The 115,343-nt window shown below is 70.1% G+C and carries 93 protein-coding genes, 4 tRNA genes and 2 pseudogenes (1 of these 99 running past the window's edge); 65 read left to right on the top strand and 34 right to left on the bottom strand.

What is annotated here, in order from left to right:
- The 5 genes from H4N64_RS05220 to H4N64_RS05200 all read right to left on the bottom strand — a co-directional run.
- On the bottom strand, window positions 1-508 hold the 5' portion of the coding sequence (locus tag H4N64_RS05220) for a carbohydrate ABC transporter permease (protein WP_186280911.1). 428 nt of this gene lie to the left of the window's left edge; the window shows 508 of its 936 coding nt (coding positions 1-508); it begins with the start codon at window positions 506-508; its stop codon lies off the left edge, out of view.
- A 6-nt stretch (window positions 509-514) separates the two neighbouring features.
- On the bottom strand, window positions 515-1,846 hold the full coding sequence (locus H4N64_RS05215) for an ABC transporter substrate-binding protein (protein WP_186280910.1): 1,332 nt from the start codon (window positions 1,844-1,846) through the stop codon (window positions 515-517).
- A 52-nt stretch (window positions 1,847-1,898) separates the two neighbouring features.
- Entirely contained in the window at window positions 1,899-3,110 is a 1,212-nt protein-coding gene (locus H4N64_RS05210; protein ID WP_186280909.1) for an ROK family transcriptional regulator, read from the bottom strand.
- Window positions 3,111-3,264: 154 nt separating this feature from the next.
- On the bottom strand, window positions 3,265-3,885 hold the full coding sequence (locus tag H4N64_RS05205) for a Uma2 family endonuclease (protein WP_186280908.1): 621 nt from the start codon (window positions 3,883-3,885) through the stop codon (window positions 3,265-3,267).
- A 148-nt stretch (window positions 3,886-4,033) separates the two neighbouring features.
- Window positions 4,034-5,125, bottom strand: a complete 1,092-nt coding sequence (locus tag H4N64_RS05200) for a mechanosensitive ion channel domain-containing protein (RefSeq protein WP_186280907.1) — start codon at window positions 5,123-5,125, stop codon at window positions 4,034-4,036.
- 300 nt (window positions 5,126-5,425) lie between these two features.
- Between H4N64_RS05200 and H4N64_RS05195 the strand changes: the two genes are divergently transcribed.
- A complete protein-coding gene (locus H4N64_RS05195) occupies window positions 5,426-5,962 on the top strand; it encodes an HNH endonuclease (RefSeq protein WP_186280906.1) in 537 nt (178 codons plus the stop codon).
- A gap of 43 nt (window positions 5,963-6,005) precedes the next feature.
- On the opposite strand, the gene H4N64_RS05190 is transcribed toward H4N64_RS05195, so the two are convergent.
- Genes H4N64_RS05190 through H4N64_RS05170 form a run of 5 tightly spaced genes read right to left on the bottom strand, consistent with a single transcriptional unit; the run spans window position 6,006 to window position 10,250 of the window.
- On the bottom strand, window positions 6,006-6,605 hold the full coding sequence (locus tag H4N64_RS05190; protein WP_186280905.1) for a hypothetical protein: 600 nt from the start codon (window positions 6,603-6,605) through the stop codon (window positions 6,006-6,008).
- A complete protein-coding gene (locus H4N64_RS05185; protein ID WP_186280904.1) occupies window positions 6,602-7,930 on the bottom strand; it encodes a hypothetical protein in 1,329 nt (442 codons plus the stop codon). The genes H4N64_RS05190 and H4N64_RS05185 overlap by 4 nt, the downstream gene beginning before the upstream one ends.
- The gene (locus H4N64_RS05180; protein WP_222108564.1) at window positions 7,927-8,706 is read right to left on the bottom strand and encodes an ABC transporter ATP-binding protein; all 780 of its coding nucleotides are present in this window, start codon (window positions 8,704-8,706) and stop codon (window positions 7,927-7,929) included. Before H4N64_RS05180 ends, H4N64_RS05185 begins: the two co-directional genes overlap by 4 nt.
- Before the next feature lie 30 nt (window positions 8,707-8,736).
- Complete coding sequence (locus tag H4N64_RS05175) at window positions 8,737-9,654, bottom strand: zf-HC2 domain-containing protein (protein ID WP_186280903.1); 918 nt, start codon at window positions 9,652-9,654, stop codon at window positions 8,737-8,739.
- The gene (locus tag H4N64_RS05170; protein WP_186280902.1) at window positions 9,651-10,250 is read right to left on the bottom strand and encodes an RNA polymerase sigma factor; all 600 of its coding nucleotides are present in this window, start codon (window positions 10,248-10,250) and stop codon (window positions 9,651-9,653) included. The genes H4N64_RS05175 and H4N64_RS05170 overlap by 4 nt, the downstream gene beginning before the upstream one ends.
- A gap of 458 nt (window positions 10,251-10,708) precedes the next feature.
- Between H4N64_RS05170 and H4N64_RS05165 the strand changes: the two genes are divergently transcribed.
- From H4N64_RS05165 to H4N64_RS05155, 3 genes are all read left to right on the top strand, one after another.
- Complete coding sequence (locus H4N64_RS05165) at window positions 10,709-10,960, top strand: hypothetical protein (RefSeq protein WP_186280901.1); 252 nt, start codon at window positions 10,709-10,711, stop codon at window positions 10,958-10,960.
- Window positions 10,961-13,057, top strand: a complete 2,097-nt coding sequence (gene malQ / locus H4N64_RS05160) for a 4-alpha-glucanotransferase (RefSeq protein WP_186280900.1) — start codon at window positions 10,961-10,963, stop codon at window positions 13,055-13,057. It abuts the gene before it with no gap.
- Window positions 13,058-13,265: 208 nt separating this feature from the next.
- Window positions 13,266-13,538, top strand: coding sequence for a hypothetical protein (locus tag H4N64_RS05155; protein ID WP_186280899.1), 273 nt, complete (start codon window positions 13,266-13,268; stop codon window positions 13,536-13,538).
- Window positions 13,539-13,703: 165 nt separating this feature from the next.
- On the opposite strand, the gene H4N64_RS05150 is transcribed toward H4N64_RS05155, so the two are convergent.
- Window positions 13,704-14,303 (bottom strand): TetR/AcrR family transcriptional regulator, encoded by a 600-nt coding sequence (locus H4N64_RS05150; protein WP_186280898.1) that lies wholly within the window; start codon window positions 14,301-14,303, stop codon window positions 13,704-13,706.
- A 130-nt stretch (window positions 14,304-14,433) separates the two neighbouring features.
- Between H4N64_RS05150 and H4N64_RS05145 the strand changes: the two genes are divergently transcribed.
- A complete protein-coding gene (locus H4N64_RS05145; protein WP_186280897.1) occupies window positions 14,434-15,960 on the top strand; it encodes an FAD-dependent monooxygenase in 1,527 nt (508 codons plus the stop codon).
- A gap of 6 nt (window positions 15,961-15,966) precedes the next feature.
- Here H4N64_RS05145 and H4N64_RS05140 read toward each other — a convergent pair whose 3' ends face one another.
- Window positions 15,967-16,485, bottom strand: a complete 519-nt coding sequence (locus H4N64_RS05140) for a MarR family winged helix-turn-helix transcriptional regulator (protein WP_186280896.1) — start codon at window positions 16,483-16,485, stop codon at window positions 15,967-15,969.
- Window positions 16,486-16,589: 104 nt separating this feature from the next.
- Here H4N64_RS05140 and H4N64_RS05135 point away from each other — a divergent pair, with 104 nt between their 5' ends.
- The gene (locus H4N64_RS05135) at window positions 16,590-17,537 is read left to right on the top strand and encodes an EamA family transporter (protein WP_186280895.1); all 948 of its coding nucleotides are present in this window, start codon (window positions 16,590-16,592) and stop codon (window positions 17,535-17,537) included.
- A gap of 82 nt (window positions 17,538-17,619) precedes the next feature.
- Here the strand turns inward: H4N64_RS05135 and pepN (H4N64_RS05130) are convergent, their stop codons facing one another.
- The 3 genes and pseudogenes from pepN (H4N64_RS05130) to H4N64_RS05120 all read right to left on the bottom strand — a co-directional run bounded on the left by pepN (H4N64_RS05130) (window position 17,620) and on the right by H4N64_RS05120 (window position 23,523).
- Window positions 17,620-20,223, bottom strand: coding sequence for an aminopeptidase N (gene pepN / locus H4N64_RS05130; RefSeq protein WP_186280894.1), 2,604 nt, complete (start codon window positions 20,221-20,223; stop codon window positions 17,620-17,622).
- A gap of 144 nt (window positions 20,224-20,367) precedes the next feature.
- Window positions 20,368-21,384 carry an aspartate-semialdehyde dehydrogenase gene (locus H4N64_RS05125; RefSeq protein ID WP_186280893.1) on the bottom strand — a complete coding sequence of 339 codons (1,017 nt, stop codon included), beginning with the start codon at window positions 21,382-21,384 and terminating at the stop codon, window positions 20,368-20,370.
- 107 nt (window positions 21,385-21,491) lie between these two features.
- A pseudogene (locus H4N64_RS05120) lies at window positions 21,492-23,523 on the bottom strand (TerD family protein).
- Between the two features lie 124 nt (window positions 23,524-23,647).
- On the opposite strand from H4N64_RS05120, the gene H4N64_RS05115 reads away from it, so the two are divergent.
- Both H4N64_RS05115 and H4N64_RS05110 read left to right on the top strand, forming a co-directional pair.
- On the top strand, window positions 23,648-24,187 hold the full coding sequence (locus H4N64_RS05115; RefSeq protein ID WP_186280892.1) for a sigma-70 family RNA polymerase sigma factor: 540 nt from the start codon (window positions 23,648-23,650) through the stop codon (window positions 24,185-24,187).
- A gap of 1 nt (window position 24,188) precedes the next feature.
- The gene (locus tag H4N64_RS05110; protein ID WP_186280891.1) at window positions 24,189-25,094 is read left to right on the top strand and encodes a hypothetical protein; all 906 of its coding nucleotides are present in this window, start codon (window positions 24,189-24,191) and stop codon (window positions 25,092-25,094) included.
- Window positions 25,095-25,143: 49 nt separating this feature from the next.
- Here the strand turns inward: H4N64_RS05110 and H4N64_RS05105 are convergent, their stop codons facing one another.
- Window positions 25,144-28,434 carry a S8 family serine peptidase gene (locus H4N64_RS05105; protein ID WP_186280890.1) on the bottom strand — a complete coding sequence of 1,097 codons (3,291 nt, stop codon included), beginning with the start codon at window positions 28,432-28,434 and terminating at the stop codon, window positions 25,144-25,146.
- 166 nt (window positions 28,435-28,600) lie between these two features.
- Complete coding sequence (locus tag H4N64_RS05100; protein ID WP_186280889.1) at window positions 28,601-29,134, bottom strand: CGNR zinc finger domain-containing protein; 534 nt, start codon at window positions 29,132-29,134, stop codon at window positions 28,601-28,603.
- Window positions 29,135-29,261: 127 nt separating this feature from the next.
- On the opposite strand from H4N64_RS05100, the gene H4N64_RS05095 reads away from it, so the two are divergent.
- The 3 genes from H4N64_RS05095 (at window position 29,262) to H4N64_RS05085 (ending at window position 32,625) form a co-directional block, all read left to right on the top strand.
- A complete protein-coding gene (locus H4N64_RS05095; RefSeq protein ID WP_186280888.1) occupies window positions 29,262-29,705 on the top strand; it encodes a VOC family protein in 444 nt (147 codons plus the stop codon).
- Window positions 29,706-29,707: 2 nt separating this feature from the next.
- Window positions 29,708-30,616 (top strand): pyridoxamine 5'-phosphate oxidase family protein, encoded by a 909-nt coding sequence (locus H4N64_RS05090; protein ID WP_186280887.1) that lies wholly within the window; start codon window positions 29,708-29,710, stop codon window positions 30,614-30,616.
- A gap of 236 nt (window positions 30,617-30,852) precedes the next feature.
- Entirely contained in the window at window positions 30,853-32,625 is a 1,773-nt protein-coding gene (locus H4N64_RS05085; RefSeq protein ID WP_186280886.1) for a TIGR03767 family metallophosphoesterase, read from the top strand.
- 76 nt (window positions 32,626-32,701) lie between these two features.
- Here the strand turns inward: H4N64_RS05085 and H4N64_RS05080 are convergent, their stop codons facing one another.
- Window positions 32,702-33,739: a hypothetical protein gene (locus tag H4N64_RS05080; RefSeq protein ID WP_186280885.1), complete on the bottom strand. Its 1,038-nt coding sequence runs from the start codon at window positions 33,737-33,739 to the stop codon at window positions 32,702-32,704.
- Between the two features lie 206 nt (window positions 33,740-33,945).
- A complete protein-coding gene (gene pepN, locus H4N64_RS05075; RefSeq protein WP_186280884.1) occupies window positions 33,946-36,522 on the bottom strand; it encodes an aminopeptidase N in 2,577 nt (858 codons plus the stop codon).
- 136 nt (window positions 36,523-36,658) lie between these two features.
- Here pepN (H4N64_RS05075) and H4N64_RS05070 point away from each other — a divergent pair, with 136 nt between their 5' ends.
- The 3 genes from H4N64_RS05070 to H4N64_RS05065 all read left to right on the top strand — a co-directional run bounded on the left by H4N64_RS05070 (window position 36,659) and on the right by H4N64_RS05065 (window position 40,122).
- The gene (locus tag H4N64_RS05070; protein ID WP_186280883.1) at window positions 36,659-37,309 is read left to right on the top strand and encodes a mycothiol-dependent nitroreductase Rv2466c family protein; all 651 of its coding nucleotides are present in this window, start codon (window positions 36,659-36,661) and stop codon (window positions 37,307-37,309) included.
- Between the two features lie 279 nt (window positions 37,310-37,588).
- Window positions 37,589-38,008 carry a hypothetical protein gene (locus H4N64_RS44820; protein WP_260859541.1) on the top strand — a complete coding sequence of 140 codons (420 nt, stop codon included), beginning with the start codon at window positions 37,589-37,591 and terminating at the stop codon, window positions 38,006-38,008.
- Window positions 38,005-40,122: a tetratricopeptide repeat protein gene (locus H4N64_RS05065; protein ID WP_260859540.1), complete on the top strand. Its 2,118-nt coding sequence runs from the start codon at window positions 38,005-38,007 to the stop codon at window positions 40,120-40,122. The genes H4N64_RS44820 and H4N64_RS05065 overlap by 4 nt, the downstream gene beginning before the upstream one ends.
- 6 nt (window positions 40,123-40,128) lie before the next feature.
- On the opposite strand, the gene H4N64_RS05060 is transcribed toward H4N64_RS05065, so the two are convergent.
- The gene (locus H4N64_RS05060) at window positions 40,129-41,514 is read right to left on the bottom strand and encodes an amino acid permease (RefSeq protein ID WP_186280881.1); all 1,386 of its coding nucleotides are present in this window, start codon (window positions 41,512-41,514) and stop codon (window positions 40,129-40,131) included.
- A gap of 353 nt (window positions 41,515-41,867) precedes the next feature.
- Between H4N64_RS05060 and H4N64_RS05055 the strand changes: the two genes are divergently transcribed.
- Window positions 41,868-42,449, top strand: coding sequence for a biotin transporter BioY (locus H4N64_RS05055; RefSeq protein ID WP_186280880.1), 582 nt, complete (start codon window positions 41,868-41,870; stop codon window positions 42,447-42,449).
- On the opposite strand, the pseudogene H4N64_RS05050 reads toward H4N64_RS05055, so the two are convergent.
- Together H4N64_RS05050 and H4N64_RS05045 are read right to left on the bottom strand one after the other, a co-directional pair.
- Window positions 42,439-43,781, bottom strand: a pseudogene (locus H4N64_RS05050) (FAD-binding oxidoreductase). The gene H4N64_RS05055 and the pseudogene H4N64_RS05050 overlap by 11 nt on opposite strands.
- Before the next feature lie 67 nt (window positions 43,782-43,848).
- Complete coding sequence (locus H4N64_RS05045) at window positions 43,849-44,574, bottom strand: hypothetical protein (protein WP_186281043.1); 726 nt, start codon at window positions 44,572-44,574, stop codon at window positions 43,849-43,851.
- A 241-nt stretch (window positions 44,575-44,815) separates the two neighbouring features.
- Between H4N64_RS05045 and H4N64_RS05040 the strand changes: the two genes are divergently transcribed.
- Window positions 44,816-46,516 (top strand): serine/threonine-protein kinase, encoded by a 1,701-nt coding sequence (locus H4N64_RS05040; RefSeq protein WP_418896243.1) that lies wholly within the window; start codon window positions 44,816-44,818, stop codon window positions 46,514-46,516.
- A gap of 50 nt (window positions 46,517-46,566) precedes the next feature.
- Here the strand turns inward: H4N64_RS05040 and H4N64_RS05035 are convergent, their stop codons facing one another.
- On the bottom strand, window positions 46,567-48,054 hold the full coding sequence (locus tag H4N64_RS05035) for an amino acid permease (protein WP_186280878.1): 1,488 nt from the start codon (window positions 48,052-48,054) through the stop codon (window positions 46,567-46,569).
- A gap of 216 nt (window positions 48,055-48,270) precedes the next feature.
- Here H4N64_RS05035 and H4N64_RS05030 point away from each other — a divergent pair, with 216 nt between their 5' ends.
- Together H4N64_RS05030 and H4N64_RS05025 are read left to right on the top strand one after the other, a co-directional pair.
- Entirely contained in the window at window positions 48,271-48,756 is a 486-nt protein-coding gene (locus H4N64_RS05030; RefSeq protein ID WP_186280877.1) for a ribose-5-phosphate isomerase, read from the top strand.
- Between the two features lie 947 nt (window positions 48,757-49,703).
- Window positions 49,704-50,531 carry an Fpg/Nei family DNA glycosylase gene (locus tag H4N64_RS05025; RefSeq protein ID WP_186280876.1) on the top strand — a complete coding sequence of 276 codons (828 nt, stop codon included), beginning with the start codon at window positions 49,704-49,706 and terminating at the stop codon, window positions 50,529-50,531.
- Between the two features lie 25 nt (window positions 50,532-50,556).
- Here H4N64_RS05025 and H4N64_RS05020 read toward each other — a convergent pair whose 3' ends face one another.
- Complete coding sequence (locus H4N64_RS05020) at window positions 50,557-51,813, bottom strand: GNAT family N-acetyltransferase (RefSeq protein WP_186280875.1); 1,257 nt, start codon at window positions 51,811-51,813, stop codon at window positions 50,557-50,559.
- 162 nt (window positions 51,814-51,975) lie between these two features.
- On the opposite strand from H4N64_RS05020, the gene H4N64_RS05015 reads away from it, so the two are divergent.
- Window positions 51,976-53,166, top strand: a complete 1,191-nt coding sequence (locus H4N64_RS05015; RefSeq protein WP_186280874.1) for a PP2C family protein-serine/threonine phosphatase — start codon at window positions 51,976-51,978, stop codon at window positions 53,164-53,166.
- Complete coding sequence (locus H4N64_RS05010; protein WP_186280873.1) at window positions 53,163-53,609, top strand: HD domain-containing protein; 447 nt, start codon at window positions 53,163-53,165, stop codon at window positions 53,607-53,609. Before H4N64_RS05015 ends, H4N64_RS05010 begins: the two co-directional genes overlap by 4 nt.
- Before the next feature lie 82 nt (window positions 53,610-53,691).
- Here H4N64_RS05010 and H4N64_RS05005 read toward each other — a convergent pair whose 3' ends face one another.
- On the bottom strand, window positions 53,692-54,807 hold the full coding sequence (locus H4N64_RS05005) for an acyltransferase family protein (RefSeq protein WP_186280872.1): 1,116 nt from the start codon (window positions 54,805-54,807) through the stop codon (window positions 53,692-53,694).
- Between the two features lie 455 nt (window positions 54,808-55,262).
- On the opposite strand from H4N64_RS05005, the gene H4N64_RS05000 reads away from it, so the two are divergent.
- The gene (locus H4N64_RS05000; protein WP_150949237.1) at window positions 55,263-55,457 is read left to right on the top strand and encodes a hypothetical protein; all 195 of its coding nucleotides are present in this window, start codon (window positions 55,263-55,265) and stop codon (window positions 55,455-55,457) included.
- Here the strand turns inward: H4N64_RS05000 and H4N64_RS04995 are convergent.
- Window positions 55,454-55,597: a hypothetical protein gene (locus tag H4N64_RS04995; RefSeq protein ID WP_186280871.1), complete on the bottom strand. Its 144-nt coding sequence runs from the start codon at window positions 55,595-55,597 to the stop codon at window positions 55,454-55,456. The two genes, H4N64_RS05000 and H4N64_RS04995, sit on opposite strands and share 4 nt — an antisense overlap.
- A 70-nt stretch (window positions 55,598-55,667) precedes the next feature.
- Window positions 55,668-55,738 (bottom strand) — tRNA-Gly (locus H4N64_RS04990).
- 130 nt (window positions 55,739-55,868) lie between these two features.
- Here H4N64_RS04990 and H4N64_RS04985 point away from each other — a divergent pair.
- The 5 genes from H4N64_RS04985 to clpX all read left to right on the top strand — a co-directional run bounded on the left by H4N64_RS04985 (window position 55,869) and on the right by clpX (window position 60,633).
- A tRNA-Pro gene (locus tag H4N64_RS04985) sits at window positions 55,869-55,945 on the top strand.
- 170 nt (window positions 55,946-56,115) lie between these two features.
- Window positions 56,116-57,516 carry a trigger factor gene (gene tig, locus H4N64_RS04980; RefSeq protein ID WP_186280870.1) on the top strand — a complete coding sequence of 467 codons (1,401 nt, stop codon included), beginning with the start codon at window positions 56,116-56,118 and terminating at the stop codon, window positions 57,514-57,516.
- A gap of 286 nt (window positions 57,517-57,802) precedes the next feature.
- Window positions 57,803-58,411 carry an ATP-dependent Clp protease proteolytic subunit gene (locus tag H4N64_RS04975; RefSeq protein ID WP_186281042.1) on the top strand — a complete coding sequence of 203 codons (609 nt, stop codon included), beginning with the start codon at window positions 57,803-57,805 and terminating at the stop codon, window positions 58,409-58,411.
- A 91-nt stretch (window positions 58,412-58,502) separates the two neighbouring features.
- Window positions 58,503-59,183, top strand: coding sequence for an ATP-dependent Clp protease proteolytic subunit (locus H4N64_RS04970; protein ID WP_186280869.1), 681 nt, complete (start codon window positions 58,503-58,505; stop codon window positions 59,181-59,183).
- Between the two features lie 160 nt (window positions 59,184-59,343).
- A complete protein-coding gene (gene clpX / locus H4N64_RS04965) occupies window positions 59,344-60,633 on the top strand; it encodes an ATP-dependent Clp protease ATP-binding subunit ClpX (protein ID WP_150949225.1) in 1,290 nt (429 codons plus the stop codon).
- 72 nt (window positions 60,634-60,705) lie between these two features.
- Here clpX and H4N64_RS04960 read toward each other — a convergent pair whose 3' ends face one another.
- Window positions 60,706-61,647 carry a hypothetical protein gene (locus tag H4N64_RS04960; RefSeq protein WP_186280868.1) on the bottom strand — a complete coding sequence of 314 codons (942 nt, stop codon included), beginning with the start codon at window positions 61,645-61,647 and terminating at the stop codon, window positions 60,706-60,708.
- A 136-nt stretch (window positions 61,648-61,783) separates the two neighbouring features.
- On the opposite strand from H4N64_RS04960, the gene H4N64_RS04955 reads away from it, so the two are divergent.
- The 11 genes from H4N64_RS04955 (at window position 61,784) to H4N64_RS04905 (ending at window position 77,074) form a co-directional block, all read left to right on the top strand.
- Window positions 61,784-64,408, top strand: a complete 2,625-nt coding sequence (locus H4N64_RS04955; protein WP_186280867.1) for a valine--tRNA ligase — start codon at window positions 61,784-61,786, stop codon at window positions 64,406-64,408.
- Window positions 64,409-64,491: 83 nt separating this feature from the next.
- On the top strand, window positions 64,492-65,976 hold the full coding sequence (gene folC / locus H4N64_RS04950; protein WP_186280866.1) for a bifunctional tetrahydrofolate synthase/dihydrofolate synthase: 1,485 nt from the start codon (window positions 64,492-64,494) through the stop codon (window positions 65,974-65,976).
- Between the two features lie 10 nt (window positions 65,977-65,986).
- Window positions 65,987-66,343: a DUF4233 domain-containing protein gene (locus H4N64_RS04945; RefSeq protein ID WP_186280865.1), complete on the top strand. Its 357-nt coding sequence runs from the start codon at window positions 65,987-65,989 to the stop codon at window positions 66,341-66,343.
- 65 nt (window positions 66,344-66,408) lie between these two features.
- Window positions 66,409-66,822, top strand: a complete 414-nt coding sequence (gene ndk / locus H4N64_RS04940; RefSeq protein ID WP_186280864.1) for a nucleoside-diphosphate kinase — start codon at window positions 66,409-66,411, stop codon at window positions 66,820-66,822.
- Window positions 66,823-67,090: 268 nt separating this feature from the next.
- Window positions 67,091-68,110, top strand: coding sequence for a rod shape-determining protein (locus H4N64_RS04935; RefSeq protein WP_004001297.1), 1,020 nt, complete (start codon window positions 67,091-67,093; stop codon window positions 68,108-68,110).
- 144 nt (window positions 68,111-68,254) lie between these two features.
- The gene (gene mreC / locus H4N64_RS04930; RefSeq protein ID WP_186280863.1) at window positions 68,255-69,205 is read left to right on the top strand and encodes a rod shape-determining protein MreC; all 951 of its coding nucleotides are present in this window, start codon (window positions 68,255-68,257) and stop codon (window positions 69,203-69,205) included.
- Window positions 69,206-69,218: 13 nt separating this feature from the next.
- Window positions 69,219-69,887 carry a rod shape-determining protein MreD gene (gene mreD / locus H4N64_RS04925; RefSeq protein WP_186280862.1) on the top strand — a complete coding sequence of 223 codons (669 nt, stop codon included), beginning with the start codon at window positions 69,219-69,221 and terminating at the stop codon, window positions 69,885-69,887.
- 142 nt (window positions 69,888-70,029) lie between these two features.
- A complete protein-coding gene (mrdA, locus tag H4N64_RS04920; protein WP_186280861.1) occupies window positions 70,030-72,276 on the top strand; it encodes a penicillin-binding protein 2 in 2,247 nt (748 codons plus the stop codon).
- Window positions 72,273-73,472 (top strand): rod shape-determining protein RodA, encoded by a 1,200-nt coding sequence (gene rodA, locus H4N64_RS04915; RefSeq protein WP_186280860.1) that lies wholly within the window; start codon window positions 72,273-72,275, stop codon window positions 73,470-73,472. Before mrdA ends, rodA begins: the two co-directional genes overlap by 4 nt.
- Before the next feature lie 81 nt (window positions 73,473-73,553).
- The gene (locus tag H4N64_RS04910; RefSeq protein WP_186280859.1) at window positions 73,554-75,056 is read left to right on the top strand and encodes a CYTH and CHAD domain-containing protein; all 1,503 of its coding nucleotides are present in this window, start codon (window positions 73,554-73,556) and stop codon (window positions 75,054-75,056) included.
- 80 nt (window positions 75,057-75,136) lie between these two features.
- Window positions 75,137-77,074 carry a TIGR03960 family B12-binding radical SAM protein gene (locus tag H4N64_RS04905; RefSeq protein WP_186280858.1) on the top strand — a complete coding sequence of 646 codons (1,938 nt, stop codon included), beginning with the start codon at window positions 75,137-75,139 and terminating at the stop codon, window positions 77,072-77,074.
- A 110-nt stretch (window positions 77,075-77,184) separates the two neighbouring features.
- Here H4N64_RS04905 and H4N64_RS04900 read toward each other — a convergent pair whose 3' ends face one another.
- Entirely contained in the window at window positions 77,185-78,249 is a 1,065-nt protein-coding gene (locus H4N64_RS04900; RefSeq protein ID WP_186280857.1) for a hypothetical protein, read from the bottom strand.
- Window positions 78,250-78,474: 225 nt separating this feature from the next.
- Between H4N64_RS04900 and H4N64_RS04895 the strand changes: the two genes are divergently transcribed.
- The 13 genes from H4N64_RS04895 to H4N64_RS04835 all read left to right on the top strand — a co-directional run bounded on the left by H4N64_RS04895 (window position 78,475) and on the right by H4N64_RS04835 (window position 97,004).
- Window positions 78,475-79,728, top strand: coding sequence for a hypothetical protein (locus H4N64_RS04895; RefSeq protein WP_222108562.1), 1,254 nt, complete (start codon window positions 78,475-78,477; stop codon window positions 79,726-79,728).
- A gap of 46 nt (window positions 79,729-79,774) precedes the next feature.
- Entirely contained in the window at window positions 79,775-80,536 is a 762-nt protein-coding gene (locus H4N64_RS04890; RefSeq protein WP_186280856.1) for a TIGR03936 family radical SAM-associated protein, read from the top strand.
- 262 nt (window positions 80,537-80,798) lie between these two features.
- Entirely contained in the window at window positions 80,799-84,809 is a 4,011-nt protein-coding gene (locus H4N64_RS04885) for an Rne/Rng family ribonuclease (RefSeq protein WP_186280855.1), read from the top strand.
- A gap of 227 nt (window positions 84,810-85,036) precedes the next feature.
- Window positions 85,037-85,357 (top strand): 50S ribosomal protein L21, encoded by a 321-nt coding sequence (rplU, locus tag H4N64_RS04880; RefSeq protein ID WP_004931419.1) that lies wholly within the window; start codon window positions 85,037-85,039, stop codon window positions 85,355-85,357.
- A 14-nt stretch (window positions 85,358-85,371) separates the two neighbouring features.
- Window positions 85,372-85,626, top strand: coding sequence for a 50S ribosomal protein L27 (gene rpmA, locus H4N64_RS04875; protein ID WP_004950923.1), 255 nt, complete (start codon window positions 85,372-85,374; stop codon window positions 85,624-85,626).
- 101 nt (window positions 85,627-85,727) lie between these two features.
- The gene (gene obgE / locus H4N64_RS04870; protein ID WP_186280854.1) at window positions 85,728-87,170 is read left to right on the top strand and encodes a GTPase ObgE; all 1,443 of its coding nucleotides are present in this window, start codon (window positions 85,728-85,730) and stop codon (window positions 87,168-87,170) included.
- Window positions 87,171-87,319: 149 nt separating this feature from the next.
- Window positions 87,320-88,219 carry an FG-GAP-like repeat-containing protein gene (locus H4N64_RS04865; RefSeq protein ID WP_186280853.1) on the top strand — a complete coding sequence of 300 codons (900 nt, stop codon included), beginning with the start codon at window positions 87,320-87,322 and terminating at the stop codon, window positions 88,217-88,219.
- Window positions 88,216-88,671 (top strand): FG-GAP repeat protein, encoded by a 456-nt coding sequence (locus H4N64_RS04860; RefSeq protein ID WP_186280852.1) that lies wholly within the window; start codon window positions 88,216-88,218, stop codon window positions 88,669-88,671. The genes H4N64_RS04865 and H4N64_RS04860 overlap by 4 nt, the downstream gene beginning before the upstream one ends.
- Before the next feature lie 194 nt (window positions 88,672-88,865).
- Window positions 88,866-90,419 carry an alkaline phosphatase D family protein gene (locus H4N64_RS04855; protein WP_186280851.1) on the top strand — a complete coding sequence of 518 codons (1,554 nt, stop codon included), beginning with the start codon at window positions 88,866-88,868 and terminating at the stop codon, window positions 90,417-90,419.
- 91 nt (window positions 90,420-90,510) lie between these two features.
- Window positions 90,511-91,701, top strand: a complete 1,191-nt coding sequence (locus H4N64_RS04850) for a hypothetical protein (protein ID WP_186280850.1) — start codon at window positions 90,511-90,513, stop codon at window positions 91,699-91,701.
- Between the two features lie 190 nt (window positions 91,702-91,891).
- Window positions 91,892-93,391 carry a D-ribitol-5-phosphate cytidylyltransferase gene (locus H4N64_RS04845; protein WP_186280849.1) on the top strand — a complete coding sequence of 500 codons (1,500 nt, stop codon included), beginning with the start codon at window positions 91,892-91,894 and terminating at the stop codon, window positions 93,389-93,391.
- Window positions 93,392-93,517: 126 nt separating this feature from the next.
- Complete coding sequence (locus tag H4N64_RS04840; RefSeq protein ID WP_336246635.1) at window positions 93,518-95,590, top strand: hypothetical protein; 2,073 nt, start codon at window positions 93,518-93,520, stop codon at window positions 95,588-95,590.
- A gap of 196 nt (window positions 95,591-95,786) precedes the next feature.
- Window positions 95,787-97,004 (top strand): glycosyltransferase, encoded by a 1,218-nt coding sequence (locus H4N64_RS04835; RefSeq protein WP_186280848.1) that lies wholly within the window; start codon window positions 95,787-95,789, stop codon window positions 97,002-97,004.
- A gap of 23 nt (window positions 97,005-97,027) precedes the next feature.
- Here H4N64_RS04835 and H4N64_RS04830 read toward each other — a convergent pair whose 3' ends face one another.
- Window positions 97,028-99,067, bottom strand: a complete 2,040-nt coding sequence (locus tag H4N64_RS04830) for a hypothetical protein (protein ID WP_186280847.1) — start codon at window positions 99,065-99,067, stop codon at window positions 97,028-97,030.
- 104 nt (window positions 99,068-99,171) lie between these two features.
- The gene (locus tag H4N64_RS04825) at window positions 99,172-100,593 is read right to left on the bottom strand and encodes a polysaccharide pyruvyl transferase family protein (RefSeq protein ID WP_186280846.1); all 1,422 of its coding nucleotides are present in this window, start codon (window positions 100,591-100,593) and stop codon (window positions 99,172-99,174) included.
- 205 nt (window positions 100,594-100,798) lie between these two features.
- Here H4N64_RS04825 and proB point away from each other — a divergent pair, with 205 nt between their 5' ends.
- The 5 genes from proB to H4N64_RS04800 all read left to right on the top strand — a co-directional run bounded on the left by proB (window position 100,799) and on the right by H4N64_RS04800 (window position 105,852).
- On the top strand, window positions 100,799-101,905 hold the full coding sequence (gene proB / locus H4N64_RS04820) for a glutamate 5-kinase (protein ID WP_186281039.1): 1,107 nt from the start codon (window positions 100,799-100,801) through the stop codon (window positions 101,903-101,905).
- A 176-nt stretch (window positions 101,906-102,081) separates the two neighbouring features.
- Window positions 102,082-102,567, top strand: a complete 486-nt coding sequence (locus H4N64_RS04815; protein ID WP_336246649.1) for a hypothetical protein — start codon at window positions 102,082-102,084, stop codon at window positions 102,565-102,567.
- Between the two features lie 108 nt (window positions 102,568-102,675).
- Complete coding sequence (locus H4N64_RS04810) at window positions 102,676-103,962, top strand: glutamate-5-semialdehyde dehydrogenase (RefSeq protein WP_186280845.1); 1,287 nt, start codon at window positions 102,676-102,678, stop codon at window positions 103,960-103,962.
- Between the two features lie 143 nt (window positions 103,963-104,105).
- Window positions 104,106-104,681: an SCO2584 family spore wall biosynthesis protein gene (locus H4N64_RS04805; protein WP_186280844.1), complete on the top strand. Its 576-nt coding sequence runs from the start codon at window positions 104,106-104,108 to the stop codon at window positions 104,679-104,681.
- A gap of 100 nt (window positions 104,682-104,781) precedes the next feature.
- Window positions 104,782-105,852, top strand: a complete 1,071-nt coding sequence (locus H4N64_RS04800) for an SCO2583 family membrane protein (RefSeq protein ID WP_186280843.1) — start codon at window positions 104,782-104,784, stop codon at window positions 105,850-105,852.
- 46 nt (window positions 105,853-105,898) lie between these two features.
- Here the strand turns inward: H4N64_RS04800 and H4N64_RS04795 are convergent, their stop codons facing one another.
- Entirely contained in the window at window positions 105,899-106,999 is a 1,101-nt protein-coding gene (locus tag H4N64_RS04795) for a M48 family metallopeptidase (RefSeq protein WP_186280842.1), read from the bottom strand.
- Window positions 107,000-107,112: 113 nt separating this feature from the next.
- On the opposite strand from H4N64_RS04795, the gene H4N64_RS04790 reads away from it, so the two are divergent.
- From H4N64_RS04790 to H4N64_RS04760, 7 genes are all read left to right on the top strand, one after another.
- A complete protein-coding gene (locus H4N64_RS04790; RefSeq protein WP_186280841.1) occupies window positions 107,113-107,274 on the top strand; it encodes a hypothetical protein in 162 nt (53 codons plus the stop codon).
- A gap of 141 nt (window positions 107,275-107,415) precedes the next feature.
- Window positions 107,416-107,580, top strand: coding sequence for a hypothetical protein (locus tag H4N64_RS04785; RefSeq protein WP_186280840.1), 165 nt, complete (start codon window positions 107,416-107,418; stop codon window positions 107,578-107,580).
- Window positions 107,581-107,615: 35 nt separating this feature from the next.
- Entirely contained in the window at window positions 107,616-108,254 is a 639-nt protein-coding gene (gene nadD / locus H4N64_RS04780; RefSeq protein ID WP_186280839.1) for a nicotinate-nucleotide adenylyltransferase, read from the top strand.
- A 16-nt stretch (window positions 108,255-108,270) separates the two neighbouring features.
- Window positions 108,271-109,920: a LytR C-terminal domain-containing protein gene (locus H4N64_RS04775; protein WP_186280838.1), complete on the top strand. Its 1,650-nt coding sequence runs from the start codon at window positions 108,271-108,273 to the stop codon at window positions 109,918-109,920.
- A gap of 111 nt (window positions 109,921-110,031) precedes the next feature.
- Window positions 110,032-110,481: a ribosome silencing factor gene (rsfS, locus tag H4N64_RS04770; protein ID WP_186280837.1), complete on the top strand. Its 450-nt coding sequence runs from the start codon at window positions 110,032-110,034 to the stop codon at window positions 110,479-110,481.
- Window positions 110,478-111,152, top strand: a complete 675-nt coding sequence (locus tag H4N64_RS04765) for a histidine phosphatase family protein (protein ID WP_186280836.1) — start codon at window positions 110,478-110,480, stop codon at window positions 111,150-111,152. Before rsfS ends, H4N64_RS04765 begins: the two co-directional genes overlap by 4 nt.
- A 96-nt stretch (window positions 111,153-111,248) precedes the next feature.
- Window positions 111,249-111,321: transfer RNA gene (locus tag H4N64_RS04760), tRNA-Ala, on the top strand.
- 36 nt (window positions 111,322-111,357) lie between these two features.
- Here the strand turns inward: H4N64_RS04760 and H4N64_RS04755 are convergent.
- On the bottom strand, window positions 111,358-112,218 hold the full coding sequence (locus tag H4N64_RS04755; protein ID WP_186281037.1) for a helix-turn-helix transcriptional regulator: 861 nt from the start codon (window positions 112,216-112,218) through the stop codon (window positions 111,358-111,360).
- 214 nt (window positions 112,219-112,432) lie between these two features.
- On the opposite strand from H4N64_RS04755, the gene H4N64_RS04750 reads away from it, so the two are divergent.
- The 3 genes from H4N64_RS04750 to H4N64_RS04740 all read left to right on the top strand — a co-directional run bounded on the left by H4N64_RS04750 (window position 112,433) and on the right by H4N64_RS04740 (window position 114,508).
- Complete coding sequence (locus H4N64_RS04750; protein WP_336246648.1) at window positions 112,433-113,797, top strand: MFS transporter; 1,365 nt, start codon at window positions 112,433-112,435, stop codon at window positions 113,795-113,797.
- Window positions 113,798-114,043: 246 nt separating this feature from the next.
- Window positions 114,044-114,277, top strand: a complete 234-nt coding sequence (locus H4N64_RS04745) for a hypothetical protein (RefSeq protein ID WP_003976229.1) — start codon at window positions 114,044-114,046, stop codon at window positions 114,275-114,277.
- 158 nt (window positions 114,278-114,435) lie between these two features.
- Window positions 114,436-114,508 (top strand) — tRNA-Ala (locus H4N64_RS04740).
- A 110-nt stretch (window positions 114,509-114,618) separates the two neighbouring features.
- Here the strand turns inward: H4N64_RS04740 and H4N64_RS04735 are convergent.
- Window positions 114,619-115,343 (bottom strand): NADH-ubiquinone oxidoreductase-F iron-sulfur binding region domain-containing protein (locus tag H4N64_RS04735; RefSeq protein WP_186280834.1); only part of this gene is annotated, 725 nt, incomplete at its 5' end.

Raw genomic sequence — 115,343 nt, 5'->3', positions numbered from 1 at the left:
CCCACAGGGCGAGCGCGGTGAGCGCCGGCTTCGACCAGTCGGCGTCCGTGAACCAGCCGGGAGTCGGCAGGCCCATCCCGTCCAGGATCGAATTCACCGGCCCCGTACCGGGGTTGAGGAGGAAGACGAAGGCAAGGGTGGCGGCGACGGGCGGGGCGAGATACGGCAGGTAGAAGAGGGTGCGGAAGACGCCGGCGCCCGTCTTGATCTTTGTGATCAGCAGGCCCACCCCGAGTCCGAACACCACCCTGCAGGTGACCATCACCAGCACCAGCCACAGGGTGTTCCACAGCGCGGGCCAGAACATGGGGTAGTCGGAGAAGACGTACGTCCAGTTGTCCAGGCCCCGGAACTCGGGGGTGTTGAAGCCGTCGTACCTCATCAGCGAGAAGTACAGGGTGGAGATCAGCGGGTAGGCGAAGAAGACCGAGAAGCCGATCAGCCAGGGGGAGAGGAAGGCCAGCGTCCGCAGGGCGGACCTGCGGCGCCGTACGGCGAGCGTGGACATGGGCGGTTACTTCGCCTGCTCGATGTCGCGGTCGATCTGCTCGGCGGTCTTTCGCAGGCCCGCCTTGAGGTCCTTCACCTTGCCGGACTCGTACTGGTAGCCGAAGTCCTCCAGCGTCAGCAGATAGGTGGCGCCGTCGACGGAGGCCGGGGCGGTGGTGGACTCCGGGTGCTGGGCGATGTCCAGGAAGGTCTTGAAGGCCGGGTCCGTCTTCAGGTCGGGCGACTTCAGGGCGTCGAAGGTGGACGGCACGTTGTGGATGGCGTTGGCGAAGGCGACGACGGCCTCGGTGTCGGTCGTCATGTACTTCACCAGCTCCCAGGCGGCGTTCTGCTTCTCGCTCTGGGGTGCGATGCCGATGATCGTGCCGGAGAGGAAGCCCTTGCCGTACTCGCTGACCTCGTCGTCGGCGACCGGCAGCGGCGCGGTGCCGATCTCGAAGTCGAGCCCCGCGTCCTGGGCCATGCCAAGACGCCACTCGCCGTCGAGCTGCATGGCCACCTGGCCGGTGTGGAAGGGATGTTCGGCGCCCCACTCGTCACCGAAGGTGTTGCGGTACTTCTCCAGCCTGGTGAACCCGCCGAGGTCGTCGATGAGCTTCTTCTGGTAGGTGAACATCTCCGCGAAGCCCGGGTCCTCGGCGATGCTCGACTTGCCGTCGGCGTCGAAGTAGGAGTGGTCCCACTGGGACATGTAGTGCGAGACGACCGTCTCGTAGCCGTGGTACGTCGGCATGAAGCCGAGCTGCTCGTAGGAGTCGCCCTTGGGCTTCGTCAGTTTCTTGGCGACCTCGGCGAACTCCGACCACGTCTTGGGCGGGGCCTTGATGCCGGCCGCTTCGAAGGCGTCCTTGTTGTAGTAGAGGCCGTAGGCGTCGCCGAGCAGGGGCAGGGCGCAGCGCTTGCCCTCGAACCGCGTGTAGTCGAGCATCGGCTTCGGGATCATCGCGTCGAGGTCGAGCTTCGACTTCTCGATGAACGGCTTCAGGTCGAGGAAGGCTCCGGAGGCGCAGAACTTGCCGACGTTGGAGGTGGTGAACGACGACACCACGTCGGGACCGTTCGAACCGCCCGCGCGCAGCGCCTGGTTGAGCTTGTCGTCGTTGATGTTGCCGACGACCTTCACCTTGATGTTGGGGTGCGCCTTCTCGAATCTGGCGACGTTCTCCTCGACGGCCTTCACCTCGGCGGGCGCGCTCCAGCCGTGCCAGAAGGTGAGGGTGGTCTCGGCGTCGGGGTCGTCGTTCGCGCCGGAGCCGGAGGAGCCGGTGCAGGCGGTGGCGAGGAGGGCGAGGGAGGCGGTGAGGACGTAAGCCGCATTTCGGGCTGATATGGGCATGGTGAAGCTCCCTAGGGGGCGGACGGGGGCTGTTGCTCAGTAGCTCAGCTGTTCAGCGCGAGGTGTCGAAGACCTCGTCGCGGGTTGTCGCCAGCGCGCTCTCCAACGCGCCGCGCAGCACGGGGTGTTCGGTCACGTCGCCCAGCACCAGACGGGGCCGGGAGGCGGCGAGGTCCGCCAACTCGGCCTGGACGAGGGCCAGCAGCCGCTCACCGCCGGAGGCGAGGGCGCCGCCGCTGAGGACGACGAGTTCGGGGTCGAGCACGGAGACGAGCGAGGCGAGACCGGTGGCCACACCGGTCGCGTAGGTGGTGAGGAGCCGGCGCTGGGGGTCGGCGCCACTGTCCGCGACCCGCGCCAGCAGTTCGGCGGCGACCTCGGTGTAGGGGCCCTCGGGGATGTCGTCGATCCCCAGCTCCCGGGCGAGCCGTGGGAGGACCTGGGCGCCGGCCAGCTCCTGGTAGCCGCCGCTGTTGGCCCGGGTCACCTGGCGCACCAAGGGCGCGCCCGGCACCGGAAGGAAACCGACCTCGCCCGCGCCGCCGGTCCAGCCGCGGTGCAGCCGGCCGCCGAGGACCAGGGCGGCGCCGAGGCCTTCCTGGTTCCACAGCAGCACGAAGTCGTCGTGTCCGCGGGCGGCGCCTATGCGCTGTTCGGCGACGGCGACGAGGTTGACGTCGTTCTCGTACTCCAGCGGCATCGGCAGCGCGGCGGCGAGTTCGTCCAGCAGTGCGGGGGAGTGCCAGCCGGGCAGGTGGGCGGCGTAGCGCAGACGGCCGGTGGAGGGGTCGAAGGCGCCGGGGGTGCCGATGACGAGCCGGTGGACATCGTCCCGGGTCAGCCCCGCGGCCTTCACCGCGCCGTCGAGCGCGGCGGTGACCTGCTGTACTACGGGCTGTGTGGGGCGGCGGCCGGGGGTGGGCAGCTCGAACTCGCCGACTGTCTGTCCGGTGAGGTCGGCGACGGCGGCGCGGAGGCGGTCGGGGGTGACATCGAGTCCGGCGGCGTACGCGGCGGCGGGGTTCACGGCGTACAGCTGGGCGCTCGGTCCGGGGCGTCCCTCACTGGTGCCGGTCACGCGAACCAGTCCGGCGGCCTCCAGGCGGGCGAGCAGCTGCGAGGCGGTCGGCTTGGAGAGACCGGTCAGCTTGCCGATCCTCGTCCGGCTGAGTGGCCCGTGCTCCAGCAGCAGATCCAGCGCCGCCCGGTCGTTCATGGCGCGCAGCACGCGCGGAGTGCCCGGCGTACCGGCGGTTCCTGCCATGTCGACACCTGCCTTTCGGGGTCAGCTTCTCATGGTGCGCTGCCCTGGAGAGCACTGTTAGGAAGGTTTCCTATCAGTGTCAGGAAGGTATGCCGAGCGGTAAGGGGGCGTCAATAGGGGGTGGGGTCCGGCTGTCGAGTCGTTACCCGGGAGATCAATGCTCCAGGAAGGGGGCTGTGTCGAGGGTGGGGTACGGGTCCGGGAGGGTGAGGGGTTTGCCGAGGACCGCCGTGGTGCCCGATGCGTAGTGGGCCTTGGTGGGGTCGTCGCCGGGGTGGATCGGGTTCGAGTAACAGTGGGCTGTCCGTGTGGTGCGGTTGATCAGTACGTAGAGCGGGATATCGGCTGCCGCGTAAGCCGAGAACTTGGCGCCGGTGTCGATCGCGTGGTTGGTGGACGTGACCTCGCCCACCAGGGCGATCATGTCGGCCGGATACCAGCCCTTGTGGGCCGCGAGGTAGGCCGCATCCAGGTCGGTGGGCTCGCGGCGGAGAACGTAGAAGTCGGGAACGACCAAGGACATGGTGCTGCCGTCCTTGTCGGCGGCCCGGAAGCCCATGCCCATGCCGGCCAGCTCGAATCCGGCCATGGTGAACTGGATGGCTAGCCGGTAAGCGCCGTTGCTGTGGTTGTAGTTCGGCTGCGGCGGCACGATGACCATTCCCTCGATGTACTCGGCTCGAATCGGCAACGGCGACGCCTCTTCGATCGCGCTCAACAGGTCGATGGGGTCCATCTGCGTCATGACCGGCTCCGGGATGGGTTCGGCGCTCATCGCTGGTTCTCCTCGTCACGCTGCTGCCAGGCTAAGCCCGCGTCGGGTGCCCCGGCAGAACGATGGGGCACCCCGTGCGCTCCCGGCGCCGGAATGCCCCACCTCTTCACTCGAACGAGTGTGCTGAACCGTTACGGCGGCCGGGGTCCTACTTCGTCACGCTCGGCGGCGTCAGCGGCGTCGCCGCCTGGGCCTGCGGGGAGGAGGTGTTGGCGTAGGCCGACGGGGCGGCCATGCCCGCGGTCGGATCGGCCGCGGCCGCGTCCTCCACGGCCGGCAGCGGGCCGCCGACGATCTGGATGTCCGCCGCGTCGAAGGCCCGCTTGATCCGCCAGCGCAGCTCGCGCTCCACGGTCAGCGACTTGCCCGGCATGGTCTTCGCGGAGACCCGGACCACCATGGACTCCAGCAGAACGCTGTCCAGGCCGAGGATCTCGATCGGGCCCCACAGGAGCTCGTTCCAGGGCTCTTCCTTGCTCATCCGCTCACCGACCTCGGCGATCACGGCCTTCACCCGGTCCAGGTCCTCGGAGGGCCGGACGGTCACATCGACACCGGCCGTCGACCAGCCCTGGGAGAGGTTGCCGATCCGCTTGACCTCGCCGTTGCGGACGTACCAGATCTCGCCGTTGTCGCCGCGCAGCTTCGTCACGCGCAGGCCGACCTCGATCACCTCGCCGGAGGCCACACCCGCGTCGATCGAGTCGCCGACGCCGTACTGGTCCTCAAGGATCATGAAGACACCGGAGAGGAAGTCCGTGACGAGGTTGCGGGCGCCGAAACCGATCGCCACACCCGCGACACCGGCCGAGGCCAGCAGCGGCGCGAGGTTGATCTCGAACGTGCCGAGGATCATCAGGGCCGCGGTGCCCATGATCAGGAAGCTGGCCACCGAGCGCAGCACCGAGCCGATCGCCTGCGAGCGCTGGCGCCGGCGCTCCACATTGACCAGCAGACCGCCGATCGCCGTGCCGTCGACCGCCTGAACCGTGCGGTTCATCCGGTCTATGAGCTTGGTGATCGCCCGCCGCACCACCACTCTCAGCACCGCCGCGATCACCAGGATCAGCAGCACCCTGAGGCCGATCGCGAGCCAGGTCGACCAGTTCTCCTCGACCCAGCCGGCGGCGTTGGTCGCGCTCTCCTGGGCGTCCTGGAGGGAGGGGACCGCCGGCGTGGTCTCCGAGGGGGACGGGGTCGGTGTGGAACCGGCGGCCAACAGGACGGCGGACAAGGACACGGCGGGTACCTCCAGGTGCGGCGTCTGCCTCCCGGTACAGCGGTCAAAGGGCGTCAGGTCATCAAGGTCACGGAAAGGTCACCGAGGGGGCAGACCCACCACACTAACGGTGCATCGTGGGTGGATCGTCGCAATGTTCGGGGGAGAGACCGTACTCACCTGGGGATGAAGAAAGGTGTGGTCGAAAACACTCTCAGCCCGTTACCTGGACATGGTGGCGCTTTCACCAGGCCTGAGGGGAGACTGACTACAGATCGTCCCGGCGCGAGCCACGCGCCGCCGACGCCCAAGGAGGCATCCGTGCCGCATGTCCTGGTCCTCAACGCGTCGTACGAGCCACTCGGCGTCGTACCGCTCCGCCGCGCGCTCGTCCTCGTGCTCGAAAACAAGGCCGTATGCCTTGAGGAGTCCGGCGCCTTCATGCACAGCGCAACCGTCACAGTCCCCGCACCAAGCGTGGTCCGGCTCAAGCGATTCGTCCGGGTTCCCTATCGGGGGCCCGTTCCTCTTACCCGTAGGGCGCTGTTCGCGCGCGACGGGGGCCGGTGCATGTACTGCGGTGGCGTCGCAACCAGCGTCGACCACGTCATCCCGCGCAGCCGCGGGGGCAAGCACGTCTGGGACAACGTGGTGGCGTCATGCCGCCGCTGCAACCACGTGAAGGCCGACCGTCACCTGTTCGAGATCGGCTGGCGGCTGCGGCACAAACCGGCTCCGCCGACTGGTCTTGCCTGGCGCATCATCGGGACCGGGCATCGCGATCCGCGCTGGTTGCCGTACTTGCAGCCGTACGGCGCGGATGACGCCATGGCCCGGATCGACGGCATTTCTGCCTGAGATCCGGGCCTTTGCGATTTCGTTTACGGCATCCCCGCGCCCCCTAGGGGGTTGGGCGTGCCCCGCGTATGACGTACGCGGTGCCTCCCAGCAGGAACAGTGTCGCTGCCGTCGTCCAGGCTGTCCCGCCTGTTCTCGGCTCCAGCAGCCATGCCCATGCCGGTAGTGCGCCGCCCCTCAGGCCCGCGATGCCCAGGTACATCGCGCTCACGTACCCGAACACCGGGAGCCAGCTCAGGCGCGCGCCCAGTACTACCGCCGCCGCTGCCGTCAGGCCTGTGCAGCCGAGTACGTTACGGATCATGGCGGGTGGGCCGAAGGTCTGGGTGCTGGTGAGTACTGCCAGCGGGAGCAGGGCCGTGGCCAGGGCTGTGAGGGTCAGGAGGTGGAGCAGGCGGCGGCGCCACCAGGGGCGTACCGCTGTGCGGTCCAGTTCGTCGGAGGCCGTGTGGAGGCTGGTGCCGATCACCGCCGACGCGAACAGTGGAGCCAGGGCCACCACCGGGACCTGGCGGTCCGGGTCCAGATAGGAGTCCAGGGCGTGGGCTGCCCAGATCGCCAGGAGCGTGGTCACGGCCAGAGCCGTGATCGTTTGCGGGAGGGCGCGCGAGCGGGCGTACAGGACGGGGCCGGCTGTCGTCACAGGGTCGGCACCCCGCTCGGGTCGCATTCCTCCGCCGTCGCGAAGTACTCCGACAGCCAGGTCCGGCGCTCCTCCTCGTCCATCGCCAGCAGCCGGGCGCGGGCCTGCTGCCTGGCCTTGAGTTCCTCGCGGTCGGCCTTGCTGCCCTTGGCGTCCCGCTCGTCGAAGTACGCCTCGGCCGGGCTGGGCGCCAGGTAGTGCTCCACGGCGGCGTCCGTCCTGCCGACGGCGGGGTCCGTACGGTCGCACCAGGCCCGGCCGATCAGCATCATCCCGGCTTCCCAGGCGTACTGCTCCGGGTCGGTGAGCCTGCCGCGCACGACGGACGAGCCGAACGGCTTGATCATCGGCAGCTGCACCTCGTCCGGCCGCGACCCGCCGGGCCGGTCCTCGAAACGGACCGGCAGGTTCTCCACTCCCTCAAGGCGACCCGTCAGTCCGGACAGGGCCTGGGTGACCTGCGGCAGGAGCTTCTCGTAGCGGGCGCTGACGCAGATCTGGGGGGTGGTGGAGGTGTCGCAGACCTGGCGGCGGGCGATCGGGTCGGTATGCGTCAGGCCGTCGCCGGTCTGTACGAGCAGCGCCCCGGCGGCCGCCGCGGCGGCCAGTGGGAGCAGCGCCGTGGCCCGACGGTGGGCGGCGTGGGCGAGGACCGCGGCTATGGCCAGGCCACCTACCCAGGTCGCCGTCACTATGGGTTGCCACCACACGGGGACCCTGTTGGCGGACGTGTCGAGGAGCGGGGAGAGGTGGGCCAGGGCGTTCCGGCTGTCGTAGGAGAGGACGCCGAGGACGACGTACGCACCCATCGCCAGCAGCGGTGCCGCCAGTCGCCAGGGCAGTACCCGGCCGACCACCACGCCCGCGAGTGCGGCGCAGGCGAGGACGAGCGTGTCCACCAGCGGTACGACCAGGTAGGGGCTGTCCCCGGTGGCGCAGTACCAGGTGGCCAGCAGAGCGAGTGCGGCGGCGGCCAGGTGTCCCACGGCCACCCAGACCGCGACCGGCAGGGCCGAGGCGAGGAAGCGGGGGAGCGAGCCGCGTACGGACGTCTCCATCAGTTCGCCGGTACGGCGTCGGCGTTCCCGTCCGCCCTGCCAGCAGCCGGCGGCCAGCGCCATCGGGATGCCGAGCAGGGTCGCCGCCGTGTGCATCTGGTCCCGGGTCTCCGCCCAGCCGCCCTGCCAGGTCTCCGCCGGGACGGCCACGGCGACGGTGAGCGTGAGGAGGACCGCGCCGCCCGCCCAGGGGGCGAAGCCGCGCTGGAGTTCGGGGCGCAGGGGGTGGCGCGTCCCGGTGCTCGGCCTTTCCGCGAGGAGAGTCATCGCGCCGCCACCTCCCGTACGGCCGCGGACTCGCGGTGGGCGCGCAGGGCCGCCGTATAGCCGCGCTCGATCGGGTTGTCGCCGATGCCGTCCGCCGTCGTGCCGAGGGCGGTCAGGGAGTCGGGGGTGCCGCGGTAGGCGAGGCGGCCCGCGGCGATGAGGGTGACCTCCGTGCAGGCGGCGGCCACGTCCTCCACCAGGTGCGTGGAGACCAGGACGGTGGCCGTGGCGCCCAGTTCGCGCAGCATCTCGCGGAACTCCACCCGCTGCTCGGGGTCGAGGCCCGCGGTCGGCTCGTCCAGGAACAGCACCTTCGGCTCGTTGACGATGGCCTGCGCGATGCCGACCCGGCGGACCATGCCGCCGGACAGTGTCTTGATCTTCGCGTCGATCCGGTCGGCGAGCCCGACCCGGGCGACGGCCCGTTCGACGGCGGCCGGGGTGTCGGCGGCGGGCATCTCCTTCAGCCACGCCATGTAGGCGACGAACTCGCGGACGGTGAAGCCCGGGTAGTAGCCGAACTCCTGCGGCAGATAGCCCAGCCTGCGCCGGACCGCGGCCCGTCCGCGCGGGTCGCCGATGTCCTCGCCGAGCATCTCCACCCGGCCGCCGGTCGGGGCGGCGACGGTGGCGAGGACCCGGATCAGCGAGGTCTTGCCCGCGCCGTTCGGGCCGAGCAGACCGTGCACACCGGGACCGAAGTCGAGGTCGAGCGAGTCGAGGGCGACTGTCTTGCGGTGCCGGACATGCAGACCGGCCACCTGGATCGTGGTCAAGAGGGCTCCTGGGAAAGGGAGTTACGTGTGTCAGCGCCGTTCGAGGCGGTCGTACGCGGTGCCGCGCGCGGCCAGCAGGGCCGCGCACACGACGGCGGCCGCCGCCCAGGCGCCCTGCGCGGGGGCGCCGCCGAGGTAGGCGGAGGTCTGGTGCGTCAGCGCCGCGGACACCGCGCCGTCGGGGGGCGAAAGCGCCGGCGCGAGTACGGCGCACAGCCAGCCGCCGCCGGTCACCGCCGTCGCGGCCCGCAGCCCCAGCCAGCCGCCGAGGGCCAGCGAGGCCAGCGTCAGCGCGAGCCCGGGCAGCAGCCAGGCCGCCGCACCCGGGCCGCCGTAGGACGGCAGCGCGAGACCGGCGAGGGTCAGCAGCGGAAGGCTCACCGCAAGGACGACGGCGGTTCGCGTCAGCACCAGGCGCAGTCCGGCCGACGGGGTCGACGCGGTCAGCTCGTGCAGCGGGTCCGCGTGGGCGCCGAAGGACAGGGCGACTCCGGCGACCGGTACGACGGGGGCGAGGGCGAGGAGCAGGGGGCGGGCGCCCGCGAAGTCGGCGCCGTAGGCGAGGGCCATCGCACCGATCCCCACGAGCAGCACGGCCGGCAGCCATGCCCCGCGCACCGCGGGCCCGGCGGCCCACAGCACCCGCGCCCACCGGGAATCGGCGACGGGCGGAACGAGATGGCGGGAGCTCCAGAGGCGGGCGTGGGCGAGGAGCCCGTCCCCGGCCGCCGCCGTGTGCGCCTGCTCTGTCGGGGCTGCCCCCACTACCGCCTGGCGTACGTCCGCCAGGACGGCGCCCGTCGCCGTCGCGGCGACCGCCCTGGACACGCGTGTCGCGCAGCCCGTGCAGCTCTCCAGATGCTTCTCCAGCGACCAGGCGTCCGAGTCCGGCAGGGAGCCGTCGGTGTAGCGGGCGACCAGGTCGTCGGGTGCGTGCCAGTCGGTCATGCCGGGCCTCCCAACGGGGACGGGGTCAACTGGGCCAGCGCCGCGCGCAGTTCGGTACGGGCGCGCATCGCCCGGGACTTGACGGTGCCCTCGGGGATGCCGAGCAGCCGGGCCGTCTCCCGGGTGGTCAGACCGTCGACCACCGTCGCGCGCAGCACCTCGCGCAGCTCCGGCGAGATCCGGTCGAGGGCGGTGCCGACATCGCCGTACTCCAGACCCGCCAGCACTCGCTCCTCCGCCGACGGCATGGCCGCGGCGGGTTCGTACCCGGTCCGTGTCTCGTCGATCGGCGTGGTCTCCAGGCGCGCGGCCCGCTCCTGCGCCCGGCGCGCGTCGACCATCCGGCGCGCGGCGATGGTCCACAGCCAGCCGCCCGCCTCCTCGCCGCGGTGCGCCTCGGCCGACCGCCACACGGTGACGAAGGTATCCTGCAGCACTTCGCGTACGACCTCGGGGTCCGCGCAGCGCCGGGTCAGCCGGACGTGCAGCCAGCCCGCGTGCCGGTCGTACAGCGCGGCCATCGCCGCCGAGTCCCCGGCCGCGACGGCACGCAGCAGGGCCGCGTCCGACTCGTCCTTCTCCCGATGGCCCCCCATGGGGCGGAACAGTCTCACACCCCGTCTATCGACCGGCCGGACGGGACCGGTTCACGACCGCTCGACACCGCGTCGAGCCCCGCTGCCGGGGGCCTCGACGGGAGTGGCTCTCGTGGCGGACTTGCCCCAGTCTGGAGCTGCCGCGGCGGGGCAGAATGTGACGACAGGCACGTTGTCTCCCCGGACACGTCTGCCGTCGCGCCCGCTGGGTAGGGCTGCGTTGAGAGCCTGGGTCACATCCCCGGCCGGGCTCGCGACGCCTGGCACGCACGTTCGCCGCGTTGCCGAAACGCCCACGTGGCTCCGCCACGAGGGCGCTCCGGCGCCTTGCGACCGCACGCACCAGACGCCGCGCGCTGATCCGACCGGGAATGTGACCCAGGCTCTAACCCCCAAGGGCCTGCCCCGCGTAGCCGCAGGACAGGCCGTAGGTCGCCGTACTCGACAAGGAGGCCCCCGTGGCCGCATCGGCACACCTTCTGCTCTCCGCCCTGTCCAAACCCGAGGCGCTCACCGAGCCCGAACCGCACGTGTGCGTCTTCAGCGCGGAGAGCGCCTGCGCCGAACCCCCATTGACCAGCGAACCTCCTCTGCCCGACGCCGAGCCCCTGACCAGTGAGCCGCCGCTGTACGAGGCGCGGCCGCTGACCAGTGAGCCGCCGCTGACCGGTGAGGGCTACCGCGTCGACACGGACACCACGAGGCCATAGATGGCAGAGCAGCGGTCGGCCGAACCCCCGTCCGAGGACGCCCCCTCGGAAGATCTGTCCCGGCTCGCCGAACTGCTCGGCGTCGCCACCTCCTACCGACCCTCCCCGGACCGCACGGTCCGGGCCTCGGCCACCGCGCTCACGCTCGCGCTGACCGCGCTCGACGTCGACGTGAGCACTCCCGAGGCCGTACGGCGCGCTCTCACCGCACGCGAACGCGAACTGCGCGAACGGCTGCTGCCCCCGACGGTGGTGCACTGGGCCGACTCCGCTCCACCCGCCGCGCTCACCGCACTGCCGCCCGGCACCCGGCTGCGCGTCGAGACCGAGCAGGGCGAAACCCGCGCCGCCGCCGACCGTCTCCCGCCCGGTGTCCACCGGCTGACCGCGACGGCCCCCGACGGCCGGGGCGCCACCGCCCACCTCGTCGTCGCCCCAGCCCGGCTGCCCGCCACCGCCGGACGCTCCCACGGACTCCTCGTCCAGCTCTACTCCCTGCTCTCCCGGCGCTCCTGGGGCATGGGAGACCTCGGTGACCTCGCCGAACTCGCCGGCTGGGCCGGGCGGACGCTCGGCATGGGGTTCGTCCAGGTCAACCCGCTGCACGCGGCCGTACCCGGCGCACCCACCGATCCCTCCCCCTACCGCCCCTCCTCACGCCGCTTCCCCGACCCGGTGCATCTGCGCGTCGAGGACATCCCGGAGTACGGCCGTGGCGAGGACCACGAGCGGGTACGGGCGCTGCTGGAACGCGCCGACCGGCTGCGCGAGTCGGTGCTGGAGAAGGGCGCGCTGATCGACCGGGACGCGGTGTGGGAGCTGAAGCGGGAGGCGCTGGAACTGGTCCGCGAGGTGCCGCTCGGGCCCGGCCGGCGCGCCGCCTACGCCGACTTCCTCGCCGAGGAGGGACAGGCGCTGGAGGACCACGCCACCTGGTGCGCGCTCGCCGAGGTGCACGGCTCCGACTGGCGGCGCTGGCCGGAGGAGCTGCGCGATCCCCGGTCCGCGGAAACCGCCCGTGCCCGGAGCGAGTTGATGGACCGCGTCGACTTCCACTCGCTGCTCGCCTGGCTCACCGACGCCCAGCTCACCGCCGCGCAGCGCACCGCCCGTGAGGCCGGGATGCCGGTCGGGATCGTGCACGACCTCGCGGTCGGCGTGCATCCCGACGGCGCCGACGCCTGGGCGCAGCAGGAGTACTTCGCCGCCGGGATGTCGGTCGGCGCGCCTCCGGACGCCTTCAACGCCCGCGGCCAGGACTGGGGCCTGCCGCCCTGGCGCCCCGACCGCCTCGCCCAGTCCGGCTACACGCCGTACCGCCGACTGCTCAAGGCCCTCTTCCGGTACGCGGGCGCCCTGCGCATCGACCACGTCATGGGCCTGTTCCGGCTCTGGTGGGTCCCCCAGGGGCATCCGCCCACGGACGGCACCTACGTCCGCTACGACGCCGAGGCCATGCTCGCGATCCTCGTGCTGGAGGCCTCCCGTGCCGGGGCGTTGGTGATCGGGGAGGACCTGGGCACGGTGGAGCCCGGTGTGCGCGAGGCGCTGCGGGCGCGGGGGGTGCTCGGCACATCCGTGCTGTGGTTCGAGCGGGACTGGGAGGGCGACGGCCGTCCGCTGCCGCCCGAACAGTGGCGGTCCGACTGTCTGGCCACCGCCACGACCCACGACCTGCCTTCCACGGCCGCCCGCCTCACCGGCGACCATGTCGAACTCCGCCACCGCCTGGGCCTGCTGACCCGTTCCCTGGAGGAGGAACGCGCCGAGGCCGCCGCCGACACGGGGGAGTGGCTGGCCCTGCTGGCCCGGCTCGGCCTGCTGCACGGCACGGGTGGGGGACACGGTACGTCCCAGGAGGAGGCCGAGATCCAGGCCCTCCACCGCTTTCTGCTGCGCACCCCGGCCCGCATGGTCGGCCTCTGGCTCCCCGACACGGTCGGCGACCGCCGCCCCCAGAACCTCCCCGGCACATGGGACCAGTACCCGAACTGGCGCCTGCCGATCGCGGACGCGGAGGGAAGGCCGGTGACATTGGAGGAACTGGCGGCTTCACCGAGGCTGCATGCGCTGGTGGACGTGATGCGGGCGGGCTGATCCGCCCCCGTCGCCCCTACCCGTCCCATCCCCGGGGGCTCTGCCCCCGGACCGCCGCTGTCGGCCCCGAAGGGCCTCGTCCTCAAACGCCGGACGGGCTGGGGAGCCGCCGGGCTGCGTGACCCACCTGCCGTCACTCCAGCGCCGGCGGCAGCCAAGGGCACCCCCGGACGAGCGCCCCCATCCGGCGTTCGATACTTTTGGCACCGTGGACAAGAAGAACGCCCTGCGCGCCGGCGCCCTGGCCGCCGGTACGACGCTGATGATGCTGCTCATGTCGTCCCCCGCGCTCGCGCTGAACCGCGACGACGGTGACGACCCCGGCTCCGGCCTCAGCGTCGTCGAGACGCTGGGTCTGTTCGTCGTGGCCCCGATCGCCCTGTTCGCGGTCATCACGGGCCTCGTCATGGTCCTGGACCGCTCGGCGGAGGCCCACCGCGTCAGGACCAAGCCGAAGGCGAAGGCCCCGGCGAAGGCCTGACCTCTCCCGTTCTCCTGGAGGGCGCCGCCCCCACGGCATGTACGCGCAGACCGCCGTACGCCGGGGGCGGCGCTTTCTGCGTCTCCGGCTCCTCTTCCGGCTCGGACTCCGGCTCCGGATCTACTTCGGCTTCGGCCTCGGCCGTCTCCGGAGTCTCCTCCGCGCTCATGGGTTCGGAGCCGTCAGATACCGCTGCACCGTCGGCGCCAGCCATGCCACCACCTCCTCGGCGCGCAGCGCCACGGCCGGCGGCAGCCGCAGCACATAACGGGTCAGCGCGAGACCGAGCAGCTGCGTCGCGATGAGCGCGGCCCGCGTCGGGTGCTGCTCGGGGTCCGGGCACACCTGCCGGGCCAGCGGCAGCAACTGCTCGCCGAAGATGCCCTGCATCCGCTCGGCCCCGGCCTGGTTGGTGACACCGACCCGGAGCAGGGCCGTGAGCACCTCGTTCTCCTCCCACAGATGCAGGAAGTGGAGCACGAGCGCCTCGCCGACCTCCGGGCGCGGCAGTCTGCTCAGATCCGGCAGTTTCAGGTCGACCGAGACGGCTGCCGCGAACAGTCCCTCCTTGTTGCCGTAGTAGCGCATCACCATCGACGGATCGATGTTCGCGTCCTTGGCGATGGCCCGGATGGTGGCCCGCTCATAGCCGTCAGCTGCGAATCGTTCGCGCGCCGCGGCGAGGATCGCGGTGCGGGTGGTCTCCGAGCGGCGGCGTCCGCCACCCCCGGTATCGGTCACGGTTCTGCGTTCATTTCCAGTCATGCCAACAAGCGTAGGCCAACACGTGTGGGCCAACAAGTGTTGACTCTTAACGAGGGCGGTCCTATCGTCGTCAACGAGCGTTGGCCAACAAGCGTTGGCAAACCGGAGGCGTTGGCAACAGGAGGCCACCATGAACGGCACCGGCACCGGCATCGGTATCGACACCGACCCGAACACCACCCCCCACCCGGGCGCCGACAACATCCCCCACTCCGTGATCGTCGTCGGCTGCGGCCCCACCGGTCTCCTGATGGCCGGCGACCTCGCCGCCGCCGGTGTCCCCGTCACCCTCGTCGAGAAGCGCCCGCACAAGATCAGCAACCTCTCCCGTGCGATCGTCGTGCACGCCCGCACCCTCGAACTGCTCGACGCCCGGGGGCTCTCCGACGAGGCCGACAGCCTCGGCACGCGCCTGGACCGCTTCAACCTCTTCAGTCGGCTCACCATCGAGCTCGACACGCTCCCCTCCCGTTTCAATCACCTCCTTGTCCTCCCGCAGTACGAGACGGAGAAGCTGCTGCAGCGGCGCGCGGTCGCGGCCGGGGTGCGGTTCCGGTACGAGACCGAGGTGACCGGGGTCAGCCAGGGCGCGGACGGTGTCACCGTCGAGACGCGCGGACCCGGCGGGGAGACCGAGGCGCTGCGGGCGGCGTACCTCGTCGGTGCCGACGGGATGCGCAGCACCGTGCGCAACGCCGTCGGCCTGCCTTTCCCCGGCCGCTCCGTCATCCGTTCTGTCCTCATCGCCGACGTCCGGCTCGCCCAGCCGCCCGAGGATGTGCTCTCCCTGCACACGAGCGGAGAGGCCTTCGTGTTCTTCGCGTCCTTCGGCGACGGCTACCACCGCGTCGTCGCCTGGCACCGTGACGTTTCCGAGAATGAGCCGCTCCACCTGGAGGAGGTCAAGGAGACCGCCCGGCGTGCCGCGGGACACGACTTCGGGATGCACGACGCCCAGTGGCTCTCCCGCTTCCACAGCGATGAACGCCAGGCGCCCGCCTACCGGGTGGGCCGGGTCTTCCTCGCCGGCGACGCCGCGCATGTGCACACTCCGGCCGGCGGCCAGGGCATGAACATCGGACTGCACGACGCGGCCAACCTGAGCTGGAAGCTCGTCGCCGTGCTCCAGGGGCGCGCGGACGACGCGCTGCTCGACACCTACCAGTCCGAGCGTCATCCGATCGGCACGAAGGCCATGCGCAGCAGCGGCGCCCTCATCCGGCTGGCCATGCCGAAATACGCCTGGACGATGGGTCTGCGGTCGGCGCTGGCGAGTACCGTCAACGCCCTCACGCCCGTCCGCCGCAGGCTGGCCCTCCAGATCACCGGCCTCGACGTCAAGTACCCCGCCCCCGAGGGCGCCCACCGCCTCGTCGGCTCGCGGGCCGCCGACGTGGACCTGGAGGGCGGCCGCCTCTACGAGGCCCTGCGCGGCGGCCGGTTCGTCCTGATCACCCCGCAGGAGTGCGCGGACAAGACGGGCCTGGAGGACCGCCTCACGGTGGAGCGCCGCACGGGCCGCGGCCGCGGCAGCGGTACGACGGTGCTGGTACGGCCCGACGGATACGTGGCCTGGGCGGCGGAGGCCGCGGACCCGGCCGAGGTCGAGGCGGCGGTGGAGGCGCATGTGGGGGAGCGGATCGCCCTGGCGCGCTGAGATGCCCTAGTGGGAGGACTCCCCCGTCCCCGCAAGCAACTCCCTCAACAGGTCGGCCAGTTGGCCGGCCTGTTCGGCGTTGAGGGCGGAGAGCGCCTCCGTCTGGAGGGCGAGCCCCGCGCCGACCGCCTGGTCGACCAGGCTCAACCCCGGCTCGGTCAGGGTCACTTGCAGCCCCCGACGGTCGTGCGGGTCGGGGGAGCGCCGTAGCAGTCCCGCCCGTTCCAGCTTGTCCAGCCGGCCGGTCATCCCCCCGGTGGTCAGCATCAGCGTCGCCGAGAGCTGGCGCGGCGAGAGGGTGTACGGCTCACCGGAGCGCCGCAGGGTCGCCAGCACGTCGAACTCGCCCCGGGAGATCCCGAAGCGGGCGTATGCCTTCTCCATGCGGTCGCGCATCGTGCGGGCGAGGCGGGAGATGCGCCCGAAGACCTCCATCGCGGCGGTGTCGAGGTCGGGCCGCACGGCCGCCCACTGGTCGATGATCGCGTCGACGGCGTCCTTGCGCTGCTCAGGGCGTGCGTTCATGCGCCGAGTATCCGGTCTCGGAGGGTCGGCCGCAAGAAAGTGGCTTGCAGAAAAGTAGCTTACGAGTAAGCTACTTTCTATCGACCTATCGAAGGGTGCGTCCCATGGCCACCAGCCGCCCCGCGCTCATAGCCCTCACCGCCCTGGCACCGATCTCCTGGGGCACCACCTACTACGTCACCACCGAGTTCCTCCCGCCGGACCGCCCCCTCTTCACCGGTCTGATGCGCGCCCTCCCCGCCGGCCTGCTGCTCCTCGCGCTGGCCCGGGTATTGCCGCGCGGCGCCTGGTGGTGGAGGTCGGCCGTGCTCGGCGCGCTCAACATCGGCGCCTTCTTCCCGCTGCTGTTCCTGGCCGCGTACCGGCTGCCCGGAGGTCTGGCGGCGGTGGTCGGTTCGATCGGGCCGCTCTTCGTGGTCGGCCTCTCGGCCCTGCTGCTGAGCCAGCGGCCGACGGCACGCGCACTGCTCACCGGCGCGGTCGCGGCCTTCGGTGTCAGCCTGGTCGTACTGAAGGCGGTCGGTTCGCTGGACGCGCTGGGCGTCCTCGCCGCCTTCGCCTCCGCCGCGTCGATGTCCACCGGAACCGTGCTGACCAAGAAGTGGGGCCGCCCCGAGGGTGCGGGCCCGACCGCGCTGGCCGGCTGGCAACTGACCGTCGGAGGCCTCCTGATCGCCCCGGTCGCCTTCCTGGCCGAGGGCACGCCACCCGCCCTGGACGCTCGCGCGATCGGCGGATACCTGTACCTCGCCCTCGCCGGTACCGCGGTCGCGTACTGGCTCTGGTTCCGCGGCATCGGCCGCCTCACGGCGACCCAGGTCACCTTCCTGATCCCGCTCTCCCCGCTCACGGCGGCGGTCGTCGGCTGGGCCGCGCTGGCGGAGTCGCTGACTCCGGTGCAGGTGGCGGGCATGGTGCTGGCGCTGGGCGCGACGGTCGCCGGGCAGCTGGTGCCGAGCGGGAGCGGTGGGGTCGTGCGATCGTTCAGCTCTGCTGAAAAGAATGCTCGAAAAGATTCGAAGGACGTGACGGGTCCCGCGCTGCGACGGTAGATCCACAGCGGCTGCGCGGATGCCGAACTGGCAAGGGGCGCCCGGTGTTGTGCCGGGCGCCCCGTCTCTGCCGTGTCAGTGATTACTCGGCCGCCGCCGCGTCCGCGGCCTGGGCCTTCAGGGCTCGTTCCACTCCTGCCCTCGACTCCGAGACCAGGCGGCGAAGGGCCGCCGTCGGATCCGCGGAGGTCAGCCAGGTGTCCGTCTTGGTCAGGGTTTCGTCCGAGACCTGAATCGTCGGGTACAGGCCCGTCACGATCTGCTGGGCGATTTCATGGGAGCGGGTGTCCCAGATGGCCTTCAGGACCTCGAAGTACTTGTCCGTGTACGGCGCCAGCAGTTCGCGCTGGTCCGTCTGGACGAAGCCGGTGATCACCGCCTCCTGGACCGCGTTCGGGAGCTTGTCCGAGTCGATGACCGAGGACCAGGCCTCCGCCTTCGCCTCCGGAGTCGGGCGGGCCGCGCGGGCCGTGGCCGCGTGACGCTCGCCGGCCGCCGTCTTGTCCCGCTCGTACTCGCCCGCGATCTCCGTCTCCTCGAAGCGGCCGACCGCGGCCAGACGCTGGACGAACGCCCAGCGCAGCTCGGTGTCGACGGCAAGGCCCTCGATGGACTGCGAGCCGTCCAGCAGGCCCTCGAGCAGGTCCAGCTGCTCCGGCGTGCGGGCCGTGGCCGCGAAGGCGCGCGCCCACGCGAGCTGGTGGTCGCCGCCCGCCTCGGCCGCCCGCAGGTGGGCGAGCGTGGCGTCGGTCCAACGGGTCAGCAGGGCCTCACGCCCGGCCGGGTCGGCGTACAGCTCGATCGCCAGCTTCACCTGACGGTGCAGCGACTGCACGACGCCGATGTCCGACTCCTTGCCGATGCCGGAGAGGACGAGGGAGAGGTAGTCGCGGGTGGCCAGTTCGGCGTCCCGCGTCATGTCCCACGCCGACGCCCAGCACAGGGCACGGGGCAGGGAGGACTCGAAGTCGCCCAGGTGCTCGGTGACATAGGCCAGCGACTGCTCGTCCAGGCGGACCTTGGCGTAGGACAGGTCGTCGTCGTTGAGGAGCACGACCGCCGGACGGCGGCGGCCCACCAGCTGCGGTACGGCCGTCAGCTCGCCGTCCACGTCCAGTTCGACCCTCCCCCAGCCTTCGGCCGGGGGGACCCCCACGTCGCGCACCAGCTTGCCGGTCTCCTCGTCGCGCTCGTACAGGCCGACCGCGATCCGGTGCGGGCGCAGCGTCGGCTCGCCCTTGGCGCCTGCCGGGAGCGCGGGCGCCTCCTGGCGGATGGCGAAGGAGGTGATCAGACCCTGCGCGTCCGTCTCGATCTCGGGACGCAGGACGTTGATGCCCGCCGTCTCCAGCCACGCCTTCGACCAGGCCTTCAGATCACGGCCCGAGGTCTCCTCCAGCGCGCCCAGCAGATCGCTCAGCCGCGTGTTGCCGTACGCGTGCGCCTTGAAGTACGCCTGCACGCCCCGGAAGAACTCGTCCCTGCCGACGTACGCGACCAGCTGCTTCAGGACCGAGGCGCCCTTGGCGTAGGTGATGCCGTCGAAGTTGACCAGGACGTCGTCCAGGTCGCGGATCTCGGCCATGATCGGGTGCGTGGAGGGCAGCTGGTCCTGGCGGTACGCCCATGTCTTCATGGAGTTGGCGAACGTCGTCCAGGCGTGCGGCCAGCGCGACTCGGGCGCGTACGCCTGGCAGGCGATGGAGGTGTAGGTGGCGAACGACTCGTTCAGCCACAGGTCGTTCCACCACTCCATGGTGACCAGGTCGCCGAACCACATGTGGGCCAGCTCGTGCAGGATCGTCTCGGCGCGCATCTCGTACGCCGCGTCCGTCACCTTGGAGCGGAAGACGTACTGGTCGCGGATGGTCACCGCGCCCGCGTTCTCCATCGCGCCCGCGTTGAACTCCGGCACGAAGAGCTGGTCGTACTTCTTGAACGGGTAGTCGTAGTCGAACTTCTCCTGGAACCAGTCGAAGCCCTGCCGGGTGACCTCGAAGATCGCGTCCGAGTCGAGGAACTCGGCGAGTGAGGGGCGGCAGTAGATGCCGAGCGGAACGGACTGGCCGTCCTTCTCGTACACGCTGTGCACGGAGTGGTACGGGCCGACGATCAGCGCGGTGATGTAGCTGGAGATCCGCGGGGTCGCCTCGAAGACCCAGATGTCGTCCTTGGGCTCGGGCGTGGGCGAGTTGGAGACGACGGTCCAGCCGGACGGCGCCTTCACGGTGAACTGGAAGGTGGCCTTCAGATCCGGCTGCTCGAAGGAGGCGAAGACCCGGCGGGCATCCGGCACCTCGAACTGGGTGTACAGGTAGGCCTGGTTGTCGACGGGGTCGACGAACCGGTGCAGGCCCTCGCCGGTGTTGGTGTACGCGCAGTCCGCGACGACCCGCAGGACGTTACGGCCCTCCAGCAGCTCGCGCAGCGCGATCCGGGAGTCCTTGAAGACCTCGTCCGGGTCGAGCGCGTCGCCGTTGAGCGTCACCTCGTGGACCGTCGGGGCCACCAGGTCGATGAAGGACTCCGCGCCGGTCCGAGCGGCGTCGAAGCGCACCGTCGTAACGGACCGGTAGGTACCGCCCTCCTGCGCGCCGGAGAGGTCGAGATCGATCTCGTAGGACTCGACGGTGAGCAGCTGAGCCCGCTGCTGAGCCTCTTCGCGAGTCAGGTTTGTGCCAGGCACGCGGTCATCTCCTCGTTATGTGTAGGTCCGGCGGTTCGGTCATCCTTCCACGAACTGTCTCCGACGGTTCGGCCGAATACCCTCAGGACGTGCGCAAGGGCGGCCACCAGCCCGTGGTGACCGCCCCTGTGACCGTGACCGGCGTCAGCCCTGCAGTTCGGCCGCCACCAGCTCCGCGATCTGCACCGCGTTCAGCGCGGCGCCCTTGCGGAGGTTGTCGTTGGAGATGAACAGGGCGAGGCCGTTGTCGACGGTCTCGTCCTTGCGGATGCGGCCGACGTACGACGCGTCCTTGCCGGCTGCCTGGAGCGGGGTCGGGATCTCGGAGAGCGCCACACCCGGCGCCCCGGCCAGCAGCTCGGTGGCGCGCTCCGCGCTGATCGGGCGGGCGAAGCGGGCGTTGACCTGGAGGGAGTGGCCGGAGAAGACCGGGACCCGGACACAGGTGCCGGAGACCTTCAGCTCGGGGATCTCCAGGATCTTGCGGGATTCGTTGCGGAGCTTCTGCTCCTCGTCGGTCTCGTTCAGACCGTCCTCGACGAGGTTGCCGGCCAGCGGCAGCACGTTGAAGGCGATCGGGCGCTTGTAGACCTGCGGCTCGGGGAAGTCGATCGCCTCGCCGTCATGGGTCAGCTTGTCCGCGTCGGCGACCACCTTCTGCGCCTGGCCGTGCAGCTCCGCCACGCCCGCGAGGCCCGAGCCGGACACCGCCTGGTAGGTGGCGACGACCAGCGCCTCAAGGCCCGCCTCCTCGTGCAGCGGCCTGAGCACCGGCATCGCGGCCATCGTCGTGCAGTTCGGGTTGGCGATGATGCCCTTGGGCCGGTCGGCGATGGCGTGCGGGTTCACCTCGGAGACGACCAGCGGGACCTCGGGGTCCTTGCGCCAGGCCGAGGAGTTGTCGATCACGACCGCGCCCTGCGAGGCGACCTTCTCGGCCAGCGCCTTCGAGGTCGCGCCGCCCGCCGAGAACAGCACGATGTCCAGGCCCGTGTAGTCGGCCGTCGCCGCGTCCTCCACCGTGACGCCGTCCAGGACCGTCCCCGCCGAACGGGCCGAGGCGAACAGACGCAGCTCCGTGACCGGGAAGTTCCGCTCCGTGAGGATCCTGCGCATGACCGTGCCGACCTGACCGGTGGCTCCGACGATTCCGACCCTCACGGTGACTCCTTCGCTGTGGCGGTTGCGTGGCCTGGACGTTTCCATGATGCGTCCCATCCAGGCCGTTGTGTCCAATCGTTTGCCCGAGGGATGGGACACCATTCCTGTCAGTCGAGCAGTTCGATCACCCAGGCGCCCAGTGCCCGGACGTGCAGGATCGAGCTCTGGATCCGGTACGGACCGGAAGAACCGGTGATTTTGCGCTTGGGAAACAGGTTTTCGTCCAGCTCGAAGACATGGAGGATGCCGCTCGTGCCGGCGAGCACCATTTCGGCCTCGGGCCCGGTGTGACGTACGACTCCATATCCGTGGCCCTGGTTCCGGGGGCCGAGCGCGGTCGCCGCGGCGGGCGGCTCCGGCTCAAGACGCCATTTCGCGCCTTCGGTGGCGTACACGATCACAAAGCAGGTGCCGCCCGGATCGACGAAGACGGGACCGAGCGCGGGACGGCGGCGGCCGTGGGTGTCGCCGATGATCACAGGCCTGCCGAACGGATGGTTCAGGGCGTGCGCGGCCACCTTCTCGTCGTCGCCCCTCGAAGTCAGCCGCACGGTCATCAGCGTGGGCGGCCCCGGATACCGCAGGACCGTGGTGCCCTTGCCCTCGGCCGGGCCGGTCAGCACCGGAGCCTGGTCCTCGGGGAGCACCCGCAGGCTCCACTTGCCCGTGTGCTTGACGCGTATCTTCCGCTCCGCCTGGCCCTGGCTGAAGACCACGGTCGTGCCGCGGGTGCCGTGGTTGAAGGTGTTGAGCCACTCGTCCTCGTCGCCGTACTCGTCGATGACCTTCACCTCGACCGAGAAGCTGCGCTCGGCGCCGGACAGCTCGTACTGCAGCAGCGACGGCCGCCCCGGCCGAGGGTTGACCAGCGTGACCGTCTGCTCGCCGCGCCCCTCGTAGACGTCCGCCTTCCGGCCCTTGGTGGGTTTGGGGGTGGGGAGCGGAGAGGTGGTGAGCTCCCATTGGTGTCGGCTCTTGTCGATCGCCAGCAGGATGGGACCTTCGGTGATCTGGACGGTTTCCTTGACCCGCTTGCCGTTCCAGGCGTGGACGAGCTCCTCCGGGTGTCTGAGCTCGTCGGGGGTGTCGCCCCGGTGGCAGTTGATCTGGAACCAGCCGTTGTGGCGGTCCGTCGCCCGGACCTTCAGCTCCGCCGCGTCGCCCCGGTGGACAAGGACCTCCGGGCCGCTGCCCCGCACCGTCTCGGCGTCGCAGGGGCGGGCCGCCGACAGGGGCAGGACGGTGAGCTTCCAGTGCCCGGAGCAGCTCACCTTCAGCTTCAGCGGGCCGCCCTTGCGGGGCGGCACGAACAGGACACGGCCCTGGTGCTCGGGCAGGTCGTGGCAGAAGATCGTGTCGTCGCGCCCGGGGATCTCGACCTGGATCCACTGGTAGCCCTCGACCCGCGCCTCCATGATCACCGGCCCGCAGTCCGGCGGGAACGGTATATCCATGGTGATCTTGGTGCTGCCGTTGCCGCTGCGGACGTACGGCTCGAAGTCGAAGAAGGCGGATCCCCAGGAGGGGGCGGTGGACGGGGCGGGCATCGACACGAGGGTCGCGGGCGGCTGTACGGCGGCGGCGAGCGGCTGTACGTCGGCCGGCGGCGCCGACGTCTTCGCCACCCCGGCGTTCACCACCGGAGCCACCGCAGACACCGCAGACACCGCAGCCACCGGCACCGCAGCCACCGGCTCCTCCGCCACCACGATCCCGAAGTCCGTCGCCAACCCAGCGAGCCCCGAGTCGTACCCCTGCCCCACCGCCCGGAACTTCCACTCACCGTTGCGCCGGTAGAACTCCCCGAGCACGAAGGCCGTCTCACTGGACGCGTCCGTCACCTCGTAGTGCGCGACGATCGTGCCGTCCCCCGCCACGGTCTGCGCCGCGAGCCCCGGTACCGCCCCGAAGGTGCCGTCGTCGCAGGAGGCGGCGATCAACACCCGCTGCACCGCCCGAGGGATGCGCGGGCTGGTTGTGGAAGACGAGGTCGGCGTCGCCGCGAACCTTGCCCACCGCGTCCAGCAACAGCGCCGAGACCTCCACGGCGGGCGTCCCCGCGACCTTGCGGCGTACTACGGCGACCCGCAGCAGACCTACGGGGACAGGGGTGTTGGCCCCCTTGGTGATGTGCGTCATGGGGCACATGCTGACAGTGGAGAAGGTGTGAAGGAAAGATCGAATAGAAGATTCCGGAAGTCGGGCCGAACGTTTCCGCCCCGAGTGGCGTCATAGGGGAAACGCGGCGAGGGGAGGGGTGGCTGTGCTGCGCAGAAAGGCCCGTCGCGGCCAGGGGGACTCGGTACTGGACGTACCGGACGATCCCCTGGACGCGGCGCAGGAGCGCAGGGTGCGGGCGGTGCTCGCGCTCGGCGGGGTGCCGCAGACGGACCTGCCGGACGGGGTGCAGCAGGTCCGTCTGCGGCTGTTGGAGCGGGCCGCGAACGGACAGGAGGCCCCGCGGGACGTCTCGGCGTGGGCGGCGGTCGTCGCCTCCAACCTCGCCATGGACTGGCACCGGGCCAAGCGCCGCCAGGAGCGGCTCGGCGAACGCCTCGCCGCCCTGCGCCAGTCGGAGCTCCCCTCCGGCGAGGACACCAGCCTGCTCTCCCTCGCCGTCGCCCAGGGCCTGGACGAACTGCCCGACGCCCAGCGCCAGGTGGTCGTCCTGCGCTTCTACGCAGACCTGCCCGTGCGGGACATCGCCGAGCAACTCGCCATCCCCGAGGGCACGGTCAAGAGCAGGCTGCACACGGCGGTACGCGCCCTGCGCGCCCGCCTGCACGAGGACGAGGTGGTGTGACGTGACCGCCGAACACGACGGCATCGACGCCCTGATGGCCGCGATCACCGACGAACCCCTGCCCGACGGGGCGGACGACGCCTACCTCGCCGAACACCGCTCCGCGAGCGCCGACATCGCCGCACTGCGCGCGCAGTTGGACATCATCGGCCGCACACTGGGAGGGGACCCACCGAAGCCCGCCCCGGCCCCTGTTCCCGTAAGAGCCTGTGTCACATCCCCGGCCGGGCGCGCGACGTCTGGCACGCACTCCCCCAGAGGGGGGACCCGCAGCCGCGTTGCCGAACCACCCACGTGGCTCCGCCACGAGGGCGCTCCGGCGCCTTGCGATCGCACGCACCAGACGCCGCGCGCTGATCCGGCCGGGGATGTGACACAGGCTCTAAGGCCGGTGAGGCGCCGTGCCTTTCGGCTCGCCCTCGGCTCCCTCGCGGCGGCCGCCGCGGCGACCGTGATGGTGGGGTTCGGCTGGCTGGTGGCGCAGTCCGACATGGGCTCGGGCAGCGCCGATTCGGCCTCGGGCTCCGCCGAGAAGGCGCAGTCCGACTCCGCGGGCGGCGTCCTCTTCGGCAGTCCCCGTTACCTCGCCTGCGCGTACCTGGTCGCCGAGGGCGAGGTCAGCTCCGCCGAACCGGTCGCCGCCGACCCGGAGCTGGTCCGCGTGAGCGTGGACCTGAGCCATGTCTACAAGCCCGAGAAGCCAGGGCCGAAGAAGGGCGACGACCTCGGCTACGTGATCGACAAGAACACCGCTCCCGGCCTGCGCGCGGGCGACCACGTCCTGTTCGGGGTCCCGGAGAAGGGTGCCTCGCCGGACATGTGGGTCATCGGTGAGACGGCGGTCGCCCAGGAACGGAACCGGATCAACGGCTCCCTGCCCGAGTCCCGCAGCCTGAACTGCGGATGAGAAAGGGCGGGCGCCCTTACGGACGCCCGCCCCCTGTACAGCCGTAGAACTACGGCGTGACCTTCTCGATCTTCACGCTGCCGGCGCCCGCGACCGTGCCGCGCGCGTTCAGCAGCTGGACCTGGCCGAAGAACTCACGGCCCTCCGGCGCGGCCGCCGCGGCGGTGACGCTCGCCGAGACGGTGGCGGAGTCGCCCGTGCCGAGCTTGACAGGCGTCGACTCGTCGACGGTGACCGAGCCGAGCGCGGCGGAGAAGAACACGTCGAGGTAGTCGTAGGCGGTGGAGCCGGACGGCACCGAGTAGCCCACGACCTCGATCGTGTAGGTGCCGGCGGCCGGCTTCGCCAGGGAGATCGACTCCTCCGAGTCGCCGTCGGCGTCCTGGGCGACCTGGTTGCCGTCCTTGTCGTAGACCGTGAGGTCCAGGTCGGCGGCGGTGTCCGAGACATTGCCGATGGCGACGTCCAGGGACGTGGCGCCCTCGGGCACCGCGACCGTGGTGGTGTGCGTCTCGTGGTCGGCGATGGTCGGCCGGGCCGTCTTGGACGAGCCGAGCGGGCCGCCCGCGAGCTTGCCGTCGATGGCGGCGAGCTTGTTCGTCACCTTCCAGGAGGCCTCGACCGGGGTGCCCACCTTGGCCTCCGGCACGGTCACGGTCTCCGGGTCGAAGGCCGCGCCGAGCACGGTGACGTCCAGCTTGTAGGGGTTGTCGAGCAGCGGCGACGTACGGCGCGACTCGACCTCGATCTCCCAGACGCCGGGCTGCGGGTCGGCGTACGAACGCACGTCCGGGCGGCAGCCGTTGCCGTCGAGGTAGTTGTTGTAGCAGTTCGGCGTGGACGTGGTGTCCGCCGGGACGCCGTAGGGGTGAATGGCGATGAAGCGGGTCTGGCTCTTGTCCTTCAGACCGCCGATCGCGACCTCCAGCGACTTGGCGCCCTCGGGCACGGTCACGAAGTAGTGCTTGGTGCTGTTGCGCTGCACCGTGCCGGACGCGGAGTAGGTGTACTTCAGCGGCGCGGAGACCACGACCGTCGACATGACCTGCTTGTCGATGCCCTCGGTGCGCGGGTCGTCGACCTCCAGGATCGCGCTCTTCAGCCCGGCGGACCTCGGCGCGGCCTGCACCTTGACGGTGACCGGCTGGTTCAGCGGCAGGCTCACCTCGTCGGAGCCGACGATCCGGAAGGTGTCACCGGCGTTGTTCTCGAAGTGCAGCTCGTGCCGGATCGCACGGTCGGCGCCGGACGTACGGGTCAGGGTGATCTCGTACGTCTTCTTCTGGCCGGCCTTCAGACCGCCCTCACGGTCGTACAGACCGGTGCCGAAGCCCGGGGTCTTCAGGAACTGGTCGATCGCGGTGTCGACCGGCGCCGTCACCGAGTAGGTGTGCGCGGTGGCGCCGTCCTTGATGGCGTCCCAGGCGTCCTCGATGTTGATCAGGCCCGCGCCTTCCTCGTACGCCTGGACCCCGCTGATGTGGTCGGCGGTCGAGGTGAGCGCGGTGCGCAGTTTGGCCGGGGTGAGCGCGATGCCCTTCTGCTTGGCCGCGCTCAGCAGCAGCGCCGAGGCGCCGGCGGCCTGCGGGGAGGCCATCGAGGTGCCCTGGAGCATGCCGTAGCCGGCCGGCAGCGAGTAGCCCGCCTCGGCGACCGGGGCGCCCGGCAGCCAGGTCTGGATGGTGTTGACGGAGGCACCCGGCGCCACGAGCGTCGGGGTGAAGCCGCCGTCCTCGCGCGGGCCGCGGGAGGAGAACGGCATCAGCGCGTACGACTTCTGCACCAGGGAGCCGTAGTTGGAAGCCCAGGTCTCCTTGGAGACGGACGCGCCGACCGAGATGACCTTGTCGGCCAGGGCCGGGTCGCCGATGGTGTTGGCGCCGGGGCCCGAGTTGCCCGCGGAGATCACCAGCTGGACGCCGTAGGTGTCGATCAGACGGGTGTAGAGCTCGGCGCGCGCGTTGTTGCCGTCGTTGAGCGCGGGCAGACCGCCGATGGACATGTTGACGATGTCGACACCGCGGTTGACGACGAGGTCGATCATGCCCTCGGTCAGCGCGACGTTGGTGCAGCCGCCGGTCCAGGTGCAGGCGCGCGAGGAGACGACCTTCGCGCCGGGCGCGGCGCCGTTCATCTCGCCGCCGAACAGGCCGTTGGCGGAGGTGATGCCGGCGACGTGCGTGCCGTGCTCGGACTCGATGACGCCGATGTTGACGAAGTCGCGCTTCTGGCCGACCCAGTCACCGCCGTAGGGGTCCATCGGGACGTCCTTGCGGATCTCCACGACGAACGGCTGGCGCTCGGCGACGTCGGTGTCCGGGTTGTCGGTGCCGAACCAGCCGATCCGGAAGCCGTCCTTGTACGGCTTCATCGGGGTGTCGTCACCGAAGTCGAAGTTGTTGTTCAGGTCGACCCGGACCGTGCCGGCCGCGGCGTCGTACAGCACGCCCCAGACGTCGGTGGTGTCCCCGTCCCGGTTCGCGTCGCCCTTGGCGTCGCCGCCCGCGGTCACCGACTCACGGAACAGGTTGACCTGGTACGACCCGGCGGGTGCCGTCCAGGTGCGGCCGGAGAAGGTGAAGCTGGGCCCGGAGACGTTGGTCACCATCGGGCGCCAGGTGGCGTCGGAGTCGATGATCGGGTCGGTCGAGGTGACCCAGTCGACGATCTTGCGCTCACCGGTGGTGGTCTTCTGGAGCGCCGGGTGGGAGAGGTCCACACCCGAGTCCAGGACACCGATGGTGATCCCGCGGCCGTCCGCCTTCGGGTGGTCGTCGACGAAGTCGACCGCACCGGTCTCGAAGGAGGGGTTGTACGGGTTCTCGGCGGGAGTGTTCTTGCCGGGGGCCGGATAGGCGGCCGCGGTCGACGCCGACTTCGCGGTGTCGACGGCCGGGTCCTCCAGCGGGATCTCCTCGCGCAGGTCGATGCCGTGCACGGAGGACAGCTTCGCCGCGGCGGCGATGGCCGCGTCCGCCCGGCCCGTCGGGACGGTGGCGCGGACGTAGCCCAGCTTGTCGTAGGTGCGGCCCACGGAGCCGCCCTTGACCGCGTCCAGCTCCTCGGCGACCTGCTCGGTCTTTCCGGGGGCGGTGGCGATCATCATCGTGACGTTCTTGTCGCCGGCCGCCTTGGCGTCGGCGAGCAGGTCCGCGTCGTCCGAACCGAGCTTGTCGTGCGCGGACTTGACGGCCGGGTCGGCCGCGGCCGGGGCGTCCTCGGCGAAGGCCATGGGTATCGGCCCGGCAGCGGAGAGCGCGGCCACGAGCCCCGCGGCCACGGCTGTCCGGGCCGCGCGTCTGGCGCCCGATATGGGTTCGCGCTGGGGGGTGTGGGTCATCAGCATCCCTTGTAGGTAAAGGAACGAGCGTGGAGCGATCGCTCAGCCTTACGCAAGGGACGGATGTTTGGGGAGAGTTGACCCAAACGAAATCGAGGGATGGGGAAAACCCGCTATCCCTTTCCGGGATGATCCGCAGCGAACTGTGCAACTCGCCCGGGCGCCGTCAATCCTCCTTCGTCCGGGCGTAATGACGGGACGCCTTCGCGCGGTTGCCGCAGGTCGCCATGGAGTGCCAGCGGCGGGTGCCGTTGCGCGAAGTGTCGAAGAAGTACAGGACGCACGCCTCGTGGGCGCAGGCGCGGATCCGGTCCGGCGCGGTGGCGAGCAGGGTCAGATAGTTCCGCGCGGCGAGCCAGGCCGGACCCCAGGCGGGGGAGTGGAACTCGGGCAGCTCGCCGGGCCCCTCGGCGGTGAGCGTGGCCCGGATCCGGCCGTGCGCGAGGACGGCGTCGACGAGCGGTGCCGCGTCCTTCGGTGACCCGTCGACGGCGGCCTTGATCGCGTCACGGGCCTGGAGCAGATGGCGCAGGGTCGTGGCATCGGCGGCGTGGTCGCGGTCCAGGTCGTTCGATGCGAGCCAGATCGCGAGCCCCTCGGGGTCCGTCAGCAGGTCCTGCGGGGCCCCGTCCCGCATCCAGCGCGTGTTCAGCAGGTCCAGCGCGAGCGGCTCACCGATGTGCGGGCGGGGGTCGGACATGTGGGGCTCCCTCTTCCGTACTAACCGGTCAAGGGTACGTGACCGGTTGACACCTCCACATCTAACCTTTAATCTCATTTTCAGAGGTTAGAAAAGCAAGTGCGGAACCACTTCTGATGGGGTAGTCATGACCTTGCGCACCGGCCACGTCGGCCTGAATGTCACCGACCTGAACCGCTCGCTCGCCTTCTACCGCGACGTCCTCGGCTTCGACCTGCTGGTCGAGGGCAAGGAGGACGGCCGACGGTTCGCGCTCATGGGTGAGGGCGCCACGCTCGCCCTTGCGCTGTGGCAGCAGGCCGACGGGATGTACGACAAGGCCCGGCCCGGCCTGCACCACCTCGCCTTCCAGGCGGACTCCATCGAGCGGGTCCGCGCCTACGAGACTTCGCTGCGCGAGTACGGCGTGGAGTTCGCCTACGACGGGGTCGTGGCGCATGCCGAGGGCGCCGACTCCGGCGGCATCTTCTTCTTCGACCCGGACGGAATCCGCCTGGAGATCTCGGTGTCGAGCGGCGTCGAGGGCGCTCCGGCGCCCCATGAGGCGGCGCCGACCTGCGGGTTCTTCTAGTCATGGGCGTCTATCACGCGGGCTCGCTCGCCGTGCAGGACCGGCTCGGCGTGCGGGACCTCGCCGCGCATGTCGGCCGGTCCATCGGGGAGGGCATCAAGCCGGTGGCCGCCGCCTTCCTTGAGCTCCAGCCGCTGCTGGTGATCGGCGCCGCCGACCCGGCGACCGGCAGAGTGTGGGCGGCGCCGCTGGCGGGGGACCCGGGGTTCGTGCGGGCCACCGGGCCCCGGCAGATCTCCGTCGCCGGGGGTACCTCCCACGCTTTCGGCAGTGGGGGAGGGGGTACCCCGGCCTCCCCGCTCGCGGCGGCCCTCGCCACCGAGGGCACCCCGGTCGGCACCATCGCCCTCGACCCGCGCACCCGGCGCCGGATGCGGCTGAACGGCCTGCTCAGGCCCACGCCGAGAGGGTTCGCGATCGAGGCGGACCGGGTCTTCGCCAACTGCCCGAAGTATCTGCAACGGAGGGAGACGTACGAGACACTGCCCGACCGCAAGCCGGGGCAGCCCCTGACAACCACCGAACTGTCCGACAGCCAGGCGCGGTTCCTCACGGCCGCCGACACCTTCTTCCTGGCCAGCGTCCATGAGGGCGGGGCCGACGCCAGTCACCGCGGCGGCAACCCAGGCTTCGTGCGCGTCGAGTCGCCGCGCGAACTGAGCTGGCGGGACTATCAGGGCAATTCCATGTACCTGTCCCTCGGCAACCTCGCCGCGGACCCGCGCGCCGGACTGCTCTTCCTGGACTGGACGACGGGCAGGGCGCTGTATCTCACCGGCGAGGCGCGTACGGAGTTCACGCCCGAACGCCGCGTCCGTTTCACCCTGTTTGAGGCGGTTGAGATTCCGGCCGCGGTCCCCCTGCGCTGGTCCGCGCCGGAGTACTCTCCCGCGAACCCGGAGCGCCCCTGACACCCCCCGGATACCCGCGAAGATGAACACGGAGTGACCGGCCCCCGGCCGCCCGAGGAGCGGTCGAGGGCGCGCAGGGTGGGCGGAGATCCACGTACGGTGATCGGCGCTGCGCGTTGCCGCCTCGTTCACGCGCAGGTCATTCCCGGTGCCAACGATCCAGAGCGAGCGGGTTGTTCGCGACAGCGACGCCCGCGACCACTGCCGACGCGTCACGCACTCGGGGAGACCGCGCCATGTCGCGCATACGCTCTGTCGCCAGCTCCGCGCTGGGCGTCCACCGCCGTACCGTCCTCGCCGCCGCCGGGGCGGTGTCCCTCTCCGCCGGTGTCGGCTACGCCCTGCGGCCCACCGACAGCCAGGCCGCCACCACCGGCACCCCGGCGGCCGCCGCCTCCCGGGAAGCGCCCGTCGCCTCCTCGCGCCGGGCGCCCTTCCTGCCGCTCGCCCCCTACACCCGGGGCACCACGCTCGCGAGTGTCTCCGCCCCACGGGGCACCTCCGGCTTCCGCCGGCTGGTCCGCGGACCCGGCTGGGAGCGCGTGGTGCGCAGCGAGCTGGCCGCCGCCAAGTCGGGGCGCGCGGACCGCCGTACGACGCTCGCCGCGTTTGTGCAGCTCACCGACATGCACATCATCGACGCCCAGCACCCGATGCGTCTTGAGTTCCTGCGCTCCACCGATGTGCATGCCTGGCGGCCGCACGAGGCGCTGACCGTGCACGGCGCCGTCTCGCTCGTCGAGCGGGTCAACGCGCTGCGGGGCGCCCCCGTCACCGGCGCCCCGCTCCAGTTCGCCATGACCACCGGCGACAACACCGACAACAACGCCCGCTCCGAGCTGGAGTGGTTCCTCACCGTCATGAGCGGCGGCCGGATCACCCCCAACTCCGGTGACCCGAAGCACTACGAGGGTGTCCTCAACAGCGGCCTCAAGCAGTACTGGCAGCCCGACTCGGCCGTCCGCGACGCCGACAAGCAGCTCGGCTTCCCCTATCTGGAGGGCTTCCTCGCCGCGGTCATGCGGGAGTTGCAGAGCCCGGGGCTCACCATCCCCTGGTACTCCACCGTCGGCAACCACGACGCCATGCCGCTCGGCTGCTACGCCTCGCACGGCGACACCTACCTCACCGACTTCGCCGTCGGCGGCAAGAAGCTGATGAGCCTGTCCGCGGCCGAGGCCAAGAAGCTCCAGGAAGCCCTGAAGACGGCCAAGGACCCCCAGGGCGCCCAGCTCCGCGAGCTGCTCAAGGCCCACGCCCGCGACATGCGCTCGGTCACGCCCGACGAGCGGCGCGCCCCGTACACGCCGACCGAGTACATCAAGGCCCACCTCGACCCGGCGTTCCAGGGCGTCGGCCCGGTCGGGCACGGCTACTCCTCGGCGAACCTCGACGCGGGCACCCAGTACTACAGCTTCCGTATCGCCGACGACGTCATCGGCATCAGTCTGGACACCACCGACGCGGGCGGCCACTACGAAGGCTCCGTCGGCAGCGGCCAGTTGCGTTGGCTGGACCAGACGCTGCGGGACAACGAGGACTCGTACGCCATCGTCTTCAGCCACCACACCAGCAAGACGATGGACAACACCCGCCTCGACCCGGCCCGCCCCGACGAGCGGCGGCACAACGGCCAGGAGGTCCTCGCCCTCCTCGGCAGCCACCGCAACGTCCTCGCCTGGGTGAACGGCCACATCCACCGCAACGCCATCACCCCGCACTCGGCGCCCGACGGCCGCTCCTTCTGGGAGATCTCCACCGCCTCGCACGTCGACTACCCCCAACTCGCCCGGGTCATCGAGCTGGTGGACAACAAGGACGGCACGCTCTCCCTGTTCACCACCTGTGTGGAGTCCGCGGCCCCGAGCCGCACGGACTTCGCCGACCTCTCCCAGACCGGCCTCGCCGCCCTCTACCGCGAGCTGTCCTTCAACGCCCCCGGCGCCCGGACGGACCTCGCGGGCGGTCGCGCGGACCGGAACACCGAGCTGGTCCTCAAGAAGGGCTGAAACTCACGGAGGAGGGGCTGCCCGGTGCACCCCGGCGGCCCCTCCTCTCCCCTCCTGATGCGTCCCCGGTCCGTCACTACCGGGGCAGCACGACGACGTACGCTGCCGGATCCCGGTCCACCGAGGCCATCAGCGCCGTGCGGACCACCGCTGCCTGTTGGTCGAGGGAGTCCCGGAGCTTCTTCGGGGTGATGTACACGACCGTGATCCCCAGCCGCTCCAGGTGTTCTCGCTTGCGGGCGTACTCCGACCACAGGGCGTCCTCGTCCTGGCGGGGGGCGCGGGTGTCCAGTTCGAGGGCCACCGCGTGCTCCGGCCAGTACGCGTCCAGACCGCCGAGGTGGGGGCCGCCGGGCAGGCGGAGGTCGATGTTCCAGACCGGGTCGGGGAGGCCGTACTCGCGGACCATCGCGAAGAGGCGGTCCTCCGCGATGGCGCGGCCCTCGGCGAGCAGGGAGTCCACGGCGTCCACGACATGCGGCCGGGTCAGCAGCTTGGCCTGGGTCAACTCCCGTACCACCGCAGCCGGTTCGCAGTGGCCGCCGCGTACCGCCTCGGTGAGCAGCCGGCGTACGGCGCCCGCGTCCGAGAGTTCGGCGACCGCGTCGGCCAGGGCGCGGGGGACCGGGGCGACCGGCAGGCCCGTCACCTCCTGCGCCGTCGGCATCGCGGACGTACGGACGATGCGGGCGCAGCCCGTCGAGCGGAGGCGGCGCAGACGGGGGACGAGGACGTCGATCGTGTCCAGTGAGGTCAGCGGAGGCGTCGCCGCGAAACCGTGCAGGGTCAGCGCCGCAAGACCTGTGATCACCGCCTCCGGGTGCACCGGGCGGTGCGACTCCCCGGCGCCCGGCTGGGGCGGCACCCCGGCGTTCCGCTCCCGCGTCGCGTACAGCAGCACCGCGTTCAGCCGCTCCTCGCTGGTCGGGGGGCCGGGGTGGAGCAGGTAGACACCCGGCAGGAGCTGCTGCCAGGAGCCGCCGGCCCGGCACTGCTCGTTGATCTCGGCGGGCGGGACGCCGTGCGCCCGCAGCTGCGCGACCGTCAGCACGCGCCGCCGGACGTCGGAGAGTTGGTGGACGGGGCGGGGGGAGAGCGGGGTGTTGTGGTTCATGACCCTGCAATGCCCGCGTTCCGTCCGCCCCTTAACCGCTGTTACACGCTCGTCGACAAACACGGACAAGCTCGCCCTAAAGGACGGGTGTTCGGATGCCGAGTAGGCATGGAAAACCCCTGGTCCGTTCGGGTGGGACCAGGGGTTACGGCTGCTATTGCCTGAATTCCGTAACGGTCATGGACGCGGCAAGCGTTGGCCAAAGATCATGCGCCGGCCGCCGCGTCGCACGCCTGTCCCCGCAGCGCCCGCGCCAGATCGTCCCGCGCCTCCAGCACCAGCCGCCGCAGCGCCGGAGCGGCTTCCTCGTGCGCGGAGAGCCAGGCGTCCGTCGCGTCCAGCGTCTCCTGGGACTCCTGGAGGGACGGGAACAGCCCCTGCACGACCACCATGCCGATCTGGATCGACCGCTCCGCCCACACCCGCTCGATCGCCGAGAAGTACTTCTGCGTGTACGGCGCCGTCAGCTCCCGCTGCGAGGGCCGGGCGAAGCCCGCGATGCTCGCCTCCACCAGTGCGTTGGACAGCTCGTCCGACTCCACCACCTGCGCCCACGTCTGCGCCTTGACCGAGGCCTGGGGCCGGGCCGCCAGGCAGCGCACCTGGTGGCGCTTGCCGGACGCGGTGTCGTCGCGGGCGAGTTCGGCGGCCAGCTCCTTGTCGCCGACGACGTCATGCGCGGCCAGCGAGTCCAGGAACGCCCACCGCAGCTCCTGGTCGACGTCCAGCCCCGCCAGGGTCACCGTGCCGTCCAGCAGCGCGCTCAGCAGCTCGAAGTCGGCCGGAGCGACGGCCGCCCGCGCGAAGAACCGTGCCCACGCCAACTGGTGCTCGCTGCCCGGCACGGCCGCGTTCAACCGGAGCGCGGCACCCTCGGCGAGCAGCAGGCCGGCCTGCTCACGCCGGTCGGGGGCCGTGTAGTGCACCGCCGCCGACTCCGCCCAGGCATGCAGCATCTGGAGCACGCCGATGTCGGACTCCCGCGCCGAGAACTTCAGCACCAGGTCGATGAACTCCCGCGCCGGCAGCAGCGCGTCCCGCGTCATGTTCCACAGCGCCGACCAGCACAGCGCCCGCGCCAGCGGATCGGTGATGTCACCGAGCCCGCGCCGCAGCGCCGCCAGCGAGGTGTCGTCGAAGCGCGTCTTGCAGTACGTCAGATCGTCGTCGTTGACCAGCACCAGATCCGGTGCCCCGGCCCCGGCCAGCTCCGCCACGACCGTACGCGGACCGTCGACGTCCACCTCGGCACGCGCGTACCGCTCCAGAACACCGTCCGCCCGCCGGTACAGGCCCACCGCGATCCGGTGCGGCCGAAGCTCCGGATGCGACTCGGCCGCCTCCTGCACCACCGCCAGCTCCGAGACACGGCCGTCCGTGTCCAACAGCACCTGCGGCGTCAGGGAGTTGACCCCGGCCGTCTGGAGCCAGGACCGCGCCCAGGCGCCCATGTCCCGGCCACTGGTCTCACCGAGCACCGACAGAAGGTCGCCGAGCCGGGTGTTGCCGTACGCGTGTCGCTTGAAGTAGCGGCGGGCGCCCTCCAGGAACGCGTCCTGACCGACGTACGCCACCAACTGCTTGAGGACGGAGGCGCCCTTGGCGTAGGTGATGCCGTCGAAGTTGAGCTTCGCGTCCTGCAGATCGCGGATGTCCGCGGTGATCGGGTGCGTGGAGGGCAGCTGGTCGGCGCGGTACGCCCAGGCCTTGCGGCGGTTGGCGAAGGTGATCCAGCCGTCGGTGAAGCGGGTCGCGCCCACCGTGGCGAAGGAGCCCATGAAGTCGGCGAAGGACTCCTTCAGCCACAGGTCGTCCCACCACTCCATGGTGACGAGGTCGCCGAACCACATGTGTGCCATCTCGTGCAGGATGACGTTGGCCCGGCCCTCGTAGGACGCCTGCGTCACCTTCCCGCGGAAGATGTACTCCTCGCGGAAGGTCACAAGCCCGGGGTTCTCCATCGCGCCGAGGTTGTACTCGGGCACGAAAGCCTGGTCGTACTTCCCGAACGGGTACGGGTAGTCGAAGTGGTCGTGGAAGAAGTCCAGGCCCTGCTTGGTCACCAGGAAGACGTCGTCGGCGTCGAAGTGCGGCGCGAGACCCTTGCGGCACATGGCGCCGAGGGGGATCTCAAGCGTCGTACCGTCCTCGAACACACACGTGTAGGAGTCCGTCACATAGTGGTAGGGGCCCGCCACCACACACGTGATGTACGTCGAGATCGGCTTGGTCTCCGCGAACCGCCACACCCCGTCGGCGAGCTTGCCCACGCCGTTGCTCCACACCGTCCAGCCCTCGGGCGCCCGCACCTCGAAGCGGAACGGCGCCTTGAGGTCAGGCTGTTCGAAGCAGGCGTGGACGCGGCGGGAGTCGGCCGGCTCGTACTGGGTGTACAGGTACACCTCGCCGTCCTCGGGGTCGACGAAGCGGTGCATGCCCTCACCGGTGCGGGAGTAGGCGCACCGCGCGTCGACGACCAGCTCGTTGTCGGCGGCGAGGTCCTCCAGGGCGATCCGGGAGCCGTCGAAGACCTCGCTCGGGTCGAGGTCCCGGCCGTTGAGCGAGACCGCGGTGACGCTCGGCGCGATCAGGTCGACGAAGGTGGTGGCGCCGGGCTCGGCGCAGCGGAAGCGGATCGTGGTGACCGAGCGGAAGGTGCGCGGCCCGTCCTCCGGCTCGTCGCCGACCGCGGAGCGCAGGTCGAGGGATACGTCGTACCCGTCGACGGACAGCAGTGCGGCCCGTTCCCGGGCCTCGTCGCGGGTCAGATTCTCACCGGGCACGGGTGACGCTCCTCACAAGGTGTTCAGTATGCGGACAGGCCCGATCCTCCCATGTGCGATCGAGCGGCGGCAGTCGGGAATGGGGGAGGCGGGGACCGGTGTTGCCGCTGTCAAAGACCGCTTCCCTAGGAGAGCCATGTCCGAGTCCGCGAAGACCCCCGTCGACTTCTGGTTCGATCCGCTGTGCCCCTGGGCGTGGATGACCTCGCGCTGGGTGCTGGAAGTCGAGAAGGTCCGCGACATCGAGGTCCGCTGGCACATCATGAGCCTGGCCGTGCTGAACGAGCCGAAGATCGACGAGCTTCCCGAGGAGTACCGCGAACTGCTGGAGACCAAGGCCTGGCAGCCGATCCGGGTGGTGACGGCGGCCTGGCAGAAGCATGGCTCCGAGATCCTCGGCCCGCTGTACACCGCGCTGGGCACCCGTATCCACAACGAGGGCCAGGGCCCGACCCGCGAGGCCGTCGTCGGCGCCCTCGCCGATGTCGGTCTGCCCGCCGACCTGATCGACTACTTCGACCAGAAGGACTTCGAGTTCGACGCCGAACTGCGCGCCTCCCACAAGGAGGGCATCGACAAGGTCGGCCAGGACGTCGGCACCCCGGTGATCGCGGTCCCCGGTGACGACGGCGAGCAGATCGCCTTCTTCGGCCCGGTCGTCACCCCGGCCCCGAAGGGCGAGGAGGCCGCCCGCCTGTGGGACGGCACCCTCGCCGTGGCCTCGGTGCCGGGCTTCTACGAGATCAAGCGAACCCGCACCAAGGGCCCGGACTTCAGCAACCTCTAGGCGCCCCGTCCCGGGCGATCCGGGCCAGTCGCAGCTGATGGGGAAGCCCCCGCGAGTCACGTCCTCGCGGGGGCTTCGTCATTCCGCCCGCCTGCGTGAAGAGTGAGAAGACGATCACGAGGCAGGACGACTGAAGAGGCTCAGGGACTTGCGAGTAGATCGAGTTGACCGACCCCACTGCTCTTATTGCAATTCGCTTGCAAATGCAGGCTATCAGCATCAAGCGGCGCGGTGGGGGAGCGCTCTACTATCGGAGGTCGTACAGGGGGTGTGGGTGTCATGGGACCGGAGATGGCCGATCTCGCTCGGACGGCGGGCTCGACGATGGTGGCGCTGATGGCCACCCAGACCTGGGAGTCGGCACGCGACGGAGTGGTCGCCCTGTGGCGCCGGTTCCAGCCCGCGCGAGCCGAAGCCGTCAGCGATGAACTCGAAGCCACGCGCGAGGACCTGCTGCTTGCCCGAGAGTCCGGCGACACCGAGACCGAGGCCGAACTGACCGCCGAATGGCAGGCGCGGGTACGGCGACTGCTGCTCGCCCAGCCCGAGGTGGCGGCCGAACTCCGCCGCATCCTCGACGAGTTGGAACCCCACCGCCCCCAACAGCAGACCACCGTGGACGTCCGCCTGCGCGCCGAGGTCTCCGGCAGCGGTCGGGTCTACCAGGCCGGCCGCGACCAGCACATCACGGAGCGATGAACGAACTCGGCGCCCGCGCCTCGGGCCAGGGCCGGATCTTCCAGACGACCGGCGACCAGTACATCCAGGAACACCACCACCACCACGACCCGGGCGCCGCCCCGGCACAACGGCCCCCCGATTCCGTACGGATGCCCCTGGTCGGCCGCCCGCCCGGCATCCTCCGCAACCGCGAGGAACTGCGCGCACTGCTGGCCGCCGCCGTGACCGGACCCGGTGGCGACGCCCACGTCGTGCACGGCATGGGCGGCTGCGGCAAAACGGCGCTGGCGTACTGGCTGTTCACCGAGGCGGTCCGCACCCACGGCCGGATCGGCCTGTGGGTCAACGCCTCCGAACGGATGTCCCTGCGCGCCGGAATGCTGGCGGTCGCGGGCGACCGGGGCGCGTCGGCGGGGGAGTTGGCGGCAGCGGCGGCCGGGCAGCGGGCGGCGGCGGACCTGGTGTGGCACTACCTCGACCACTCCTCCGACCCCTGGCTGCTGGTCCTCGACAACGCCGACGACCCGAGCGTCCTGGAGGACGGCGCCTGGCTGCGCACCAGCCCGCGAGGCACGGTCCTGGTCACGACGCGCCATGCCACGTCGCCCCTGTGGCGCATCCCCGGCGCGATCCGACACGCCCTCGGTGTCCTCCCCCTCGACGACGCGGCCCAGGTCCTGTGCGACCTCGCGCCGGACACCGGTGACCTGGACTCCGCGCGCAAGGTGGCCGAACGCCTCGGCCGCCTCCCACTGGCGCTCACCCTGGCCGGTTCCCATCTCGCCCACCAACTGCTGGAGTCGTGGTCCATGGACGAGTACGACCGCAAGCTCGCCGAGGAATCGACGGCCATCGTGGACCGGGGCGCGTCCCACGCTCAGTCCCGCCATCTGGTGGGCCGCACCTGGCAGTTGTCCCTGGACGCCCTGACGGAACAGGGCCTGCCGGACGCCACGACGCTGCTCCGGCTGCTGTCGTGCTGGGCGGCGGATCCGGTGCCGTTGGAGGTACTGGCCCCGCTGGCGCGCGGGTCGGTGGCCGTCGACGGACTCGAACCGCCGCGGGTGGAACCGGCGTTGCGGGGGTTGCTCGACCACTCGCTCGCCGAGCTGGTCGTCGTGGCCGACGGGGTGCGCTGCGTACGCGCCCACGGCGTGCTGCTGGACAGTGTCGCGGCCGGGGTTCCGGAGGCGCTGAGGGAGGTGGCGACCGCGCTCCTGGAGGCGGCGCTGCCCGAACGGGGAGTCGCGTCACCGAAGGCCCGCGACCTCCTCGCGCTGCTCGCCCCGCACGCCTCGGCACTGTTCCGGGCCGCGCCCTCGGAGCGGACCGCCGGTCTTGCGGTGCGGGTCGCGCGGCAGGTGTTCGACGCGGGGGACTTCGCGGGGGCGCTCGGGCTGGCGCCGGGCATGGCCGACCGGGTCGAGGAGCTGCTGAGCGGTCAGCACCCGCTCGCCTTGGAAGCCAGGGAAACGGAGGCCAAAGCGCTGTGGCGCATGGGGCGCTACCCCGAGGCGGAGGCGCTGCACCGCCGGATTCTCGGCCGGCGCGAACTGCTGCTGGGCACGGACCACCCGGACACCCTGCGCAGCGTCTACGACCTGCACTTCCCGCTCATCTTCCTGGACAAGGCCGATGAGGCCGAACGCCTTCTCCGCCGTGCACTCGAAGGACAGCGGCGGGTGCTGGGCGAAGACGCCCACGACACCCTGCAGACCTGGGCGGCCCTGCTGGAAATCCTGGGCTGCCTGGGCAAGGGCCGGGAACTGGACGCGGAGGCCGCCGCATTCCTCGACGCCTGCCGACGCGGCCTGCCGTCGGACCACCTCATCCCGCTGCACGGCCGTCACAACTACGCCTGGGGTCTGCACGCAGTGAACCGCGACGCGGAGGCGGAGCCCCTCGCGCGGCGGGTGCTGGCCGACCGGATCCGCCTTCACGGGCCGGACCACCCCCTGGCCCTGTCGGCGCTGTCCCTCACGGCTCAGGTCGCCGGGGCGCTCGGGCGTTACGACGAGGCGTGCGCGACCATCAAGGAGGTCATCGAGCGCCGTGAACGGGTGCTCGGCACCGAGCACCCGTTCCTCGTCCAGGACCGGCGATGGCTGGCGGACTGGCGGGCCGCCCCCTAGTCCTGATCAGCCCTTCGCCACCCGCGCCCGCTGCCACGCGTACCCCGCCACTGCCAGGAACAGCGTCATCCCGCCGGTCGAGTACAGCTGCACCCGCGTGTCCGGCTCCCGGGCCATCAGCACGAAGATCGCCACCATGCCGGCCAGCGCCACCCAGGTCAGCACCGGGAACGCCCACATGCGCACCGTCAGCTTCTCGGGGGCCTCGCGCTCCAGGCGCGCCCGCAGGCGCAGTTGGGAGACGGCGATGAAGATCCAGACGACGAGGATGACCGCGCCGATCATGTTCAGCAGCCAGGGGAAGACATCGTTTGGGCGCCAGTAGCTGAGGACCACGCACACGAAACCGAAGACGCAGGACGCCAGTACGGCGATCCGCGGCACCCCGCCCGACACCCGGCCCAGAGCCTTCGGGCCCTGCCCGCGCTCGACGAGCGAGTACGCGATACGCGAGGAGCCGTAGATGTTGGCGTTCATCGCGCTCAGCAGGGCCACCAGCACGACCACGTTCATCAGCTGACCGGCGCCCGGGATGCCGAGCTCATCGAGGGCGGCGACGTACGGGCCTTTCTCGACGACCGCCTGGGAGTCCCAGGGGACCAGGGTCACGATGACCGCCATCGAGCCGATGTAGAAGAGGGCGATGCGCCACATCGCGGTACGGACCGCGCTTGCCACGCCCTTGACCGGGTTCTCCGACTCGGCGGCGGCGATGGTCACCGTCTCCATGCCGCCGTACGCGAAGACCGAGGCGAGCAGGCCGATGATCAGGCCCTCACCGCCGTTCGGCAGGAAGTCGGTGAGGTTGGAGGCGCCCGGCGCGTCCGTGCCGGGCAGGACGCCGAAGATGGCCAGTCCGCCGAGCACCAGGAACAGGCTGATCGCGCCGACCTTGAGGGCGGCGAACCAGAACTCGAACTCGCCGAAGTTCTTCACGGCGGCCAGGTTCGCCCCGCAGAACACCACCATGAACAGCGCCACCCACGCCCACTCGGGCGTGCCCGGCAGCCAGCCGGTGACGATCTTCGCGGCGCCGATGCCCTCCAGGCCGACGGCCGTGCAGAGCAGGACCCAGAAGGACCAGCCCGCGGTGAAACCGGCCCAGGGTCCGATCGCCCGCTCGGCGTGCGCGGAGAAGGAGCCGGAGGAGGGATACGCGGCCGACATCTCGCCGAGCATCCGCATCACCAGCATCACGAGGAGGCCGGAGAGGGCGTAGGCGACGACGATCGAGGGACCGGCGGCGGCGATACCGGCGCCGGAGCCCACGAACAGACCGGCGCCGATGACACCGCCGAGGGCGATCATCGACAGATGGCGCTGCTTGAGGCCATGAGAGAGGGAGACACCGTCCTGCTGCTGAGGTGGCGTCTCGACTGTGGTGCTGGGCATGGGCGCGGCTCGTCCAATGCGTGAGATGGGCAAAATCGCCCACAGTCTGGGGGCCGTGTCCGCTCAGGCGAAGGAACCGCCCAGTATGCGGACAGGTACGCCACAGAGCGTACGGGACCCCTCACAGCCGCCGGTTGGTGGATCCCTACAGACCGGCCGACCGGCCCCCGCGTGACCTGCATGTCCTCACCTCAGTGACCGGTATCACGCCGTACCGCGCGTAACCGCTTCCCTTTGTGCAGAGCCCACCAAGCCCACGTTCCGGCCTTTGTCGACCACTGACGGTGATCGGCTCAAGGCCCCTGGGATAGCGTCGCCGTGTCCCAGCCTGCCCTCACCTCCGCGGAGTCCCCATGAGCACCGCCGCTGTCGCCGCCCCCGCCCGCACCGGACAGGTCCTCGCCGACCTGCTCCCCGCCTCCCGTGTCCGGGACATCGCGCTCGTGGCCGGCGGCGCCGCGCTCACCGGGCTCGCCGCCCAGATCGCCGTGCCGGTGCCCGGCACCCCGGTCCCGGTGACCGGCCAGACCTTCGCTGCGCTGCTCGTCGGCACCGCACTCGGCGCCCGCCGTGGTGTCGCGTCGCTCGCCCTGTACGCGCTGGCCGGCCTCGCGGGCGTGCCGTGGTTCGCGGACGGGGGCCACGGCTTCAGCGTCTCCTTCGGTTACATCCTCGGCATGCTCCTCGCCTCCGCCGCCGTCGGCGCCCTGGCCCGCCGGGGCGCCGACCGCTCGATGCTGCGCATGGCCGGCACGATGCTCCTCGGCGAGGCGATCATCTACGCGATCGGCGTCCCGTACCTGGCCTTCGCGGCCGACATGTCCGCCTCCGCCGCCATCGCGGCCGGCCTCACGCCGTTCCTCATCGGCGACGCCCTGAAGGCGGCCCTGGCGATGGGCCTGCTGCCCACGGCCTGGAAGCTGCTCAAGAAGTAAGCCTCCGGAAGAGGTTCGCCGGGTCGTACCGACCCTTCACCCCGGCGAGCCTCTTCCGCGTCTCGTCGTCGTACAGCCCCTCGGTCCGGTCCCCGGCCCCGAAGGCGAAGTTGAGTGAGCGCCCCAGCGTCTTTGTGGCGAGCAGCGCGAAGGCGGGATCCAGAATCTCCCGCGCTCGCTCCCGGTCCGCCATGGTCAGCAGCCGCACCAGGAACTTCCCGTCCCGGTACGGCACCGCGTTCGCCGCGGGTGCGGCCAGTGCCCCACCCAGATGATTGATCTGTACGACCACCATGGCGCCGGCGTCCGGACCGGTACGGGCGAGGAGCTGAGCCACCTTCTCGGTGTCCAGCTCACTCAGCACCGCACTGTCCCCGTAGTAGGCGTGCGGAAAGTCCGGGTCGCTGTGGATGGTGTGGCTCTCGGCGTAGGGCATCTCCCGCAGCGAGTCGGCCGACACCGGGCCGATCCTCCGCAGCGGCTCGACGAGCCGTTCGCCGTCGTCGCCCGTGCAGGCGACCCGCACCGAAATGACGTACCGCCCCCGCAGTTGCGGCGGCATCGCCGGGATGTCCGGATACGGTACGGCCGCGAAGGACGAGGTCAGCGCGTCCGGCAGGGTCCACGTCCACTCCGCGTACGCCCCCAGCACGGCCGCCGGATCGACCTGGCCGCCGTCGAAGGCGAGGGAGCCGCCGTAGAGCGTGCGGACGGGGACAAGGCCGATCTCCAGCTCGGTGACGACACCGAGGCTGTGGCCGCCGCCGAGGAGGGCCCAGTACAGGTCGGACTCCGGGGTGACATGGCGCAGTTCGCCGTCGGCGGTGACGAGATCGAGGGAGCGGACGTGGTCGGCCGCGTACCCGAACTCCCGGGCCAGGATGCCGAGTCCGCCGCCCAGCGTGTAGGACACGGCACCGACGGACGGGGCCGATCCTCCCCCACTGCTCAATGCGTGGGAGGTGCCCCCATTCGCGGCGCGAGTCCGTGCGGCGCCGCCGCCTCGACGACCTGGCCCCAGCGCACGCCCGCCTGGACACGGGCGGTGCGGGTCTCGGGGTCGATGGTCACCCGGTCCATGCGCCGGGTCGTGATCAGGACCCCGCCCTCGGCGGAGCCGGGCAGTCCGTGTCCGGTGGCCTGGACGGCGACGGGCAGGTTCCGGGCGGCCGCGTGACGGACGGCGGCGGTCACGTCGGCGGCGGTGCGGGCGGGGACGATCAGTTCGGGCCGCTGGGTGAACCCGGTCTGGAACCCGGCGAGTTCATCGTCGTAGCCGGGCTCGCAGGGGTGCAGGAGGGGCAGGTCGGTCAGATGCCGCGTGGAGGTCATGGCACGAAGGATGGCCGGACAACCTGACAGGTACCGTCAGGTTATCCGGGCCGATCGGATCTTCCGCTCAGCTCTCCTGTCGCACCGGCCGCCGAAGCTGCGACCACCACAACCCGGCCGCGCCCGCCGCGATCAGCGCCGCCCCGGCCGCCCCCAGCGGCAGGACGTCCCGCTTGGCGCCGGTCTCCGCGAGCTCGTCACCGCCGGGCGCCACCGGCTTGTTGTCGGTGCCCAGCAGCAGCGGGGTGGCCGGGGCGTTCGGCGACGGGTTCGTCGTACCGAACGGCACCGGGCCCTGCTGCCAGTACGTCTTGTCACCCGACGTGGTCTGGACGGGCAGGCAGATCCTGCCCTTCTTGCTCAGGTCGTACGTCGCCTCGACGTCGTACGATTTCGAGTCACCGGCCGCGAGATTGTCCACCGGGCAGGCGAATCCACTGTTCGAACCCTCCGGCAGATCGCTTTCGGTGATCTGTGAACAGCCCTGAACATTCTTGACCGTAAGGCCGTCGAATCCGACGACGAGAAGCTTGATCTCTCCGCTGTCCTCGGTCCCTTCGTTTTTCACCGTGGCGGTAATCGCCGTCTCCTGCGACTTGTTGTCGACCGAGATCTTCTCGGGCAGAGTCGTGGTCAGTTCCACTCCTGCCGGTGCCTCGTCGACGGCCTTTCCCCCCTTGCTGCTCTGAGGTCCCTGGTCATCCGCGACGGCGGTGAACGGAAAGATCATCACCGCCGAGAAAGATGCTGCAACCAGCGATCCCGCGATGGTCGTCGTACGACGAGAACTCATGTTCGTCCCCCTTGGCTGCGCCTGAATTCGCAGTACTTGAAGAGGTACCACAAGATTTCTCCGCACTATGCTGGTGTGGCGCGAAGTGTGACCATCGTGTTTCAAACGGACAGGCTTCATGGGGTAATTGAGGGGGTGCAGCGGATTGCCGGGGAATACGGGAAACACGAGGAGTGGCGGGGTTCCAGGGCTACTGGTGACCGGGCGCTATCGACTGGTCGAAAGTATCGGACAGGGGGGAATGGGGCGGGTGTGGCGGGCCGCCGACGAAATACTCGACCGGCCGGTGGCGATCAAGGAGATGCGGATAGACGGACTCGACCCCGAGGACACCCGCACCCGCCGCGAACGCACCCTGCGCGAGGCCCGGGCCAGCGCCCGCATCGACCACCCCAACGTGGTGCGCGTGTACGACGTCGTGGACGAGGGCGAACGGCTATGGATCGTCATGGAGTTGGTCGCAGGACGCTCCCTGGAACAGCTCCTCGCGGAGGAGGGCCCACTGGGTCCCGCGGAGGCGGCACGCATCGGCCTCGGCCTGGTGGCCGCGCTGCGCCAGGTGCATGAACGGGGCGTTCTGCACCGGGACATCAAACCTGGCAACGTCCTGGTGGAGACGCGGGCGCGGCGCGTGGTCCTGACGGACTTCGGCATCGCGGCGATCCAGGACGCCAAGGCGCTCACCATGGTGGGGATGCTGGTCGGCTCGCCCGACTACATGGCCCCCGAGCGGGTCTCCGGGCGTCCGCAGGGACCGCCGTCGGACATCTGGTCGCTGGGCGCGACCCTGTGCGCGGCCCTGGGCGGCCGCTCCCCGTTCTCCCGGGACACCACCCTGGCCACCCTGCACGCGGTCCTGTACGAGGAGCCGGAACTCCCCGCGTCGGCAGGCCCGTTGACCGGCATCCTGGCGGCCCTGCTGGAGAAGGAGCCGGAGGTCCGCCCGGGCCTCGGGGACCTGGAGAACGCCCTCCAGCCGATCGCGTTCCCGCCTCCCACGCCCACGGTCGCGGTGGCTACGGCGGAGGAGGCGCCGGAGGAGACAGCGACAGCGGAGCCGGAGCCCGCGTCTCCAGAGCCCGCCGACACCCCACCCCCCGAAGAACACCGGCCCACCCACGACTTCGGCCGCCGTCGCCCCGCCGTCCCCCTCGGCGCCGGTGTCTCCCTGGCCCGTGAGAAGACGAAGCCGGCCGCGGCCTTGCATCACGAGGCCGAGACGGAACGGCGACACGAGGCCGAGACGGAACGCCGACCGACCCCCGCCCCCGACCCTCAGCCCATGGCCCCGGGCGAGCTTCCAGGCCCCGCGGTGCCCGCCCGCCCTCGCCCGTCGCGCCGTCGCCCCGGTCTTCTCGCCGCCGTGGGAGTCGTCACCGCCGGGGCCGTGGTGGCCGTGGTCCTGCTCCTGAACCCCGGTGGCTCGCCCGAGGACGACAAGGCGGGCGGCTCGACGTCCTCCTCCGCGTACTCGCCCTCTCCCTCGCCCACCGTGGAGGGCACCTCCCGCCCGCAGACCCTGCCGCCGGGAGCGCGCACGGAGGCAGGCGGTTTTGCGTGGGTGCCGCCCGAGGGCTGGCGGCGGGACGTGAAGACGGGCGCGGAGGTGCACTACACCTCGCCCGACGGCAGGCAGGAGCTCGTCGCGAAGTCCTCCCTCGCCCGCGGCGACCTCATGGAGACCTGGGAGACCTCGGAACAGAACGCCCACCAGGGGCAGGCGTACCGGAAGATCCGCCTGGAGGAGACGACGTTCCGCGGCTATCCGGCGGTCGTCTGGGAGTACACCTTCACGCTCAAGGGCGTCCCCTGGCACGCCCAGTTGCTGGGCTTCAACGAGAAGGGGAAGTCGTACCAGATCAACACGTGGTACCAGCCGGACATCGAGGACCAGGCGCTCGGCACCTACGACGAGGTCAAGGACAGCTTCACCATCCTGTGAGCACGGGAAAGGGGGCCCCGAGGGGCCCCCTTCCGCGAACTTCGACCGGATCAGCCGACGTTGACCTCGTCGGCGTCGAGGTCGGCCTCGGCCCGCACCTTCACGGCGGGAGCCGAGCCGCCGCCGCGGATCTTCTCCTTGATGAAGGCGATGGCCAGTACGACCGCCGCGACCAGCAGCGACAGCAGCACCGTGTCGCGTCCGTCGTGCTCGGTGTCGGTGAGCATGTAGCCGAGGACGAACACGATCAGCGCGGCCGTGGCCCAGGTCAGGTACGGGTACAGCCACATCCGGACGACGAGCTTCTCCGGAGCCTCGGCCTGGATGATCTTCCGCATGCGCAGCTGCGAGAAGCAGATGACCAGCCAGACGAACAGGGCCACCGCACCACTGGAGTTGACCAGGAAGAGGAAGACGGAGTCCGGGAACTTGTAGTTGAAGAAGACGGCGACGAAGCCGAAGACGACGGAGGCGACGATCGCCGCGAGCGGCACACCACGGCTGGTGGTCTTCGCGAACGCCTTGGGCGCGTCACCGCGCTGGCCGAGGGAGAAGGCCATGCGCGAGGCCGTGTACAGACCGGAGTTGAGGCAGGACAGCACCGAGGTCAGCACGATGAAGTTCATGATCTGACCGGCGTGCGGGATGTCCAGGGATTCGAGGGCGGCGACGTAGGAGCCGTCCTCGGCGATAGCCTTGGAGTCCCAGGGCAGCAGCGAGACCACGACCAGGATCGAGCCCAGGTAGAAGACGGCGACACGCCAGATGATGCTGTTGGTCGCCTTGGTGACGGCCCGCTGCGGGTCCTCGGACTCGCCGGCGGCCAGCGTGGCGATCTCGCTGCCCATGAAGGAGAACACGACGAGCAGCACACCGGTGAGGATCGCGCCGGGCCCGTTCGGCAGGAAGCCGCCGTGCTCGGTGAGGTTGCTCAGCCCGGCCTGCTCGCTGTCGACGCCGGGCAGCAGGCCGAAGATCGCGAGCCCGCCGATGACGATGAACGCGGCGATCGCGACGACCTTGATACCGGCGAACCAGAACTCGAACTCGCCGTAGGAGCCGACGGAGACCAGGTTGGTGGCGGTCAGCACGACCATCACGATGAGCGCCCAGGCCCACTGCGGAACGGCCGGTATCCAGCCCTCAAGAATCACGGCACCGGCGGTCGCCTCGACAGCCAGCACCACGACCCAGAAGAACCAGTACAGCCAGCCGATGGAGAACCCGGCCCAGCGCCCGAGCGCCCGGTCGGCGTGCGCGGAGAAGGAGCCGGAGGTCGGATTGGCCGCGGACATCTCACCGAGCATCCGCATGACCAGCACCACGAGGGTGCCGACGAGGGCGTACGACAGGAGGATGCCGGGTCCCGCGGTGGCGATACCGGAGGAGGACCCGACGAAGAGTCCGGCGCCGATGACACCGCCGATGGCGATCATCGACAGATGACGGTTCTTGAGCCCGGCCTGGAGGCCATTGCCGGAATCGCCGGTGGCTCCAGGGTCCTTTTCAGCCTTCGACAGGGTCGGCTGCGAGGTCATAGGGGGGATTCCTTTGTGCCGGGAGTGCAGATTCCCGTACGAGCGGTGTACGGGTGCCTAACAAGTTGGTCCAGTGAATCGGAGGCAAAGCATTTATTGAACCTTTGATTCCAGATCGTTACTTGAGGTTTTCCTGAGGTTCTGTGGCGTTGCTCGCAGATTTCTGGATCAACCCCCGGGGCGGCTGCCCGGAAACGGCCGTGTCACACTCGTCGCATGCGCGTGTATCTCGGCTCCGACCATGCGGGCTACGAACTCAAGAACCACCTCGTCGACTGGCTCAAGGCGGCGGGCCATGACCCCATCGACTGCGGCCCCCACATCTACGACGCCCAGGACGACTACCCGCCCTTCTGCCTCCGCGCCGCCGAGCGCACCGCCTCCGACCCCGACGCCCTCGGCATCGTGATCGGCGGCTCCGGCAACGGCGAGCAGATCGCGGCGAACAAGGTCAAGGGCGTCCGCGCGGCCCTCGCCTGGAGCGAGGAGACCGCGGCCCTGGGCCGCCAGCACAACAACGCCAACGTCGTAGCGGTGGGCGCCCGCATGCACACCCAGGACGAGGCAACGAAGTTCGTGGAAACCTTCCTGGCCACCCCGTTCTCGGGCGACGACCGCCACATCCGCCGAATCGACATGCTGAAGACCTACGAGTCAACAGGCGACCTCCCTCCGATCCCCCCGCACCACCCGCAGCAGTAGGACCCCCCTGGCGCCACCCCGAAACGCCACCCGAAGCCCGCACTTTTTGAGCGCCGGTCCACGATTCAGCCGGTCCGGGCGTGAGCCCGGGTGCGCCATCCCGCCCCCACCCACCCGCAGGATGCTGCGCCCGCTCGCCCCTCCTGGCCTGTCCGGAGGGAGGCCGGGGTTGCCATCCCGAGCCCCCACCCACCCGCCGGGTGCGGCGCCGGTCGTTCCTCCCAGCCGTCCGGGGGGTGAGGCCGGGGGTTGCCCTCACCCACCTGTAGGGTGCTGCGCCCGGTCGCCCCTTCCGGCTTGTCCGGGGCTGTGAGGTCGGGGGTTGCTATCCCGAGCCCCTTCCCACCCGCAGGGTGCTGCGCCGGTTGTTCCTCCCAGCCGTCCGGGGGGTGAGGTCGGGGGTTGGCATCCCGAGCCCCCACCCACCTGCAGGGTGCTGTGCCCGGTCGCCCCTCCCGGCCTGTCCGGGGGGTGAGGCCGGGGGTTGCCCTCACCCACCTGTAGGGTGCTGCGCCCGGTTGCCCCTTCCGGCTTGTCCGGGGCTGTGAGGTCGGGGGTTGCTATCCCGAGCCCCTTCCCACCCGCAGGGTGCTGCGCCGGTTGTTCCTCCCAGCCGTCCGGGGGGTGAGGTCGGGGGTTGGCATCCCGAGCCCCCACCCACCTGCAGGGTGCTGCGCCCGGGCGCCCCTCCCGGCCTGTCCGGGGGAGGTGTGGGGCCGGGGGTTGGCATCCCGCGCCCCCACCCACCCGTAGGATGCTGCGCCAGCTGTTCCTTTCAGCCCGTCCGGCGTTTGAGGACGAGGCCCTTTCAGGGCCGACGGGGGTTCAGGGGGCGGAGCCCCTGGCGGGGTCGAAGGGGCGGAGCCCCTTCAGGATGGGACGGGTAGGGGCGGCGGGGGCGAAAAACTCCCGCCAACCCCACCACCGACGACACAAGAGGAGCCACCGTGCCTGAGGGGCACACCATCCACCGGCTGGCCAAGGACTACGCCGCCGCCTTCTCCGGCACAGCCCCCCAGGTCACCAGCCCCCAGGGCAAGTTCTCAGACGCCGCCGAACTGATCACCGGCACCGACCTCACCACCACCGAGGCCCACGGCAAACACCTCTTCCTCGGCTTCCGCGACACCGACTGGGTCCACATCCACCTCGGCCTCTTCGGCAAGGTCACCTTCGGCCCCACCCCCGCACCCCCGCCCACGGACACGGTCCGCCTCCGCCTGACGAACAGCACCGCGTACGTAGACCTCCGCGGCCCGACGACCTGCGCCCTGATCACCCCCGCCGAAAAGCAGGCCATACACGACCGCCTGGGCCCGGACCCCCTCCGCGAAGACGCGGACCCGAAGACGGCGTACCGACGCATCGCCCGCAGCCGCACCACGATCGCCGCCCTCCTCATGGACCAGAAGATCATCGCGGGTGTGGGCAACGTCTACCGCGCAGAAGTCCTCTTCCGACACGGCATCGACCCCTACCGAGCCGGCAAGGACATCACGCCCCAGCAGTGGGACGCCATCTGGACCGACCTCGTGGAACTCATGCACGAGGGCGTCCGCATCAACCGCATCGACACAGTCCGCCCGGAACACACCCCGGAAGCGATGGCCCGCCCACCCCGCGTGGACGACCACGGCGGCGAGGTCTACGTGTACCGCAGGGCCAACCTCCCCTGCCACATCTGTGGCGGCGAGATCCGCACCGCCGATCTCGCCGCCCGCAACCTCTTCTGGTGCCCGACCTGCCAAAAACCTGAGCCAGCCCAAAAACCCTGAGCCAGCCCAAAAACCTGAGCCGGTTCTAGAACCCGTGCGGCAACCAGGGCGCGACAGCCGAGGCGAACCCCACCGACGCCTCCGCCAACGCCCCCTGCCGCAACTCCCGCACCCGCCCGGCAGCCCCCAGCGACACCAGGCTCACCCCACCGAGATACGCCGACCCCAACTCCCGTACGGACAAGGCCAGATCCGCCGCGTCCTGGGTCCGCTCGCAGGACGCCCCCTTCGCGTCCCCCGACAGCCGCCAACGCCCGGAGTTCCAGGGGCAGAAGGCGTCCTCGACCTCCAACACCACATCCACCGGCGCCTGGTAGGTCCGAGCCTGAAGCGCCGCACCGACGTCGACGAGCCGGACGTACATCCCGTCCCGGTACCGCGGCCGGCACCGCCGTAGGTCCGACACCTGGTGCTGCCAGGCCTCGTCCATCGGCCGCCCGTGCACCTTCAGCGTCGTCGTGAGGTCGAGGTCGAACAGGAACCGCCACAGCGCGGCCTGCGCCGCCGCGTCCACCCCGGCCAGCTCCCGCAGATGCACAGCGCCGTTGTGCCCGGTGACCCCCCACTCCGGCCGCACCGCATAGCGGGCATAACCGACGGTCTCCCCGTCCCGCTCGGCCACCACGCACTGCAACGGCGACGCCCCGTCCCGCCCGTCCTCCGGATCGAGCACCCCGACCCGCTCCCAACCGGGCCGCACCCGCGCCAGCATCCCGGGCCGGGCGGGCACCAGCGCGGCGTACACGCTCTCGCACGCATCGACCACGTCCACCGGCTCCGCGTACCGCAGCCGTACGTCGTCCGTCCCGGCCGGCACCGACAACCGCACCCGGCTCGTATCGATCTCGGCGGCGAGCTGGAAGGTCGCGACGCCGTATCCGAACCGCCCGTAGATCGCGGGCTCGGACGCCGTCAGCACCGCCAGCGGCTCGCCCCAGGACCGTGCGTCGTCCAACTGCTTGCGCATCATCGACGTAAGGACTCCGCGCCGCCGGTGCGTGGCGGCGACCCCGACCATCGTCACGCCCGCCGCGGGCACCGACGCCCCGCCGGGCACGGTCACCCCGAACCGGAACGCCCCCGCGGAGCCCACGCACAGATCACCGTCCCAGGCGCCGAAGGAACGGTCGAACTCGGTGAGCCCCCGGTACAGTTCACGCTCCTCGGTGGGCTCAGGCAGCCCGCCGAAGGCACGCAGCAGGACGTCGTACCAGGTGTCCCAGTCCTCGGATGCCAGCTCCCGCAGCTCGATCGTGGAACCGGTCGTGAAGTGTGTCCCCATGTGCCATGCCTACCAGGGCAATGCGGGACGAGCCAGGGAATTTCCGCCAGGTTGCCGCGTGATGGCTTCTCGTGAAGTTCACTGTGAAGTTGAGCCTCGGACGGGGGACAAGTGGGACCTCACGTGCCAAGCAGCTGGTCCGATGGATAGGGTCCCGAACTAATGGCAGCAGGACGAGAGCGGCGCGCGGCCGCCGATACGTTCGCGGCCCGGTTGCGGATGCAGTGGCACCGGGTCCGCGTCGGCCTGCGCAGAAGCGCCGTCGACTACTTCCGCGGCGACGGCTCCGACTGGATCGCGCTGGCCGGACTGCTGCTCACCGTCCCGCTGATCACGGCCACGACTCTGGCCAATTCGGTGTGGTGCTCACCGGCCGCGCTGGTCCTCCCGATCGTCGCCGGCGGACTGCTGCTGCGCCCGGCCAGCCTGCTCGGCCTGTACGCGGCAGCGGCCACCGCGCTCATCGTGGAGTCGGTGCAACTCGGCCCGTACACCGAGGGCGCCGCCCGGGTCACCCCGGGCGTGGTCCTGGTGGTCGCGGCCTGCGGGTTCGTCGGTCTGCTGATCGCGCAGTTCCGCAGCCGGGTCGGCGTGCCCTGGCGGCGCGGCGGCACCATGCTGTTCGACCTGCGTGAACGCATCCGGGTGCAGAGCAAGCTGCCGCAACTGCCGACCAGCTGGCACCGCGAGATGGCGCTGCGCCCGGCGGGCGGCCAGTCGTTCTCCGGTGACTTCGTTGTCGCGGCCCGGACGAACGGCGGCCGAACCCTGGAGGTCGTCCTCACGGACGTCTCCGGCAAGGGCATGGACGCGGGCTCGCGCGCCCTGCTGCTCTCGGGCGCTTTCGGCGGCCTGCTCGGCTCCCTGCCCCCGCACGCCTTCCTCCCGGCGGCGAACGGCTACCTCCTGCGCCAGGACTGGGACGAGGGCTTCGCCACCTCCATCCACCTCGTCCTGGACCTGGACTCCGGCGACTACGAGCTCTACTCCGCCGGCCACCCACCGGGCCTCCAGCTCAGCGCGGGCAGCGGCCGCTGGGAGGAGAAGGCCGCCGAGGGCCCACTGCTGGGCGTGTACGACGGCGCCCAGTTCGACCCCGTGAAGGGCTCGCTGCGGCCCGGGGACGTGTTGATGCTGTTCACAGACGGACTGGTGGAAACCTCCGACCGCGACATCGTCGAGGGCATCGACCGCCTCACCGGCGAGGCCGACCGCTATGTCGCGGGCGGCTTCCACGGAGCGGCCTGGCATCTGATCGAGGCGGTGGCCAAGGACGTCAACGACGACCGCGCGCTGCTGCTCATCTGCCGTGAGGGTCCTACGGTGACGGCGCAGGCGGGGATCCAAGCGTGACGCTCCCCGTCCCCGAGGTCGAGGCCATCGTCCGTGCCGCCCACGAGGGCCAGACGGACAAGGCGGGCCGGCCCTACGCCGAGCACCTGAAGGCCGTGGCCGACGGCGTCCGCGCCTGTGGCGGCGACGAGGACCAGATCGCGGCGGCCTGGCTGCACGACGCCGTCGAGGACGACGCCCTCACCGAGCAGTGGCTGCACGAGGCCGCGCTGAGCCGCCGTACGAAGGACATCGTGCTCGCGGTCACGAAGCGGGCGGGGGAGCCTCCGGAGGAGTACGCCGCGCGGATCCTCGGCACGCCGGGCGCGCTGCTGGTGAAGGAGGCGGACCTGGCGCACAACGCGGATCCGGTGCGTTTGGCGGTCCTGGACGAGGCGACCCGCACACGCCTGACCGAGAAGTACGCGCGGATGCGCGCACTTCTCGGCCTACGGTCGCCGTAACTCCCTGAGAGGCGCGGGGCTGTATCGATGTGCGGCTCCGCCGCGTGGGCGCGACCGGCCCCCACCGGCCCGCAGCCGAAACTCAGCCGCGAACTTTCTCCCGCTCCCGGGCCAGTTCCGCCGCGTCCCTCCTGAAGGCCCACTTCATGTCGGGCTCCATCACAAACCGGAACGCCCGCCTCACCGGCGAGGTGCACAGCAGGGTGACACCCACGGCCGCCAGGACGGTGACGAAGATCTCGCCGAGCGGCCGGTGCAGCCACTCGGGCTCGAACCAGCCCTGGTAGTCGCCGGCCTTCACCATGAAGCCGTGCAGCAGATAGCCGTACAGCGTGCCCGCGCCGAGCGCCGTGAACCACATATGACGACGCGGCACCCAGGCGAAGAAGCAGGCGGTCAGCACCAACGAGCAGCCGAACAGCGCGAGCACCATGACGGGCCCCGTCCACCAGGGAGCGCCCAACTCCTGTGCGGAATCACGGTGATAGAACCAGCCGGTGTTCATACGCGGCACGGCCCACCAGCCGAAGGCCACCGCCACCGCGAACACCGGTACGGACAGGATCCGCACCTCGCGCCGACGCACCCACTGGAAGTGCTCGGCCTTCATGTTCAGGCCCAGCACGAAGAACGGCAGGAACTGCAGCACGCGCTGGAGGTCGAGGTCGTCGCCGATCTCCGGGCTGACGGACGCCAGCATCGCGATCCCGAGCGCGACCGGCAGCGGCCAACGGATCAGCTTCCAGATCGGCGTGGTCAGCCGCCAGACGAACAGGGCGACCAGGAACCAGGTGAGGTACCAGGGGTCGAGCAGGCTGATGTCCATGCCCGGGTCGTCGTCGATGGCCCGCTTGAACAGCGGATAGGCGGTCTCGAAGACGATGTACGGCACGGCGACGCCGGTGATCAGGCGTCGCAGCCGGTCGGGGCGCATGTCGAAACTGCGCGAGAAGTAGCCGGAGACGATGATGAACGCCGGCATGTGGAAGGCGTACACGACCATGTACAGGCCTTCGAGGATCCGGCTGTCGCCCTTGAGGGGCTCCCAGGCGTGGCCGACGGCCACCAGCACGATCGCCAGGAACTTGGCGTTGTCGAAGAAGGCGTCGCGCTGCTTGCCTGGTGGGCGCGGAATCGGCACTGGCGCTCTGTGATGGCCGTTCGGTGCCTTTACGGGGGACGAGGCAGCGTGGAACATCTGAGGCACCTTAGCGGCGGCTGTGCGTATTAGTAAAACGCGCGCCGTCATTACTGCTTATGAAGGGTGAACGGGGAGCCGTGGAGCCCAAGATGCGCCCACCTTGTGCCGTTTAATCCATGCTAAATAGTACATAAGGCCAGGTTTGGTAGGGGACTTGGTGACGCTTGATGCGTGCCTGTGATGGCAATTCGAAATACCCGCGAACACGTTGTGTGGACATGGAAACGATCACGTCGAATTCCCCGTGCGAGTGGCGCTTCGAATTACAGTGCGGGGCGCACCGAACGGCCGCCCGCGCGGCCCGGCGCCCCCCGAACCGGCCGGAGTTGTGACCGCCGATGCCTCACCCGCCGCATACGGCGGGCCTGTTGGTGGCACGATGGTTCTGGCGGGGGTGCGCGGGGCCGGCACCCCCGGGCCGGGAGAGCGGACGACCGAGGGTGTGATCAGTTGTGGCCATTTCGCTGTCAGTGGTGCTGCTGTTGGCGATCATCTTGGTGGTGTTGATTCGTGGCGGCTCCCTCAAGGCCGGCCCCGCAGTGGTCGCCGTCCTCTTCGGCTTCTTCCTTGCCTCCACCGGCATGGCCGACGACATCCAACGGTTCCTCGACTCGATAGCCGAAACGATCAACTCGATCCAGTTCTAGGAACCGGGCACACGCGCCGCAGCGGCCCGGGCACCCGGTGATCGGTCCTGCGTCCCCTGAGGCACGTCGTACGCGTCACCCAGCCCCGGCAGCCGCGCCATCGTGTTGCCCCCGCCCAGCGACATGACCTCGGTCTTCATGCGCTCCCCCGTAAAGCACCCAGGGCTGGACCCGAGGAGTGATCCTCCGGTCCGGCCCTGAGCCGTACAGAGCGGGCGACGGGAATCGAACCCGCGTAGCTAGTTTGGAAGACTAGGGCTCTACCATTGAGCTACGCCCGCACAGGACGCGCCGCAGGTCAGGTGACCGCGGCACTGCAGGCATCGTAGCGGGTCGGCACCCCTGGACGCACACCCCATAAATGCGGCAGCCCCACTGCCTGCGGGCATGTACCCTACGTGTCGCACCTGACGGGGTGTGGCGCAGCTTGGTAGCGCGTCCGCTTTGGGAGCGGAAGGCCGTGGGTTCAAATCCCGCCACCCCGACCACCTGCTGGATCATCCCCAGTGATCGCCTTTGGGTCGTTCAGCGGCTGCGGTTACTATGCAAGCTGCGCGCCCGTGTGTCTCTCACTCCCTGAAGTCCTCCGGGCGGCGAATCCGCCGGACCAGTCTGGCTCCGGCAGAAACCAAGAAGTCAGCCACAAGGAGACCGAACCGTGAAGAGCGCCGTGGAGACCCTGAACCCGACCCGGGTTCGGCTCACTGTCGAGGTGCCCTTCGAGGAGCTCAAGGACAGCCTCGACGCGGCGTACAAGAAGATCAACCAGCAGGTCACGGTGAAGGGCTTCCGCAAGGGCAAGATCCCCGCCCGGGTCATCGACCAGCGGTTCGGCCGCGGTGCGGTTCTGGAGGAGGCCGTCAACGACGCGCTCCCGAGGTTCTACGAGCGCGCCGTGAACGAGGCCGAGGTCAACGTCCTGGGCCAGCCCGAGGTCGACATCACCGAGCTGAAGGACGGCGAGACGCTGAACTTCACCGCCGAGGTCGACGTCCGCCCGACCATCGAGATCCCGGACTACTCCGGCATCGAGGTCGAGGTCGACGCCGTCGAGGTCACCGACGAGGACATCGACAAGTCGGTCGAGCAGCTCCGCGAGCGCTTCGCCTCGACCTCCCCGGTCGAGCGCGCCGCCGAGGACGGCGACGTCGTCACGATCGACCTGCAGGCCAAGGTCGACGGCGAGGTCCTGGAGGACGGCGTCGCCGAGGGCGTCTCCTACACCATCGGCTCCGGCGAGCTCCTCGACGGCATCGACGACGCCGTGAAGGGCCTGGAGGCCGGGGCCGAGGCCACCTTCACCTCCGAGCTCAAGGGCGGCTCCGCGGCCGGCAAGGAGGCCGAGGTCACCGTCAAGGTCACCCAGGTCGCCGCACGCGAACTGCCCGCGCTGGACGACGACTTCGCGCAGCTGGCCTCCGAGTTCGACACCCTCGACGAGCTCAAGGCCGACAGCCGCAAGCGCCTTGAGAACATGAAGCAGTACGACCAGGCCACGCAGGCCCAGGAGCGCGTCCTGGAGAAGCTGCTGGAGCTCGTCGAGGTGCCCGTCCCCGAGAAGCTGCTCGAGGACGAGATCAACACCCGCAAGCACAACCTGGAGCACCACCAGCTCGGCCAGATGGGCCTCGACCTCGCGAAGTACCTGGAGATCCAGGGCAAGACCGAGGAAGAGTTCGATGCCGAGACCAAGGAAGCCGCGGTCAAGGGCATCAAGACCCAGTTCGTCCTCGACGAGCTCGTCAAGCAGGAGAAGCTCAACGTCAACCAGGAGGAGCTCACCGAGCACCTCATGCGGCGCGCGGCCTCCTCCGGCATGTCCCCCGACCAGTTCGCCCAGGCCGTCGTCGAGGGCGGCCAGGTTCCGCTCCTGGTCGGCGAGGTCGCCCGCGGCAAGGCCCTGGCCGTCGTGGTCGAGAAGGCCACGGTCAAGGACACCAACGGCGAGATCATCGACCTGGACGACGAGGACGAGATCGAGACGGCCGCGGACGTCGCCGCCGAGGCCACGGAGGCCGACGCCACGGACGCGGAGACCGAGGAGAAGACCGAGGGCTGAGCCCACGGCACCTCGTAGATCGTAGGAAGGGCCCTGGGGACACATTCCCCGGGGCCTTTCTGCCATACGGTGAGTGGCCCGCAGCCGCCCGTGTACGAAATGTCACCACGGCGCTACGCCCCCGGCGAACACTCCCCGCTCCGGGATTCCCTGAAGGGACCAGCGCGTTAGGGTCCATGAGTACGGGGGCAGGGGAGTCGGCGAAACCGCCGGAGGCCCCCGGCAGGGAAACGTAAGACGGCCCGGCGCCGTCGTAAGACGAGCAGGTGGATACGTGACGAATCTGATGCCCTCCGCCGCCGGCGAGCCTTCCATCGGTGGTGGCCTCGGTGACCAGGTCTACAACCGGCTGCTCAACGAGCGGATCATCTTCCTCGGCCAGCCGGTCGATGACGACATCGCGAACAAGATCACCGCGCAGCTGCTGCTCCTTGCCGCTGACCCGGACAAGGACATCTACCTCTACATCAACAGCCCCGGCGGTTCGATCACGGCCGGCATGGCGATCTACGACACCATGCAGTTCATCAAGAACGACGTGGTGACCATCGCCATGGGCCTCGCCGCCTCGATGGGCCAGTTCCTGCTCAGCGCGGGCACCCCCGGCAAGCGCTTCGCGCTGCCGAACGCCGAGATCCTGATCCACCAGCCGTCCGCCGGCCTCGCCGGCTCGGCCTCGGACATCAAGATCCACGCCGAGCGGCTGCTGCACACCAAGAAGCGCATGGCCGAGCTCACGGCCCAGCACACCGGCCAGACGATCGAGCAGATCACCCGCGACTCGGACCGCGACCGCTGGTTCGACGCCTTCGAGGCCAAGGATTACGGCCTCATCGACGACGTCATCCCGACGGCCGCCGGCATGCCGGGCGGCGGCGGTACCGGAGCGGCGTAAAGGCCTGTACAGGCCCCGCAGGACCCCACAGGGCCGTACGAGCCTCCACCCGCCCCCCCAGCCACCGCCACAGCCCCTTTTTGGAGACACCGTGAACACCTTCCCCGGCAGCGGCCGCTACGACCGCCCGCAGGCCGAGTACACCGGCCCCGTCGCCGAGTCCCGCTACGTCATCCCGCGCTTCGTCGAGCGCACCTCGCAGGGCATTCGTGAGTACGACCCGTACGCGAAGCTCTTCGAGGAGCGCGTGATCTTCCTCGGCGTGCAGATCGACGACGCCTCCGCCAACGACGTCATGGCGCAGCTGCTGTGCCTGGAGTCGATGGACCCCGACCGGGACATCTCGGTCTACATCAACAGCCCCGGTGGCTCCTTCACCGCGCTGACGGCCATCTACGACACGATGCAGTTCGTGAAGCCGGACATCCAGACGGTCTGCATGGGCCAGGCCGCCTCCGCCGCCGCCGTTCTGCTGGCCGCCGGTACGCCCGGCAAGCGCATGGCGCTGCCGAACGCGCGCGTGCTGATCCACCAGCCGTACAGCGAGACGGGCCGCGGTCAGGTCTCGGACCTGGAGATTGCCGCGAACGAGATCCTCCGGATGCGCTCGCAGCTGGAGGAGATGCTGGCCAAGCACTCCACCACGCCGATCGAGAAGATCCGCGAGGACATCGAGCGCGACAAGATCCTCACGGCCGAGGACGCCCTGTCGTACGGCCTGATCGACCAGATCATCTCCACCCGGAAGATGAACAACGCCGCCGTGCGCTGACGCGGAGGCTGTATCGTCGGCCGCCCCTTGGCACGGTGCACGACAAAGTGAACCGTGCCAAGGGGGGCCCGAACGAGGGCCCCGGCAAGGTACCGTCGGATTAAGGCAGCACCAGGAGCCGCTGGACCTAGGCGTCTCCCAGGCGAAGGGGAAGCACACCGTGGCACGCATCGGTGACGGCGGCGATCTGCTCAAGTGCTCGTTCTGCGGCAAGAGCCAGAAGCAGGTCAAGAAGCTCATCGCAGGGCCCGGTGTGTACATCTGCGACGAGTGCATCGATCTCTGCAACGAGATCATCGAGGAAGAGCTCGCGGAGACCAGCGAGGTGCGCTGGGAGGAGCTTCCGAAGCCCCGCGAGATCTACGAGTTCCTTGAGGGCTACGTGGTCGGCCAGGAGGCGGCCAAGAAGGCGCTCTCCGTCGCGGTGTACAACCACTACAAGCGGGTCCAGGCCGGTGAGAACGGCGGCGCCCAAGGCCGCGACGACGCCATCGAGTTGGCGAAGTCGAACATCCTTCTGCTGGGCCCCACGGGCTCCGGGAAGACCCTGCTGGCCCAGACGCTCGCCCGGATGCTCAACGTCCCGTTCGCGATCGCCGACGCGACGGCGCTGACGGAGGCGGGCTATGTCGGCGAGGATGTCGAGAACATCCTGCTGAAGCTGATCCAGGCGGCGGACTACGACGTCAAGAAGGCCGAGACCGGGATCATCTACATCGACGAGATCGACAAGGTCGCGCGGAAGAGTGAAAACCCGTCGATCACGCGCGATGTGAGCGGCGAGGGCGTGCAGCAGGCCCTGCTCAAGATCCTCGAAGGCACGACGGCCTCGGTGCCGCCCCAGGGTGGGCGCAAGCACCCCCACCAGGAGTTCATCCAGATCGACACGACGAACGTCCTGTTCATCGTGGGCGGCGCCTTCGCGGGCCTGGAGAAGATCATCGAGTCGCGGGCGGGTGCGAAGGGCATCGGCTTCGGCGCGACGATCCGCTCGAAGCGCGAGCTGGAGGCGAAGGACCAGTTCGAGGACGTCATGCCCGAGGACCTGGTCAAGTTCGGCATGATCCCCGAGTTCATCGGCCGCCTCCCGGTGATCACGTCGGTCCACAACCTGGACCGCGAGGCCCTGCTCCAGATCCTGGTAGAGCCCCGCAACGCCCTGGTGAAGCAGTACCAACGCCTCTTCGAACTCGACGGCGTGGAGCTGGACTTCGAACGCGAGGCCCTGGAAGCCATTGCCGACCAGGCCATCCTCCGCCAGACAGGCGCGCGGGGCCTGCGCGCCATCATGGAGGAAGTCCTGATGTCCGTGATGTACGAGGTCCCGTCCCGCAAGGACGTGGCCCGAGTGGTCATCACAGCAGACGTCGTCCACTCGAACGTGAACCCGACGCTGATTCCGCGGGACGCGCGGAACGGGCGAGGACCGGGGGAGCAGAAGACGGCATAGGCCCAGCCGACATGCGAAGGGGCCCCGGTCAATTGACCGGGGCCCCTTCGTCGTTGCCGCGAGTGACAGGCGTCAGAGCTTGACGCGAACTTCCTTGCGGAACTTGGCGGTGAGCGCGGCCGCCTCCGTCGGGTCGGTCTCCTTGCCGGCCGCGATGTCGGCGATCTCCATGGGCATCACGAAGCCGATGGTGCTGTAGTCGCCCCAGATGCAGTACGTCATGTTCATCTCGGACGGCTCACCCGAGCCCGCGGCGGCCTCGGTGTTCTCCATCGTGGCCTGCTGGCACTTCAGGACGGTGCCGTCGAACCCCTCGGGGGTGTACGCCTTCGGCTCGCCCTTCATGGTGACGTCGTCCTTCTCCGCGTCCTTCTTCATGTACGCGAAGAGCCCGTCGACCGCCTTCTCGGGGTCCTCGATGTCGCCGTAGACACCGCCGAACGTCAGCAGCTTGCCCGCCAGCGGGTTGCTCTCGTCCTCGCCCGCCTGGTAGTTCGCGCTGACGTCCTTGGGGTTCTTCACGCCCCAGTCCTCGGCGTTCTCCAGGTCCTCCTTCGTCATCGCGCCGTCCGAGCCGTCGCCCTCGGCCTTCTTGTACTCCGTGAGGACCGTGGCCGGCGTGGTGAGCTTGTGCGGGCCGTCGTCCCCGGCGGCCGTGTCGCTACCGCCCCCGCCGATGACGAAGTACGCGCCCACCGCGACGGCCGCCACCACAGCCACCGCGCCGAGGATGATCCCCGTCTTCTTCTTGCCGCCGCCCGGGGCCGGGGGCTGGGGGACGGTGCCGTACTGCGGCTGCTGGCCGTAGGGGGGCTGTCCGCCGTACGGCTGCTGCTGCGGCGGGACGCCGCCCTGCTGCGGGTAGCCGTAACCCGGCTGCGGGGCCTGCGGCTGCTGGGGGTAGCCATAGCCGGGCTGCGGGGCCTGCGGCTGCTGGCCGTACGGACCCGGCTGGCCGTACGGACCGGGCTGCTGGGGCTGCCCGCCGTACGGGCCCGGCTGGTTGTAGCTCATTACTGGGTTCCCCTCCAGATGCTTATGTGGTCCTGACATCCTGGACCAGGCGGGGGGCGCGCGGTGCATCGGGGCCCCCACCGTTACAGAACAAAGGCGTTTCGGGACACCACCGCGACACCCCTAAACTGACCCCGTGACCGAGAACGCTCAGCAGCAGCCACCAGCGCCCAACACCGAACTGCCGACCCAGTACGCGCCGGCCGATGTAGAGGGGCCGCTGTACGAGCGCTGGGTAGAGCGCGGTTACTTCGAGGCGGACGACAAGGGCGACAAGCCGCCGTACACCATCGTCATCCCGCCGCCGAACGTCACCGGCAGCCTGCACCTGGGCCACGCCTTCGAGCACACCCTCATCGACGCGCTGACCCGTCGCAAGCGCATGCAGGGCTACGAGACGCTCTGGCAGCCCGGCATGGACCACGCAGGCATCGCCACCCAGAACGTCGTCGAGCGCGAGCTCGGCAAGGAGGGCAAGTCCCGGCACGACCTCGGCCGTGAGGCCTTCGTCGAGCGGGTCTGGCAGTGGAAGGGCGAGTCCGGCGGGCAGATCTCCGGGCAGATGCGGCGGCTCGGCGACGGTGTCGCCTGGTCCCGTGAGCGCTTCACCATGGACGAGGGGCTCTCGCAGGCCGTTCAGACCATCTTCAAGCGGCTCTACGACGACGAGCTCATCTACCGCGCCGAGCGGATCATCAACTGGTGTCCGCGCTGTCTGACGGCCATCTCCGACATCGAGGTCGAGTACCAGGACGACGAGGGCGAGCTCGTCTCCATCCGGTACGGCGAGGGCGACGACGCCATCGTCGTCGCGACGACCCGCGCCGAGACGATGCTCGGTGACACCGCCGTCGCCGTTCACCCCGAGGACGAGCGCTACCGCCACCTCGTCGGCCGCGAGATCGAGCTGCCGCTCACCGGCCGCCGTATCCCCGTCGTCGCCGACGAGCACGTCGACCCCGAGTTCGGCACCGGCGCCGTCAAGGTCACCCCGGCCCACGACCCGAACGACTTCGAGATCGGCCAGCGCCACGACCTGCCGGCCGTCACGATCATGGACGAGCACGCCGTCATCACCGCCCACGGCCCCTTCCAGGGCCTGGACCGCCTGGAGGCCCGTTCGGCGATCGTCGCCGCGCTGCGCGCCGAGGGCCGGATCGTCGCGGAGAAGCGGCCGTACGTCCACTCCGTCGGCCACTGCTCGCGCTGCAAGACCACCATCGAGCCGCGCCTGTCGATGCAGTGGTGGGTCAAGGTCGGCCCGCTGGCGAAGGCGGCCGGTGACGCCGTCCGCGACGGCCGCGTCAAGATCCACCCGCAGGAGATGGAGAAGCGGTACTTCGACTGGGTCGACAACCTCCACGACTGGTGTATTTCACGGCAGTTGTGGTGGGGCCACCGCATCCCGGTCTGGTACGGCCCGAATGGTGAAGTCGTCTGCGTCGGGCCGGATGACGAGGCCCCGTCCGGCGAGGGCTGGCACCAGGACACCGATGTCCTCGACACCTGGTTCTCCTCCGGCCTGTGGCCCTTCTCCACCCTCGGCTGGCCCGAACAGACCGAGTCGCTCGCGAAGTTCTACCCGAACTCCGTCCTGGTCACCGGCTACGACATCCTCTTCTTCTGGGTCGCCCGGATGATGATGTTCGGCCTCTACGCGATGGACGGCACCCCGCCCTTCCACACCATCGCCCTGCACGGCATGGTCCGCGACCAGTTCGGCAAGAAGATGTCGAAGTCCTTCGGCAACGCGGTCAACCCGCTGGACTGGATGGACAAGTACGGCTCCGACGCGCTCCGGTTCACCCTCGCGCGCGGCGCCAACCCCGGCGTCGACGTCCCGATCGGCGAGGACTGGGTCCAGGGCTCGCGCAACTTCGCCAACAAGATCTGGAACGCCACGCGCTTCGCGCTGATGAACGGCGCGACGATCGAGGGCGAACTGCCTTCTGCGGAGCGGATGTCGGCGACGGACCGCTGGATCCTCTCCCGCCTGAACTCCGTTGTCGCCGAAGTCGACGCGCTCTACGAGGACTTCCAGTTCGCGAAGCTCTCCGACGCGCTGTTCCACTTCGCGTGGGACGAGGTCTTCGACTGGTACGTCGAGCTGTCCAAGACCACGTTCCAGGCGGGCGGCGAGCCGGCCGAGGTCTCCAAGCGGGTCCTGGGCGAGGTCCTCGACGTCACGCTGAAGCTGCTGCACCCGGTGGTCCCGTTCGTCACGGAGACCCTCTGGACCACCCTCACGGGTGGCGAGTCGGTCGTCATCGCCGAGTGGCCGAACGACAGCGGCTTCCGGGACCGGGCGGCCGAGCAGGAGATCGAGAGCCTCCAGTCGGTCATCACCGAGGTCCGCCGCTTCCGTGCCGACCAGGGCCTCCAGCCGGGCCAGCGGGTCCCGGCCCGCCTGACTCTGGACGGGACGGCTCTGGCCCCCCACGAGGCGGCCATTCGCCAGCTCCTGCGCCTCCAGCCGGAGGGCGACGCCTTCACGGCCACGGCGACCCTCCCCGTCGCGGGCGCGGAGGTCGCGCTCGACCTCTCGGGCACGATCGACGTCGCGGCGGAGCGCAAGCGCCTCGCGAAGGACTTGGCCGCGGCGGAGAAGGAGAAGGCCCAGGCCACGGCGAAGCTCGGCAACGAGGCGTTCCTGGCGAAGGCCCCGGACAACGTGGTGGAGAAGATCCGCGGCCGCCTGACGAAGGCGGACGAGGACATCACGAGGATCCAGGCCCAGCTGGACAGGCTGCCGGAGGCGTAAGTCGCGTTTGAAGGCCCCCGGTGCTGCGACAGCTCCGGGGGCCTTCAGCTACGTATGTCAGTCCGCCTCCGTAGACTGACCCCGTGAGTGAAAGCGACCCCTTCGACGAGATCATCGCGGAAGAGACCGACCGCGACCCCGATCTCGCGGTCATCGAGGCCGGCAGCCGTACCCTCCGTACCCAGGGCGGTCCGCCGCAAGCGGACGTACCCGCACGCCCCGAGGACCCCGAGGTCGACAAGGCCCTGCGCGAAGTCGAAGCGGAGCTCGCCACGAGGTGGGGCGAGACCAAGCTGGAGCCCTCGGTCAGCCGTATCGCCGCGCTGATGGACGTGCTGGGCGAGCCGCAGCGCTCGTACCCCTCGATCCACATCACCGGGACGAACGGCAAGACCTCCACCGCCCGCATGATCGAGGCCCTCCTCGGCGCCTTCGAGCTGCGCACCGGCCGGTACACGAGCCCGCACGTCCAGTCGGTCACCGAGCGGATCAGCCTGGACGGCGCCGCGATCTCGGCCGAGCGGTTCATCGAGACGTACAACGACATCAAGCCGTACATCGAGATGGTCGACGCCCAGCAGGAGTACCGGCTGTCCTTCTTCGAGGTGCTGACCGGCATGGCGTACGCCGCCTTCGCGGACGCGCCCGTCGACGTGGCCGTCGTCGAGGTCGGCATGGGCGGTTCCTGGGACGCCACGAACGTCATCGACGGTGACGTCGCCGTCGTCACCCCCATCGACCTCGACCACACCGACCGGCTCGGCGAGACGCCCGCCGAGATCGCCACCGAGAAGGCCGGGATCGTCAAGCAGGACGCCACCGTGATCCTGGCCCAGCAGCCGGTGGACGCGGCGCAGGTGCTGCTGAAGAAGGCCGTGGAGGTCGACGCGACGGTCGCCCGTGAGGGCCTGGAGTTCGGGGTGGTCTCCCGGCGGGTCGCGGTCGGCGGACAGCTGGTCACCCTGCGGGGTCTCGGCGGTGAGTACGCGGAGGTCTATCTCCCGCTGCACGGCGCCCACCAGGCGCACAACGCCGCCGTGGCGCTCGCCGCCGTGGAGGCGTTCTTCGGTGTCGGCGCCCTGCGCGCCGAGCCGCTCGACATCGACACCGTCCGCAAGGCCTTCGCGGCCGTCTCCTCGCCGGGCCGCATGGAGGTCGTGCGCACGTCGCCGACCATCGTGCTGGACGCCGCGCACAACCCGGCCGGCGCCCGGGTGACCGCGGAGGCGATCGGGGAGGCCTTCGACTTCAGCCGGCTGATCGGCGTGGTCGGTGCCAGCGGCGACAAGAACGTGCGCGGGCTGCTGGAGGCCTTCGAGCCGATCTTCGCCGAGGTTGTGATCACGCAGAACTCCAGCCATCGCGCGATGGACGCCGACGAGCTGGCCGCCATCGCCGTCGAGGTGTTCGGCGACGAGCGGGTGCAGGTCGAGCCGCGGCTGCCGGACGCCCTGGAGGCCGCGATCACGCTGGCCGAGGAGGAGGGCGAGTTCGCGGGCGGCGGTGTGCTGGTCACCGGTTCCGTCATCACCGTGGGCGAGGCCCGACTGCTGCTCGGGAAGGGCTGAGGTTTCAAGCATGCGTACGCTCTGTGCGTCGACCCTGATCGGCGAGTTCTTCGTCATCGGCTTCGCCGGTCTGGTCGCCATGAAGGACCCCGATCTGTCCATGTCGACGGTGTGGACGGTCAGCGGGATCGCGATGTTCCTGTGCCTGCTGCTGTGCGGTCTGGTCACCCGGCCCGGCGGCATCGGCCTCGGCTGGGCGCTCCAGGCCGTGCTGATCGCCTCCGGGTTCGTCGTGCCGTCGATGTTCTTCCTGGGCGCGGCGTTCGCGGCCCTGTGGTGGGCGTCGGTGCACTACGGGCGGAAGATCGACGAGGCGAAGGCGAGATTCGCGGCGCAGGCCGAGGCCTCTACACCTGACGCTGCGTAACACCTGCCCGGACACGCCGGGTAACCTCGTCTTCCCGCACACCTTGATGCACTAAGGAGCCCGTCGTGACCCAGCGCACCCTCGTCCTCCTCAAGCCCGACGCCGTCCGTCGTGGCCTGACCGGCGAGATCATCAGCCGCATCGAGCGCAAGGCGGGCTGGCAGATCACCGCGCTGGAGCTGCGCACCCTGGACCAGGAGACCCTGGAGCAGCACTACGGCGAGCACAAGGGCAAGCCGTTCTACGAGCCGCTGGTCGAGTTCATGTCCTCCGGCCCGGTCGTGGCGCTGATCGTCGAGGGCGAGCGGGTCATCGAGGGTGTGCGCGCGCTGGCCGGACCGACCGACCCGATCGCCGCCGCGCCCGGCTCCATCCGCGGTGACTTCGGTGTGATCGTCCGTGAGAACCTCATCCACGCCTCCGACTCCGAGGAGTCCGCCGAGCGCGAGGTGAAGATCTTCTTCCCGGGCCGCGCCTAGGACCCACGACAGCGGATCAGAGAGCCCGGAGGCATTGCCTCCGGACTTTCTGGCATATGCGGGGCGTTCGGGGGAACGAGAGTCCCCGAACGCTCGTCTCCAGGAGCGAACCCGCACACCATCTGCTGACAATGGCGAAGGACCCTAACGCCGTGTTCGCGAAGGCGCGTCTACGATGGAAGCCTTCACGTCACAGCACCCACTTCGCCGACCTGAAAAGCCGTCAAAAGCTCCCGGGAAGGCCAGACGAATCCTGATGGGGAACTCAATGTCGTTCATCGGCCGTGACATGGCTGTCGACCTCGGGACCGCCAACACGCTGGTGTACGTCAGGGGTCGCGGGATCGTACTCAACGAGCCGTCCGTCGTCGCGATCAACACCAACACCGGTGGCATCCTCGCGGTCGGCGCCGAAGCGAAGAAGATGATCGGTCGGACCCCCGGCAACATCGTTGCCGTACGTCCGCTGAAGGACGGTGTGATCGCCGACTTCGAGATCACCGAGCGGATGCTCCGCTACTTCATCCTGAAGATCCACAAGCGGCGGTACCTGGCTCGTCCGCGGGTCGTCGTCTGTGTGCCCTCGGGCATCACGGGCGTCGAGCGCCGCGCCGTCATCGAGGCGTCGTCCCAGGCCGGCGCCCGTCAGGTGCACATCATCGAGGAGCCCATGGCCGCGGCCATCGGCTCCGGCCTGCCGGTCCACGAGGCCACGGGCAACATGGTGGTCGACATCGGCGGCGGCACCACTGAGGTCGCGGTCATCTCCCTCGGCGGCATCGTCACCGCCCAGTCCATCCGGGTCGCGGGCGACGAACTGGACAACGCGATCATCCAGCACATCAAGAAGGAGTACTCGCTCCTGCTGGGTGAGCGCACGGCCGAGCAGATCAAGATCACGATCGGTTCGGCGTACGACCTCGACTCCGACGAGCACACCGAAATCCGCGGCCGGGATCTCGTCTCCGGGCTGCCCAAGACCGTCGTCATCTCCGCCGCCGAAGTCCGCAAGGCCATCGAGGAGCCGGTCAACGCCATCGTCGACGCCGTCAAGACGACCCTCGACAAGTGCCCGCCGGAGCTGTCCGGCGACATCATGGACCGCGGAATCGTCCTTACGGGTGGCGGCGCCCTGCTCCGCGGGCTCGACGAGCGGCTGCGCCGCGAGACCGGCATGCCGATCCACATCGCCGAGGACCCGCTGGACAGCGTGGCGCTCGGCTCCGGCAAGTGTGTCGAGGAGTTCGAGGCGCTCCAGCAGGTCCTGGACGCCCAGCCCCGCAGATGACGTAACTCTTCGATTCCGCCGTACGAGATGATCTCCTCTCGTACGGCGGATCGTTGATATAGAGGCATAAGCTCCCACAAAGCAGCCCCTCGGGTTTCCCTGGGGCTTCCCGAATTCCTATGAGGAAGGGCACGGCCGCCGCACGTGAGGGACACACGAGAGAGCCGGCTGCTCCTGGTGCTGCTGATCGCCATCGCGTTCGCACTGATCACGGTGGACATCCGCGGCGGGGAGGACTCCCCGGTCGACGGTGCCCGGCAGGCCGCGGCCACGGTCTTCGGCCCGATCGAGGACGGTGTCTCGGCCGCGGTCGATCCCGTCGGCAACGCGGTCTCCGCGATCCGTGACTCGGGCGAGCGGCACGACCGTATCGCCGAGCTGGAGAAGGAGAACGCCGCCCTCAAGGCGAAGCTCGGCAGCGACGACCGCAACCGCAGCAGACTCGCGCAGCTCGACAAGATGCTGAAGATCGCGGGCTCGGGGCAGTACGGCATCAAGGGCGCGGAGGTCATCGCGATAGGAGCGGCCCAGGGATTCTCCTGGACGATCACCATCGACGCCGGCGCCAACGACGGCCTCAAGCGCGACATGACGGTCCTCAACGGCGACGGTCTTGTCGGCCGCGTCACCACCGTCGGCCCGAACACCGCGACCGTGCTGCTCGCCAGCGACCCCGACTTCACCGTCGGCACCCGTATGGAGGGCAACGACGAACTCGGCTTCGCCTCAGGACAGGGCGACGGCCCGCTGCGCGTCGAACTCCTCAATGGCAAGGCGCAGATCAAGAAGGGCGACCGTCTGGTCACCTTCGGCTCGCAGGCCGACAAGCCCTTCGTGCCGGGCGTGCCGGTCGGCGTGGTCAACCGCGTCGACCCCTCCGGCGGCGACCTGACCCGCACCCTCTACGTCACGCCGTACGTCAGCTTCACCAAGCTCGACATCGTCGGCGTCGTAGTGGAGGCCCCGAAGGAGGACCCGCGCGACACGGTGCTCCCCGCCAAGCCCAAGCCGACCCCCACGCCGACCGTGACGGTGACCGTCACCCCGTCCGCCCAGGCGCCGGTCGACGGCCAGTACCCGCAAGAAGAGCAGTAGGAGCTGAAGCCCCATGCGCGTCAACCGGATCCTGCTCTCCTCCTCGCTGGTCGTCGTCGCCCTGGTCCTCCAGGTGAGCGTCCTCGCCCGGCTCCACCTCCCCGGCGCCGTCCCCGACCTGCTCCTGCTGACGGTCCTGGGCCTCGCCATGGTCTACGGCCATGTCGGCGGCGCCCTCGTCGGCTTCGGCGCGGGACTGCTCGCCGACCTCGCCCCACCCGCCGACCACGCCGTCGGCCGCTACGCCCTGGTGCTGTGCGTCATCGGCTATCTCGCCGGGCTCATCAAGCCGGAGAACGGCCGGCTGAAGTCGGCCACCGGCCCCATGGTCGTGGTCGTCGCCGCGGCCATCGGCTCCACCCTGCTCTACGCCGGTGTCGGCGCCCTCGTCGGCGACACCGCCGCCCGCCATGTGGGCCTGGGCAGCCTGCTGTTCACGGCCGCGCTCTACGACCTGCTGCTCGCCCCGTTCGTCGTCCCCGGGCTCATGGCGCTGGCCAGACGCGCCGACAACGACCCCCTCGCGGAGGCCAACTCCTCGGCGAAGTCCGACATCTCCACCGGCTGGCTCTCCGGCGGCACCGGACTGCGCATCGGCAGCCAGCGCGGCGGCCTGAAGGTGAAGGCGTCCCGGGCGCGCACCGCCCGCGCCGGACGCATCAAGGGGGTCAAGCGGCTGTGAGGGCGCAGGCCCGCGCGCGGAGCGCGCCAGTGGATGAATCACCCGAACGGGTTCGCCGGGGCGGAACGCGGCCTCACAGGTCGGCCGTTCATCATTCGTACGCGCACACACGTCGGCGCACCGAGAGGGGGCGGCAGCCGCAGTGACCAACATCCCCGAGACCGGGCGGACCCCACGGGTCCAGATCCGACTCGTCGTGATCCAGATCCTTGTCCTGTCCCTCCTCGGCACCCTCGGCGGACGGCTGTGGTACCTCCAGATCCGGGAGGGCGAGGAGTACGCCAAGGAGGCCTCCGGCAACCACGTCCAGCAGGTCGTCGACCCGGCCGTGCGCGGCTCCATCCTGGACGCGCGCGGAGTGCCCCTGGCCGACAACGAGACACGGCTGGTCGTCTCCGCCTCCCGCACCGAGCTGCTGAAGATGAAGGACGACGGCAAGGGCGTCCTCACCAAGCTCGCCGGCGTCCTCGGGATGAAGCCCAAGGAGGTGATGGAGAAGGTCCGGCTGTGCGACGCCGAGACCCCCCAGCCCTGCTGGAACGGCTCGCCGTACCAGCCCATCCCCATCACCGACGAGGCCACCGCCAAGCAGGCCCTGCAGATCCGTGAGCGCGCCGAGGACTTCCCCGGCATCACCGCCGAACCCCAGGCCGTCCGCCGCTACCCGGGCCCCGGCGGCTCCAACACCGCCCAGGTCCTCGGCTATCTCTCCCCGGTCACCGACGAGGAGATCACCCAGGCCCAGGACACCGACTCGCCCTACCTCCGCTCCGACCAGGTCGGCCGCTCCGGCATCGAGCGCCAGTACGACAAGGAGCTGCGCGGCAAGGCCGGCGTCACCCGCTACGAGGTCGACAACCTCGGCCGGGTCATCGGCGAGGCCGAGGCCGACGCCGCCCAGCCCGGCTCCAACCTCGTCACCAGCATCGACGCCCGCGTCCAGCGGGTCGCCGAGTACGAGCTGAACGAGGCGATGAAGACGGCCCGCAAGGAGTGGGACCGCAACACCCAGCAGCGCTACAAGGCCGACGCGGGCGCGGTCGTGGTGATGGAGGCCAAGACCGGCCGGATCGTCGCCATGGCGTCCAACCCGACCTACGACCCGAACGCCTGGGTGGGCGGCATCTCCGCCAAGGACTACAAGCAGCTCACCGGCAAGTCCTCCAACTACCCGCTGCTCAACCGCGCCATACAGGGGCAGGCAGCCCCCGGCTCGATCTTCAAGGTGGTCTCCACGGCCGCCGCGGTCCAGGCGGGCTACGACTTCGACGGCCGCTACAACTGCTCAAGCTCCTACTCGGTCGGCGGCCAGGTTTTCAAGAACTTCGAGTCCCAGAACCACGGCCCGATCGGCCTCGGCCGCGCCCTTGAGGTCTCCTGCGACACCGTCTACTACCAACTCGCGCACAACGAGTGGAAGAAGGACGGTGGCATCAACCCCAAGGGCAAGCCGAAGGACTACTTCTACAAGGCCGCCCACCAGTTCGGCCTCGGCGCGGAAACCGGTATCGACCTGCCCAACGAGGTCACCGGCCGGGTCCCCGACCGCCAGTGGAAGCAGTCCTACTGGGAGGCCAACAAGGACGCCTGGTGCAAGACCGGCAAGAAGGACGGCGACTACGTCGAGAAGATCGCCTACGAGAACTGCCTCGAAGGCAACGAGATGCGCGCCGGTGACGAGATCAACTACTCCATCGGCCAGGGCGACACCCTGGTGACCCCGATCCAGATGGCCACCATCTACGCGGCCATCTCCAACGGCGGCACCCTGTACGACCCGACGGTCGGCAAGGCGATCGTCAGCGCCGACGGCAAGCAGGTCTCGGAGATCCAGCCCAAGTCGCACGGCAAGCTGCCGGTCAACAAGCAGACCCTGGCCCAGATGGACGAGGCCCTGGCCGGCGTCGCCACCCGCGGTACCGCCGCCTGGCGGTTCGGCGGCTGGCCCCAGGACAAGATCGAGATGCACGCCAAGACCGGTACCGCCGAGGTCTACGGCAAGCAGACGACATCCTGGTTCGCCACGTACACCAAGGACTACGCGATCGTCATGACGATCTCCCAAGGTGGTACGGGCTCCGGCGCCTCGGGTCCCGCCGTCCGCAACATCTACGACGCGCTGTACGGCGTCTCCGACGACGGCGCCATCAGCAAGAAGAACGCGCTGCTGCCGACCCCGCAGAAGAAACTGCCGAAGATCCAGACGGACGGCTCGATCGCCTCCCCGAAGGTCGCCAAGGACCCGGCGAAGGACCAGCGGGCCAGCCAGGAGGGCGTGCCCGAGGAGGACGGGCAGCAGCAGGCGGCGACGGTGGGGACACCGACGACGGAGAACCGCGAGACGCGACGCCGCAGGCAGCGCCGACGGCGCCCGAGGAGGCTGACGTGACCGGCGCCAACAGCTTCCAGGTATCCGGATACGGGCCCGAACGGGCGGGCTGGACCCGCCTGTTCGCCCGGGACTCGCTCGCCCGCAGGCTGGACTGGCCGATACTGTTCGCGGCGCTCGCGCTGTCGCTGGTCGGCTCGGTCCTGGTCTTCTCCGCGACCCGCAACCGCACCGAGATCAACCAGGGCGACCAGTACTACTTCCTGGTCCGGCACATCCTGAACACCGGCATCGGCTTCGCGCTGATGATCGGCACGGTCTGGCTCGGCCACCGCACCCTGCGCACCGCGGTGCCGATCCTGTACGGCGTCTCGGTCTTTCTGATCCTGCTGGTGCTCACCCCGCTCGGCTCCACCATCAACGGCGCCCACTCATGGATCCAGCTGCCCGGCGGCTTCTCCCTCCAGCCCTCGGAGTTCGTGAAGGTCACGATCATCCTCGGCATGGCGATGCTGCTCGCAGCCAGAGTCGACGCGGGCGACAAGCCCTATCCCGACCATCGCACGGTGCTCCAGGCGCTGGGCCTGGCCGCCGTACCGATGCTGATCGTGCTGCTGATGCCCGACCTCGGCTCGGTCATGGTGATGGTGGTCATCGTGCTGGGCGTGCTGCTGGCCTCCGGCGCCTCGAACCGCTGGGTGTTCGGGCTGCTGTCGGCGGGCACGATCGGCGCGATCGCCGTATGGAAGCTGCACATCCTGGACGACTACCAGATCGCCCGCTTCGCCGCCTTCGCCAACCCCAGCCTCGACCCGGCGGGCGTCGGCTACAACACCAACCAGGCCCGTATCGCCATCGGTTCGGGCGGACTGACGGGAGCCGGCCTTTTCAACGGCTCGCAGACGACAGGCCAGTTCGTGCCCGAGCAGCAGACCGACTTCGTGTTCACGGTGGCGGGGGAGGAGCTCGGCTTCGTCGGCGGCGGGCTCATCATCGTCCTGCTCGGCGTCCTGCTGTGGCGGGCCTGCCGGATCGCCCGCGAGACGACCGAGCTGTACGGCACCATCGTGGCGGCCGGAATCGTGGCCTGGTTCGCCTTCCAGTCCTTCGAGAACATCGGGATGACGCTCGGCATCATGCCGGTCACCGGTCTGCCCCTGCCGTTCGTGTCCTACGGCGGATCGTCGATGTTCGCGGTGTGGGTGGCGGTGGGGCTGCTCCAGTCGATCCGTGTGCAACGCCCGATGTCCGCATAGCCGCCGGTCACCCCGTGTTTCCCTGGGGTTTGGCTCCGGTAGGCCCTGTTGTGCCGCCATGACTCCTACTAGATTCGGGTCATGGCGGACACGAAGCGCGAGATCGAGCGGAAGTACGAGTCCGACGAGAGTGGTCTGCCCGACCTGACCGGCGTCGCCGGGGTCGCGGCCGTCATCGACAAGGGCGTCGCCCAGTTGGACGCCACCTACTACGACACCGAGGACGAACGCCTGGCCGCGTCCTCGATCACCCTGCGCCGCCGCACCGGCGGAACCGACGCGGGCTGGCATCTGAAGTTCCCCGTCGCCGCCGATGTCCGGGACGAGATCCAGGCCCCGCTGTCCGACACCGTCCCGCCCAGTCTCACCGGCCTCGTCCGCTCCCGTGTCCGTGACAACGAACTGCTTCCCCTGGTCCGGCTGCGCTCCGACCGCGATGTCCGCCACCTCGTCGACACCGACGGCCGGCTGCTCGCCGAGGTCAGCGTGGACGCCGTACGCGCCGAACGCATCGGGACCGGGGCGAGCGCCCAGTGGACCGAGATCGAGGTGGAGCTCGCCGACGGCGGCGACCCCGCGTTCCTCGACAAGGTCGACAAGCGACTGCGCAAGGCGGGCGTACGCCCTTCGGAAGCGGCCTCGAAGCTGGCGAGGGCGCTCGCGGAGACGGCTCCGAAGAAGAAGCAGCGCAAGAAGAAGGCCGCCGAGGTTCCCGTCAGCGCGGGCGATCACGTCCTCGCCTATCTGCGCGCCCAGCGGGACGCGATCGTCGAACTCGACCCGGCCGTGCGGCGGGACGAGTACGACTCGGTGCACCGGATGCGGGTCGCCACCCGGCGAATGCGCAGCGCCTTCAGGTCGTTCGGGAAGGTCGTCGACCGGACCCTGACCGATCCGATCGGGGACGAGCTGAAGTGGCTGGCCGGGGAGCTCGGCGTCGACCGGGACCAGGAGGTGCTGACCGAGCGGCTGACCGCGGCCCTGGACGAACTGCCGAGGACCCTGCTGACAGGACCCGTCCGCACCCGGCTGCGCACCTGGTCCCACGCCCGCCGCGGCGGCTCCCGTCGGCGCCTGATCGCCGTACTCGACGGAAAGCGGTACCTGGAGCTGCTGGGCGTGCTGGACGCGCTGGTGGCCGATCCGCCCCTGCTGAAAGCGGCCTCCGGGAAGCCGGAGAAGGTGATCGGGAAGGCTGTGGGGAAGGACTTCGGCAGGCTGTCCGCGCTGGTCGAGGGGGCGCTCGGGCAGCCGGCGGGGCAGGACCGCGATCTCGCGCTGCACGAGGCGCGCAAGAAGGCCAAGCGGACCCGCTACTCGGCGGAGGCGGCCATATCCGCTCTCGGGGACCCGGCCCGGGAGCTGCTGAAGTCGATGAAGGCCCTGCAGAACCTGCTCGGCGACCACCAGGACAGCGTGATGACCCGGGAGGCCCTCAAGGAACTGGCGCGACAGGCGCAGGCGGCGGGGGAGAGCTCGTTCACGTACGGGGTGCTGTACGGGCGCGAGGAACGCCGTGCGGCCGACGACGAGGCCGAGCTGCCGGTTGCCTGGGCGGTGATCAAGGAGCGGTCGGCCTTCTGAGCGTGCGGGGCATCGCCGCGGTCGCGTTAGGCTGGATGGTCACCCCTGTCCGTTCAGTCCAGCTCATGAAGGTACGCGAGATGCCTGCCGAAGTCGCTGCGTCGGTGTTCCCGCAGCTCGAAGCCCTGCTCCCGCATGTGCAGAAGCCGATCCAGTACGTGGGCGGAGAGCTCAACTCCACGGTCAAGCCGTGGGAGAGCTGCGACGTCCGCTGGGCGCTCATGTACCCCGACGCCTACGAGGTAGGCCTGCCCAACCAGGGCGTCATGATCCTCTACGAGGTCCTGAACGAACAGGAGGGCGTCCTCGCCGAGCGCACCTACAGCGTGTGGCCGGACCTGGAGGCCCTGATGCGGGAGCACGGTGTCCCGCAGTTCACGGTGGACAGCCACCGCCCGGTGCGCGACTTCGACGTGTTCGGGCTCAGCTTCTCCACCGAGCTCGGCTACACCAACATGCTCGCCGCCCTGGACCTGGCGGGCATCCCGCTGGAGTCCAAGGACCGCACGATCGACGACCCGATCGTGCTGGCCGGCGGCCACGCGGCCTTCAACCCCGAGCCGATCGCGGACTTCATCGACGCGGCGATCATCGGCGACGGCGAGCAGGCCGTGCTCGACATGACGAAGATCATCCGCCAGTGGAAGGCCGAGGGCCGCCCCGGCGGTCGCGAGGAGGTCCTCTTCCGGCTGGCCCGCACCGGCGGCGTGTACATCCCGGCGTTCTACGACGTCGAGTACCTCCCCGACGGCCGTATCGCCCGCGTCGTACCGAACAAGTCGGGCGTCCCGTGGCGCGTGTCGAAGCACACGGTCATGGACCTGGACGAGTGGCCGTACCCCAAGCAGCCGTTGGTCCCCCTGGCGGAAACAGTCCACGAGCGCATGTCGGTGGAGATCTTCCGCGGCTGTACCCGAGGCTGCCGCTTCTGCCAGGCGGGCATGATCACCCGCCCGGTGCGCGAGCGCTCGATCACGGGCATCGGCGAGATGGTCGAGAAGGGCCTGAAGGCGACGGGCTTCGAGGAGGTGGGCCTGCTCTCGCTGTCCTCGGCGGACCACTCGGAGATCGGCGACATCGCCAAGGGCCTGGCGGACCGGTACGAGGAAGACAAGATCGGCCTGTCCCTCCCCTCCACCCGCGTGGACGCGTTCAACGTGGACCTGGCGAACGAGCTGACGAGGAACGGTCGTAGGTCGGGCCTGACCTTCGCCCCCGAGGGCGGCTCGGAGCGCATGCGCAAGGTCATCAACAAGATGGTCTCGGAAGACGACCTGATCAGGACCGTCGCGACGGCGTACGGCAATGGCTGGCGCCAGGTGAAGCTGTACTTCATGTGCGGCCTGCCGACGGAGACGGACGAGGACGTCCTCCAGATCGCGGACATGGCGACGAAGGTCATCGCAAAGGGCCGCGAGGTGTCGAAGTCGAACGACATCCGCTGCACGGTGTCGATCGGCGGCTTCGTCCCCAAGCCCCATACCCCGTTCCAGTGGGCGCCCCAGCTCTCCGCCGAGGAGACGGACGCCCGCCTCGAGAAGCTCCGCGACAAGATCCGCGGCGACAAGAAGTACGGCCGCTCGATCGGCTTCCGCTACCACGACGGCAAGCCCGGCATCGTCGAGGGCCTGCTCTCCCGCGGTGACCGCCGCATCGGTGCGGTCATCCGCGCGGTCTACGAAGACGGCGGCCGCTTCGACGGCTGGCGCGAGCACTTCTCCTACGACCGCTGGATGCAGTGCGCCGACAAGGCGCTGGCACCCTTCGGGGTGGACGTCGACTGGTACACCACCCGCGAGCGCACCTACGAGGAGGTCCTCCCCTGGGACCACCTGGACTCGGGCCTCGACAAGGACTGGCTCTGGGAGGACTGGCAGGACGCCCTCGACGAGACGGAGGTCGAGGACTGCCGCTGGACTCCTTGCTTCGATTGTGGGGTGTGTCCGCAGATGGATACGCATATCCAAATCGGCCCTACGGGCAAGAAGTTGTTGCCTTTGACTGTGGTGAACAACTAGCCATTTGGATGCTTCGCGTCTCCGGAAAAGCATCCTGCGCCTGCCCGTTTTTGCGGGCAGGCGCAGGGGTCTGGGGCTGAGGCGGGGCGATTTCGTTTGTCAGAGCGCTTTCAGCTCCGCAGAGAGCCCTCGCACTGTTGTGGAAGCGTTGTGTAGGGTTCGGTCAAATCGGTGAGCGCTTTGTCGCACGCCTTCCAACTTGCCGACGGTGGCACGTTGTCCTCCCGGAACTCTTTCACCACTATGTTCAGCTCGATCAGAGTCTTCTGAGCCTTGTTCCGAACGTCCGTTGACGTCTTCGGGTTCTGGATGATTTTCACGACGATTTCTATCGACGTCGTGACGTTCGCGAGCTGGGTCTTCTTCGGCTTCGGCGTCTTCACGCTCTGGATCGCCTGCAGTGTGGCGGTCTGCTGTCGGACAGTAACCCTGAGTGCGGCCTGCGTCTTCGGCGGGAGGTTCGAGCGTTCCAGGGCCTGAATGCTGACCTTCACGCTGATCGAGACGATCACGAGGGCATCCCGTACCGTCGCCGACACCCGCACGTCCACGATCACTTTCGCCGAGGCTGTCAACTGCCGGATGCAATGGGAGATCGCGGCCTTGTCCGCCGGAGAAGTCGTCGGGCTCTTGACCGCTTCCACCGCGACGCGCACCGACACACTGACGTCGATGACTGCTTCCCTGACCTCCTGTGGCTGGGTCTCGGCCTTGTCCAACGTGCCGGACAGCTCATCCAGATCGTCCTTCACCGCATCGGGTGTGTCCGGATCCTGGCTGAGCTCAACCAGGCCCTCTTTCGCCTCGGCCGGTGTGTCCGGCGGGGGCGTTGTCTCCGTCGGGGATGTCTCGTCCGGTGAGGTCGTTGTGTCTGTCGGGGATGTCCCGTCCGGTGGGGTTGTTTCTTCCTCGGGCGAGGTCGTTTCCTCGGGCGGGGTCGTTTCTTCCTCAGGCGAGGTCGTTTCCTCGGACGGTGTTGTTTCCTCGGGCGGTGTTGTTGTTTCACCGGGCTCTGGTGTCGGGGTAGAGGGTTGGAGTGGTGCTGCGGCAGTAGCTCGTGCGAGGGCTTGGGGCGCTGCCACAGCGCTGGTGATGCCTACCGGCAGCGCGAGCGCTACAGCCAGGCAGGTTGCGCAAACGCTGCGGGAGATTTGTCGACGGGCGAATTTGCGCATGGTGGTTCCAGGTGCGCTATGCGTGTGCTGGATTGTCCTTGCGGACCTGGGTCGCTGAGGACCACGACAGGCCACGACCACCGGAGACCATGGCTCGACGGTGCAGGCGTTTCACAGACCACTGTTGGCCCATTGATCGCATTGCGCAACTTAGGCACCACGCCCGCACCGCCCGGAATGGCGCGGTGCTGGATCCATACGGGCGGGAGAAGCGTCTTTGACGGCATGGATCTGGAGAAGCAGGCCGGCGGAGGGGTCGAACGGACTGAGCCGTCCGCACCGTCCACACAGCCCGTGCGGGGTACCCAGCAGCCGTCGTCCCCTGAGGGGTGTCTCGTGGTGGCGATCCGCGTTCCCGTGCGGATCGTGGTGCTCGTGCTGGTCGTTCCGGTGCGCATGGTGTGGGACGCGCTGGTCGTCGTCTGGCGGTTCCTGAACGACACCGTGTTCCGGCCCGTGGGGCGGGCGTTGCTGTGGGTCGGGCGGGCGCTGTTCGTGTGGCCCTTCGTGGGGTTGTGGCGGTATCTGCTGGTGCCGCTCGGGCGGGGCCTCGCCTGGCTCGGGAACGTGCTCGTGGTGGTGCCGCTCGGCTGGGCGTACCGGTATCTGCTGACCCCGGTCGGGCATGCCCTCGCCTGGGCCGGGCGGGGGCTCTGGGCCTGCCTTGAGTGGGTCTACGCGCGCGTGCTCACGCCGATCGGGCAGGCCTGCGTGTGGGTGCTCCGGGGGATCGGGGCCGGGCTCGCCGCCCTGGGCGTCGGGGTGTACGCCGTGGTCGCCTGGCTCGTGCGGTATCTGCTCGTCGTACCGGCGCTCTGGATCTACCAGTGGGTGCTCACCCCCATCGGGCACGCCTTTATATGGGTCGTGCGGGGGATCGGGCTCGCGCTGTACTGGGTCACGCGGGTGCTGTTCGTGCTGCCCGCGCTGGGGCTGTGGCGGTGGGTGCTCGTGCCGATCGGGCACGCCTTCATGTGGGTCGTGCGGGGGATCGGGCTCGCGCTGTACTGGGTCACGCGGGTGCTGTTCGTGCTGCCCGCGCTGGGGCTGTGGCGGTGGGTGCTCGTGCCCGTCGGGCGGGTGCTGGCCGTGATCGGGCGGGAGATCTGGGACGCGCTCGGGCACGCCTGGCGGGTGGCCGGGCGGATTTCGCTCGCTGTCGGGCGGTTCCTCGGGAACCTCTTCCGGTGGATCTTCGTGGAGCCGGTCCGGTGGGTCTACCGGACCGTCCTCACACCCGTCGGGCATGTCGTCCGGGACGCGGTGCTGCGGCCCTGCGCCGAGGCCGCGCGGAGTGTGGGGCGGGCCACCCGGCAGGCGCTCGCCTCGGCACGGGAGTCCGCGCGGCAGGCCCGCGCCGACTTCCGGCGGATCATGTTCGGGGAGCCCCGCAAGCGGGAGGCGGTGGCCCGGCGGGAACCTCCGGGCGCCGAGACACGTACTCTTGGTAGCAGTACGACCGCTCTCACGAAGGACTAGGACACTGGGCAAGCGACAGCCCGAAGGCCCGCCGCCCGCACCCGCGGTGCAGCGCATCCGACTGCGCTACACCAAGCGCGGCCGCCTGAGGTTCACCAGCCACCGAGACTTCCAGCGCGCCTTCGAGCGTGCGCTGCGCCGTGCCGACGTACCGATGGCGTACTCGGCGGGGTTCACGCCGCATCCGAAGGTGTCGTACGCCAATGCCGCACCCACCGGCACGGGCAGTGAGGCGGAGTACCTGGAGATCGCGCTCACCGAGGCGCGGGATCCCGAGAAGCTCAGGACGCTGCTCGACGAGTCGTTGCCCGCCGGGCTCGATGTGATCGAGGCGGTGGAGGCCCGGACCTCCGGGCTCGCCGACCGGCTGACCGCTTCCGTGTGGGAGCTGCGGCTGGACGGCGTGGAGCCGGCGCAGGCCGAACAGGCCGTCGCCGCCTTCAATGCCGCCGAATCCGTCGAGGTCCAGCGCATGACCAAGAACGGCGTTCGGACCTTCGACGCCCGCCCCGCGGTCGTGGATCTTGAAACGCACAGTTCGACGGCTGATAGGCCGACCGACCAGCCCTGTGCGATACTGCGGCTGGTTGTTCGGCACGTGACGCCTGCCGTACGACCCGACGACGTCCTGTCCGGTCTCCGCGCCGTGGCCGACCTGGCGCCGCCGGTCCCCGCAGCGGTGACCAGGCTGGCGCAGGGGCTGTTCGATGAAGAGACCGGCACGGTGACCGACCCGCTCGCGCCCGACCGCGAGGCGGCGACGGCCCTCACGGCCGGATCCGCTGCCGCCGCGAAGGCGCCGGTGTAAGGAAGGTCCCGCGAAGGGACGGACGTCGTAGCGCCGCCCTCGTACTCGGGAGCCACCTGGGTCGGGCAGCGCACCGACCAGAAGACTTTCGCCAGGCCGTGCGCATTCGGCGTACGGAACCGGCGAGACAGGACACAGAGAGCTCCCGTGCGGCGCCCGCGCCCCGGACGGCGGCAGTCGCGCACGACGCGAGCCGCGGACGTCACCGGCACACCGCCGGACCAGGCGCGGCGCCCGGGAGCCTGACGGGAGAAACGCCCGCATGCTCGAACCGATCGAACCCACAGAGGGTTCCGAACCCAATACCCCCAGCGACACCCTGCCGCCGCGTCGTCGGCGCCGTGCCGCATCCCGGCCGGCGGGTCCGCCCGCGGCCACCGTCTCCGCCGAGTCCGCGATCGAGGCCGCGCCGGCCATACCGGACGACGAGAAGACCGAGGTCGAGGAGACCGTGGTCGTGGTGACTCCGGAGGCAGAAGAGGTCGAAGAGGCCATCGAGGCTGAAGAGGTCGTCGAGGCCGAGGAGACCGCCGAGCCCGAAGCGCCGGTCGCCGTCGTCGACGAGGCCCCCGCCCTCGGCCGTACGCGTCGCCGTGTGGTCCGCCGGGCATCCGCGCCCGCCGGCGCGCCCGCTTCCATCGAGGCCGCCGAGACCATCGTGCCCGCGACGAACTCCGCGGAGGAGCACGCGCCCGCCACCGAGAGCGTCGAGGCCGCCTCGTCCGCCGTGGCCGTCGAGGACGCCGCCCCGCGCCGCGCCCGCCGCCGTGCCACCCGGACGGTGTCCGCGCCCGCCGGTGCGCCCGAGGCCGCGGAGGTCGTCGCCCCCGCGGAGGCCGCGCCGGTCGAGGACGCCGAGCAGCCGAAGGGGCGTACGCGTCGCCGTGCGACCCGGAAGGTGACCGCGGCTACCGAGGTCGCCGAGCCGATCGCTGAGACCTCTGTCGAAGAGACCCCTGCCGAAGAGACCCCCGCCGAAGAGACCCCGGCCGCGTCCGAGGACGTCGCCCCCGGTCGTACCCGCCGGCGTGCCACGCGTCGCGTGTCCGCGCCCGCCGGGGCGCCCGAGAACGTGGAGGCGTCCGTGACCACCGCAGACGAGAGCGGGGCGGCCAAGGCCGTGACCCCCGCCGAGACCGTCGAGAGCGAGAAGCCCGTCGAGACCCCCGCCGCCGAGGACGCCGCCCCGCGTCGCCGTCGCCGGGTCGTGCGCAAGGCCGCCACCGGGTTCTCGGAGCCCGCGCGGCCCGCCGAGGAAGAGGCCGAGGAGGCCGAGGCCCCGCGTCGTCCGGCGCGGCCCGCCGTCGCCGTCTTCCAGCCGCCGGTCTTCACCGAGCCGATGTTCCAGACCCCGGAGCGCGCCGCCGCCGCGGCCGCCGCCGAGGTGACGGACGTGTCATCCGAGGCCGAAGAGGCCGAAGAGGCCGAGGAACTCCCGGAGGAGCCGACCGGCGCCCGCCGTCGTCGCCGTCGCCGGGGTGCGGCGGGCGACGAGGCCGAGGCCCGTACCGCCGAGACCGCTGTCGAGACTGCCGTCGAGGACGAGGCGGAGGAGGCCGAGGAGTCGGCCGAGGACTCCGTCGAGGGCGAGGAGGCCGAGGAGCCCGGGGCGCGCCGTCGCCGCCGCCGCGGTGGCCGTCGCCGCCGTCGCGGTGAGTCCGCCGAGTCCGACGCCGAGGCCGGCGAGTCCGCGGACGCCGAGGTCGCCGCCGCGCAGGCCGCGCAGGATGCCGAGGACACCGCCGAGCAGGAGGAAGAGGACGCCGAGGAGGGCGGCCAGGACGAGGAGGCCGGGGGCTCGACCTCCAGCAGCCGGCGCCGGCGCCGTCGTCGTCGTAGGGCCGGGGACGCCTCCGGCGAAGGCGAGCCGTCCGCCGACGACCCGGAGCGCACCGTCGTCAAGGTGCGCGAGCCGCGTGCGAAGGCCGAGCCGTCCGACGAGGTGCAGTCCATCAAGGGCTCGACCCGTCTCGAGGCCAAGAAGCAGCGCCGCCGCGAGGGCCGTGAGCAGGGCCGTCGCCGGGTGCCGATCATCACCGAGGCCGAGTTCCTGGCCCGCCGTGAGGCCGTCGAGCGCGTGATGGTCGTCCGTCAGCACGGCGACCGTACGCAGATCGGTGTCCTTGAGGACAACGTGCTCGTCGAGCACTACGTCAACAAGGAGCAGTCGACCTCGTACGTCGGCAACGTCTACCTGGGCAAGGTCCAGAACGTGCTGCCCTCGATGGAGGCCGCCTTCATCGACATCGGCAAGGGCCGCAACGCCGTGCTCTACGCCGGTGAGGTCAACTTCGAGGCGCTGGGCATGGCCAACGGGCCGCGGCGCATCGAGTCCGCCCTCAAGTCCGGGCAGTCCGTGCTGGTGCAGGTCACCAAGGACCCGATCGGGCACAAGGGCGCGCGTCTGACCAGCCAGGTCTCCCTGCCGGGCCGCTACCTCGTGTACGTCCCCGAGGGCTCCATGACCGGCATCAGCCGCAAGCTGCCCGACACCGAGCGGGCCCGGCTGAAGACCATCCTCAAGAAGATCGTTCCCGAGGACGCGGGCGTGATCGTGCGCACCGCCGCCGAGGGCGCCTCCGAGGACGAGCTGCGCCGTGACGTCGAGCGGCTCCAGGCGCAGTGGGAGGACATCCAGAAGAAGGCCAAGAGCGGCGGCAGCTCAAGTGCACCGTCGCTGCTCTACGGCGAGCCGGACATGACCGTCCGGGTCGTCCGGGACATCTTCAACGAGGACTTCTCCAAGGTCGTCGTCAGCGGTGACGACGCCTGGTCGACCATCCACGGGTATGTCTCGCACGTCGCCCCTGACCTCGCCGAGCGGCTCCAGAAGTGGACCTCCGAAGTCGACGTCTTCGCCACGTACCGGATCGACGAGCAGCTCGCCAAGGCGCTGGACCGCAAGGTCTGGCTGCCGAGCGGCGGTTCGCTGGTGATCGACCGGACCGAGGCGATGGTCGTCGTCGACGTCAACACCGGCAAGTTCACCGGCCAGGGCGGCAACCTGGAGGAGACGGTCACCAGGAACAACCTGGAGGCGGCCGAGGAGATCGTGCGCCAGCTCAGGCTGCGCGACCTCGGCGGCATCATCGTCATCGACTTCATCGACATGGTGCTGGAGTCCAACCGGGACCTGGTGCTGCGGCGTCTGCTGGAGTGCCTGGGCCGGGACCGTACGAAGCACCAGGTCGCCGAGGTCACCTCGCTGGGGCTCGTCCAGATGACCCGCAAGCGGGTCGGCCAGGGCCTGCTGGAGTCGTTCTCCGAGACCTGCGTCCACTGCAACGGCCGCGGTGTCATCGTGCACATGGAGCAGCCGACCTCCGCCGGGGGCGGCGGCAAGCGCAAGAAGCGCGGACGTGGCGGTGACGTGCATGAGCACGAGGCCGCGGTGACCGCCGTGGAGACCGCCGAGCCGGTGGAGCCGGAGACCGAGACCGTTGCCGAGGTGGCGGCCGAGGTCGCCGAGCCGGTCGCGCTGCCCGAGCCCGCCTTCGCGCCGGACGAGGAGCTGTACAGCAGCGTCGCCGAGGCGGAGGCCGCGGTCGCCCGTGGCGGCCGTACCCGGCGCCGGGCCAGCCGTCGCGCGTCGGCCCCGGCCGGTGCTCCGAAGGTCGAGGCGCCGACCGCTCAGGACGTGACCGTCGAGCAGGAGGTCGAGCGTCCGGTGCAGCCGGAGTCGGCCGCAGAGGCGAAGGCCGAGCCCGCCGCCTTGGAGGACGCGGTCGTCGAGACCCCGGCCGCCGTGGCCGAGGAGGCCGCGCCGAAGGGCCGTACGCGTCGGCGTGCGACCCGTAAGGCGACCGCGCCCGCCGGTTCGCCCGCGGGGGCGGAGGCGGCCGTGGTGACGGTGAGCAGCGAGCCGGAGCCCGAGGCCGCGCCCGCGCCCGAGCCGGTCACCGAGGCGCCCGCCGAGAGCGCCGCCCCGGCCCGTCCGCGCCGCCGTGCCGTCCGCAAGGCCACCGCGCCCACCGCGTCCGAGGAGGCGGCCGTCGTGGTCGTCCCCGCGGCGACGGAGGCGCCGGAGGCCCCGGCCGCCGAGGAGGAGCCCGCCCCGGCCAAGAAGGCGGCGGCCCGCAAGACGGCGAAGAAGGCGGCGGCCAAGAAGGCCGCCACCAAGAAGACCGCGGCCAAGAAGACGGCCGCCAAGAAGACGACGGCCAAGAAGGCGGCCAAGACCGCCACGGCCGCCAAGAAGTCGACGTCGAAGAAGACCGCGGCGGCGGCGCAGCAGACGCTGCCCTCCGTCTCGGCCTCCACCGACGAGGGCTGACACACAGGGGAGCGCGGCCGGGGTGACCGGCCGCACTCCCCTGGGGCCCGGCCCGGTTTGACCCGTTCGGCCGCGGCCCCGTAACCTTGACCGTCGGCATGTCCACTGACGTGCCACATCCCCGTAAACCTCTTCCTCCGGAGCACAGGGTGTTCCGGAGAGGCCGCCCGCGTGTCGGGTGGCTGGACTGCGGGGGTGCCGTTCCCGAGCGAGAGAGTGAGATCCGCGTGTACGCCATCGTGCGCAGCGGTGGTCGCCAGCACAAGGTTGCTGTCGGCGACATCGTTGAGGTTGACAAGATTTCCACTGCCAAGGTTGGCGACACGGTCGAGCTCTCGACCTTGCTCGTTGTCGACGGCGACGCTGTGACCAGTGACCCGTGGGTGCTGGCCGGCATCAAGGTCCAGGCCGAGGTCGTGGACCACCACAAGGGCCAGAAGATCGACATTCTGCGCTACAAGAACAAGACCGGCTACCGCCGTCGTCAGGGCCACCGCCAGCAGTACACGGCGATCAAGGTCACTGAGATCCCCGCGGCTGCGAAGTAAGGGACTGAGGAGAGATGGCACACAAGAAGGGCGCATCGTCCACCCGGAACGGTCGCGACTCCAACGCCCAGCGGCTCGGCGTGAAGCGCTTCGGCGGTCAGGTCGTCAGCGCGGGTGAGATCCTGGTCCGCCAGCGTGGCACCCACTTCCACCCGGGTGCGGGCGTCGGCCGTGGTGGCGACGACACGCTGTTCGCGCTGAACGCCGGTGCGGTGCAGTTCGGCACCCACCGTGGCCGCAAGGTCGTGAACATCGTTCCGGTCGCCTGATCGGAAGCTTTCGCGAGGCGGACCTCACTTCCCGGTCGGGAAGGCGGGTCCGCCTTTCGCGTGTTAACCAAGAAACATCCGTACTTTTGGAGGCACCAACCATGACCACCTTCGTGGACCGCGTCGAACTGCATGTCGGCGCGGGTAACGGAGGCCACGGCTGTGCCTCCGTCCACCGCGAGAAGTTCAAGCCGCTCGGTGGACCCGACGGCGGGAACGGCGGGCGGGGCGGCGATGTCATCCTGACCGTCGACCAGTCCGTGACCACGCTGCTCGACTACCACCACTCCCCGCACCGCAGGGCCACCAACGGCAAGCCCGGCGAGGGCGGCAACCGCTCCGGCAAGGACGGCCAGGACCTGATCCTGCCGGTGCCGGACGGCACCGTGGTGCTGGACAAGGCGGGCAACGTCCTCGCCGACCTGGTCGGGCAGGGCACGTCGTACGTCGCCGCGCAGGGCGGCCGGGGCGGTCTCGGCAACGCGGCCCTCGCCTCCGCCCGCCGCAAGGCGCCCGGCTTCGCTCTGCTCGGTGTGCCCGGGGACCTCCAGGACATCGTGCTGGAGCTGAAGACCGTCGCCGATGTGGCGCTGGTGGGCTACCCGAGCGCGGGCAAGTCCTCGCTGATCTCGGTGCTGAGCGCCGCCAAGCCGAAGATCGCCGACTACCCCTTCACCACGCTGGTGCCGAACCTCGGTGTCGTGACCGCCGGTTCGACCGTGTACACCATCGCCGACGTGCCGGGACTCATCCCGGGCGCCAGCCAGGGCAAGGGCCTGGGCCTTGAGTTCCTGCGCCATGTGGAGCGGTGCAGCGTGCTGGTGCACGTGCTGGACACGGCGACGCTGGAGTCCGACCGCGACCCGGTCTCCGACCTCGACATCATCGAGGCGGAGCTGCGTGAGTACGGCGGCCTCGACAACCGTCCGCGGATCGTCGTCCTGAACAAGATCGACGTACCGGACGGCAAGGACCTCGCCGAGATGGTGCGGCCGGATCTGGAGGCGCGGGGTTACCGGGTCTTCGAGGTGTCCGCGGTCGCCCACCTCGGGCTGAAGGAGCTGTCGTTCGCGCTCGCCGACCTGGTCGGCCGTGCGCGGGCCGCGAAGCCGAAGGAGGAGGCGACGCGGATCGTCATCCGGCCCAAGGCCGTGGACGACACGGGCTTCTCCGTCGTACGCGAGGACGACGGTCTGTTCCGGGTGCGCGGCGAGAAGCCGGAGCGCTGGGTGAGGCAGACCGACTTCAACAACGACGAGGCCGTCGGCTATCTCGCCGACCGGCTCAACCGCCTCGGTGTCGAGGAGGAGTTGATGAAGGCGGGCGCCCGGGCCGGCGACGGAGTCGCGATCGGACCCGAGGAGAACGCCGTCGTCTTCGACTGGGAGCCGACCGTCATGGCCGGTGCCGAGATGCTCGGCCGGCGCGGTGAGGACCACCGCTTCGAGGCGCCGCGCCCCGCGGCCCAGCGTCGCAAGGACCGGCAGGCCGAACGGGACGACGTCGAGCGGGAGTTCGACGACTTCGAGCCCTTCGAGGGTTAACCCGGGGAAAACTGGGGCGTACGGCGGGGCAACCAACCGTGCGTTCGGCGAGTCGTAGTGGGCGGCGTGGATGTGGATCTTGGAACTCTCCGGGGTTCTCGGTCCTCTCCGCGCTCAACCGCCCTTTCGATTCGATTCCCGGAGTCGACGTGTCCGTACGCCGCAGTCTCGTGGTCGCCCTCGCCCTGCTGGGCGCGACCGTCGGAGCAACATCCCTCGCGCATGCCATGCCCGAGACCGTCCGTCAGGACTTCAACGGCGACGGCTACGAGGACCTGGTCACCGGTGTCCCGAACGGGCTGGTGGCCGGGAAGAAGCGGGCCGGATACGTCGCCGTCGTCTACGGCTCGAAGACCGGGCCCGGCACCAGGAAGGTCTACACGCAGGCGTCCCCGGGCATCCCCGGCACTGTCGAGTCGCACGACTTGTTCGGCGCCCATCTCGCCGTGGGGGACCTCGACGGTGACGGCTATGTCGACCTCCTGGTCGAGTCCGACAACGAACAGTGGGTGCAGGACGGAGTCGCCCGCGACGGCAACCGGTCCGTGCTGTGGGGCAGTTCGAGCGGGTTCACCTCCGGCAAAGTCCTGCCCGCGCTGACGACCAGCCTCCACCAGGGCGGCACGACCCTCAGCGGGGACTTCAACGGCGACGGGCACCAGGACCTGGCCAGGCCGGGTGACGTGCGGTTCGGGCCCTTCGGACGGGACGGGAACGCCGCCTCCGTGCAGCAGGGGGCCGAGTTCATCGAGAGCGACCAGACGACGGCCCTCGCGGCCGGTGACACGGACGGCGACGGCATCACCGACGTCGTCGCGCTGGCCCGTGAGTACGGCAGGGATGCCGACAACCAGTTCGTCTACTCCGTGACCCTCGCCCGCGGCAGCCGCGACGGACTGCTCCCGCCGACCTCCCTGACCGGCTTCCGTACGGCCGAACCCTGGCACGAGTCCCTGGCGGTCGGCGATGTCGACGGCGACGGGCGCGCGGAGATCGTGACCGGCGGCGGCAACGACATCCGGATCCTCACGGCGACAGTACGCGCGTGATCACCCAGAACACCCCAGGAGTTCCTGGCGCCCAGGAGAAGGGCGACAGCTTCGGCGCGTACGTCTCCGTGGGCGATGTCGACGGTGACGGTTACGGAGACATCCTGGCCGGAAACCCGGCCGAGAACTTCGGCGGTCTTGTCGACGCCGGCACCTTCGCCGTCGTACCGGGTGGGCCGGACGGGCCGACCGGGGCGGGTACCAAGGCGTTCAGCCAGGCGAGCCCCGGTGTGCCGGGCACCGCGGAGCAGGGGGACCGGTTCGGTGGTGACACCGACCTCGTGGACAGCAATGGCGACGGGCGGGCCGAGCCGGTCGTGTCGGCCATCGCCGAGAACCAATGGGCCGGTGCTGTCTGGGTGTTCGCGGAGAAGGGCACCCACACCTTCGGCGCCGGCAGCTTCGGCATGACCGCGGCCGATTCGCGGTTCGGCGACTGTTTCCCGGAGTGACCGAGCGCCAGTAGGCAGGTTTCCAGGACCCGTTGCGGCCAGATCACGTTCGTCGTGTTGTTCCCGTGTCGCAACGGGTTCTCTGTTGTCTTCCTATTTGTCATGCACGCGAACCCTGGGGTTCAGCGGGCGGACCGCCCGAAGCGTGAGCTTCCAAAGAGTCCAAGGTGCCCGCGACGCAACGGAGTTCGCCGATGACGACCGCAGCAGGATCACCCGACCGACGACGCCTTCTGACCGCCGGAGCCGCCGTGCTCGGCGCCGCCGCCTCCGCCCAGCTGTGGCTCCCCGCCACCGCCCGCGCCGCCGAAAACTCCCTGCCCGAGGGCGTGTTCAGCCTCGGCGTGGCCTCCGGCGACCCGCTCCCGGACGGCATCGTGCTGTGGACCAGGCTGGCCCCGGACCCGCTGAACGGCGGCGGTATGCCCGACGCCGTCGTGCCGGTGCAGTTCGAGCTCGCCGAGGACGAGCGGTTCCGCAAGGTCGTGCGCCGCGGCACCGCCCAGGCCCGGCCCGAGTACGGGCACAGCGTTCACGTGGACGTACGGGGGCTGCGTCCGGGCCGCCGCTACTGGTACCGCTTCCGCGCCGGCGGCCGTATCTCCCCCGTCGGCCGCACCCGTACCGCCCCCCACCCGTACAGTTCCGGCGGCGATCTGCGCCTCGCCCTCGCCTCCTGCCAGAACTGGCAGCACGGCTACTTCACGCCGTACGCCGACATGCTGGCCCAGGACCCCGATGTCGTGCTGTTCGTCGGTGACTACATCTACGAGTCGGTGCCCTCGGCGACGGCCCTGCGCAGGCACGAGGGGACGGGAGAGCCGTACACCCTGGCGCAGTACCGCAACCGCTACGCGCAGTACCGCTCCGACCCCGACCTCGCGGCGATGCACGCGGGCGCGCCCTTCGTGGTGACCTTCGACGACCACGAGGTGGACAACGACTTCGCCGGGGAGATCCCGCAGGACCCGGCGAAGCAGCCGCACGACGCGTTCGAGGCCCGGCTCGCCGCGGCCTACCAGGCGTACTACGAGCACATGCCGGTGCGCGCCACGGCCGTCCCCACGGGTGCGCACATCCGGATGTACCGCCGACTGGAGTTCGGCCGGCTGGCCAGGCTCAACGTCCTCGACACCCGGCAGTACCGCAGCGACCAGGCCACCAGCCAGGCCGGTGCCATGGACCCCTCGCTCACCATGCTCGGCGCCGCGCAGAAGCAGTGGCTGCTGGACGGGCTGCACGACTCGCCCGCCCGCTGGAACCTGATCGCCTCGCAGATCATGATGGCCGAGACCGATCTGCTGGTAGGCGAGGGCAAGCAGTGGTTCTACGACGCCTGGGACGGCTACCAGGCCGAGCGCAACCAGTTCCTCAAGGAGTTCCGGAGCGTGCGCAACCCGGTGGTCCTCACCGGTGACCGGCACCTGACGATGGTCAGCGATCTCAAGGAGGACTTCGCGAACCCGCAGTCCGCCGTCGTCGGCGCCGAGTTCGTCGGCACCTCCATCTCCAGCAACGGCGACCAGGACCAGGACGCGTTCCGCAGGGAGTGGGACCCGCGCCGGGCGGACAACCCGCACTGGAAGCTGCTCGACGCCCACCGCGGCTACCACCTCTTCGACATCCGCCGCGACGGCATCGACGCGCAGGTCAGGGTGGTCGACACGGTCCGGCGGCCCACGTCGACGCCGAGCACGCTGGCCAGGCTCAGGCTGGAGGCGGGCCGCCCGGGCGTCGAGGTGGTGTGACCCGGTGAGTGGGCGCTTGAGTGTGGCGCTCATCACTGTCCCACCCGGCTCTTAGCCAACCCTCAGGTACACCTCTTACCGTTCCTTGACCATGGAGACGGACTGTACGAGAGATGAAGTCCCGGCCAACAGCGCGCTTCCCCCGCTGCCGGCCGGGACGAGGCTGCTGCACATCGGCCCGCACAAGACCGGGACCACCTCGATCCAGGGCGCCCTGTTCGCGGCCAAGGAGGCGATGGCCGGGCACGGCGTCGACTTCCCGGCGACCAGCAGGCACCCCATGTCGGCCGCGCTCGCGATCTGCGCCCGCCCCGGAATGATGGGCAACAGCAAGCCCACCGAGCGGCACTGGGAGACGCTGGTGGAGCAGGTCGCCGCCACCGGCCGGCGTACCTCGGTGATCAGCAGCGAGTTCTTCGCCGACGCCCCCGACGACGAGACCGTCGAGCGGATCGTCCAGGAGTTGGGCGGCGACCGGGTGTATGTCCTGGTCACCCTGCGCCCGCTGGTAAGGATCATGCCCTCGCAGTGGCAGCAGTACGTGCAGAACGGCCTGCGCATGGGCTACGAGGACTGGCTCAGGCACATGCTCAAGAAGCCGCCGTACGAGAAGCCCAACCCCAGCTTCTGGCGCCGGCACCGGCATGACCGGCTGGTCGAGCGGTGGGTGCGGGTGGTCGGGGCGGAGCGGGTCACGGTCGTGGTGGTCGACGACCGGGACCGCGGTGGTCTGATGCGCACCTTCGAGGCGCTGCTCGGGCTGCCGGAGAATCTCCTCCAGCCGGTTCCGGACACCGCGAACCGGTCACTCACCCTCGCCGAGACCGAAATGCTGCGGAATCTTAATGTGGAATTCCGTGGGAATGAGCTGCCGGAGGAGCTCTATTCGCAGCTTGTCCGTTATGGCGCAGTCATGCATATGAAGAACGCGTGCGCGCCGGGTCCCGACGACGTGAAGATCCGCACCCCCCGGTGGGCCGCCGAGGCCGCCGCCGAGATCGGTGCCGAGATGGCGGAGCGGATCGCCGCGATGGGCGTACGGGTGCTCGGCGATCCGGCCGTCCTGTCCGCCGTACCGAAGCCGCCGACGCGGGCCGAAGCCGAGCCGCGCATGGCCCCCGAGGTGGCCGCGCAGGCGCTGTACGGGGCCCTTGCCGCGGCTGCGGCGGCTCCGGTGGGGAACACCGCTCCGGTGCAGGCGCGGACGGTTCACCAGACGTCTTCCAAGGAACTGGTGAAGGTGCTCGGGCATCGCGCCCTGAAGAAGCTGCGCCGTCGCTGAGCTGTGCGGTTACTCACAGCTACGCGACGCAATTCCAGCACGGTCCACGGAGGCTTTCCGACTGTCACCAGGAGTGCAAGGTGAATGACAGGTTGCGCGCACATATGCGGTGGAGGACGCTCACCTTGCACTGCGGTAACCGGAAGTGGGACCATTTCCAAGTTCCCAGTCGCCACAAGGTAGGTCACCTGTGTCCCAGCACATAGCCAAGCCCCGTACCACCGCAGTGATCCTGGCCGGTGGTACCGGTCAGCGTGTGGGTCTCTCGATCCCCAAGCAGCTGCTGAAGATCGCCGGCAAGGCAGTCATCGAGCACACCCTGACCACCTTCGAGAAGGCCGACTCGATCGACGACGTCATCGTGCTGATGGCCCCGGGCTACGTCCCCGACATCGAGAAGATCGTGGCCAAGGCCGGGTTCAAGAAGGTCACCAAGATCATCGAGGGTGGCGCCACCCGCAACGAGACCACCGAGCGGGCCATCGCCGCCCTCGGTGAGGGCCTCGCCGAGGGCGAGGACCGCAACGTCCTCTTCCACGACGCCGTGCGCCCCCTGCTGTCACAGCGTGTGATCGACGACTGCGTCACCGCCCTGGAGCGCTACCAGGCCGTCGACGTCGCCATCCCGTCCGCGGACACCATCATCGTCACCCGCACCCACGGCGAGGACGGCGAGTTCATCACCGAGATCCCGGACCGCTCCCGGCTGCGCCGCGGCCAGACGCCGCAGGCCTTCAAGCTGTCCACGATCAAGCGGGCCTACGAGGTCGCGGCCGGCGACCCGAACTTCCAGGCCACCGACGACTGCACCGTCGTCCTCAGGTACCTGCCGGACGTGCCGATCCACGTCGTCGCGGGCGACGAGTACAACATGAAGGTCACCCAGCCGGTCGACGTCTTCATCGCCGACAAGCTGTTCCAGCTGGCCTCCACCGCCGCGCCCGAGCAGGTCTCCGAGGAGGCCTACCGCGAGCTGCTGACCGGCAAGACCATCGTCGTCTTCGGCGGCTCCTACGGCATCGGCAAGGACATCGCCGAGCTCGCCGAGTCCTACGGCGCCAAGGTCTACGCCCTCGGCCGCTCCACCACCGGCACCCATGTGGAGAACCCGGAGGAGGTCGACGACGCGCTGTCCAAGGCGTACGCCGAGACCGGGCGCATCGACTACGTCGTGAACACCGCCGGTGTGCTGCGCATCGGCAAGCTCGCCGAGACCGACAACGCCACCATCGAGGAGGCGCTGAAGGTCAACTACCTCGCGCCGGTGCAGATCGCCCGCTCCTCGTACAAGTACCTCGCGGAGACCGGTGGCCAGCTGCTGCTGTACACCTCCAGCAGCTACACCCGCGGCCGCGCCGAGTACAGCCTGTACTCCTCCACCAAGGCCGCCATGGTCAACCTCACCCAGGCGCTGTCCGACGAGTGGGCCGGTGACGGCATCCGGGTGAACTGCATCAACCCCGAGCGCACCGCCACCCCGATGCGCACCAAGGCCTTCGGCCAGGAGCCGGCCGGCAGCCTGCTCTCCTCCGAAGCGGTCGCCCGCACCTCGCTCGACGTGCTGCTTTCCGAGCTGACGGGTCATGTCATCGACGTCCGCCAGCAGGACCCGACGGCCGCCGCGGGCCAGGCCTCCGGCTTCGAAGCGGCGCTGGCCAGTGTGTTGGACCGTCAGGACGGCGTGGCATAATCAACTGACAATAGCCTTACGGAATTCAGGCCTCTGCGTTTCTTCATTCACGAAGAATTCACAGGGGCCTGAGTCCTTCGGCCATCGTTCCTCAGACCGGCAACCCCTCCCAGAGCAGGTTTATCCGTGATCTCCACCGCTATACGCGTCGCCCGGGTGGGCAGCGCGGCCGAGCTGGCCGCGGCGGTCCTCATGATGCTGGGCTTCCCCTGCCTCATGGTGGCCGCGCTCGTCCCGAGCGTTCCCGCCTTCGCGGCAGGTGCCGCCGTGACGTACCTGGCGGACCACTATCTGCACCGCAAGGGCAGCTATCTGGTCAACCGCCTGAGCAAGGTGCGCGCCGGCCTTTCGATCCGCTTCCTGATCAGACAGCTGCTGCTGGTCCTGCTGCTGGCCAGGCTCGATCTCTCGGACAACCTGGTCTTCTACGCCGCGGTCGCGGGCTTCATCGCCTTCTACGGCCTCCAGGCCCCGCACGGCGCTCTGGTCACCCTGATCCGCAACCGCCGCCGGATGCCGGTCGCCACCCGCAACATCGACCTGGCCTCGCGCATCCGCATCCCGGACGCCCCGCCGCGGGGGCTGCTGAACCGCTCGGCCGAGAAGATGCTGCACCTCGACCTCGCCGCCGTCGTCGGCGTGCTGGTCTCCGCGTTCCTGGACGAGCCCCTGGCCGGCTTCATCGGCATCGGCGTCACCCTGCTCCTCGGCTGCCTCTACGTCCTCGCGCTCATCCCGTACGTCCGCGGCAGCAAGATCCCGCCGAACGCGGACACCGTGCTGGCCGCCATGGACGACTGGCTGGCCGAGTACCGGCCCGAGACGGTGCTGTACTTCTCCGGCTCCAAGGACTCCGCCTACCAGGTCAACATGTGGCTGGAGACGATGGAGCAGCTCGACTCCCGGCCGCTGATCATCCTGCGCGAGCGGGTCATCCTGGCGAACCTGGCGCCGACCACGGTCCCCGTCATCTGCGTGCCCGGAGGGGTGCACCTGATGAACCTGGACCTGACCACCGTCCGCGTCGCGCTGTACGCGGCGAACGTCGGCAAGAACATCCACCTGCTGCGCGTGCCCACCATGAAGCACGTCTTCATCGGCCACGGCGACAGCGACAAGCTGGCCAGCGTCAACCCGTTCAGCAAGGTCTACGACGAGGTGTGGACCGCCGGCCGCGCGGGCCGCGACCGGTACGCCATAGCGGACGTCGGTGTCCGTGACGACGACATCGTCGAGGTCGGCCGCCCGCAGCTGGCGCCCATCCAGACCTGGCAGGGTGTGTCCGAGGGCGCCCGCGGCGGAGCCGCTGACGGACGCTGCCCGACCGTGCTGTACGCCCCCACCTGGGAGGGCTGGGACGGCAACCCCGGCAACACCTCGATCGTGCTGGCCGGCGAGAACATCGTGAAGAAGCTGGTCAAGGCCGACCCGCCGGTCCGCGTCCTGTACAAGCCGCACCCGTTCACCGGCACCGTCAGCGCCGAGGCCAAGGCCGCCCACCAGCGGATCACCGCCCTGGTGGAGAAGGCCGCCGCCGAGCGCGCCGCCGACGCCCGCTTCACCGTCGACACCGCCGCCCAGAGCGCAGCCAAGGCCGAGCTGACCCGGATCGAGGCCCGCATCGCCGAGCTGTCCGGCAACGGCAAGGACCGCGGCGACGAGGCCGAGGCCACCCGGGACGGCCTGGTGGACGTGGCCCGGCACGAGGAGATCGCCCGGCTGCGCACCGAGTGGAACGACGCCTACTGGCGTTCCTTCGGCAGCCACGAGCACCGTGTGATCACGGGCGCCGAGCCGCGCCTTTACGACTGCTTCAACGTCTCCGACGCGATGGTCTCCGACATCTCCAGCGTGGTCTCCGACTTCATCGCGAGCGGCAAGCCGTACGCGGTGACGGACTCCGGCGAGCTGGGCGAGGAGGAGTTCAAGCGGCAGAACACCGCGGTGCGCGCCGCAGTGATCCTGTCCAACAGCGCGGCCGAGCTGGGCGGGCTGCTGGACGCGGTCCGCGACCCGTCGGCCGACCCGCTGGCCGAGGAGCGCAGTGAGCTGAAGCGGTACCTGCTCGGCCCGGACGAGCCGACCTCCATCGAGCAGTTCAACACCGCCGTCGCGAACCTCTCCCTGAAGGCGGAGACCCGCAACCTCGGCCAGGAGGCGCGGATCGCGGCGACGGAAGAGGCGGAACTGGCGGGCTGACCGCCGGTCCGGCAAGACCCCCTTTCGGCCCCCGAGGAGTTCAACTCCTCGGGGGCCGAACGCTTTTGACACCTCATACGTAATGTGACGTGAGTCACTAAATGATCGCTGTGGAGCAACCGCTTCCCGATGCGAACCGTCTAGTAGGTAGCGAAAAGGGGATACGGGAGAAAATCTTCCGTTTATTGGGGGGAACGTGACCGTGACGCAGCCTGATGTGAGCGTCATCATCGGGGCGTACGAGGCCATGCCGTATCTGGTCGAATGCCTGGCGTCCCTGGAGGCGCAGACCATCGACCCGGCCCGCGTCGAGGTCATCGCGGTGGACGACGGCTCGGCCGACGGCACGGGCGAGTACCTGGAGGAGTTCGCGGACCGCGCCGCCCCCATGCCGGTGACGGTGATCCGGCAGGAGAACTCCGGCGGCCCGAGCGGCCCGCGCAACGTGGGCCTCGGCAAGGCCGCAGGACGCTATGTCTTCTTCCTCGACGCCGACGACCGGCTCGGCCCCGAGGCCCTGGAGCGGATGGTCGCCATGGCCGACCGCAACGGCACGGACGTCGTCCTCGGCCGGGTCGAGGGCATCAACCGCAAGCCACCGCAGTCGATGTGGGGCCGGACACTGGAGCGCACCGACGTCTACTCCTCCAACATCAAGTTCACGCTGAGCGCGCAGAAGCTGTTCCGCCGCGAGATGCTCACCCGGCACGACATGCGCTTCGACGAGTCCCTGTGGACCGGCGAGGACGCGCTGTTCACGATGGAGGCCTATCTGCGGGCCGACGGCGTCTCGGTGCTCGCCGACTACACCTGCTACTACCTGGTGGGCCGCGAGGACGGCAAGCATGTGACGAAGAGCGGGAGTTACACCCTGCGCTTCGACTCCGCGCGCGCCCTGATGAACCTCATCGCCGACATGGTTCCGCCGGGTCCCAAGCGCGATGTGCTCATGGTCCGGCCCTTCGTCGTCACGCTGCTGCCGCAGTTCGGCCCGAAGTTCCTCAAGGACAGCGAGGAGATCCGGCGACGCAAGTTCGAACTGGCCGCCCCGCTGATGGCCACGCACTGGAACGAGGGCGTCGCCCACCGCCTCAAGGTCGAGGAGCGGCTGCGGATGCATCTGGTGGCCGGACAGCAGCCCGAACGGCTGCTGGAGGTCCTGAAGTTCACCAAGGCCAAGAAGCAGCCGGCGGCCCTCCTGGAGAAGAAGGGCCGCCGGCTGTACCTCGCCTATCCGTACTTCCGCGACACCGAGGCCGGTATCCCCGACGCGGTCTATCTCGCCGAGCCCCGAGAGGCCCGCGCCTTCCCCGGCTACCGCGAGGGCGGCGTCGACTTCTTCCTGCGGCGCGCACTGCGCAAGCTCCGCCGAGCGCTACCGTCGGGGAGCCGGACGGCGACCACCGGTCACTGAGGCGCCGGTCACTGAACCGCCGGTCACTGAGGCGCGGGCACATCCTCCCGGCGCGGCACCGGAATCTCCGTCGCCAGCCGCTCGGCCATCCGCTCCCGGTGCTGCTGAGCGGCCGAACACAGCGCCTGTACGGCCATGTTGAAGCGCTCCTGCGAGGTCGGCTCGGCCGGGCCCAGCAGATACCGCTTCAACTCCGCCCGCGCCTCGGCAAGTTCGTCCTTCCCGGGGTCCCGGACCGCCGCCAGCAGCTCCGCCACCCCGGACGCGTCCGGCGTCAGCACGGTCGCCGCCCGCACGGTCGGGAAGGCCTTGCGGAACCCGTCCTCCGACAGCCCGCTGGTGTTGGCCACCGCGTACGGCTTCTCGCTGGCCAGGAAGTCGCTGATCACGCTGGACACATCGCTGATCAGCAGGTCCGCCCGGTTGAAGCAGGAGTACAGCGCGGGCCGGGCATCCGTGACGACCTGGTGCTCCCACTCGGGCAGCGCCGCCCAATAGGCCTCGTCCCAGGCCTGAGCGGCCCGCGCCACGGCCTCCGCGTGCCCCTCCTCCGGCGCCGACTGGACCCCCATCCGCTCCAGCTGGTCGGCACCTGACCGGGCGACGGAGGTGGTGAGCCGGTCCAACTCGGCCGTAATCCTGGCCAGTTCCCCGTCGTCGGCGGGCCGCACCCCCGAGCGCTCCCGGTTCGCCGCCCGCACCAGCTCCCGGATCCGCAGATCGGCCGCCCCGGCCCGCGGATCCACCGACCCGGTCAGCGGATGCGGCTTGTACAGCAGCCGCACCCCCGGATCCGCCAGCAGCGCCCGCACGAGGTTCTCGCCGGCCTCGATCACCGAGGTGTTCCCGGGGTTGCCGTCCCAGCCCTCCCAGGTCGGCGCGTACAGAACGGTGGTGTACATCCCGGTCGGCGGGCCCGCGTACGGCCGTACGGCGTCCAGTTGGGGGCGGCCGATCTCCACGACGTCCTTGTCCTCGACGCCGACCTCCGCCAGCGCGTACCGCTCGCGGGCCGCGGGTCCGGCCACCCACACCTCGTCGTAGGCCTTCGCGTACGGGTTGCAGGAGGACAGCTTGTCGCTCTCCCCGTGGTTGACGAAGGTGTGCTTGATGGTGGGGATGCGCAGCACCTGGGAGGTCTTGCCGGAGTTCGAGGGGTGGATGAGGACCTGGAGCGTGGACTGCTCCAGGCGCATCAGCGTGGACACCTTCGGCAGGCAGATGATCGGGACGTCGGTCGCCGCGAGCTTGTGGACCATGAACCGCTCGCGCAGCACGATCAGCGGCCGTCCCTCCAGCTCGGCGATCGGTTCCAGCCACATGTTCGCCTGGTACGCCGAGGATGTGCCGCCGGAGAAGTACAGGCCGACGGTCGGGCGGTACTCCGCCAGCCACCGGTCGAGCCAGTCCAGCGCCTGCTGCTCGCTCGCCGGGCGACGGCTCGGCAGCAGCCGCAGAAGAAGGTCGCACAGGCCCAGCACGGCGAGGCCGAGGGAGAGTGCGATGCCGAGGGCCGCCCAGCGGCGGTCGGCCGTGGCGACGGTGGCGAGCAGACCGGCGGTCGCGGGCAGGCCGTAGGCCAGCAGCCGGTGGCCCGGGCGGCGCAGCAGGACCGGTGGGGCGGGGGACAGGCGCAGCGCGGAGGCGTCGATGTTCCGGGTCACCACGGGCAGCGTGCGGGTGCGGCGGACCAGGACCGAGACGGCCTGGATCATGCAGTGCAGGGCGTAGAAGGCGAGCAGACCGGCGACCAGCGGGGCGTACGCCGACTCCCGGTCCTGGCCGCCGAGCAGCAGCAGGCCCACCACCAGCAGCAGGTCCCGCACCACATGGCGCACGGTGATGTCCATGTGCGACTTGGCGAACACCGACAGCATGCCGCGCTGCCAGCGGTACAGGACGCCCTCCACGGCCAGGGAGAGCGCGGTCGCGGTGATCAGCAGCGGGACGTGCGGGCGCAGGGCGGCCACGGCCTGGGCGCAGAACGCGCCCGCCAGAACGGCCGCCACCAGCGCCCGCAGCGGGATCCGGAGGCGGGGCGGGCGGGGGAAGGGTACGGGCACTGCGGTCACTCCAAGGTCGGCGCAGACGTGCGTCTGGGTTAACGCGCGCCTGCCTCCGGACGACACGCGGGTGTCCGGAGGCTCCTTGGAGTGACGCCCAGGCTCTAACGCTCTGTCTGGAGCGCCTTGCGGAGCGGGCCGCCCACCGCGCGGCGTGCCCGCCGGTAGACGGAGGTCGACTGGGCCGGCACGGTCGTCGTCCCCGTCGGGGTCGCCTTCTGCTCCGCGACCTGCTTCTTCAGCTTGGCGTTGTCCGCGGACAGCTGGCCGATCCGGGTCTGGAGCCAGCCGAAGCGGGCGGCCAGCGCGGCCGGGTCGTTGTCGATCCAGGGGCGGATGCCGGCCGGGAAGGACAGCGAGCGCATGCGCTCCTCGAACGCCTTTCCGCCGTCGCCGTGCGTGAAGGTGTTCTGCAGGCCGTTGCGGTCCAGGAAGCCGGTGAACCGCTCGAAGCGCTCCTGGTGGCCGTTGACCAGGGGGCCGAAGTCGGCCTCCTCGTACAGCCGGGCCGGGTCGACCTCCTCGTCCCCCCGCAGCTGGTCGATCCGGTGGTGCGGGATGTCGAAGTAGCGGCACAGCTCAAGGGTCCGCGAGTCGCCGCACAGCACGGTCGCGGGCGTGCCCGCCAGCAGCGCCGCGATGTTGCCGTGGATGCGGGAGCCGAAGGAGTAGTCGAACTCGCGCAGGTCGTCGATCCAGGTGATCGGGTCGATGTAGACGCGGGCCTTGTCCTCCCGGTACATCGGGTGGTCCGGGTGCGTCGGCATCGCCGTGATCTTGCCGTTCGGGCCGGAGACCTCGCGCCAGTGCAGCTGCTTGGCGTCGCTGAGGTTCTGGCCGATGTAGCGCAGGTTCGGGTAGCGCTCGTGCGTGCGGGCGATGATCCGGCCCACGCCCTGCGTCTGCACCGCGCTGTGCGAGCCGTTGATCGCGACGCGGGACCCGGCGGTGAGCGCGGGGACCTTCTTGCGGACGGTCAGTTCCTTGCCGTACATGAACATCGACGGGCAGCCGATGACCTCGACGTCCCGGAAACCCATGTCCTTGAGGTACTGCTCGGTGAACTCGCCGCGCACGCCGATCGAGGCGCTGCGGTCGAGCACCGCGGAGACGAACGCGCGTACCGCCTGCTCCATGGGCTTCAGGCGCGCCGGGTCGTAGGTGAGGCCGGTCTGGGCGCCCACGCCCACCACGACCACCGGGATGTTCAGCCGCTTGATGAGCTGCGTCATCCGCTTCAGCGACGGCTCGAAGGACGGCCGGAAGGCGTTGGCGAGGGGCACGACGAAGGCCTCGTACCGCTCGTTGATCCTGCCCGCGGCATTCACATCCGTCTTGATGCCGTTCGAGACGACCTCGGTGCCGGGCGTCTGAAGGATCTTGTGGGTGGCGTCGCTGAAGATCAGGTTGCCGGAGTTGGTGGCGATGACGTCGCGGTGGAGAGCTTCTTCCACGGAGACGACGTCGTAGGGGCTCTTCCCCGATCTGAGGAGGATGCGCCGCGAAGGAGGAACAGTCGATGACACAAACGTCAGATTAAGTTTGACTGGTCTTTGATTTCTATAAGCAACCAGTACAACCTTTTTGCCGTGCGCAAGGCGTGAGCGAACGGCTACCGGCCGCCTGTCCGGGGTTCGGACCGATGCGCGGCGGTGGGCGCCCTTCGCGTAGATTGCGTGACAGTCGACGTGCGAGGGGACGGAACAGCAGGTGACAGGCGTAAGGCAGGCCGTGAGCGAGGCCCGCAGGATCGTCGTCAAGGTGGGTTCCTCGTCCTTGACCACCGCTTCCGGGGGGCTCGACGCGGACCGTGTCGACGCCCTTGTGGACGTCCTCGCCAAGGTTCGCAGCGGCGGAGAACGTGAGATTGTTCTCGTTTCCTCCGGCGCCATCGCGGCCGGTCTCGCCCCGCTCGGACTGCGCCGCCGGCCCAGGGACCTCGCCCGCCAGCAGGCCGCCGCCAGCGTCGGCCAGGGCCTGCTCGTCGCCCGCTACACCGCCTCCCTCGCCCGCTACGGCGTCCGCGTCGGCCAGGTGCTGCTCACCTCCGACGACATGAGCCGCCGCGCCCACCACCGAAACGCCTCCCGCACCCTCGACAAGCTCCTGGCGATGGGCGCCCTCCCGGTCGTCAACGAGAACGACACCGTCGCCACCGACGAGATCCGCTTCGGCGACAACGACCGGCTCGCCGCCCTCGTCGCCCACCTGGTCCGGGCCGACCTGCTGGTGCTGCTGTCGGACGTGGACGGCGTGTACGACGGCGACCCCAGCAAGCCGGGCACCTCGCGGATAGCGGAGGTACGGGGCCCCGAGGATCTCGCGCACGTGGAGATCGGCAGCGCGGGCAAGGCGGGCGTCGGCACCGGTGGCATGGTCACCAAGGTCGAGGCCGCCCGGATCGCGGCCGCCGCCGGCATCCCCGTGGTCCTCACCAGCGCCGTCCACGCGGCCGAGGCGCTGTCCGGCGGTGACACCGGCACCTACTTCCACGCCACCGGCAAGCGGTCCGCCGACCGGCTGCTCTGGCTCCAGCACGCCTCCACCCCGCAGGGCTCGCTGACCCTGGACGACGGCGCGGTACGGGCGGTCGTCGAGCGCCGCAAGTCGCTGCTGCCCGCCGGGATCGCGGCCGTGGAGGGCGAGTTCAGCGCGGGCGACCCCGTCGAGCTGCGCGACAGCGCCGGGCGGGCGGTCGCGCGCGGGCTCGTCTGCTTCGACGCCAAGGAGATTCCCCAGCTCATCGGGCGCTCCACCCGCGAGCTGGCCCGCGAGCTCGGCCCGGCCTACGAACGCGAGGTCGTCCACCGGGACGATCTGGTGATCCTGGAGCCCTGACCCGGCCTCTGTGTCCGAAAACGGGGTGAACGCCCCGGCGATGGTGTCGCCCTGAGGTGGAGGACGTTCCGCAAAATCGCCACACAACCGCTTGCGGGCTGCTCAACTTTGTCTCAGGAACACATTCCGAACGAGCACTGCTCGACCGTGGGACGAAGGAGGCCGGCGTGAGACGAGTGCGCCCTGGGGCGGCGGCCGGCGGTGGAATCGGCGGTTCCTCCTCCCGAGCGGCCGGGTCGTCATCCCGAGCGGCTGGGGAGGAGCGCGCCCTGACCAGCGTTGCGACCGGCGAGCTCGCCGGGGGCGGGGAGCCGGAGGACCTGCCCCGGCTGTGGCACGTCACCCTCAGCGTCTCCGGCGAGGAGGCCCCGCTGAAGGAGGTGCGGCGCGCCCTCGAACAGCTTGCCCACGACCACCCCTTCCTGCTGACCAGCCGCTACGCCAACGACCACGCCGAGATCCGGTACTGGGAGGAGGCCCGCGATCTGCATGACGCGGCCGCCGTCGCGCTGCGTCTGTGGGGCGAGCACCGGCAGAGCGCGGGCCTGCCGCCCTGGGAGATCGTCGGCCTGGAGGTCATCGACCGCGAGACCTACCACCAGCGCATCGCCGAGGGGTACGGACCGCCCCCGGCCACCCCGGTGGGTGTGCATCCCTATTGAGGTCTTGGGGTCGCTCTGGAGGACCCCTTTTGCGTGACCTTCGGACGGCTTGTCTCGCGGTGTGGGACGTCCGGTGAACCGGTCCGTCCGGCGCACTACCCTTCCCTCATGACCACGCTCTCGCCGTACGACTCGATGACCCCGGTCACCCAGGCCGCCTATCGCGCCAAGGCCGCCGCCGCCGACCTCGCGCCGCTGCCGCGGTCCGTCAAGGACGACGCGCTGCTCGCCATCGCGGACGCGCTGGAGGTCCGTACGAGCGAGATCGTCGAGGCCAACGCCAAGGACATCGCCGCCGCCCGCGAGGCCGGCACCAGTGAGTCGATCATCGACCGGCTGACGCTCACCCCGGAGCGGGTGCGCGCCATCGCCTCCGATGTGCGGGACGTCGTCGCGCTGCCCGACCCGGTCGGCGAGGTCGTCCGCGGCTCGACCCTGCCCAACGGCATCGACCTGCGCCAGGTCCGCGTCCCGCTCGGCGTCGTCGGCATCATCTACGAGGCCCGCCCGAACGTGACGGTGGACGCCGCCGCCCTGTGCCTGAAGTCCGGCAACGCCGTCCTGCTGCGCGGCTCCGGATCCGCCTACGAGTCGAACACCGCCCTGGTCCGGGTGATCCGGGACGCCGTCGGCGGCGCCGGGCTGCCCGCCGACGCCGTCCAGCTCGTGCCCGGACAGAGCCGGGAGAGCGTGCGCGAGCTCATGCGTGCCCGCGGCCTGGTCGACGTCCTCATCCCGCGCGGCGGCGCCTCGCTGATCCGGACGGTCGTGAACGAGTCCACGGTCCCGGTCATCGAGACCGGCACCGGCAACTGCCATGTCTACGTCGACGCCAACGCCGACCTCGACACGGCCGTCGAGATCCTGATCAACTCCAAGGCCCACCGGGTCAGCGTCTGCAACGCCGCCGAGACCCTCCTGGTCCACCAGGACATCGCCCCCGAGTTCCTGCCCCGGGCCCTGGACGCCCTCGCGGAGGCCGGGGTCACCGTGCACGCCGACGAGCGGGTGATGGCGTACGCCAAGGACTCCCGGGCGACCGTAGTGGAGGCCACCCCGGAGGACTGGGAGACCGAGTACCTCTCCTACGACATCGCCGCCGCCGTCGTCGACTCCCTCGACAAGGCCGTCGAGCACATCCGGCTGTGGACCTCCGGCCACACCGAGGCGATCGTGACGACCTCGCAGCAGGCCGCCCGCCGCTTCACCCAGCTGGTCGACTCCACCACGGTCGCCGTCAACGCCTCGACCCGCTTCACGGACGGCGGCCAGTTCGGCTTCGGCGCGGAGATCGGCATCTCCACCCAGAAGCTGCACGCCCGCGGCCCGATGGGCCTGCCCGAGTTGACCAGCACGAAGTACATCGTCACCGGCGACGGGCACGTACGCCGCTGACCCGCCCGGGGGCGCATATGTGGGCGGCACGCGCCCCGGCCACGCCCGTGCGCCGCTCGAAAGCCGCATGAACGACGTCTCACCGGTCGGATGAATTTCCATACCGTCTGCCCAAATTGACCCCCCAGGTCTACTCTGGAGCCGTGCCGGAGGACGTGGGGGGCACGCCGTTCCCTGACGGCTGGGAGCCCGACGACGACCACGACCGCGGGGTGTCGGACGAAGAGTTCGCCTCCGTGGTCTTCGACGAGGCCTTCGTACGGGCGGCCACGCTGCACGAGCCGACCGCCGTCGAGCGCCTCCTGGCCGCCGCCCAGGCCAGAGCGGAGGCCTCAGAGGCGGAGGCCCGCCGGGCCCACGGCCGGGGCGAGCGGTACGAGGACGGATACGGCCCCGACGATCACAGCGCTTTCGGGCATGATCCGGACTTCGACGACCTGGACGACACCGACGTCCTCGACGGCCGCTACGGCGCCCCGGGCACCTACGGCAAGCAGGTCCGCTGGCACCGTCCCGTCGCCTGGATGCTCGCCCTCCTGATGGGCATCGGCATGGTCGCGCTGGCCTTCACGGCGGTGTACCGGGGCGCGTCCTCGGGCAACCGGGACAGGGTCCCGCCGCCGGCCTCCACGGGAGTGGAACAGGGCGAACCGGCGGTACCCTCCGCTTCCGCCGACCATTCCCAGCCGGCCATCTCGGCCGTCCCGCGAACGCCCTGAACAGGCCCCGGCCAAAACCCGCCGTTTCTGGTGAGAACCTGTCAGAACTTGTCGTACAGCTGGGCGTTTACCTGAGCTCCGGGAGACCTACTCTGAAGATATGGGAGGGCCTGGAGACCCACCTGAGGGGACACCCGAGGGCGGACCCGGAGGTGGCGAGGACGAGTACCGATCCGTCGTTTTCGACGAGTCGTTCGTCCGCGCTGCCCGGCTCCAGGAGTTCTCCGCGCAGGAGCGCATCGACGATCACGCGCCCGCCGTACGCCGCCGTCCGCCCCTGCGCCGGGGCCTGTCCCGGCAGGCGCTGATCCTGGTCCTGCTGGTCGCCGTCGCCTTCGGCACGGCGATCTACATGGGTGTACGGCATCCCTACCAGACCCCGGCGAGCCCGCAGCCCGTGGAGCCGCTGCGGATGACCGTGATCCCGCTCGCCCCGCAGGGCAAGGTGCCGGGCTCCACCGACACCGAGACGCTGTACGCGCGCAGCCCCGCCGCCCAGTACCGGATCGGCGCCGAGGGCGTGCCGCTGCCCGCCTCCCGGCGCACCGCGCACTTCTCGGACGGCCAGGTCGTGAACGCGCTGACCATCGCCAAGGACTACATCGTCCGCTCGGCCCTCTACCCCGAGGTGGTCGTCGGCGAGCAGATCCGGCCGGTGCGGGTGCTGCTCGACCCGGACCAACTCGACCAGTTCGACCAGAGTTTCGACCATCCGACCGCGGACGGCAGGCATGCCCCGACCGGATGGCTGGTTCGCTTCGATCCGAACGCCGTCGAGCTGGCCGACCGCAAGATCCGGGTCCAGGGCACGCTCGCGGCCGCCGAGGCCGACTCGTCCACCCTTGAGGTCACCGCGGACCACACCTTCGTGTACGCGCTGCGACCGGCCGACTCCGGCGCGAAGGCGGAGGCGTCCCTGTTCACCGTCCGGCGCGAGCTGCACTTCCGCTTCGACCGCGACGACCTGCGCATGGGCCAGGCCCAGCTGATCGTCTCCTATGTCCAGGCGGGCCCGCTGTCCTGCGCCGACGACTCGGCCAACCGCCTGCGCCCGCTGCTGGCCGGCCAGACCGCCAAGGCGGGCGGCCCGGCCGGCACGGATCCCTACGCGACGGGCAACGCGACGGCGCTGTGCGGCTCGCTCGCGGCGAGCGCCCAGCCGAAGGTGTGAGCGCCGCGCGGATGGGGTGAGCCGCGTGCAGGGGGTGAGCCGCCGGCTACTCCCCGTCCCGCGGCGGCGGAGGCGTGTCCGTGGGCGGCTGGTCCTTCGGCGCGGAGCTCGCGAAGCCCCCGAAGCCCCGCCGCACCCTGCCGCCGAGGTCGCCCGCCCCGCCCGCGATGTCCGTGACCAGCTTCATCAGCGGGTCCTTGGAGGTCTTGACGTGCGTGGCGTAGTGCGACGCGGACTCCCGGAACGAGTCCGTGACCGAGGTGTCCTTGTCCTCGCTGCGCCGCGGGTAGTGGCCGTCCATGATCCGCTGGTAGTCCCGGGACTCGGACCACTTCTTCAGCTCGGCCGCCCGGATGGTGGTGAAGGGGTGGGAGCGCGGCAGCACGTTCAGGATCTTGAGCACGGAGTCGCGCAGGTCGCCACCGGCCTCGTACTCCTCGGCCTGCTTCAGGAACGCGTCCACGTTCATCTCGTGCAGATGGTTGCCGCCGGCCAGCTTCATCAGGCCGCGCATCGAGGCCGTCAGGTCCTGGCCGACCAGGAGGCCCGCCCGGTCCGCGGACAGCTCCGACTTGCGGAACCACTCGCGCAGCGCGGTCACGATCGCCATGATCGCGAGGTTGCCCAGCGGGATCCAGGCGACCCTGAGCGCGAGGTTGGTCAGGAACAGCAGGATGGTCCGGTACACGGAGTGCCCGGACAGCGCGTGCCCCACCTCGTGCCCGATGACCGCCCGCATCTCCTCCTCGTCGAGCAGCTCGACGAGCCCGGTCGTCACCACGATGATCGGCTCGTCCAGGCCGATGCACATGGCGTTCGGCTGCGGGTCCTGGTTGACGTACATCGGCGGGACCTTCTCCAGGTCCAGGATGTAACAGGCGTCCCGCAGCATGTCGTTGAGGTGCGCGAACTGCTGGTCCGATACCCGTACCGAGTCGGAGAGGAACAGCAGCCTCAGGCTCCGCTCGGGCAGCAGCCCGCTCAGCGCCTTGAAGACGGTGTCGAACCCGCTGAGCTTGCGCAGCGCCACCAGGGCACTGCGGTCGGCCGGATGCTCGTACGCACGCGAGGAGATCCCGGGGAAGCGCCTGCGCTGCCTGCTCGGCACGTTCTCGTGCCCGTCGTGCTGGTGGCCGTCGTCGGACATGTGATCCCCCATGTGCGTCTGTGTGGCCGTGCGGCCCCTGCGGGCCCCCGAAGCAGGCTCCAGCCTAGGCGGAGTTACCGTGGACGGGCAGCACAGCGAAGGAGTCCCACGCCATGGAGCACCACCCCACAGTCGCCTGGCTGACCGAGGCCGCCGGCGCGGCCGAGCAGCAAGGGGCGGGGATTCTGCTCCGGATCGTCCTGATCGTGATGGTCCTGGGCTGTGTCCTGACCGCATGGTTCCTGTTGCGGGGGTACAAGCGGAAGGACGACTGAGGCGCCGGATAAGTTGCCTCGGCGCGGGCGCGCCCGGCCGAGCGGTGCCCCAACGGCGGAGTCGGCGTGATCGGCGCGGAGCCGCCCGCTTACGATGAGCCGACATCTTTATCCCGCCCACACCCGAAGGTTCTGCCGAAGATGAGCTTCCACAGCACCGCTGCCCAGTTGGCCACCCTCGCCTCCGAGGGCGGAGAGCACGGCGGCAACCACGAGAGCCTCAACGCGCTGGTCACCGGTGGCGGCGCCTTCGTCATCCTGATGCTGCTGCTGTGGATCACCACCCGCTTCAACCGCGACCGCTGATCGGCTCAGAGGTCGGGCCGGTAGGGTCTGCACGCATGGGAGAGCAGGACATGCCTACCGGCCCGGGCAACGGCCCGTCGAACCCCGGCAAGCGCCGGCTCGGTGTCATGGGCGGAACGTTCGACCCGATCCACCACGGGCATCTCGTGGCGGCCAGTGAGGTCGCCGCGCAGTTCCACCTGGACGAGGTGGTGTTCGTCCCGACCGGGCAGCCGTGGCAGAAGACCCACCGCAAGGTCTCCCCGGCCGAGGACCGCTACCTGATGACGGTCATCGCGACCGCCGAGAACCCGCAGTTCTCGGTGAGCCGTATCGACATCGACCGCGGCGGCCCGACCTACACCACGGACACGCTGCGCGACCTCAAGGCGCTCAACCCCGACACCGACCTCTTCTTCATCACCGGCGCCGACGCCCTCGGCCAGATCCTGACCTGGCGGGACGCGGAAGAGCTGTTCTCCCTCGCGCACTTCATCGGGGTCACCCGGCCCGGCCACCATCTGTCCGACCCGGGTCTCCCGGCGGGCGGTGTCTCGCTCGTCGAGGTCCCCGCCCTCGCCATCTCCTCCACGGACTGCCGTGCGAGGGTCGCCAAGGGCGAACCGGTCTGGTATCTGGTGCCGGACGGAGTCGTGCGCTACATCGACAAGCGCGAGCTGTACCGCGGCGAGTGAGCCGAGAGGGGCACCGGTGAACGACCGATACGACGCGGGGGGCGCTGAGTACGGGGGCGACCAGCAGTACCGGCTCGTCGGCTACGACGAGTACGGGCGGCCGGTCTACCAACAGGTCCAGCAGCCACAACAGCCCCCTCAGCAGCCGTACGACCCTTACGCTCAGCAGGGGTACGGCTACGACCCGTACGCGACCGGTCAGCAGCAGCCGGTGCAGCAGTACGACTCCTACGACCCCTATGGCACCGGCGGCACGGCTCCCTCGTACGACCCCTACGGCGGCGCTGCGGCGAGCGGGCAGCAGCCGCGGGTCGCCGAGCAGACCGCCTACATCCCGCAGCAGGCCGGTCCCGCGGAGGACACCGACGAGTCCGCGCGGGATCAACGGGACTACCGCACCGAGCAGTTCGCCTTCGTCGAGGACCCCGACGGTGACTCCGAGGACGTCATCGACTGGCTGAAGTTCACCGAGAACCGCACCGAACGCCGTGAGGAGGCCCGGCGCCGGGCCCGCAGCCGGATCGTGGCGCTGGTCGTCGTGCTGGCGCTGTGCGCGGTCGGCGGCGTCGGCTACCTCTGGTACGCCGGGAAGCTGCCCGGGCTCTCGTCCTCCGACGACAAGACCGACACCGCGACGGCCGTCGGCGCCCAGAACCGTGATGTGGTCGTCGTGCATCTGCACAACACCAAGAGCGGCGACACCGCGACGGCCCTGCTCGTCGACAACACCACCACCAAGCAGGGCACCACCGTCCTGCTGCCCAACTCCCTCGCCCTGACCGGCGACGACGGCACCACCAGCACGCTCGCCAAGTCGGTCGAGGACGACGGCTCCTCCGGCACCCGTGAGGCGCTCGACACGGTGCTCGGCACCGAGATCCAGGGCACCTGGCGGCTGGACACCCCCTATCTGCAGAACCTCGTCGACCTCGTCGGCAACATCGACGTCGACACCAACACCGACGTGCCCGACCCGTCCGCCAAGTCCAAGGGCGCAGCCCCGCTGGTGAACAAGGGCGAGGACCAGACCCTCAGCGGCAAGATGGCCGTCGCCTACGCCACCTACCGCGGCTCCGGCGAGGCCCAGAACGCCCAGCTGGAGCGGTTCGGGCAGGTCATGCAGGGTGTGCTGCGCAAGCTGTCCTCCGACGCGCAGGCCGCGACGGTCACCGTGCAGACGCTCCAGCAGATCCTCGACCCGTCCATGACGGACAAGGACCTCGGCACCTTCCTCGCCAAGCTCGCCGACCTCGCCAAGGGCGGCGACTACAAGACGGCGCTGCTGCCGGTCCAGGGCGACGGGACGCTGAGCGCCGAGACCAGCGCGAGCGTGGTCAAGGACGTCCTCGGCGGCACCGCGAAGAGCCCCGACAAGGACGCGGCCGTCCGCGTCTCCGTCCAGAACGCCACCGGTGTGAAGGACAACACGGAGAAGGCCCGCGTGGTCCTGCTCAACGGCGGCTTCACCTTCCTGGAGGGCGGCACGGCCTCCGCCGCCCAAAGCGCCTCGAAGGTCGTCTACACCGACGCCGCCGACAAGGAGAACGCCACCGAGGTCGCCAAGACCCTGGGCCTGCCCACCAGCGCGGTGTCGAAGGGCAAGGTCACCTCGAACGCGAACGTCTCGGTGATCCTGGGCCAGGACTACGAGCCCTCGTCGTCCTAGGCCGCCCGGGGCGGCCCTGGTGGGCCCCTGGCGGGCGAAACAATCACGTGGGGCGCCGTCGGCGGTCGTGAGACCCTTGAGTCCTATCGACCGCCGACGGAAAGCCTTGTAGTGACCGCCACTGACCGTTCCATCGAGCTCATCAACACCGCCGCTCAGGCGGCCGCCGACAAGCTCGCGCACGACATCATCGCCTACGACGTCAGCGACGTGCTGTCGATCACCGACGCCTTCCTGCTGGCCTCCGCGCCCAACGACCGCCAGGTCAAGTCGATCGTCGACGAGATCGAGGAGCGGCTCCAGAAGGAGCTCGGCGCCAAGCCGGTCCGCCGTGAGGGCGACCGCGAGGCCCGCTGGGTGCTGCTCGACTACGTCGACATCGTCGTCCACGTCCAGCACAGCGAGGAGCGGGTCTTCTACGCCCTGGAGCGGCTGTGGAAGGACTGCCCCGAGCTGGAGCTGCCCGAGGACGCCAAGGCCACCCGCGGCAAGGCCGCGGAGCACGCCAGGCTGCAGGCCGACGAGGAGGAGGCCGCGAACCTCGGAGGTGACTGGCGATGAGCGCGACCGCTGAGATGACGGACTCGAAGCCGGGCGGCCGGGGTCGTCGGGTCATCCTGTGGCGGCACGGCCAGACCTCCTGGAACGTGGAGCGCCGCTTCCAGGGCACCACGGACGTCGCCCTCACCGAGGCCGGCGCCGACCAGGCCCGCCGGGCCGCCCGGCTGCTCGCCTCCCTGAAGCCCGACGCGATCGTCGCCTCGGACCTTCAGCGGGCCGCGAACACGGCCGCCGAGCTCGCCGCGCTCACCGGCCTCGACGTGAGCCACGACGAGGGCCTGCGCGAGACCTACGCGGGCGCCTGGCAGGGACTGACGCACGAGGAGATCATCGCGGCGTACGGCGAGGAGTACGCCGCGTGGAAGCGCGGTGAGCCGGTCCGCCGCGGTGGTGGCGAGCTGGAGACCGAGGTCGCCGACCGGGCCGCCCCGGTGGTGCTCCGGCACGCCGAGAAGCTGCCCGACGACGGCACGCTCGTGGTGGTCAGCCACGGCGGCACGATCCGCACCACCATCGGCAGGCTCCTCGGCCTGGAGGCGCACCACTGGGAGAGCCTCGGCGGCCTCTCCAACTGCTGCTGGTCCGTCCTCGGCGAGGGCGCCCGCGGCTGGCGGCTGCTGGAGCACAACGCCGGCACCCTGCCGGAGCCGGTGCTCGGCGACGACGACTGACCCCGGCTCGGAGGCGGCCGGGACCCGGATTTCACTTTCCGGCAGGTCGCAGGCTAAGGTTCTTCTTGTTCGCCCGGCCGAGCAGGGAGAACGCAAGGGGCTATAGCTCAGTTGGTAGAGCGCCTGCATGGCATGCAGGAGGTCAGGAGTTCAATTCTCCTTAGCTCCACAGATCGACACTCTTGAGTTGTCAAAGATCAGTGGATCAGAATCCCGTCCCCTCCAAGGGGCGGGATTTTTTGTGCAGCCAGGTGGCCTTTCGCTCGGTCTCCTCGTCGTCCGGCGTGTAGACGACGATCCGGCACTCCGGCATTCCGTCGATCGACAGCGACACCGACGTCATCCGCAGCTCGCCCACCTCCGCGTGCCGGAAGATCTTCACTCGCCGTCCGGGCCGTGCCACGTCGCCGCTCTCCCACAGCCGGGCGAACAGCGGGCTGGCCGCGGACAGCCTGCGTATGAAGTCCTCCCAGACGGGCTCCCCGGCATGGAGCCCGTAGGAGGCGCGCATGGTCGCCACCATGACCGGCAGTTCGTCGTCCCGGAAGACCAGCGGGCAGTCCTCCTCCGGCTCCGTGAACAGCGTCCACAGCACGTTGGTCACGCCCTCGATTCGTACGCGTCCCGAGAAGGCGAACACGTCGCGGTAGGAGCCGTTGGTGGCGAGGATGTCGTAGCGCGCGTTGTAGACCACGGCCGGACGCGGTTCGAGCGCGTCGAGGATGCCCTGCATCTGCGGGCCCACGCTGAGCACCGGGGTTCTGGAGACGGCGGCGAACGGCACCTCGGCCAGGTGGTACAGATGCTCCCGCTCCGGCGGGTCGAGCCGGAGTGTGCGGGCCACCGCGTCCAGGACCTGCGCGGAGGCGTTGATCGGCCGCCCCTGTTCGAGCCAGGTGTACCAGGTCACGCCCACGCCCGAGAGCTGGGCGACCTCTTCGCGGCGCAGCCCCGGTGTGCGGCGCCGTAAGCCCGGCGGCATGCCCACGTCCTGCGGTGTCACCCGGGCCCGCCTGCTGCGCAGGAAGGCGGCCAGCTCGGGCCTTCGGCGCTGTGTCGTCCCCATCGTCACGTCCCCCATCGTCGACGTCCGACTTGTCCCCTGCCAGGTGCTGTCAGTACCAGCATCAGCGGGCACTCGGCACCCGTACCGGAGCGTCGTCATGCTCGACGGCATGACGACAACAGCCAGTACGGGACCGGGTTCCGCACCCGTTCCAAGTCCTGCGATCAGTGAAGCACCCACCACTGACAACCGGCACCGCCCGCTGCTCGCGGTGGTGCTCGGCGCCCAGTTCATGGCGCTGCTCGACGTGTTCATCGTGAACGTCGCGGCCCCCACCATCGGCACCGAACTCCACGCCTCCGGCGCCGACTTGCAGCTGGTCATCGCCGGATACGCCATCACCTACTCGGTGTTGCTGATCACCGGCGCCCGCCTCGGCGAACGGCTCGGCCACCGCCGGGTCCATCTCGCCGGCCTCGTCCTGTTCACCGCGGCCTCGCTGGCCTGCGGTCTGGCGCAGGGCGTCACCGAGCTCATCGTCTTCCGGCTGGCGCAGGGCGCCGGTTCGGCGCTGATGATCCCGCAGGTGCTCAGCCTCATCCAGCGCACGTTCACCGGCGAGTCCCGTGCCCGGGCGCTCGGTGCGTACACGGCCGTGCTCGCCACCGGCGCCGCGGCCGGTCAGGTGCTCGGCGGCGTCCTGGTCAGCGCCGACCTGTTCGGCACCGGCTGGCGGCCGGTCTTCCTGGTCAACGTGCCGGTCGGCGCCGTACTGCTGGCCGTGGGCCGGCGCGTCCTGCCGCCGGACCCTACGCCGGGGCGGAGGCAGCGGCGCGGGCTCGACCTGCCGGGTCTGGTGCTGCTCGGCGCGGCCGTGTCGCTGTTCACGGTGCCGCTGGTGCTCGGGCAGGAGCAGGACTGGCCGCTGTGGTCCTGGCTCTCGCTGACGGCTTCCGCTGTGGTGTTCGCGCTGTTCTGCGGATACGAGTCCCGGCTGGCCCGGCGCGGTGGCACCCCGCTGATCGCGCCCCGGGTGCTGCGCCACCCCGGCATGGGTCTGGCCGTCCTCAGGATCCTGGCGGTGATGGCCGTCAACGGCGGCTTCCTGTTCGCGCTCACCCTGCACGTCCAGGGCGGCCTCGGCTTCAGCGCGCTGCGGGCGGGTCTCACCTTCGCGCCGACCGCCGTCGTCTTCGGCCTGGTCGGCCTGACCTGGCGCAGGTGGCCCGCGTCCTGGCAGCGCGTACTGGCCCCGGCCGGGTTCTGGCTCTCCGCGCTGTCCGTGGCGGGCGTGGGCCTGGTGCTCGACGGCGGGGGTGACGGGGGAGTGCTGGTGTACGTCGCGTACGCCGGGGTGGGCGCCGGGCTCGCGCTCGGCTTCAGCCCGACGCTCACGGGGGCGCTCGCCACCGTCCGGCCCGAGGACGCGGCGGACGCCAGCGGGCTGCTCGCCACGGTCACCCAGCTCGGGCAGCTGACCGGGGTCGCGGTCTTCGGCACACTGTTCCTGAACCGGGTTGAGTCACTAGGGGCCTTCGAGGCGTATACCTCTGCGGAGGCGCTCTTGGCGTGCATGTTCGCGCTGGCCGGAACCGCCGCGGCGGCTGCCGTGTCCGGACTGGTACTGAGGCGTCGCTGACCGTATTGGTCCGGCCGTGGCAGAATCAAACGGCCGGAAGGGGGCGCGGCCCGACGGGAGGGAGCAGTGATGCCTGCGAGCATCCTCGGAGAGGGCGGTCGCCTCTTCGACGCAAGCTGGACACGGGACACGGTCACCCGCCTCAGCTGCCCTTCCTGCGGCTCCGTCCATGTCGCTCAGGTTCTCGGCGACAACGGCGGAATTTCCTACGTGTGCACGGCCTGCGGCCACAGCTGGAGCTGATCGATGGGTGCACACAGGCGAAAGTGTGACTGGTGCGGGAGCGGAACGCCGATCGTCCGCGACATGGAGCCGGTCAATCCGGACTACCAGTACTGGTGCGAGGAATGCGCGCGGGCGCTGATCATAAAAGGCGACCCGATCGAGACGTACCGCGAACTCGAAGGAGAGCCGATCTACGGCCGCCTTCTCGAAGAGCACTGCACGCTCAAGCGTTTCTATTCCTTCGTCACGGCCTGACGCCGGCCGAGGCCGGCACCCACCACAGGGTGTACGAGCCGAACACGAAGGCGACATCGGCGTCCGTATCGGCCCGGAACGGAAACGATTTGGTGGTGCACCGGGTCGACCGTGTAATGTTGGCGTCGCCGCCAGGGAAACCCGGCGGACCAGAGCACGGGGCTATAGCTCAGTTGGTAGAGCGCCTGCATGGCATGCAGGAGGTCAGGAGTTCAATTCTCCTTAGCTCCACGGTGAGATCCCGCCGGGTCGTGAAGATCCGGCGGGATCTTTTCGTTGTGCCTCGACGGGTACGGCCGTAGGGGCCGCCCGGTGATGCGGGCGGCCCTGTGGGCGGGTGTTCAGCGGCCCAGGGCGCGGCGGCCGCGGCCCTGGGAGAGCACCGGCAGGTTGTTGCGGGACGGTGCCCGCTCTGCCTGGTCCTCGATGCGCAGGGCGAGCGCCGGGCAGCGGCGGACCGCGCGCAGCGCCTTCGCCTCCGCGTAGCGCGGCACTTGGGCCTGGGCGACGGTGGGGAAGCCGTCGGCGCCGAGTTCGAAGACCTCCGGGAGGATGTCCGCGCACAGGCCGTGGCCGCGGCACAGCGTCCAGTCGACGAAGATCTTCTGGCGGCTGGGGCCGTTCTCCTCGGACTCGCCGCCGCCCGGGAGGCCCGTCGGGGTCCTGCCCCCCTCGAAGAGCGGCAGAACGCCCTCCACGGGCCGTCCGCAGCCGTTTCCGAGGACATGGGCGGCCAGGTCGTCAGTGAACGCCTTGATGGTCGACTCCAGGAACATCGCCGAGCCGTCCGGGTGCGAACACGCGCCGCGCCGCTTCACGTTCTTCGCGACCTGCTTGAGCGCCTCCAGAGCGGCGGGGCCGCCGCCGTTGAGGATGTCCTCCATGCCACGCGCCGCGGCCGGCAGACCGAGGTAGCAGGGGCCGCACTGGCCCGCGCTCTCCTCGGCCAGCCACTGCGCCACCCGTAGCGACTCGCCCAGTGGGCAGGTCTCCTGAGTGATCGGCAGGACCGCGCCGGCGCCGAGCGCACCGCCCACCGCGTCCAGCGAATTGCGCGAGACGATCC

Origin of the sequence: Streptomyces cupreus (assembly GCF_014257025.1) — a bacterium.
Lineage (GTDB): Bacteria > Actinomycetota > Actinomycetes > Streptomycetales > Streptomycetaceae > Streptomyces > Streptomyces cupreus.
Note: the sequence above shows the minus strand (reverse complement) of the source record. Positions and strands in the feature narration are given on the sequence as shown.

Coding starts and splice junctions, on each gene's coding strand:
- H4N64_RS05215 (WP_186280910.1), bottom strand. CDS start 1,846: ATGCCCATATCAGCCCGAAATGCGGCTTACGTCCTCACCGCCTCCCTC.
- H4N64_RS05210 (WP_186280909.1), bottom strand. CDS start 3,110: ATGGCAGGAACCGCCGGTACGCCGGGCACTCCGCGCGTGCTGCGCGCC.
- H4N64_RS05205 (WP_186280908.1), bottom strand. CDS start 3,885: ATGAGCGCCGAACCCATCCCGGAGCCGGTCATGACGCAGATGGACCCC.
- H4N64_RS05185 (WP_186280904.1), bottom strand. CDS start 7,930: ATGACTCTCCTCGCGGAAAGGCCGAGCACCGGGACGCGCCACCCCCTG.
- H4N64_RS05175 (WP_186280903.1), bottom strand. CDS start 9,654: ATGACCGACTGGCACGCACCCGACGACCTGGTCGCCCGCTACACCGAC.
- H4N64_RS05170 (WP_186280902.1), bottom strand. CDS start 10,250: ATGGGGGGCCATCGGGAGAAGGACGAGTCGGACGCGGCCCTGCTGCGT.
- malQ (WP_186280900.1), top strand. CDS start 10,961: ATGGCAGAGCAGCGGTCGGCCGAACCCCCGTCCGAGGACGCCCCCTCG.
- H4N64_RS05150 (WP_186280898.1), bottom strand. CDS start 14,303: ATGACTGGAAATGAACGCAGAACCGTGACCGATACCGGGGGTGGCGGA.
- H4N64_RS05145 (WP_186280897.1), top strand. CDS start 14,434: ATGAACGGCACCGGCACCGGCATCGGTATCGACACCGACCCGAACACC.
- H4N64_RS05140 (WP_186280896.1), bottom strand. CDS start 16,485: ATGAACGCACGCCCTGAGCAGCGCAAGGACGCCGTCGACGCGATCATC.
- H4N64_RS05135 (WP_186280895.1), top strand. CDS start 16,590: ATGGCCACCAGCCGCCCCGCGCTCATAGCCCTCACCGCCCTGGCACCG.
- H4N64_RS05105 (WP_186280890.1), bottom strand. CDS start 28,434: ATGACCCACACCCCCCAGCGCGAACCCATATCGGGCGCCAGACGCGCG.
- H4N64_RS05100 (WP_186280889.1), bottom strand. CDS start 29,134: ATGTCCGACCCCCGCCCGCACATCGGTGAGCCGCTCGCGCTGGACCTG.
- H4N64_RS05095 (WP_186280888.1), top strand. CDS start 29,262: ATGACCTTGCGCACCGGCCACGTCGGCCTGAATGTCACCGACCTGAAC.
- H4N64_RS05090 (WP_186280887.1), top strand. CDS start 29,708: ATGGGCGTCTATCACGCGGGCTCGCTCGCCGTGCAGGACCGGCTCGGC.
- H4N64_RS05085 (WP_186280886.1), top strand. CDS start 30,853: ATGTCGCGCATACGCTCTGTCGCCAGCTCCGCGCTGGGCGTCCACCGC.
- H4N64_RS05080 (WP_186280885.1), bottom strand. CDS start 33,739: ATGAACCACAACACCCCGCTCTCCCCCCGCCCCGTCCACCAACTCTCC.
- H4N64_RS05070 (WP_186280883.1), top strand. CDS start 36,659: ATGTCCGAGTCCGCGAAGACCCCCGTCGACTTCTGGTTCGATCCGCTG.
- H4N64_RS44820 (WP_260859541.1), top strand. CDS start 37,589: ATGGGACCGGAGATGGCCGATCTCGCTCGGACGGCGGGCTCGACGATG.
- H4N64_RS05065 (WP_260859540.1), top strand. CDS start 38,005: ATGAACGAACTCGGCGCCCGCGCCTCGGGCCAGGGCCGGATCTTCCAG.
- H4N64_RS05060 (WP_186280881.1), bottom strand. CDS start 41,514: ATGCCCAGCACCACAGTCGAGACGCCACCTCAGCAGCAGGACGGTGTC.
- H4N64_RS05055 (WP_186280880.1), top strand. CDS start 41,868: ATGAGCACCGCCGCTGTCGCCGCCCCCGCCCGCACCGGACAGGTCCTC.
- H4N64_RS05045 (WP_186281043.1), bottom strand. CDS start 44,574: ATGAGTTCTCGTCGTACGACGACCATCGCGGGATCGCTGGTTGCAGCA.
- H4N64_RS05040 (WP_418896243.1), top strand. CDS start 44,816: ATGGGGCGGGTGTGGCGGGCCGCCGACGAAATACTCGACCGGCCGGTG.
- H4N64_RS05035 (WP_186280878.1), bottom strand. CDS start 48,054: ATGACCTCGCAGCCGACCCTGTCGAAGGCTGAAAAGGACCCTGGAGCC.
- H4N64_RS05030 (WP_186280877.1), top strand. CDS start 48,271: ATGCGCGTGTATCTCGGCTCCGACCATGCGGGCTACGAACTCAAGAAC.
- H4N64_RS05020 (WP_186280875.1), bottom strand. CDS start 51,813: ATGGGGACACACTTCACGACCGGTTCCACGATCGAGCTGCGGGAGCTG.
- H4N64_RS05015 (WP_186280874.1), top strand. CDS start 51,976: ATGGCAGCAGGACGAGAGCGGCGCGCGGCCGCCGATACGTTCGCGGCC.
- H4N64_RS05005 (WP_186280872.1), bottom strand. CDS start 54,807: ATGTTCCACGCTGCCTCGTCCCCCGTAAAGGCACCGAACGGCCATCAC.
- H4N64_RS04995 (WP_186280871.1), bottom strand. CDS start 55,597: ATGAAGACCGAGGTCATGTCGCTGGGCGGGGGCAACACGATGGCGCGG.
- H4N64_RS04975 (WP_186281042.1), top strand. CDS start 57,803: ATGCCCTCCGCCGCCGGCGAGCCTTCCATCGGTGGTGGCCTCGGTGAC.
- H4N64_RS04960 (WP_186280868.1), bottom strand. CDS start 61,647: ATGAGCTACAACCAGCCGGGCCCGTACGGCGGGCAGCCCCAGCAGCCC.
- H4N64_RS04945 (WP_186280865.1), top strand. CDS start 65,987: ATGCGTACGCTCTGTGCGTCGACCCTGATCGGCGAGTTCTTCGTCATC.
- H4N64_RS04935 (WP_004001297.1), top strand. CDS start 67,091: ATGTCGTTCATCGGCCGTGACATGGCTGTCGACCTCGGGACCGCCAAC.
- mreD (WP_186280862.1), top strand. CDS start 69,219: ATGCGCGTCAACCGGATCCTGCTCTCCTCCTCGCTGGTCGTCGTCGCC.
- H4N64_RS04910 (WP_186280859.1), top strand. CDS start 73,554: ATGGCGGACACGAAGCGCGAGATCGAGCGGAAGTACGAGTCCGACGAG.
- H4N64_RS04905 (WP_186280858.1), top strand. CDS start 75,137: ATGCCTGCCGAAGTCGCTGCGTCGGTGTTCCCGCAGCTCGAAGCCCTG.
- H4N64_RS04900 (WP_186280857.1), bottom strand. CDS start 78,249: ATGCGCAAATTCGCCCGTCGACAAATCTCCCGCAGCGTTTGCGCAACC.
- H4N64_RS04895 (WP_222108562.1), top strand. CDS start 78,475: ATGGATCTGGAGAAGCAGGCCGGCGGAGGGGTCGAACGGACTGAGCCG.
- H4N64_RS04885 (WP_186280855.1), top strand. CDS start 80,799: ATGCTCGAACCGATCGAACCCACAGAGGGTTCCGAACCCAATACCCCC.
- rpmA (WP_004950923.1), top strand. CDS start 85,372: ATGGCACACAAGAAGGGCGCATCGTCCACCCGGAACGGTCGCGACTCC.
- obgE (WP_186280854.1), top strand. CDS start 85,728: ATGACCACCTTCGTGGACCGCGTCGAACTGCATGTCGGCGCGGGTAAC.
- H4N64_RS04855 (WP_186280851.1), top strand. CDS start 88,866: ATGACGACCGCAGCAGGATCACCCGACCGACGACGCCTTCTGACCGCC.
- H4N64_RS04850 (WP_186280850.1), top strand. CDS start 90,511: ATGGAGACGGACTGTACGAGAGATGAAGTCCCGGCCAACAGCGCGCTT.
- H4N64_RS04810 (WP_186280845.1), top strand. CDS start 102,676: ATGACCACGCTCTCGCCGTACGACTCGATGACCCCGGTCACCCAGGCC.
- H4N64_RS04800 (WP_186280843.1), top strand. CDS start 104,782: ATGGGAGGGCCTGGAGACCCACCTGAGGGGACACCCGAGGGCGGACCC.
- H4N64_RS04795 (WP_186280842.1), bottom strand. CDS start 106,999: ATGTCCGACGACGGCCACCAGCACGACGGGCACGAGAACGTGCCGAGC.
- H4N64_RS04790 (WP_186280841.1), top strand. CDS start 107,113: ATGGAGCACCACCCCACAGTCGCCTGGCTGACCGAGGCCGCCGGCGCG.
- H4N64_RS04785 (WP_186280840.1), top strand. CDS start 107,416: ATGAGCTTCCACAGCACCGCTGCCCAGTTGGCCACCCTCGCCTCCGAG.
- nadD (WP_186280839.1), top strand. CDS start 107,616: ATGGGAGAGCAGGACATGCCTACCGGCCCGGGCAACGGCCCGTCGAAC.
- H4N64_RS04765 (WP_186280836.1), top strand. CDS start 110,478: ATGAGCGCGACCGCTGAGATGACGGACTCGAAGCCGGGCGGCCGGGGT.
- H4N64_RS04755 (WP_186281037.1), bottom strand. CDS start 112,218: ATGGGGACGACACAGCGCCGAAGGCCCGAGCTGGCCGCCTTCCTGCGC.
- H4N64_RS04745 (WP_003976229.1), top strand. CDS start 114,044: ATGGGTGCACACAGGCGAAAGTGTGACTGGTGCGGGAGCGGAACGCCG.